Origin of the sequence: Rhodopirellula bahusiensis (assembly GCF_002727185.1) — a bacterium.
Lineage (GTDB): Bacteria > Planctomycetota > Planctomycetia > Pirellulales > Pirellulaceae > Rhodopirellula > Rhodopirellula bahusiensis.
The window spans coordinates 173,014-265,735 of sequence record NZ_NIZW01000010.1; the positions used below are offsets into that span (position 1 = coordinate 173,014).

Annotated in this window: 67 protein-coding genes (1 of these 67 cut by a window edge); 39 read left to right on the forward strand and 28 right to left on the reverse strand. The window is 56.2% G+C overall.

The window, feature by feature from the left end; translation table 11 throughout:
• Positions 1-1,080, reverse strand: partial view of a TAXI family TRAP transporter solute-binding subunit gene (locus CEE69_RS14715; protein ID WP_099261383.1) — the 5' portion only. It extends 225 nt beyond the left edge of the window; only the first 1,080 of its 1,305 coding nucleotides appear in the window; it begins with the start codon at positions 1,078-1,080; its stop codon lies off the left edge, out of view.
• 34 nt (positions 1,081-1,114) lie between these two features.
• The gene (locus CEE69_RS14720) at positions 1,115-2,371 is read right to left on the reverse strand and encodes a tetratricopeptide repeat protein (RefSeq protein ID WP_233215240.1); all 1,257 of its coding nucleotides are present in this window, start codon (positions 2,369-2,371) and stop codon (positions 1,115-1,117) included.
• 489 nt (positions 2,372-2,860) lie between these two features.
• Here CEE69_RS14720 and CEE69_RS14725 point away from each other — a divergent pair, with 489 nt between their 5' ends.
• Positions 2,861-4,039 carry a multiheme c-type cytochrome gene (locus CEE69_RS14725; protein WP_233215241.1) on the forward strand — a complete coding sequence of 393 codons (1,179 nt, stop codon included), beginning with the start codon at positions 2,861-2,863 and terminating at the stop codon, positions 4,037-4,039.
• Positions 4,040-4,154: 115 nt separating this feature from the next.
• On the opposite strand, the gene CEE69_RS14730 is transcribed toward CEE69_RS14725, so the two are convergent.
• Entirely contained in the window at positions 4,155-5,414 is a 1,260-nt protein-coding gene (locus tag CEE69_RS14730) for a DUF1559 domain-containing protein (RefSeq protein WP_099261385.1), read from the reverse strand.
• A gap of 253 nt (positions 5,415-5,667) precedes the next feature.
• Between CEE69_RS14730 and CEE69_RS32850 the strand changes: the two genes are divergently transcribed.
• On the forward strand, positions 5,668-5,841 hold the full coding sequence (locus tag CEE69_RS32850) for a hypothetical protein (RefSeq protein WP_199169875.1): 174 nt from the start codon (positions 5,668-5,670) through the stop codon (positions 5,839-5,841).
• Positions 5,842-5,885: 44 nt separating this feature from the next.
• On the opposite strand, the gene CEE69_RS32030 is transcribed toward CEE69_RS32850, so the two are convergent.
• Entirely contained in the window at positions 5,886-6,125 is a 240-nt protein-coding gene (locus tag CEE69_RS32030) for a hypothetical protein (RefSeq protein ID WP_143549249.1), read from the reverse strand.
• A 16-nt stretch (positions 6,126-6,141) separates the two neighbouring features.
• On the opposite strand from CEE69_RS32030, the gene CEE69_RS14735 reads away from it, so the two are divergent.
• Entirely contained in the window at positions 6,142-6,393 is a 252-nt protein-coding gene (locus tag CEE69_RS14735) for a hypothetical protein (RefSeq protein WP_099261386.1), read from the forward strand.
• Between the two features lie 96 nt (positions 6,394-6,489).
• Here the strand turns inward: CEE69_RS14735 and CEE69_RS14740 are convergent, their stop codons facing one another.
• Positions 6,490-7,242 carry an SGNH/GDSL hydrolase family protein gene (locus CEE69_RS14740; protein ID WP_099261387.1) on the reverse strand — a complete coding sequence of 251 codons (753 nt, stop codon included), beginning with the start codon at positions 7,240-7,242 and terminating at the stop codon, positions 6,490-6,492.
• A gap of 88 nt (positions 7,243-7,330) precedes the next feature.
• On the opposite strand from CEE69_RS14740, the gene CEE69_RS14745 reads away from it, so the two are divergent.
• From CEE69_RS14745 to cyaB, 3 genes are all read left to right on the forward strand, one after another.
• Positions 7,331-8,416, forward strand: coding sequence for a thiamine phosphate synthase (locus CEE69_RS14745; protein WP_099261451.1), 1,086 nt, complete (start codon positions 7,331-7,333; stop codon positions 8,414-8,416).
• Between the two features lie 70 nt (positions 8,417-8,486).
• A complete protein-coding gene (locus CEE69_RS14750; RefSeq protein ID WP_233215242.1) occupies positions 8,487-9,344 on the forward strand; it encodes a hypothetical protein in 858 nt (285 codons plus the stop codon).
• A gap of 68 nt (positions 9,345-9,412) precedes the next feature.
• Complete coding sequence (cyaB, locus tag CEE69_RS14755) at positions 9,413-9,979, forward strand: class IV adenylate cyclase (protein WP_099261388.1); 567 nt, start codon at positions 9,413-9,415, stop codon at positions 9,977-9,979.
• On the opposite strand, the gene CEE69_RS14760 is transcribed toward cyaB, so the two are convergent.
• Positions 9,965-10,708: an SDR family NAD(P)-dependent oxidoreductase gene (locus tag CEE69_RS14760; RefSeq protein WP_099261389.1), complete on the reverse strand. Its 744-nt coding sequence runs from the start codon at positions 10,706-10,708 to the stop codon at positions 9,965-9,967. The genes cyaB and CEE69_RS14760 overlap by 15 nt on opposite strands.
• A gap of 310 nt (positions 10,709-11,018) precedes the next feature.
• On the opposite strand from CEE69_RS14760, the gene CEE69_RS14770 reads away from it, so the two are divergent.
• Both CEE69_RS14770 and CEE69_RS14775 read left to right on the forward strand, forming a co-directional pair.
• Entirely contained in the window at positions 11,019-11,360 is a 342-nt protein-coding gene (locus CEE69_RS14770) for a hypothetical protein (protein WP_099261391.1), read from the forward strand.
• Between the two features lie 650 nt (positions 11,361-12,010).
• The gene (locus CEE69_RS14775) at positions 12,011-12,667 is read left to right on the forward strand and encodes a response regulator transcription factor (protein ID WP_233215243.1); all 657 of its coding nucleotides are present in this window, start codon (positions 12,011-12,013) and stop codon (positions 12,665-12,667) included.
• Positions 12,668-12,886: 219 nt separating this feature from the next.
• On the opposite strand, the gene CEE69_RS14780 is transcribed toward CEE69_RS14775, so the two are convergent.
• The 3 genes from CEE69_RS14780 to CEE69_RS14790 are packed head-to-tail and all read right to left on the reverse strand — an operon-like array spanning position 12,887 to position 19,223.
• Positions 12,887-16,312, reverse strand: coding sequence for a hypothetical protein (locus CEE69_RS14780; protein ID WP_099261452.1), 3,426 nt, complete (start codon positions 16,310-16,312; stop codon positions 12,887-12,889).
• 45 nt (positions 16,313-16,357) lie between these two features.
• A complete protein-coding gene (locus CEE69_RS14785; RefSeq protein ID WP_233215244.1) occupies positions 16,358-17,989 on the reverse strand; it encodes a hypothetical protein in 1,632 nt (543 codons plus the stop codon).
• A complete protein-coding gene (locus CEE69_RS14790) occupies positions 17,982-19,223 on the reverse strand; it encodes a glycosyltransferase family 2 protein (RefSeq protein WP_099261393.1) in 1,242 nt (413 codons plus the stop codon). The genes CEE69_RS14785 and CEE69_RS14790 overlap by 8 nt, the downstream gene beginning before the upstream one ends.
• Before the next feature lie 212 nt (positions 19,224-19,435).
• Here CEE69_RS14790 and CEE69_RS14795 point away from each other — a divergent pair, with 212 nt between their 5' ends.
• Positions 19,436-19,951, forward strand: a complete 516-nt coding sequence (locus CEE69_RS14795; RefSeq protein WP_099261454.1) for an NUDIX hydrolase — start codon at positions 19,436-19,438, stop codon at positions 19,949-19,951.
• Between the two features lie 87 nt (positions 19,952-20,038).
• Here the strand turns inward: CEE69_RS14795 and CEE69_RS14800 are convergent, their stop codons facing one another.
• Positions 20,039-20,617 carry an anthranilate synthase component II gene (locus tag CEE69_RS14800; RefSeq protein WP_099261394.1) on the reverse strand — a complete coding sequence of 193 codons (579 nt, stop codon included), beginning with the start codon at positions 20,615-20,617 and terminating at the stop codon, positions 20,039-20,041.
• 256 nt (positions 20,618-20,873) lie between these two features.
• Here CEE69_RS14800 and CEE69_RS14805 point away from each other — a divergent pair, with 256 nt between their 5' ends.
• The 4 genes from CEE69_RS14805 to CEE69_RS14820 all read left to right on the forward strand — a co-directional run bounded on the left by CEE69_RS14805 (position 20,874) and on the right by CEE69_RS14820 (position 24,270).
• Entirely contained in the window at positions 20,874-21,449 is a 576-nt protein-coding gene (locus tag CEE69_RS14805; protein WP_199169876.1) for a DUF2617 family protein, read from the forward strand.
• Positions 21,446-22,240, forward strand: coding sequence for a HisA/HisF-related TIM barrel protein (locus tag CEE69_RS14810; protein WP_099261395.1), 795 nt, complete (start codon positions 21,446-21,448; stop codon positions 22,238-22,240). Before CEE69_RS14805 ends, CEE69_RS14810 begins: the two co-directional genes overlap by 4 nt.
• 135 nt (positions 22,241-22,375) lie before the next feature.
• Positions 22,376-23,413 (forward strand): flotillin-like protein FloA, encoded by a 1,038-nt coding sequence (floA, locus tag CEE69_RS14815; protein ID WP_099261396.1) that lies wholly within the window; start codon positions 22,376-22,378, stop codon positions 23,411-23,413.
• Complete coding sequence (locus CEE69_RS14820; protein WP_099261397.1) at positions 23,410-24,270, forward strand: alpha/beta hydrolase family protein; 861 nt, start codon at positions 23,410-23,412, stop codon at positions 24,268-24,270. Before floA ends, CEE69_RS14820 begins: the two co-directional genes overlap by 4 nt.
• A gap of 129 nt (positions 24,271-24,399) precedes the next feature.
• Here the strand turns inward: CEE69_RS14820 and CEE69_RS14825 are convergent, their stop codons facing one another.
• Entirely contained in the window at positions 24,400-26,955 is a 2,556-nt protein-coding gene (locus CEE69_RS14825) for a PSD1 and planctomycete cytochrome C domain-containing protein (protein ID WP_099261398.1), read from the reverse strand.
• Positions 26,956-27,309: 354 nt separating this feature from the next.
• On the opposite strand from CEE69_RS14825, the gene ahcY reads away from it, so the two are divergent.
• Positions 27,310-28,656, forward strand: a complete 1,347-nt coding sequence (ahcY, locus tag CEE69_RS14830) for an adenosylhomocysteinase (protein WP_099261399.1) — start codon at positions 27,310-27,312, stop codon at positions 28,654-28,656.
• Positions 28,657-28,829: 173 nt separating this feature from the next.
• Here ahcY and CEE69_RS14835 read toward each other — a convergent pair whose 3' ends face one another.
• Positions 28,830-29,276: a YbjN domain-containing protein gene (locus CEE69_RS14835; RefSeq protein WP_233215246.1), complete on the reverse strand. Its 447-nt coding sequence runs from the start codon at positions 29,274-29,276 to the stop codon at positions 28,830-28,832.
• A gap of 26 nt (positions 29,277-29,302) precedes the next feature.
• On the reverse strand, positions 29,303-29,533 hold the full coding sequence (locus CEE69_RS33195) for a hypothetical protein (RefSeq protein WP_233215247.1): 231 nt from the start codon (positions 29,531-29,533) through the stop codon (positions 29,303-29,305).
• Between the two features lie 392 nt (positions 29,534-29,925).
• Between CEE69_RS33195 and CEE69_RS14840 the strand changes: the two genes are divergently transcribed.
• The 3 genes from CEE69_RS14840 to CEE69_RS14850 all read left to right on the forward strand — a co-directional run bounded on the left by CEE69_RS14840 (position 29,926) and on the right by CEE69_RS14850 (position 36,423).
• The gene (locus CEE69_RS14840; RefSeq protein ID WP_099261400.1) at positions 29,926-34,551 is read left to right on the forward strand and encodes an Ig-like domain-containing protein; all 4,626 of its coding nucleotides are present in this window, start codon (positions 29,926-29,928) and stop codon (positions 34,549-34,551) included.
• A gap of 173 nt (positions 34,552-34,724) precedes the next feature.
• Complete coding sequence (locus CEE69_RS14845) at positions 34,725-35,042, forward strand: HU family DNA-binding protein (RefSeq protein WP_007329747.1); 318 nt, start codon at positions 34,725-34,727, stop codon at positions 35,040-35,042.
• 202 nt (positions 35,043-35,244) lie between these two features.
• The gene (locus CEE69_RS14850) at positions 35,245-36,423 is read left to right on the forward strand and encodes a beta-ketoacyl-ACP synthase III (protein WP_099261401.1); all 1,179 of its coding nucleotides are present in this window, start codon (positions 35,245-35,247) and stop codon (positions 36,421-36,423) included.
• 19 nt (positions 36,424-36,442) lie between these two features.
• On the opposite strand, the gene xerD is transcribed toward CEE69_RS14850, so the two are convergent.
• A complete protein-coding gene (gene xerD, locus CEE69_RS14855) occupies positions 36,443-37,396 on the reverse strand; it encodes a site-specific tyrosine recombinase XerD (protein WP_099261456.1) in 954 nt (317 codons plus the stop codon).
• A gap of 138 nt (positions 37,397-37,534) precedes the next feature.
• On the opposite strand from xerD, the gene galE reads away from it, so the two are divergent.
• From galE to CEE69_RS14895, 8 genes are all read left to right on the forward strand, one after another.
• Entirely contained in the window at positions 37,535-38,521 is a 987-nt protein-coding gene (gene galE, locus CEE69_RS14860; RefSeq protein ID WP_233215248.1) for a UDP-glucose 4-epimerase GalE, read from the forward strand.
• Between the two features lie 191 nt (positions 38,522-38,712).
• A complete protein-coding gene (locus CEE69_RS14865; protein WP_099261402.1) occupies positions 38,713-40,908 on the forward strand; it encodes a hypothetical protein in 2,196 nt (731 codons plus the stop codon).
• Positions 40,905-42,725, forward strand: a complete 1,821-nt coding sequence (locus CEE69_RS14870) for a hypothetical protein (protein WP_099261403.1) — start codon at positions 40,905-40,907, stop codon at positions 42,723-42,725. The genes CEE69_RS14865 and CEE69_RS14870 overlap by 4 nt, the downstream gene beginning before the upstream one ends.
• Positions 42,722-43,552 (forward strand): MotA/TolQ/ExbB proton channel family protein, encoded by an 831-nt coding sequence (locus CEE69_RS14875; RefSeq protein ID WP_099261404.1) that lies wholly within the window; start codon positions 42,722-42,724, stop codon positions 43,550-43,552. The genes CEE69_RS14870 and CEE69_RS14875 overlap by 4 nt, the downstream gene beginning before the upstream one ends.
• A gap of 20 nt (positions 43,553-43,572) precedes the next feature.
• The gene (locus CEE69_RS14880; RefSeq protein ID WP_099261457.1) at positions 43,573-44,172 is read left to right on the forward strand and encodes a hypothetical protein; all 600 of its coding nucleotides are present in this window, start codon (positions 43,573-43,575) and stop codon (positions 44,170-44,172) included.
• Positions 44,173-44,254: 82 nt separating this feature from the next.
• Complete coding sequence (locus CEE69_RS14885) at positions 44,255-46,591, forward strand: HEAT repeat domain-containing protein (protein WP_099261405.1); 2,337 nt, start codon at positions 44,255-44,257, stop codon at positions 46,589-46,591.
• A 51-nt stretch (positions 46,592-46,642) separates the two neighbouring features.
• Positions 46,643-47,713, forward strand: coding sequence for a mannose-1-phosphate guanylyltransferase (locus CEE69_RS14890; RefSeq protein WP_099261406.1), 1,071 nt, complete (start codon positions 46,643-46,645; stop codon positions 47,711-47,713).
• 197 nt (positions 47,714-47,910) lie between these two features.
• On the forward strand, positions 47,911-49,935 hold the full coding sequence (locus CEE69_RS14895; protein ID WP_099261407.1) for a hypothetical protein: 2,025 nt from the start codon (positions 47,911-47,913) through the stop codon (positions 49,933-49,935).
• 207 nt (positions 49,936-50,142) lie between these two features.
• Here the strand turns inward: CEE69_RS14895 and serA are convergent, their stop codons facing one another.
• Positions 50,143-51,765, reverse strand: a complete 1,623-nt coding sequence (gene serA, locus CEE69_RS14900; RefSeq protein ID WP_099261408.1) for a phosphoglycerate dehydrogenase — start codon at positions 51,763-51,765, stop codon at positions 50,143-50,145.
• Positions 51,766-51,813: 48 nt separating this feature from the next.
• Complete coding sequence (gene serC, locus CEE69_RS14905; RefSeq protein WP_099261409.1) at positions 51,814-52,965, reverse strand: 3-phosphoserine/phosphohydroxythreonine transaminase; 1,152 nt, start codon at positions 52,963-52,965, stop codon at positions 51,814-51,816.
• Between the two features lie 412 nt (positions 52,966-53,377).
• Here serC and CEE69_RS14915 point away from each other — a divergent pair, with 412 nt between their 5' ends.
• Together CEE69_RS14915 and CEE69_RS14920 are read left to right on the forward strand one after the other, a co-directional pair.
• Positions 53,378-54,721, forward strand: a complete 1,344-nt coding sequence (locus tag CEE69_RS14915; RefSeq protein WP_099261411.1) for an O-antigen ligase family protein — start codon at positions 53,378-53,380, stop codon at positions 54,719-54,721.
• Positions 54,718-55,914 carry a glycosyltransferase family 4 protein gene (locus tag CEE69_RS14920; protein ID WP_099261412.1) on the forward strand — a complete coding sequence of 399 codons (1,197 nt, stop codon included), beginning with the start codon at positions 54,718-54,720 and terminating at the stop codon, positions 55,912-55,914. The genes CEE69_RS14915 and CEE69_RS14920 overlap by 4 nt, the downstream gene beginning before the upstream one ends.
• Here CEE69_RS14920 and CEE69_RS14925 read toward each other — a convergent pair.
• Positions 55,853-56,695, reverse strand: coding sequence for an SDR family NAD(P)-dependent oxidoreductase (locus CEE69_RS14925; RefSeq protein ID WP_099261413.1), 843 nt, complete (start codon positions 56,693-56,695; stop codon positions 55,853-55,855). The two genes, CEE69_RS14920 and CEE69_RS14925, sit on opposite strands and share 62 nt — an antisense overlap.
• Positions 56,696-56,947: 252 nt before the next feature.
• Between CEE69_RS14925 and CEE69_RS14930 the strand changes: the two genes are divergently transcribed.
• The gene (locus CEE69_RS14930) at positions 56,948-58,189 is read left to right on the forward strand and encodes a CNNM domain-containing protein (RefSeq protein ID WP_233215249.1); all 1,242 of its coding nucleotides are present in this window, start codon (positions 56,948-56,950) and stop codon (positions 58,187-58,189) included.
• Here CEE69_RS14930 and CEE69_RS14935 read toward each other — a convergent pair.
• On the reverse strand, positions 58,090-59,661 hold the full coding sequence (locus tag CEE69_RS14935) for a bifunctional folylpolyglutamate synthase/dihydrofolate synthase (protein WP_099261458.1): 1,572 nt from the start codon (positions 59,659-59,661) through the stop codon (positions 58,090-58,092). The genes CEE69_RS14930 and CEE69_RS14935 overlap by 100 nt on opposite strands.
• Before the next feature lie 260 nt (positions 59,662-59,921).
• Between CEE69_RS14935 and CEE69_RS14940 the strand changes: the two genes are divergently transcribed.
• From CEE69_RS14940 to CEE69_RS14965, 6 genes are all read left to right on the forward strand, one after another.
• Positions 59,922-60,926: an ABC transporter ATP-binding protein gene (locus CEE69_RS14940; RefSeq protein WP_099261414.1), complete on the forward strand. Its 1,005-nt coding sequence runs from the start codon at positions 59,922-59,924 to the stop codon at positions 60,924-60,926.
• The gene (locus CEE69_RS14945) at positions 60,923-62,812 is read left to right on the forward strand and encodes an ABC transporter permease (protein ID WP_099261415.1); all 1,890 of its coding nucleotides are present in this window, start codon (positions 60,923-60,925) and stop codon (positions 62,810-62,812) included. The genes CEE69_RS14940 and CEE69_RS14945 overlap by 4 nt, the downstream gene beginning before the upstream one ends.
• A complete protein-coding gene (locus CEE69_RS14950; RefSeq protein WP_233215250.1) occupies positions 62,809-64,767 on the forward strand; it encodes an IRE (iron responsive element) in 1,959 nt (652 codons plus the stop codon). The genes CEE69_RS14945 and CEE69_RS14950 overlap by 4 nt, the downstream gene beginning before the upstream one ends.
• A 177-nt stretch (positions 64,768-64,944) precedes the next feature.
• The gene (locus CEE69_RS14955) at positions 64,945-66,708 is read left to right on the forward strand and encodes a cation:proton antiporter domain-containing protein (RefSeq protein ID WP_099261416.1); all 1,764 of its coding nucleotides are present in this window, start codon (positions 64,945-64,947) and stop codon (positions 66,706-66,708) included.
• The gene (gene queG / locus CEE69_RS14960) at positions 66,705-67,859 is read left to right on the forward strand and encodes a tRNA epoxyqueuosine(34) reductase QueG (protein WP_099261417.1); all 1,155 of its coding nucleotides are present in this window, start codon (positions 66,705-66,707) and stop codon (positions 67,857-67,859) included. Before CEE69_RS14955 ends, queG begins: the two co-directional genes overlap by 4 nt.
• A 251-nt stretch (positions 67,860-68,110) precedes the next feature.
• A complete protein-coding gene (locus CEE69_RS14965) occupies positions 68,111-71,107 on the forward strand; it encodes a zinc-dependent metalloprotease (protein ID WP_099261418.1) in 2,997 nt (998 codons plus the stop codon).
• Positions 71,108-71,191: 84 nt separating this feature from the next.
• On the opposite strand, the gene CEE69_RS14970 is transcribed toward CEE69_RS14965, so the two are convergent.
• The 3 genes from CEE69_RS14970 to CEE69_RS14980 form a co-directional block, all read right to left on the reverse strand.
• Positions 71,192-72,274, reverse strand: coding sequence for a hypothetical protein (locus tag CEE69_RS14970; protein WP_099261419.1), 1,083 nt, complete (start codon positions 72,272-72,274; stop codon positions 71,192-71,194).
• A gap of 149 nt (positions 72,275-72,423) precedes the next feature.
• Positions 72,424-72,849 carry a response regulator gene (locus tag CEE69_RS14975; RefSeq protein ID WP_099261420.1) on the reverse strand — a complete coding sequence of 142 codons (426 nt, stop codon included), beginning with the start codon at positions 72,847-72,849 and terminating at the stop codon, positions 72,424-72,426.
• A gap of 66 nt (positions 72,850-72,915) precedes the next feature.
• Positions 72,916-74,178, reverse strand: a complete 1,263-nt coding sequence (locus CEE69_RS14980) for a serine hydroxymethyltransferase (RefSeq protein ID WP_099261421.1) — start codon at positions 74,176-74,178, stop codon at positions 72,916-72,918.
• 269 nt (positions 74,179-74,447) lie between these two features.
• Between CEE69_RS14980 and CEE69_RS14985 the strand changes: the two genes are divergently transcribed.
• Positions 74,448-76,472, forward strand: a complete 2,025-nt coding sequence (locus tag CEE69_RS14985) for a tetratricopeptide repeat protein (RefSeq protein WP_233215251.1) — start codon at positions 74,448-74,450, stop codon at positions 76,470-76,472.
• 24 nt (positions 76,473-76,496) lie between these two features.
• On the opposite strand, the gene CEE69_RS14990 is transcribed toward CEE69_RS14985, so the two are convergent.
• Genes CEE69_RS14990 through mfd form a run of 4 tightly spaced genes read right to left on the reverse strand, consistent with a single transcriptional unit; the run spans position 76,497 to position 82,880 of the window.
• On the reverse strand, positions 76,497-77,111 hold the full coding sequence (locus CEE69_RS14990; protein ID WP_099261423.1) for an amino acid kinase family protein: 615 nt from the start codon (positions 77,109-77,111) through the stop codon (positions 76,497-76,499).
• The gene (locus tag CEE69_RS14995) at positions 77,108-78,223 is read right to left on the reverse strand and encodes a hydantoinase/oxoprolinase family protein (RefSeq protein WP_099261424.1); all 1,116 of its coding nucleotides are present in this window, start codon (positions 78,221-78,223) and stop codon (positions 77,108-77,110) included. Before CEE69_RS14995 ends, CEE69_RS14990 begins: the two co-directional genes overlap by 4 nt.
• A complete protein-coding gene (locus CEE69_RS15000) occupies positions 78,208-79,500 on the reverse strand; it encodes a PQQ-binding-like beta-propeller repeat protein (RefSeq protein ID WP_099261425.1) in 1,293 nt (430 codons plus the stop codon). Before CEE69_RS15000 ends, CEE69_RS14995 begins: the two co-directional genes overlap by 16 nt.
• Positions 79,501-79,529: 29 nt before the next feature.
• Positions 79,530-82,880 carry a transcription-repair coupling factor gene (mfd, locus tag CEE69_RS15005; protein ID WP_099261460.1) on the reverse strand — a complete coding sequence of 1,117 codons (3,351 nt, stop codon included), beginning with the start codon at positions 82,878-82,880 and terminating at the stop codon, positions 79,530-79,532.
• Between the two features lie 140 nt (positions 82,881-83,020).
• Here mfd and CEE69_RS15010 point away from each other — a divergent pair, with 140 nt between their 5' ends.
• From CEE69_RS15010 to CEE69_RS15035, 4 genes are all read left to right on the forward strand, one after another.
• Positions 83,021-84,061 (forward strand): Gfo/Idh/MocA family protein, encoded by a 1,041-nt coding sequence (locus tag CEE69_RS15010; RefSeq protein WP_099261426.1) that lies wholly within the window; start codon positions 83,021-83,023, stop codon positions 84,059-84,061.
• Positions 84,062-84,232: 171 nt separating this feature from the next.
• The gene (locus CEE69_RS15015) at positions 84,233-85,741 is read left to right on the forward strand and encodes a sulfatase (RefSeq protein ID WP_099261427.1); all 1,509 of its coding nucleotides are present in this window, start codon (positions 84,233-84,235) and stop codon (positions 85,739-85,741) included.
• Positions 85,742-86,181: 440 nt separating this feature from the next.
• Positions 86,182-87,558 carry an SGNH/GDSL hydrolase family protein gene (locus CEE69_RS15025; RefSeq protein ID WP_099261428.1) on the forward strand — a complete coding sequence of 459 codons (1,377 nt, stop codon included), beginning with the start codon at positions 86,182-86,184 and terminating at the stop codon, positions 87,556-87,558.
• 632 nt (positions 87,559-88,190) lie between these two features.
• A complete protein-coding gene (locus tag CEE69_RS15035; protein ID WP_233215252.1) occupies positions 88,191-91,346 on the forward strand; it encodes a DUF7133 domain-containing protein in 3,156 nt (1,051 codons plus the stop codon).
• A gap of 18 nt (positions 91,347-91,364) precedes the next feature.
• Here CEE69_RS15035 and CEE69_RS15040 read toward each other — a convergent pair whose 3' ends face one another.
• The 3 genes from CEE69_RS15040 to CEE69_RS15050 form a co-directional block, all read right to left on the reverse strand.
• Positions 91,365-91,640, reverse strand: a complete 276-nt coding sequence (locus CEE69_RS15040; RefSeq protein ID WP_008659693.1) for a Sec-independent protein translocase subunit TatA/TatB — start codon at positions 91,638-91,640, stop codon at positions 91,365-91,367.
• Between the two features lies 1 nt (position 91,641).
• The gene (gene tatA, locus CEE69_RS15045) at positions 91,642-91,911 is read right to left on the reverse strand and encodes a twin-arginine translocase TatA/TatE family subunit (protein ID WP_233215253.1); all 270 of its coding nucleotides are present in this window, start codon (positions 91,909-91,911) and stop codon (positions 91,642-91,644) included.
• Between the two features lie 149 nt (positions 91,912-92,060).
• Positions 92,061-92,348, reverse strand: a complete 288-nt coding sequence (locus CEE69_RS15050; RefSeq protein WP_099261431.1) for a hypothetical protein — start codon at positions 92,346-92,348, stop codon at positions 92,061-92,063.
• Positions 92,349-92,722 lie beyond the last annotated feature (374 nt).

Genomic DNA, 92,722 nt, shown 5'->3' on the forward strand with positions numbered 1-92,722 from the left:
ATCGACTCGGTTTTTGCGTCGCTGATCAATCCATTTCTTGATCCCATGCAAGCCACTGGCAAGCAGCAACGCGACCGTGATCAACACCCCGATTGACTCGGCGTTCTGAGCCAGGAACCCGGGTTCGTTCCGGCGAAAGTAGGCTTCCGCGCCGCGATGAAGTGGGAACTGCAGTTGAGCTTGACTGGATTGTTCATCCAGTCCACTGAGCAAGGAAATCTTTCGCCCCAGGACCGCGCGATGAGCGAAGATGGTCTCGACCAAATCGTTGGCAAGCTCTTCGTCCCAGTCGGCACTGCACGCCAATACCGCGCCGATGCCGACAGAAGGCGTGGGAGTGATCGGGCTCCCTTCGTATGACATCAACGGAATCTCGGCCACTTTTGCATGCGGGTAGTGCGTGCGGAATCCGTCGATGAACGCCCGCTCTGAAATGAAGGTTGCTTCACCTTCCATGGCGCGGATTTGGATTGGCACCAGCTGAAATTCGGGACTCGCGATCAATTTCTCAATGATTTCAGATCCCAGCCCGACCAAGAAGAAAGCCGCGTCGAGGTCTCCAGATCGCAATGCCTCAGCGGATTGAGCGAACCCCAAGTTCTGTTGGTGCTCCGCTGGGATTTCGACCCGTGAGAATTGCAGCAGTGCTTCCACCAACGGGTGAGTTCCGCCGGATAACGAACCGAGGTTGGTGGGGTGGTCGGCCAAGTCGTTCAAGCATTCGATGCCGGCATCCTTCCGGCAAACCAGGTGCAGCACTTCGGTGTACAGGATCGCGAGGCTGCGAACGCGTTCGTCAGCAACGGCATCGTTTTGAACGATCGCAACATCGGCCGTTCCATCTTGCAGTCGGGTGACGTTCTCGCGGCTTCCTTCGCTCGGGATCACTTCGCAGCGAATTTCCGGATGCCGATTCATGTACGAGTCGCCGATCTCCTTTCCGACTTGAAAGTAGATGCCTTGCTCAGAGCCCGTCGAGATCACCACCGGCTCGGTCCGCGTGGCACCGGCCAAAGCAATCCATGCCACCCAGCAAATGACCCCTCCGAAAAGAGCCAGCAGAAAATTCGTCCAGCTCATTCAGTCAACACCCAGGTCAGTCGCTTCGCACGGATTACTTTTTGGGCAGTGTATCAATTGGTGCGTCTGTCTGCTGGAGTGAATCCCGGTCAATCCAGCAAGTCACAAATTGGCGGTCTGGAATCCAACCCTCGTTGTTGAGTCGGGTGCTGCGTTCTTTGATCTGGGATGCGAGGCGATCAAGTTCGTTTTGGGAGAGCGAGTTGTTTGTGTTTGCATACGCCAAACGCACACCACACCAATGCAACGATTCCCAAGGACGTTGCAACTGATCGAGATTTTCGATCAGGCTGACAAGCTTCGCATCGTCGCGGTCTTCGTTCAAAGACATTTCACGACCCATTCGTTGCGTTTCAGAAATCAACTCAAACCGCTTCGCAGCTTCTTTCGATTCGTTTGGTCGATCGACGGCTAGCAGGGATTGGCTGAGCAGACGGTAGGCATCGCTGTCTGTCTGGTCGAACAGCACCGCTTCGCACAACAGACGCACCGCAGCAACGTGGTTTCCCTGATCCGCGAAATTCGCTGCCTTGGGAAAACTCCATTCTGGATTGGATGTTTCGACACGATCGGCTTCTTCACTCCATGCGCTCAGTGATTCTTTGTCGTTGAGGTGGACGTGGATGCGTCCCAGGATCGGTCGCGTGTCGCTTGGGCGAGTCTCCAATGCTTCGAGCTCTGTTCTTGCCAGTTCCCACTCACCACGACTGACAGCGTAAATGGTTTTTCCTCGAACGCCGATCGGAGCAAGCTCATCCAGTGAGGTGTCACCATGAAACGGTCGTCCTCCGGCGAGCAAATGTCTTAGCTCCAGTTCTTCAATGTCACCCTGCTGACAAAGTGTTTGCAAATGTTCCGTTGCTTCGGATGTTCTGCCCTGGCGGATGAATAGCTCGGCAAGCTCGCGATGAACCAAGGTGGCTCCGGGGGCCTCCTGCAAGAGTGTTTGGAAACGCTGCTCTGCGTCTTTCCACTTTCCAAATTGAACCATCCACTGGGCGGTCTGCCCCAACACAGGGAGTCGTGCGTCGGGTGTGCTCAACGCCAGTTTGTCCAGCATCTGAATTGCTTCAGGGAAACGGTTGCGCCTGCCAAACACACGTGCCATCAAGAAAATGGAGCTTGGGTCGTTTGGGGCTAGACGCATGACTTGGCGAGCAAGTTGGTAAGCCTTGTCGTGGTCATCATTTTCCAGTGCAATCGCAGCTTCGTCTTGCAAAGCGAAGAGATCTGTTTCGGATGTTTCTTCGTTCGCGAATGAAGATGGTGGGCGAGACGCTTTCGGTGCCACTTCGGTCTCGTTGGATGCCGTTTCGGTTTGGGACGTTGTGTCCTCGTTTCGAATGTCTGCTTGCGAAGACGTTTCGCGAGTTGACCCTGTTTGGGGTTTCTTTGAATGACAGCCTGCCACAAAGGACGCCAGCATGCAGAGACCGATGGCTGTTCTGGAGACTGCTGTGGTGGGCACAATTGCGTGATCAGTTCGAAGCATCAGATTCCAGAACGCAATGGGGAAGGCGACGACATCTTTGTTGCGTTCGCTCGACAGTTGAGGCCGTTGTTGGAGCGAATGTTGAACGCTGCAAAACAATCGGCACCGGACTGGATGCTGTCAACGCTCTTTCTTCTTCTTGTTTGATTGTACCTCTTTTGTCTTCTCACCAGCACAACAAGCTGAGGTTGGGGCGGTTGCGAAAAAGAAAGTCTTACAGGTGGTGGGATCGATGCTAAAATCTGACCTGAAGTGGGCAAGCTGAGTCAGGGCCTCGTACAAACGTTCTTGCGATTCGAGTTGATTGTGGTCGGCAAATTGAAACTTCGAGTGATTGGGGCGGGCGTTGGCATACTGGTTGTGGCTTCAGCGACCCTGACGTTGAACAACAAGTTCGATCAAGGTGTGTTCCAGGCCAACCCGTCGGGTGTTTCGCTTGTTCAGTTTGAAAGCAAGGAGCGATTGGAAGCACCCGCACAGGACGCTGGGTTTGTGGGGCGGGACGTGTGCCGTGAATGTCACGAGACCAATTTCGAATTGCATGCGAAGCATGGGCATGCATCGACGTTCCATCAGGTGTCTGAAACCGACTTGCCCAAAATTTTCGCTGGTACCCGGTTCGATGGTGGGAAGGATTACGGCGTCTACGAGTACTCGGTGGATGACACGGGGCAGTTGTTTGTGCGTCTCCCGTCGGAGTTTGGCCAAGAGGCATTTCCGCTCCAGTACGCTCTCGGATCGGGACAGCATGCACAAACGATGTTGACGCTGACGCCCTCTGCGGATGGGCAGGCCGAAGGGATTGAGCATCGGGTCAGTTGCTATCACGGCCAAAGGGTGGACATCACTCCCGGGCATTCAAAGAAGAGCCCTGCCAGTGCACTGGAATTATTCGGCGACAGGCCGCGTGGGGAACCATTGCAGCGGTGTATTGATTGTCACACCACTCAGGGTGAGGTGGTTGGTGGGGATATCCAAGATTTAGTCGCGAATGTGAATTGCGAGAAATGCCACGGTCCTGGACGCGAACATGTGCGGGCCGCTCGGGCTATGCCAACGCCACCGAAGTATTCTGTTGGGAGAAAGGATTGGGATGGCGAATCAGAGATCCAGCTTTGCGGGGATTGCCATCGATTGCCGAAGAATCTTTCCGAACGCGAAGTTCGAGAGTATCCGGATCTTCTAGCTCGTTTTCAGCCCGTCGGGATGCTTCGAAGCCGTTGCTACCTGGAATCCAATGGGCAGATGAGATGCACAACCTGTCACAACCCCCACCAAGCTATACAAGCGGTGGCGAAAGACCAGCACATTCACGCCTGCATCCAATGCCACGACGATCAAAACACCGAGCATGTGGTTTGCAGCGTTTCTACTGACAGGGGCTGCATTGAATGCCATATGCCAGCAATCGAGATGGATGAGGGCCTTCGCTTTCACGATCACTGGATTCGCGTCCGTGAAGAATGAGACGATGTTGCTTGCAAACGCGACTGAACAATCTGAAACGAAAAGGAGCCTTCCCGAAAGTGTTCGAGAAGGCTCCTTTGAAAATTGGTTGTGAAACAGATCAGAGTCTTAAAAACTAAAACTCCGTTTCGATCGTTTCGCGAGACGCTTTCGTCCCGAGTGCTCCCCAAAGACCGTATGGGCTAGCGGAACCCGGTGCACGTGGACCAGGCTGGTTGCGACGAACCGCTCCAGCACTCTGGTTGCCAGCGTCAACCGATTCAGTGATGAACTTCACTGCTCCGTCGGTCAGCAAGACGTGAACTCCGCCTTGGTGTCGGCTACTTGCAGTGTGAGTGCCACTGCTGTCAATCCATGTGCCCACGCAGAGTTCTGCATTGGGTGGACGGACTGTGAACATTTGAGTGCACATCGCACGGAAGTTGGCCCAGTTGGCACCACGAGCCTCGTGGTTGTTGGAACTCAGTACCGCAGGGTCCGTGCAGTTGGGGCCGCCGTTGCACCAAAACAGTGGTCGGTCAGGATCAATTTCATTGTTTTCAACGCAGAACAATGGGTTGTCGTTCACCGCGTTGGAACCTTGACGGCGCCATGAGGCAGCCGATCGTTTGTCTCGATCGCCTAAGTCTGTGATGATTTCACCCATCGCAATTGTATTGGACAGACCATCCAAAATGTCTCGGAATTTGGCCGATCGACGTACCATGAACACGCCGCGGGAAACGGAGTTGTAGTTCCCGATGGCCCAGTTGGCCGTGCGGGGTGTGAGATCTCCGTTTCGACTTTGGTGATGTTGTTGACCAGGAGAGTCACCGAGGCACAACGCGTAGTTAGTTCGTCCGAGAGCGGGCAGTCCCTTGCCAGGATCGCTGGGACAGCGAAGTGTTGGAATGTCCGTCGACCATGGAATGTAACCTGGGTTGCGAGTGTAATTTCGCGGGTTGGGGCCCATCGCGGGCCAACGCGGTGGATTGGTCAGTCCCGTTGTTGCTGGCGGTGCCGCCCCGGTAACGGTTTGGGTGCTGGGGTTTGAGATCAACTCCCACAGCCCCTGCTGCTCGAAGAACGGCGTCAGGCCAACCAATGCACTCATGCATTCGTGGCTGGCATCATTGCCCGTTTGCCACCAACGATTGTTCTGCAATCCGATTCCCGTTCCGCCACCGTGAACAGGCAGTTGGTTGTAGGCGGAATGGTAATTGTGCAGGGCCAAACCCTGCTGCTTGAAATTGTTGCTGCAGCTCATACGGCGTGCAGCTTCTCGGGCCGCTTGCACGGCAGGCAGTAACAGTCCAACCAGTACTCCAATGATCGCAATGACGACCAGGAGTTCCACCAGTGTGAACCCAGCGGACTTCTTTATCGAGGAATTCATGCGGTATCTCCACTTCAGAAGAGCTAAAAAAGAAAAGGCGGAGTTGCTACACCTCACCACGCCTCTATAGAGGCAGATACCGTACCCCGTGAGAAATAGCCGCCACAACAATGCAAATTACGCATTTTTGTTGCTTTTTTGCGCGTTGCCACGGCGACTGAGCTCTGGTCATCTTGAAACCACCGGTAAACAACTTTCTGCGAAAGATCTGTTTAGGCGAACATTTTCTCTTCACTCAAGCGAATCAATTGTCATGCAAAAGCTCACACTCGCGGCATTCGTTGCCTTGTTGTTTTCAGTTCCCGTTGGTTGCGAAAACGAGAGTAGCGTTGTCGAAGCGCCTCCCGTCAGTGAAGAATCATCCATGGATGGGATGACGGAAGACGAATACAACGATGCGATGGAAGAAGCCCTGAATCAGCAATAGTGTTGGTCAAGCTGGTTGCTGGTTGAATGCGACGTAATGACGAATCAGAAGTCGTCCGTCGTCACTTCAGCAAGAACCGAGTTTGCCAGCAGAAATTGTTCACGCATTGAAGCGGACGTCAGCATTTGCGGACGTCCGTTTTTTCGTTTGCCCAGGTTGGGATAACGTGACCCAAGTTGGCTGACGGTTTGATCGAGTTCGTCTTGCGGTTCGAAACGGAAGAAACTCGCGCGGCGTTTGGAATCAAGAAATGTTGGCGTTTGTTTCGATCCATTCCAACTCAAGTCAGATGGTGAGGCGTTGCTTCCAAACCCGTACCAGCAGTCGAGTGAGATCGAAGCCGAGGAGCCCAGAAAAGTCTTCTTTGTTCATCGCTTTCCCGTCACCATTTTGTTGGCGTCGATGACAATCTACGCGATGGGAATGTCCGTGATGTGGACCATCGATCCCATCATCGTTTTCTTGATGGCGTTGGGTTGGGGATGGGTTGGCTGGCCAGTTCTTTCGTTGTTGGAGAAGAAGCTGGCCAGTCTGTTTCGCGTTTTGTTGTGAGAACCCAAGATGCGATCTGGTATCGGGGGTGATACCAGTGCCGAGGCTTCCTGTGTGTTGATACACAAGCTGGAAGCTTATGCCACATGGGGCGTGTTATTGCGCCAGCGCTTTTGCGACGACTTCGGCGACGTGTTCACCGAGCAGTTTGGAGCCGGCTTGCGTGTAGTGCACGTTGGCTTTTCGCTGGGTGGAAGCGTGCTGCATGGCGAAGTCGTAGAACGGATCCGTTTGGATGCCGCCAACGGATTCCATGACTTTGGATGCGGCTTCGTTGTAGCGTGGTCCGTCCTCGGGCAGCCGGCCGCCGGCTCCCTCGGGAACCGGAGTGGTCTCTCGCCAAATCACGGTCGCGCCGGTGGCTTTCAACTTTTTCGCGATCGTTTCCAGGTTGGCGACGTACTCGTCCAGAGGGACTTGTCGTTTGCTGGTCGGTAGCTTGGGATCGGCTAAGTTCTTCCCGTTGGGCCCCATGAATTTCAGGTCGTGCAAACCAAAGTTGAAGTGAATCACATCCCACTTGCGGTCACCCAACCACGAGTCGAGTTGTTCGAGACCACGCGTGGTGGGGCCGCAGTTTGTTCCGGGACGGAAGACGTTTGCTTTGCCTTCGAGGGCTCGTCGTGTGTCCAGCATGTAGCCGATCGAAATGGAGTCACCGATCAACAGAACGTTCGGGAGCGTCGGATCGACTTTGGGTGCGGCAAACGGGTCATTCTTGCGTGCTTGACGCGGCGTTGACTTTTGGGTCGGTTGATCGGCGTGTCCGATCGGCAGGAAGCCGGTTGGTGCGAGAGCAGCGATGGACAAAACGGCTGCGGTGAGAAAGCTGCGACGAAGAATGGACATGGCGGGTGAGGTGGTGGGAGGGATGGAAGGTAGGATTCAAGCGGAACAAACAGAGCGAGCAACGAAAACAGAGCGAGCACCGAGGCGAATGACGAATATCGAATCCAGAACCGTGTTGCGAATCTTGGACGCCAACGCGAATCGTGCGGGCGAAGGGCTTCGCACGCTCGAGGAATCCGCTCGCTTTATCTTAGACGATCTGGGGCTGACCGATCGGTTGAAGACTCATCGCCATGATCTGGCGACCGCAATGGGATGTTGGAGCCGGTTGCAGTTGGTCGAGTCTCGCGACACGCCGGGGGATGTGGGCACCGGAGTGACGACCGAAAGTGAGCAATCGCGGGCAGATCTGTCTTCGGTGATCACTGCTGCAACGACTCGGACCCAACAAGCGTTGCGGTGCCTGGAAGAATATGGAAAGACGACGGATCCGGAATTCGCGGCGAGCATTGAGTCCATTCGCTATCAGTGCTATGCCACCTTCCGCGATTTGGAGTTGAAGATGGCGGGCGTGAATTTTCGCTTGCGAAAACTTCAAGAAGCACGGCTGTATGCCTTGATCGCCTGCGAGCCCGATGCGGAACCTCTGAAGGCCAGGATTAATCAGTTGGTCGATGCCGGAGTCGATGTGATTCAGCTTCGTGATTCAAGCGTCGATGATCGAACTTTGTATGAGCAAGCAAGTTTTGGAGCCGCACTCGCAAAACGACGTGGCGTTTTGTGGATCATCAATAATCGAGCTGACATTGCGGTGGCGGCTGGCGCCGACGGAGTTCACGTTGGGCAAGAGGAAGTGCCAGTGGATGCGGTGCGGCGTGTGGTGGGGCGGGATCGTTTGATCGGTTTGTCGACTCATGACATCGAGCAGGTTAACGAGGCCACTCGTACCAGTGCGGACTACATCGGGTGCGGCCCAACGTTTCCCGGAAAGACGAAGTCGTTCGATCACTTTCCCGGCTGCGAGTTTTTGAAGCAGGTCAGCGACGCGGAGCAATCTGGCGACCTCAAGTTGCCCGCATTTGCGATTGGCGGCATTGGGAGCGACAATATTGAACGAGTGACCCAGTCCGGGATTGGGCGAGTTGCGGTCACGGGTGCTTTGGCATCTCATGAAGGAATGCACCAAACGGCATCGGCGATGCGAGAGATGTTGGAACGCGTGCCGCTCCGCTAGGACGTGCTCAACAGTACCGGGCGGCTTGCGCCGCTCCGCTAGGATTTGCTTGATCAGGGGAACGTGCTTGATGATATTTCGATTGAGTTTGATTGCGTTCGCATTGTCGGGTTGTGTCTCCGCGGAAGAGCCCTCTTTTGTTCCGGTTCAGTTGGCTGACAAGGAGTTGACCGAGAGCAGCGGGATGGTGTTTTCGGTGAAGGATCCAAGCTGCATTTGGTCGCACAATGATTCAGGTGATCGGGCGAGGTTGTTTGCTTTTGATGCCAACACCGGCGCAGCGACCGGGCGATGGGAATTGCCTGGTGTCACGGCGATTGATTGGGAAGACCTCGCGATCCTTCCGCCGTTGAAAGCCGATGGGCCGGCAAGGTTGGTGATTGCGGACAGCGGCGACAATCAACAAAAGCGTGACCACATCGAGCTATTGGTCGTCGATGAAATGGATCCGCGAAAGTCTGGAGAAGTGGCGCGAGATCAGGTGCATCTGCTTCGCGTGAAATACCCGCATGGTCCGCAAGACTGCGAAGCGATTTGGTTCGACGAACCATCCGGACATTTGATCTTGTTGTGCAAGCGATTCACTCCATGGGTGGGGCTGTATCGGGTTGCACTCATTGATGGTTCGAGTGGTAAGTTGAACGAAGACATCGAGGCCGAGCTGATCATTCGGTTGCCGCTGGCGCTGGCCACGGGGGCGGATCGGGATCCAGTGACAGGCGATGTTTGGGTTTCGACGTATTGGCAAGCGATGAAGTTTGCGAAAGCGGATCATCCGACTTTGAAGGCACAGATGTCACGAACTCCCATTGCAATGGATTTGCCAAAACTAAGGCAGATCGAAGCGATTGCTGTCGACTCCAAATCGGATGTGTGGGTCACCAGTGAAGGCAGCCCTGCTCCTTTGGTTCGATTGGGCATTCGTTGAAGATGGGCTGAGAACGCCTCCCGGCGATCTTGCAAATTGACTTGTATAGAAATTTTGAAAGAGAACGGATGTTTGAAATCGAACTGAAATTTCGCGTCGCCAACGTCAGCGAACTCCGCGAACGATTGGCCGAGAACGACGCGGTCTTGGTTTCAGAAAATGAGAACCAAGACACGTACTACAACCATCCTTCTCGTGACTTCGCTGAGTCAGGTGAAGCTCTCCGAGTTCGGCGAATCGATGGAACGCCCTTGGTGACCTACAAGGGTTCGAAACGGCCGGGTGCCGTGAAGGCACGCGAGGAATTGGAATGGCGTTTGGATCCCGGCGATCCGACTGGCGACTCGATGGAAACGTTGTTCGATCGACTTGGTTTTCACAAAGTCGCGACGGTGATCAAGCGACGAGAAACGTTTCACCTGGGATCGAGCGATCCGATGACGGTCACGATTGATCGCGTCGACGGATTGGGAGAATTCGCTGAAATCGAACGCGTGTTGCATGAACGTTTCCCCAGCGACGAGGCGGTGGAAACGGCTCGTGCCGAAGTCATGGACATGGCCGCGAAGTTGGGGCTGGAATCGCCCGAATCCAGGAGCTACTTGAGAATGCAGCTCGAGTCAGCGGGTGGCTGATTTGATCGAGCTGAGTCCGCCGTCGACCGCGATGTCTTGGCCGGTGATCCAAGCGTTCTCGGGTGCCAGCAGCCACGCAATCATCGACGCGATGTCTCCGGGTTGTCCCAATCGACCCATCGGATGCATGGCGCGGCTCGCGTCGGCCGACCGTTCGTTCTGCCAAACTCGGGCTGTCAATTCAGTTTCGACCAAGCCGGGCGCAACTGTGTTGATACGGACATTGCCGGCCGCATAAGTCGCCGCGGCGGCACGAGCCATCGCGGCGACTCCTGCCTTGGCTGCGGCGATGGCTTCGTGGCTGGTCAAACCGATCGCGGCGCCACCGCTGGACATCAACACGATCGAGCCACCACCTTGTTTCTTCAAGCGAGGTGCGATCGTCCGGACCAAACCAAACGCCGTGACCAAATTGGCTTCCAGGACCGATTGCAAATCCTCTTTGCTGGTCAAGTGAGCTGGTTTGAGCAGGATGGAACCAGCCAAATTGGTTGCACCGTCGAGTCCGCCAAACTGTTCGATTGCATTGTCGGCGACTCCGGCCAATCCATCCCAGTCGGTTGCGTCGCAGACTTGAAATGGTTGCTGCAGTTCATGAGCGAGCGTTTGCAGGTTGGATTCATTTCTGCCGACCATCATCACTCGATGGCCTGCCGAAACGAGTTGTTTGCAAAGGGCGGATCCGATGCCACCGCTGGCACCGACGATCATGAAGCTGGAAGTAGTCATCGGGAGTGAACACGTCTGTGGTTGGGATTCTTGGCAATGCATCACGGTAGGGCACCGGCAAATCGCAATGAGAAGCCGGGCGACGGAGGCGAATGTTCGGATTGTTCGGAGCAAATGCCTTTCACCGGTCACACCATTCAAAGCGGCGGTTCCGAAGGAGTCGGGTGAACATCGGATGTTTGGGTTCGCGACCCGAGCGGTCGATAACTGTTTCATGGCACCGATGAAATCAGCTTCGCGGCGGTGACCTCCCAACAATCGCCGCCATCGGATTGATTTGCTAACACCTCTCCAACGGAATGATTCCGCCATGACCAAAAAAGATACCTTTCGAGTTGTCGCCCGCGGCAGTGATGGTTCGCTTCAAATTCGCGACTACGGTTCGCTCGATCCGTTAACCGATCACCACGAGCAAGTCGGCATCGACGATTGCAGCACCGACTTGGCGCTTCGCGGCATGCCCGTGTTTCGTGGTCTGATTGGTCCGATGCCAGAAGGCAAGAACATTGTGCGTTACGAAACGCCGGAGGTGTTTGAAATGTTGACGAAGGAATGGGGAATCACCAAGCCGAAGAAACGCCGTCGTCGCGCGAGCGAAAAGAAAGTGGCCGAAGCTTCCACCTCAACCGACTCGGCCGAGTTGGTTTCCTAGCGAGAGCACGTTTCGCCAGTTCGCCATGACTTCGCTCGTTGAGCGGACGTCATGGATGCGATGCTTCGGTTGCCGCGGGGTCGGGAAGTTTCCTGATCCGCCGCGCTGTCTTTCTGCGCCGGTGAGGTTGTTCATCGGCCGCTGCTCCATTTTGACAACGCCGTGAAGTGGCGTTCGCCTCACCGATTCAGTCAGCCCCTTAGATTGAACTCGGTTTCTTCTTCGGTGCGATCGCGCCGCACCGGGTATTGAAACGGCCCGATGCCGCTGGTCATGCGGCCTGCTAGTCCGTGGAAAACGTTTCTGCGCTGAAGAGTGGAGGCCCGTGTACCAGATGGGCTGCTCAAAGCTTTCGGTTGTCGCCGTTGGAGTGCGATAATGCGCACTTTGTTGCGGGATTAACATCCGTTACGGCCCAAGCATGAGTTGCTAGTTTTGACAGCGTTGCCATACCTACAGGTTGCACAGTGGGAATGGATCGACTTCTGACGATTCTAAGGCGTAGATATCCCAGTTTTGGGAAGGGGCTTACTGTGATTGATTCCACGAACGAGCGTGCTGCCGTTTGCTTGCTGACTCGACAGTTAAACGGAGAGACTGTTTCTATAGATCTGAGGTCGTTGATTGAGGCGGAGTCTGATTGGTCCGTCGTGCCTTGTTCATCAAGTGATCAATTGCTGGAGTGGATCGCGGAGAGTCGGCTGGAGCGTCCAGGATGTCTGGTCGTGGATGTTGAATTGATCGGCGATGGATTTCAACGGGTGCAAAAAGCGCTGTCCGATTCGAGCTGCAGCGCACCCTTGATCTTGGTCGCTGGAGAACTGCCAATCCAAACGGTCGTGCACGCCTTTGAGAAGGGCGCCTGGACCGTTGTCTTAAAGTCCGAGGACGGGGCCCAGAAATTCAGCGGCTCGCTTCGGGATCACATTCGCCAAGCGATCGAATGGGATCGCTTCCAAGTCGGGATGGAGAAGGCTCACCGAAAACGCAATCGTATCTTGGATGGCCTGACCGAACGCCAACGCAAAGTCCTCAATTGCGTGATGGAAGGGATGCCGACGAAGGCGATCGCCGCGAACTACAACGTTTCGAAGCGTTTGATCGAATTCGAACGAAGTCACCTTTTGTCCGCGTTTGGTGTTGGCGGAACGGCTGAGCTGACGGCTGTGGTGGGCGAACACCGAATCGTTGAAAAACTGCTGGATCGATACCAGCGTTTTGATTCAGCGGAAGTCGGTCGTTCCTTTCGACGCCCCATGACCATGCGCGGCTCCGTATCAAGATCGACCGCTCAAGTTGACGAGTGATTGAATATCCTTCCAATGCTCGCCCAGTATTTCCGGGGCAGATCGAAGAGAATGGGTGCATTCCCGCTCTCGACGATCGGGATGATGGTCGAGCTGTTGGTTGGATTTTTTATGGACCCACGACAGCGTCCGGTAATCTGAAAGCGCTCTGCCTTTTTGAACGTTCGTAGCGAATCACGTTCGGTCACACGATCTTGATGGCCCGGATCTGAGCCCGATTCAACGGTTGACGTTGCTGCCGTCCGCGGTGGTGGACCGCACCATGCCGGGGAACCAGTCTTCCACCGTTTGTGTGATCCCATTGAGGGATTTTCGACGGATCGTTGGGGCTGCGATTGGGCCGTCGACTTCGATTGTCCACAATGTGTAGCGATTGTCTCGCAAAGGGTTGATGACTTTGCTGAACAAGTTCTGCGGGCTGACTCGAGTGTTGAATGACATGTCGACGTGTTCGCGGCGACTCAAAGTTCCGCCGCCTTCCAGTGCGACCAGGTCACCCCAGAGCACGAGCCGGTTGAAATTTAGGTCTTCACCAAAGATCGAGAATTCGGTTTCTCCATTGGTGAAAGCGACATCTTCCGTGGCTTTGATCCGCAGAAGGTTCAAGACCTGAACCAAGAACGGCAGTTGGTAGAGATTCGCTCCGCTGATGCTCGCTCGTCCATTGCCTTTCAAAAGATCCAAGTCGCCCAATCGGCCTTCCAAATGAGTTTCGCCGTCAAAGCGTCCTGTGATGCCGGTGCGATGCTGGCCAATTTCGGCGAGGCAAGTCGCGATTTGTGCGTTGCCGAGAGCAACGTCCATTTCGAAGTCGCCCGACGACAACAGGGCGCCTCCACTAAGACTGAGTTTGCCGCCAAACAATGCTCCCACGATTGGCACTCCACTGCCGTTGGGTTCAGGATTGGGCGAGGGCAGTCGAGCGTTCTCGCCCAAGCGAAGCTGTTCATTCGTGATGGAGAATGGGCCTCGCAACGATGTGATTTGCAATCCGTAGGCGTGCATGGAATCCAGAGCGATGTTTCCAACCGCCTGCAACACTTCCGCGTCGCGAACACCCTGGACTTGAATCTCACCGCGAAGCGAGTGCACCGGACCGACGTCTGAAATTCGGTTGCCTTCGAGCTGCAGCAGAATGTCCCAATCGATCACCGGAGTGGATGTGTCGTCGTTCGCCATCAGCAGGTTTGTTTTTCCGCGAAGGCTGATGGGGCCACGTAAGTCGAGGGCTCGCATCGCTTGGCCGACTTGCTCGGGCATCGCAGCGATCAATTCTTCGTCGGGAACCAGGCGGCAACCACTGTGCAGATCCATCGCCAGCAACCAACGGCCCGAAGGATGCTGGATGCATGTCCCATCGGCGACCATTCGCGACGCATCGTGTCGTCCGCGAAGGTTGCTGATTCGGACTTGGTTGTCACGGTATTCAACGTGGCCGCCAACGATGTCAATTCGGTAAGGGATCGCGACGGGACGAAGGCTCAGCGAATCGGGAGTCACGTGACCGGACTCATTTTGGTCCGCAACCAAAGTCAGATCCAATGCTTCGGTGCCGGACTGATGGATGTGAACATCCAGTTGGTCCAAAGTTCCACCCGGAGAAAGCGAATCCCAGATTTGCCGAGTTGATTCAGGGAGCGAAACGCGGAGCGATTGATCCATCGACAGATCCGCGATTTGAAAACGAAGGTTCAGTTCCGAATCAGCGCCCATGGATGGATTGGGAATCCGGTACAACCCATTGCAGTCAACTTTTGCCGAACCCGCATTGTTGGCGGTGAAGCCAATCATCCGAACCAAGTCGTCTTTGATTTGGACGCGGCCTTCGACGTTGTACAGCGGATAGGGCAACTTGTCGTATCGAAGCGTTCCGCCAGAAACTCGGAAATCGAATTGCCGGGATGAGTTTCCCTGTGCATCGGTTTCGAGTGTCGCCGTGGCCCACTCGATCACACCACGCGGTCGGAGCGAACGTACGAACTGTTCAACCTTCGATACGGACCGAGTTGTGCTCGTTTCGGTCAACGTACTTGTTGTTGCCGATGAGTTGTCAGGACCGCCCGCATCGGAATCTCGTGGGGTCAACGAAGTGATCAGTGCGTCATCGATCAGCACCGATCCTTCGGTTTGGATCGTGACTTGTTTGGTGTGAACTTTGGGAGCGTCTGGATCGATCCGGACTGGGACCCGAAAGCCGCAGTTGATTCGTTGGCCACCCGCACGTCCGGTCAGTTGTTCGGCAGTCGCAAACCCATCGTCGATTTGAATCGTCCCAACGAGTTGTTCGACCGGGTAGGGGAACTTGTCGAACTGAACGTCGACTCCGCGGATGTCGACTTGAGATTGCAAGTCCCAATCTTTGGATTGCAAGGGAGCGGGGTTGGTCGCGTGAGCCCGTATGTTCAGTCGCCCGTGAGCTTGATACCTCTGCCACAGATCGTGGAGCTTGTCAGGCATCGCTTCCGCGAGATCCTGGTCGAGCGTCAGGCCTTCCCCGGTGAAGTGAAAATCGGTGGCACCCAAGTCGAAATCGGTTCGAGACTTGCGAAGCAGTGCGGCGGAACCGCGAAGCGTGCAATGGGCATCGCCAAATTTGGCTTGCGTCGGAAAGAGCTTGACTTGTTCCGGCGTGATTTGAATCCGCCCGCGAGCCTGCCGAATTTTGGAAGGCAATCGTGGGTCATCGAGGTTCGCTTCGTGCACAACCAAGTCGAGATTGAATTGGTCGGAGTCGTTTTGCTGGATGTATTCAGCAGACAGGTCGCCGTGCAAGTTGACACGTGCTTTCTCTGGCAGCCATTTCGAAATTCGCGAGCGGACACGAGCGATGACAGCGTCGTCGATGTGGCAATCTTTGATAGTTGTTTTCAGTCGCAACTGCTCATCGGATCCATCAACGAGCTTGTCATAGGCCAGTTCGATCGGGCCACTGAAGTTGCTGTCGCCGCGAGCGAACACGAGCTTGCGTTCATAGGCCGCACCCGAAATGAGTGTGGCTTCCACATTGGTAGACTCGGTCGAGATAGCGACGTCCGACCAACGAAGTTGAAGTGGTTGTGTCGCGGCCGACGTACTGCGCGAGTCGGAGTCGACTGGTGAGGAATCGAGCGTGTCGAAGGTTAGATTCGTGACGACCCCGTACAGGTCGATCTGCGGACACGGGGGGCCCATCTGCGGCAAAGGCAGCAAAGATTCCAGCGAGAGCGTGTTGTCGCTGCCGACATGCACATTCGCGACGATGCCTTCCACGGCCATGCGGCGGGTCGACAGTGGGCTGTCTCCAGCCATCCATTTCTGAGGATCCAGGTCCGCGAAAACGGTGAGCCGATCGATTTTGACAGCAGGTTGCTGGGACCACCACTTCGACACCAGACTCGATTGGCTGGTCTTGGGTTTGATCTGGATGGACTCAAAGATGAGTCCCGTGCCGGCTTGGAAGGTGCCACGCTGAATCGTGACATCCCAGTCCGCGTAGTGATCGTCGAGTGTCTTTTCGAGGTAACGCCGGGCTTGTTCGCCGACGGTTTGAGGCAGGAGCAGTTTGACCAGGAAGCCTGCCAATGCGCACGCAATCACCAGGACCAATGCCGTTTTGAGACGGCCGGCTTTGCGGCGTGGCGGATGTTCCTGACCCGGTTCGGTCAAAGGCCTGTCTCCTCCTTGAGACATCGATGAGCTAGCTGCTCGATCCTACCGGGTCATTTCCTCGCCCAACCACCCCAAAAAACTCGCAAAACGGTAGATCCAAGGACTCTGCCAGGGGGAAGACAGGCTGGTCGAAACCGAAAATGCACTGGCGGCGAGAAGCACAAGCGTGAAGTATCGACCCTGGATCTTTTCGCTCAGCGAGCTGAGTTCCGGAACCAGGCTGTAGAGCCATAGGGGAGCGAACCACAACATCCAGCGGAAGCAAACACTGACACCGCCGTAGTTTCGGTCAATTTCAGGGCGGGCAATGTAGAACAGTAGGCACACGGCACTCGCCAACGCGATCGCCGCGGAAAGCCGTCGCATGTAGCTGGGGCCGTGACGGCATCCGGCGACCATGCCGACCGGGACGAGGAACCAAAGCGGTGTGATGGAGAAAATCCCGTAGTAGCCAAGCGTCGCGTGAAACAGGTACGCGATGCGGCTGGACTCACCCAAATCGACCCCGCGTCGCTTGTCCGTCCGCCAATAGCTTCCTGGGTAGTCGTACCAGTCATCCCAGACGAGCAAGGACCAGGTCGCTCCTGATTGAGCCAGTTTGTACTGGGTCTGAGTCGAATTTCCTCGCGAGTCAGATTGCTCGGCGATGACTTCGTAGCCACCTTCGTTCAGTTTCCGCAGATTGATCTTGTCAGCGGCCTGAAGCGTGCTGCTGTGCGAGAGCGAGACTTCAATTTGGTTGGTCGACGGAGTCGCGGGCAACTCAATTGTTTCGACGAGCTCCCCAACGCCTCGATGAGCGTACGGTGTCCGAAGGCTGCTGTGAGCCAACACGTTTGTCGCGAAAATCCCGATCAGGACAACGCCCGCGCCCAACGCAAACCCGGGAATCGAGCGAGGGTTCATCCAGCCAAATAGCACCGCCCAAAGTGCCAACATTGACAGGGCGGGCAGTTCACAAGCGACCGCGAAAGCTGCTGAGGCACCCGCGACGACCCAAGGAGCGAACTTTGGATGGTAGGTGATGCCGGAGAACGAGTCGCTCATCTTGTCAGCGGCGCGAAGATACAACCAAAGCGTCAACGAAGTCGCGGCTGCAGCGAACAGATGATTGTTGAGCGAGATTGCAAACGGCACCATCATCGTGCCGAAGCAAGCTGCCGCGACACCCATTCGACGCGCGTAATCGGAGGCACCAATCAGCTCCACGATCAATGCCATCGTCACCAGGAAAACGGCAAGCACCGGCACGTTGATCATCATCAATAACAGCCGAGGCACATAAATCGGTTGCTCGGTCATCGTCAGACCGGTGGTGTGATACACCACGCCGTACACGCCAGCGACCATCGTGACTAGCAGCGTCGGTTTGCTGCTGTAGTAATGCAGTTGGCCATCGGAACCAACGTGACGCACTTTGTCGATCGTGTTCCATGGGCGGCGTTTGCCGTCTTCGGACCGAATCGAAATGGGGCCATCGATCGCGAAAGTGTGTTCTTCCACGAGCGCGGCGACCGTGCACCAACGACTGCGATCGTTCGCACTGAGGAACGCCGTGTCGCCTTCTTGACTGGAGACGACCGCGATGCGTCCGGCAACAATCGCCAGCGTCGCGACGATCATGATCGCGTACGTGTTGCGGCGATGTTGCCGCGGAATCTCGTGTTTACGCATCGTGAATCGGCCCCGTCGAGTCCACGTCACGCGACGAAGGCGATTGGTTGTCGGGTTCGGCTAGGCCGGCCCAATCCGAAATGCTGTACCCGGATGCATTGGGGAGCAAGCGAGAGACACCAGCGGTGTCCGAGATTGAACGCATGGGGGTATCGCTCAGGTTCATTGTTTCTCGGCGGTCGCGTGCTGCGGCGACAGAGATCACCAGTTCGGCCAGCAATCCAGCCAAAACACACTGGGCACCAAGAAGGACGGCCAAAATGCAGTAATAGAAAATGGCGGTTGAATGCAGGTGCAGAGCTTCGCCTTCGCCCATGCGAGACCAGACCCACTTGATGCTTAAGTAAGTCATCCCAGCCGAGCCGACCGCGAAGCAAAGCAAACCAGCGGTGCCGATCAGGTGCAGCGGTCGGCGGCCGTATCCAGTCACGAGATGGATGCTGAGTAGATCGAGGAACCCTTTGACCAATCTCGAAACGCCATACTTCGAAACGCCATGTTGCCGAGCGTGGTGCTGGACAACGATTTCGCCGACGCGAAAACCGCGGGCGGATGCGAGCACTGGGATGAACCGGTGGCGTTCGCCGTACAGGTCCACTTCGGCCAAGACTTCGCGGCGATAAGCTTTGAAGCCGCAATTGTGATCGTGCAATCGAACGCCGGTGAGTGAACTGACCAACGCGTTGAAGACTCGGCTGGGCAAAACTTTGTGCCATGGGTCATGGCGGGTTTGCTTCCAGCCGCTGACGACATCCAAGCCACTTTGGATTTTTTCAAGAAAGCGTGGAATCTCGCTTGGGTCGTCCTGCAGGTCGGCGTCCATCGTGAAGACGATCGCACCGCGAGCGACGGAGAATCCAGCACTCAACGCAGCAGCTTTTCCAAAGTTTCGACGCAAACGCAATGCACTTGTCGAGTGGGAATGGTTCGACGCGGTGCCGCAGAGCGAAGCCATCTTCTCCCACGTCTTATCGGTCGATCCATCGTCCACGAAGATGATTTGAACGCGGACGTTCTGTTCCGCACAGACTTCGACGATCCGCTGGTGCAGTTCCGCGAGCGAAGCCTCCTCGTTCATGGCAGGGATCACCACCGAAATCTCTTCGAGGCGATCGGGGCCTGACGCTGGCTGGCTCATTTGAGGCTCGGGAGTCTGAAGTCCAGCCGATAAACCTGACGTGATCGACGCAGGCGAAGCGAGCGGCGAAGAGATCGGGGAGGATGAAGTGTTCATTCGCGTATGATACTCAGGTTGAACCCCCTCGCCACCTCCGGGGGGGATTGAAGTCCGTTTTCTTCCGGCGTCGGGCCGGTCGTCGGCTTCATTGTTGATTTCCTACCCTTCGAATATCGTGTCGATCCAGTCCGAAGGTTTGCCTTTCTGTTCGCAGGCATTCTAAGTTCCGAATCATCACTCGATTCATAACCATGTTGGAGTTTGTCGCCATGTCCGATGCCGAAGTGCTGTTGCGTGGTAGTCGTTTCGATGTCATTGCGATGGATCTTCCCGGGCGTGATGGGCAGTCGCATCGACGCGAATTCATCCAGCATCCCGGCGCGGTGGTGCTGCTGCCTTTGGTGGATGAAGACACCGTGGTGATGATCGAAAATGAACGTCCCGCGGTGGGCGAAACATTGCTCGAATTGCCCGCTGGAACACGCGATCCCGGCGAAGAGGTGCTGGTGACGGCGGCACGCGAATTGACGGAGGAAACCGGCTATCGAGCGGCGGAATTGAGCATCGCCTGTGAGTTCTACTCCGCACCAGGATTGGGCAACGAACTGATGCATTTGGTTGTTGCCAAAGGCCTCGTTGCTGGCGAGCAACAGCTCGAAACAACCGAGCGGATCGAGACCAAATTGATGCACCGGGACGAGCTGTTGAAGCTGGTGCAGACGTGTCAAATTCGCGACGCGAAAACGCTGATTGGCTTGCAAGCGTTTTTGTTTCAGAAAATTTGAATCGGCAGTCGAATGTGCCTGCCCGGCGGGATTCGCCCAAAGCGTTTCCGCCGCGAAAAACGGACGGGCCGGTGGGGTCTCAGGAGCTCACCAAGCCAGGAAACGCTTGATCAATTCAATTCCCGGTTCGGTCAAAAAACTTTCCGGGTGAAACTGCCAGCCTTCCAATTTGTGTTGCTGGTGGCGGACTCCCATGATTTGCCGATTGCCGCCGGTGTCGGTCCAAGCTCCCACGACGAGATCCTTGGGAACGGTGTTGGGATCAATCACGAGCGAGTGATAGCGAGTGGCCGTGAATGGATTGGAAAGGCCCGCAAACAACCCACCATCGTCGTGATGGATGCCATCCGTTTTGCCGTGCATTAGTTCAGGGGCACGGATGATCGTGGCACCGAAGGCTTCTCCGATCGATTGATGGCCAAGGCAAACGCCGAGAATTGGAAATTTACCCGCGAACCGTCGAACGCATTCGACGCTGACGCCCGCTTCCGTTGGAGTGCAGGGTCCCGGCGAGATCAGCAGTCGTTCTGGAGCAAGGGCTTCGATTTCGTCGGGGGATAGATCGTCATTGCGATGGACTCGAATTTCCGCTGAAGGATCGATCTCACCCATTCGCTGAACCAGGTTGTAGGTGAATGAGTCGTAGTTATCGATGACCAAAATCATGGCGGCAAATCCGAGTGGCAGCCAATTGGGCTGCGGAAGTGATGGCAGAGCGGATTCTGTCGGAGTGACAAATCAGGCGGAACGGCAATGTCAAGATGAATTCGTGACATTCAAAAGGAAAGGATATTCTTGGCGAGTCAAGACGTAAACGCTCTTTAGAAGGTTCAGCCAGACAGCGTATAATGAGTGACTGACAACGACACGACGACTCCTTCGCGTCGAGCTAGATACGAACCTCTTCTTTGGACTTTTCATCGTGCTTTCGGTTCGCCCAAAAGTTGCTGAACTTGCGTTTCACTTGTTCAGTCGATCGCTGCACCCGGAACTTCTGGTTGTGCATCAAACGCGAAAAATTGAACGAGATGGATACGATGCAAAGATCGAGGTGACCAATTGCGGTCATGTTGTCACGTTCAATTCGGCGTCCAATGCGGAGTCCGCCGCGACCACGCTTTGCGAAGTCGCGACGAGTGCTCATCAACCGCTGCCTTCACGCCGTTGTTTGATTCGACAATCGCTCAAAGGCAGCCGAACGGAAGAAGCCACATGCCGATCCGGTTTGTCGTACCGATCGCATTTCCAACTTGAAACCGTCGATCCAAAGATGTTTTGGATGGTCGGGCAACAATTGGGAACGGGACCGACCGAAGGTTTGTTGCACCGATTTGACTCGAGCGGACGGATGGCTCTCGGAGCAATCAGTTACGTCAACATTGAGACACGTCGTCGTTCGATGTTGATCCAAGCGATCCACACTTTTCCGGATGACTACGCGATCGTCAAAGTGGAATCCTTGTTCACTTTGCCAGAAGCCGATTCAACCGCAGCTTGAACGAGACAGCTACACCGCTTTCTCAGCGTCTTCGCCAGCATTGGAATCCGGTGCTGGATCGATTGATCGGCGTCATTGATCTGATGAATGGCGTCGCTGTGCATGGAATCGCCGGAAAGCGAACCCAGTATTTGCCAATCGCTGAGCTTCCCGTCGATGAATGCTCGTTGCTGAAATGGTATCGATCGATCGGCATCCGGCGTTTCTACGTCGCCGACTTGGATGGCTTGATGGGAAACGGACGCCAGTGCGAAGCTTTGCTGAGAATGGCAACGGAGCTTTGTGCGGGCGAAACCCTTTGGATTGATTGCGGCTGGTCGGGCGCTGTCTTGCAAGAGGACCGCGATTGGTTGGCGCACATGCAATCGGCGATCACGCCCGACGCGAGCTTGCGATGGATCATCGCGACCGAGTCAGCCGATTCGATGGCAGTGTTGGATCGAATGCTGAACATCGTTCCTGAATCTCGATTGACGCTCAGCCTGGATTTTCGCAGCGGAGAATTTGTTGGTGCTGAATCGGCTTTGAAATGGCTCGAGGCTGCCCGAGAGCGGAATATTGTTGAAACAATTCTTTTAGATGTAGCCTCGGTTGGCAGCCAATCGGGCCCAGGTAATGACGGTGCGTTTTACGAGCTGGTCTCGCAGTTCGATGATATGAGCTGGATCACCGGCGGCGGGATTCGCCATGCGGAGGACGTGCGAAACCTGGTTGCTGAGGGATATTCGGCGATCCTGGTTGCGTCGGCGTTGTTGCCGAAGTGGGGCGTGGGTTCCACCGCCAGAAATTAGTGGCGTCAACGCGAAATCGCGGTTTGTAGCGGCTTCGCTCGGCCGTAGGCAAACTGTTATCATTAGTGAACCTGCCGTGGTCACGTTTGGGACGGAACGGCGGGTTTTCGATTTGACTCACCAAGTGAAAACAACATGGCGATGATTGATCCGATTCACGATTGGAACTTGCTGGCACAGAATCCTCCCGGCGGAATGAACTCGAATTCGTTGCTGCTGTTGGTGGGAGTTTTTCTGGCACTGTTCTTTGCGGCTGTGTTGGGATTCTTTTTCCTGCGATACGGCAAGCTGTGGTTCCAGGCGTTTATGTCAGACGCCGACGTGCAATTGCTGAATCTGATTCGCATGCACTTCACCAAGGTCGATCCGAACGTGATCGTGCAAGCCAAAGTGATGGTTGCGCAAGCCGGATTGAACATCGGTCGTCGCGATGGGATCAGCACACATCGGTTGGAGGCTCACTACTTGGCGGGCGGCAACGTGATGAATGTCATCCACGCGATCATCGCTGCTCATCGAGCTCAGATTCCCTTGGAGTTCGATCAGGCTGCCGCGATCGATTTGGCCGGACGTGATGTGTTGGATGCGGTTCAAACCAGCGTTTATCCCAAAGTCATTGATTGTCCCGATCCAAAACGCAGCGGCAAAACAACTTTGAGTGCCATCACCAAGAATGGTGTGGAGCTTCGCGTGCGAACTCGCGTGACCGTTCGTACCAACATTGAACAATTGATCGGTGGTGCCACCGAGGACACCGTGATCGCTCGCGTCGGCGAAGCCATCATCAGTTCGATTGGATCCGCTGAAACGCATTTTAAAGTTCTGGAAAACCCAGACATGATCACGCGAGTCGTTTTGTCGCGTGGACTGGATGCGCAAACTGCGTTTGAGATTGTTTCGATCGATATCGCTGACATTGATGTTGGTGAGAACATCGGAGCTCGTTTGCAGAACGATCAGGCGGAAGCGGACACTCGAGTCGCTCGTGCTCAAGCCGAACGTCGCAGGGCGGAAGCAATCGCCGCGGAACAACAAATGAACGCCCGTGTTTCGGAAAATCGTTCGCGGTTGGTTTTGGCGGAAGCCGAAGTGCCACGTGCGATGGCGGAAGCGTTCAAAGCTGGCCGGATCGGCAACGTTTCTAATGGTGCAGCGGCGGAAGGGTCGGCGTGAGTTCAGACATTCGATCTTCGACCGGTGAACCGGTCGAGGGACCGTTTGAACGTCATTCTTATCGGGTGCGTTTTGACGGCGGCAATGGTTTTGAATTAGCAGGAATTATCGATCGACCACGTGAACGATTGACCAGCGAGCCGCTTGCTGATGCACCCGTCGCGGTGTTCAGCCACTGCTTCACTTGCAGCAAAGACCTGAAAGCGATTGCAAGAATTTCGCGACGCTTGGCCGAGTTGGGTGTGGCTGTCTTGCGGTTCGACATGACTGGGTTGGGCGGCAGCGACGGCGATTTTTCACGCACGCACTTCACGTCCAACCAAGCGGATTTGAAAGCGGCTGTTCAGTTTGCAGGAACCGAGTTGGGTGCGGTGACGGGGCTCATTGGACACAGCTTCGGCGGAGCCGCATCGCTGGCGGTTGCCTCGGATGAGGTGGCTCGACCACACTCATTGAAAGCCGTTGTTGCCATTGCGGCGCCGAGTGACACGGTTCATTTGGCCAATTTGCTGGATCGCATGAATCCAAAGATTCAAGAAGATGGAATCGGTGAGGTTGAAATTGGTGGTCGCCGTTGGAGCATCCGGCGTGAGATGCTCGATGACTTCCGATCACACCAGCTCGCTGATCAACTGCCAAACATTCAATCTCACGTCATGGCGTTCCATTCGCCCTCGGACGAGACCGTTGGCTACGACCATGCTCTTCGAATCGCGAGTCTGATCAGTGGCGAGGACGATCAACCAGGATGCAGCGTAGTGACCCTCGCCGGGGCCGATCACTTGTTGATCCGGCATCCCGGCGATGCAATCTTGGTCGCCGACACTGCGGCGGCGTTTTTGAATCGCCACCGCTAAGCGATTCTCTTTCGAAATCGCAGCCGATTTGGCGTTTGCTAGGTTTCCCATCGACAACGGTGGCTAACGCCAAAACCGCTGATGGGTTCTATCTGACCACGCCTGCCGAAATGCTTCGTTGATCTCTGGCTAGAAAACGAACACGAACTCGTTCCAGTTCATCACGCTGAGTGCGTACAACGCGTTGGCTCGTTCCGAGCTGACTTCGTATTCCTTCGTCAATTCGTCAATCAGCTCGACGCCTTCCTTGATCTCGACATCGAGAGCGGGACGCATCAAGACTTGCTCGATCACCGCGGAAACAAACGCTCGGTTGTCTGAGTCTTCGGGCAATCGCGAGCGAACGGACTTGGCGAGTTTGCCGGCCTCTTCATGGATGAAGTCACTGTTGAGCAACGACATCGCTTGACCGGGCTGGAGCGTTGCAAAGCGTGCTTCGCAGGTCGCATCGGGTTCGGGGAAATCAAACGCGGACAAGAGCGGCGTCAGGAGCGACCGTTTGACGTGGATGTAGACGCTGCGTCGGTTCCGTTCCGCTTCGCTGGAGTTGCCCCAGCCCTGCCCGGGTTTGGACTGGCCAGCCAAGACTTCCGCGGAAAGAGTTGGGTAGAAGCTTGGGCCGTAGGTATCGCGATTGAGCGATTCGTTGACGGCCAAGATTGAATCGCGAACTTCTTCGGCGCTCAACCTTCGCGAATCGAACTTCCAAAACAGGTCGTTGCCGGGATCGATCGAGCTGGATGCTTCGTTGATCTCGGAAGACATTTGGTACGCCTGACTGGTGCAGATCAAACGATGCATGTCTTTCAACTTCCAACCGCCGTCTACCAAACGGTTGGCGAGGTAGTCTAGCAATTCAGGATGGGTGGGAGGAACGCCAAGTCCACCGAAGTTGTTTGGCGAGCGAACGATCCCGCGTCCAAAGTGATGCTGCCAGATTCGATTTGCCATCACGCGAGAAGACAGTCGGTTGTCTTGGCTGGTCACCCATTCAGCAAAAACGCGGCGGCGTTCATTGGGCGTCATCTCCCGAGGAGTTTCCTTGAAGATCTCGGGGAAACGAGGTGTCACCGAATCCGTCGGCGAGTGCGGGTTGCCTCGGAACAGAACGAACGTTTCCTCGATCGGCTTTAGTTTGCCGAGGCCGAGAACCTGTTCGCGGTTGGGGAGCTCCTGGCGTTTCTTCGCAACCAGATTCAGTTCCGATTTGATCTCGTCGTAGCGTTTGCGTTGATCCTTTGTGAGCAGCGGACGCAGCTTCTTTTTCAAGATGCGTTGGCGTTGTCGTTTAGGGCCTTCGGTGGCACGTTGATCGGGAGCGGACATCTTGGTGATGCCGTCTTGTTCGATTTGAGTTGCTTCTTCTTCGAGCTTGCGTTGCTCGGCGTCCAGCTTCGCATAGGCTTCATTGAGGCCGGGCTTCGAGACATCGATTTGGTTGTTCGAAGTTTGGTCGCCGCGAGTTCCATAACGACTGACGTCCGCGAAGAACGCCAACATGCCGTAGTAATCGGTTTGCGGAATGGGGTCGATTTTGTGATCGTGGCAACGGGCACAGTTGATCGTCAGTCCCAGGAATGTCTGTCCGGTGACCGCGACCAAGTCATCCAGTTCGTCGTAGCGGGCTTGCAACGGATCGGCGGGTTCGTCGTCCCAAATGCCGAGTCGGTAGTAACCCGTTGCGGTAAGCGATTCCGTGGTGACGTCATCGAGCAGATCGCCGGCGAGTTGCTCCTTCACGAATTGGTCGTAGGGCTTGTCTTCGTTGAAGGAACGAATGACGTAGTCGCGATATTTCCAGGCGTTCGGTTTCGGATTGTCTCGCTCGAACGAATTGGTCTCGGCGTACCGGACCAAGTCCAACCAGTGGCGTCCCCAGCGTTCTCCGTAGTGGGGCGATTGGAGCAATCGTTCAATCAAGTTTTCGTAGGCGTTCGGACTTTCGTCGCGAATGAATTCAGCGACTTCCGAAGGTGTCGGCGGCAACCCGGTCAGGTCAAGTGTCACGCGGCGAATCAGCGTTTGGCGATCGGCGGGAGCGTTGGGCGTCAATCCGCCGGCGAGCAGCGAGTCCAGCAAGAAGGCATCGATTGGATGATTGGATTCTGCCCACGCCTCGACGACTGGATCAATTTGAACGGACTCGCCGTTTGATTTGGCTTGGACCGCGACGTGATTCTGGATCGCGTCGGCGATGCTGGGTGGCGCCACGTCTTGAACTGGTTCGTACGCCCAGTGTTTAGTGAACGTGGCACCTTCTTCGATCCAGCGGCGCACCAGTTCAACTTCCACTTCGCTGAGCGGTTCACCTTCAGGTGGCATCAATTCGTAGTCGTCATTGGCGACGATCCGTTCCAGCAAGTGACTGGAATCTGGATCTCCCGGCACAATCAACTGTTCGCCGGAGTCACCTTCGATGATGGACGTTTCGGCTTGGTGAAGCCCCAATCCACTCTCGGATTGGTCTGGGCCGTGGCAGGAATAACAACGTTTCGCCAGCAACGGTTTGATCTCCGTCGCGTAGTCCACTTCGGCTTGTGCCGGCGAGTAAGACACGGCAAGGCACGCCGCCGCGAATGCGGCGATTCGGGCCATCGATTGAGGCTGCATGGCAGGTTTCAGTGATCGCAGGTGAGAAAACATCGATTCGATAAGCATGAGGGTGGGACCGCAGATTGCGTTCATGCGTGACTCGTGAAAGCGAGATTGGTGGGAAAACGGCAGGTGACGCTATTTCTTAGACGTTTTCGCGTCATGTGCAAGGCAGTATAGCCTATCGACTTGCCGTAGCGAAACGAAAGTTTTGAATCACAACGCTCAACTGGGGATGGCAAAAAAACTGGTTCGTCTATACTTTGCGCGCTTTCTGAGCCAGCCGATCGGGCGTTTTCTCGATCAGCCCACTGAATGCGACGCTGCGTGCGGCGGATTGTGGACCAGCAGGAGTCCCTGTGATCGGTCCCCAACCCCTCTGACGCCCGTCGTTTTGGGCTGTTTTTAGTGTGCTGGTTCATTCACGACATTTGAGAGACAGAATTAGTGTCCCAAGCAGAAACGACGAAGTTGCCTTACAAGGTCAAAGACATTTCGCTGGCCGATTACGGTCGTAAAGAAATCGAGTTGGCTGAAAACGAGATGCCAGGTTTGATGGCTCTTCGCAGCAAGTACGGTGCAGACAAGCCATTGAAGGGCGCTCGCATCGCCGGTTGCTTGCACATGACCATCCAAACCGCGGTTCTGATCGAAACGTTGGTTGAGCTGGGTGCCGAGGTGACTTGGAGCAGCTGCAATATCTTCAGCACGCAAGATCACGCGGCCGCAGCCATCGCCGCAGCTGGAATTCCCGTTTACGCCTGGAAGGGCATGACGGACGAAGAGTTCGATTGGTGCATCGAGCAAACGTTGGATTTCCCATCGGGTGAAAAACTCAACATGATCTTGGACGACGGTGGTGACTTGACCGCCATGGTTCACGATCGATTCCCTGAGTTGCTCGACAACATTTACGGGATCAGCGAAGAAACCACCGCCGGCGTTCACCGCCTGGAAGTGTTGAACAAATCGGGCAAGCTGCGTGTGCCTTCGATCAACGTCAATGACTCCGCGACCAAGAGCAAGTTCGACAACCTGTACGGTTGCCGCGAATCTTTGGCCGATGGTGTCAAACGTGCGACCGACGTCATGTTGGCCGGCAAAGTGGCTGTGGTCTGCGGTTACGGCGACGTTGGAAAAGGCTGTGCTCACAGCTTGAAGAGCTACGGCTGCCGCGTTTTGGTGACCGAAATCGACCCCATCAATGCTTTGCAAGCTGCGATGGAAGGCTTCGAAGTCACCACGATGGAAGAAGCTTGCAAAGAAGGTCGTTTGTATGTCACCACGACGGGCAACAAAGACATCATCTTGGGCGAGCACATGAAGGAAATGCCCAACGACGCAATCCTCTGCAACATCGGTCACTTCGACACCGAAATCGACATCGCTTGGGCCGAGCAACAAGTTGCCGATGGCAAAGCGACAATCAGCGAAATCAAGCCATCGGACATCGGTGCGGTTGATCGATTCACGTTCAGCGACACTGGCCGTAGCATCATCATTTTGGCCAAGGGCCGCTTGGTGAACTTGGGCTGTGCAACCGGACACCCAAGCTTTGTCATGAGCAGCTCGTTCACCAACCAAGTGTTGGCACAAATGGAGTTGTACGAAAACCGCGACAACGACAAGTACGGCGTTCAGGTTTACTTGTTGCCCAAAGAGTTGGACGAAGAAGTGGCTCGTTTGCACTTGGAAGCGATCGGCGTGAAGCTGACCAAGCTGACTCAAGAGCAAGCCGACTACATCGGTGTGCCGGTCGAAGGACCTTACAAGCCAAACCACTACCGCTACTAAGCCGCGAATTGGCTGAGCCTTGAATGGCTAGGCCGCGAATTTTCGCAAGCGGAACGAATCGAAAACAGCCGGCTGGAGAATCTCCAGTCGGCTGTTTTTTTGATTGATACGGTGCGGCGAATGCGACGTTCGTTTGCGATCCGGCTTTTGCGCGGAAGCACGCGGTCGAGTGTCTACATCTCAGCGGCTTCGATGGCCAGCTTCACATCTTCGTTGCCGTAGATGATCGACAGGAAAGCGGGGACATAGCGATCGACCATCGCACCGCCAACGTAGAGGATGTGGTCTAGCACATCGTCGTCGGGGAAGTCGTCGCCCAGAGGGATCGAGGTCTGATAGCGGAGTTCTCCGTCTTCCATGTCGAGCTCGAAGCTGCCGACCTTCAGTCCGTAGTTCGCTCGGCAAACGGCCTCCGCAATGTGCCGACGATTGTTTTCGGGGATCTTGTTGGCTGGATGTGAAAAGACCTGAATCAGCGAATCCTCGACCACGATCAGCACCCGAATGTCACCGTGCTTTCCGTCGAACATCATCCGGAAAAAGCTGGTTTCGCTGTCTTGCTCGTATTTGATCTCTCCGCGGTCCAAATAAGCAGAAAACTGGTCGACTTGGGCAGACATCCCGGCGGCTCCTCAGTGGATGTGATTCAAACAGATAAGCGGGCGAGCTGGGTCTGGCCCCAATCTTTCGACGGTGATTTTCCGTCAATGGTTCGCGACCCAAGCGGGGTCTCGCCCATTTCATCATGACTGCGAACCGGATCGGAGTCGACCCGCATCAGCTCACGGCTCAAATGGGGGCCGGACGGGGCGTTGATTGGCAGAATCGTCGTCAATTCGGCCGCAGCAAGCCCCAGTCTGTTTTGGTTCATCGGCAAGATTTGCCCCAGGTGCGCGATCGATTGGAACCAATTTGTCTCGGAAAACGTCGTATTGAGGACGCGAAAGTCCCCTTTTCATAGAAGCGTGTCGTCACTGCTGCGGCAAAGATGCGCTCGGTAAGCCTCAAAATCGAAACATTCCGCATCGGTTTGGCTGAGAAAACGGCTGAAGTGCGGGTTGAGTTTGGACCCTCGAACACGACGCCTTTAACCTGAAACGGTGCGTTAAACCGTGCCGATTAGCTTGACCGGCGCGGCTGTGCCGAAAAACCTTGTCACAACGACTGCTCGTCGTCGAATAACCACCGATATCCCCCGGATTTTGGGCCCTGAACTTTCAGGGGCAGCGACCAAGTCTGGATCTCCTTCAGCTGAAGAAAATTCCGCCGATGAACTTCGACAATTCTTCTCGCCGTCCATCCGACTCCAAGCCATCGTTCCAAAACCAGGTTCGGCGTCGTTTGATGTCTTGGATCCAAGGAACGTCCGCGTCAACCGCGGGCGAATCGGTCCAGCGAGGGCGTTTGCAATTGGAGACACTTGAAAACCGTCAAATGATGGCGGGTGATGTCGACCTGTTCGCAACCGAAGGCTTTTTTGGTTCCGCCGGAGAGTCTTCGGCTGCCGTCGAGAGTTCGTCGACCGATCGCGGGGAATCGGACCGAGCCGCGGAAGGCGAACCCGGCCAGGACTTGGTGCAGTTCGCGAAAGATTTGGATGCGGCAGGCGTCACGTTCTACGGAGCTCATTGGTGTCCGGCGTGTACGCAGCAAAAACAATTGTTCGAGGACGGTGGCGATGACCTGCCGTTTGTCGAAGTCACGTTGCCCGACCGAACGCAGGACACTCAGTTCTCGTCGCTGAACATCAGTGAGTACCCGACTTGGGTGTTCCCAGATGGGACTCGGCTAACGGGCGTCCAGTCGCTGGAAACACTGAGCACTCGAAGCGGCGTTGCGATTCCAACTTCGGATGGTGAGAACCCATCGTTTGAAACGCTCGATGCACAAACGGTTGAGCTTGGCTCACCACTGCACATTCCGATCGACGGATACGATGCTGAAGGCGGTCCGCTGACCGTGACCGTGTCGGTGGCCAATCCGAACTTGGTCGAAGCGACGGTTTTGAGTGGCAACCGTTCGTTGCGTTTGGACATGGACGGCTTTGGCGACATGGTGTTCGAGTTGTTCGAGCAGCGTGCTGAGCGTCCGACCGAACGAGTCATCGACTTGGCCAACAGCGGCTTCTACGACGGGATTATCTTTCACCGAGTTGTCAACGGTTTCGTGATTCAAGGTGGCGACCCCACTGGGACAGGGCAGGATGGTTCAGATCTTGGGGACTTTGACGATCAGTTCCATCCCGATCTGCAGCACAACCGAACGGGCGTCCTGTCATTCGCGAAATCGTTGGATGACACGAATGATTCGCAGTTCTTCATCACGGAAGTCGAAACTGACTTCCTGGACTTCAACCACTCCGTATTTGGTCAGTTGGTAGAAGGCGAAGACGTTCGCGAAGCGATCAGCAACATGCAGGTCAACAACAGCACGTCGAACAAGCCGACCACGGACATTGTGATCAACAGCGCGACTGTGTTCGAGGACACCGAGAACTCTGTGATCATGCTGAAGGGTTTGGGCGGAACGGGCAGCACGACGGTGACGGTGACGATCACGGACTCGGACGGCAATTCGTTCGATCAAATTGTTCCGGTGACGATCACGGATCCGCCAACTGACCGCCGCAATGCTCAGCCTTACCTCGAGGACATCAATGTCCCGGCGTCGTCGCCAAAGACGACTCCCGCTGAATTGCAGTTGGAAAGCTTCGACCTGGAAGGCGATGCGGTTCAGTACTTCATCAGTGGCGGAGTGACTGGTGGGACCGCCACGGTCAACGCTTCGACTGGACTTTTGGAAGTGACACCGGCCGCGAATGTGTCGGGAACGCAAACGGTTTCGCTGACTGTTGGTGTGGCAGCGGCTTCGAGTTCGGATTCGAACTCGGACTTGCAGAGCTTGGTGTTCACCTTCACCGATAGCAACACACAAACTCCCGCCGCACCATCGTCTTTGGATCTGCGTTCCTCGTCAGACACGGGCAACAGCAGTGGCGACAACCTGACTAACGCAGCCTCGTTGACGTTTGATGTCACTGGTGTGACCACGGGTGCGACGGTTCAGATCATCAACACCGCGGACAACACGGTCGTTGGCGTCGGCACCGCGACCGGCGGATCAATCGCGATCACGACCAGCAACCTTGCCGCGATCGGCGATGGAACCTACAGCTTGGCAGCTCGACAGATCGTCAATGGAGTGACCAGCGGCACGTCGACATCTCTGTCCGTCACGCTGGACCGCACCGATCCATCGTTCACTTTGCCCGCCAACTCATCGACGGGCAACGTGGGTGCCGCCTATCAAGCGAACCTCTCCAGCAGCGAAGAAGGCAGCGGTGCGACTTACAGCCTGACTGTCTTCCCATCCGGGGCCACGATTGGCTCGTCGTCGGGGATCATCAACTGGACGCCGACCACGGCACAGTTGGGACAGAACGATTTCACCGTTGAGATCAGCGATTTGGCTGGCAACACTTACACGGAATCGTTTTCGGTCACGGTTGCTGAGGAAGCGCTGGCTCGACTGGAAGTGCGACTGACGGACTTGGATGGCAACGTGATCGACTCGGTGGACGTTGGTCAGGAGTTTTTCCTGCAGTTGATTGGTGTCGACGCTCGGGACCTGAGTGAACGTGGCGGGATCTACTCCGCGTATGCCGACATCGAATTTGATTCGACGATCGCTGACTTCGTTGCTGGAACTTCAATCGAGTACGATCCCGATTTCGACTTCCTGCCTCGCGGAACATTGACCAGCGGTCTGTTCAACGAAATTGGAGCGGCAAGCAGTCGGTTCTCGCCAACGAACTTGGAAGATTCTGTGATGGCGACGGTTCGCATGCGTGCGATCTCGGACGGTTCGCTGACATTTACAACCAACCCGGCTGATGTGAGTGCCAACGAAACCTTGTTGTTCTTCAACAACGATCGCCTGCCTGCGGGTTCGGTTAATTACGGAAGCACCACGCTGACCGTTGGCGACGTTACCACGAACAATCCTCCCGTCGGTGTCGACGACACATTCACGGTGATTTCAGGTTCAGGGCAGAACACGCTGGATGTTTTGGCGAATGAAGCTTCGACCGCCGATCCCGGTGAAACGTTGACGATCACTGCCGTGGGAACCGCGAGCAATGGCGGCACGCTGAGCATCGCGTCCGATGGTTTGTCGATCAACTACACGCCGCCATCCAACTTCATTGGAACGGACACATTCCAGTACACCGTCAGCGATGGAACCAGCACTGACACGGTTCAGGTGACTGTCAACATCCAAAGCGATGACAACGCACCGACGGCGGTCAATGACTCGTTCCCCGCATCGGGGACAATTCTGGAAGACTCCGACGCGGTGACCTACGACGTTCTCGCGAATGATACGACGGACGCGGACAACGAAGCTTTCACGATCACCGGTGTTGGTTCAGCATCGAGTGGGGGCCAGGTTTCGATCGTTAACAGCGGCACGGGAATCTCTTACAAACCAGCCTTGAACTTCAACGGCACCGAAACGGTGACCTACACCATTCGGGACACCGGTGGTGGATTGTCGACCGCGACCGTGACCTTCACGGTGACCGCAGTGAATGACGCACCGGTTGCGGAAAGCGTGACCGTCGATACGGTGCGCGGCACTTCCGGTGAGGCCGTGTTAACGCGAAGCGATTTGCCGACCAACGTTGATACGGGCGAGGTGTTGCAGTTCGTCAATCTCAGCACGCCTACGGCGGGCGGCACCGTGACGGTTAGCTCGGACGGTTCGAGCATTCTTTACACGCCTTCGAGCAGTACCTTCACCGGTACTGACACCTTCACGTATCAGGTGCAGGATGCTGGTGGATTGTCGAGTTCAACTGCGACAATCACGGTGAATGTTGCGGACTACCTGTCGCGAAGCTTCAACTTTGCGTTTGATTCCATCGGTGCCTTGTCCAGTAGCTTCTTTGACGCAGCGATTTTGACTGGAACAAATGCTCGCGGTGAAACGATTTCAATCCCGCTGTCGGATTCTTCCATCGTGGTTTCAGGTAGCACGGTCAGTGTTCCTGATATGTTGCCGGGATCGTACAAGCTGACCATTCCCGCAGTGCCGTTCTTCCAAGGTGGAGAAGAGGCTCGCGAGATTGATATTGAGAGCGGAACCGACGAGACCGACGAGGACATCTCGTTGAGCTTCGGTCGATTGTTGCCGCAATACATTCGAGTCAACGATTGGTTCGGATCGGCACCTGCTAGCCGCGTGGTGGCTGCAGTCTTGCCAGGCAGCAACGCCTTCTACATGCAGTCCAGCAATGCAGCTGATTCGCGTCTGAGTGACGTGGAGCTTTCACTGAACGCTGCGGGCACCAGCATCACGGTCAACGCGACCGAATCGACTACGGTCGATGGAGCAACCACCACAGCTCAAGTCAGCGGCACCGCGGATGTGGGTGACGGCAGTTCACTCGAAGTTCGCGGTCAGGTGGGCGACTACCGATTGGTGATTCTCAACTTTGATGAATCTGGATTCGAGTTGGATGCTCCAACATCGACCTCAACCGCAGCCACCGGCACTCAAGCGTCGGGGACGGAAGCAGCGGGTGAACCACTCGCATCTGCAGTGACGGTGGCTGATGCAACCGTTCCGGTGAGCGAGCTCGGAACCACTCAAGTTCAGAGCAGTGTCGAGCCCGCTGGTGAGCCGATTGAGATCTTGTCAGACGACTCCGAAAAGGTCGTCGGAGGTTCGGATGAAGCCAGCCAAGTTGATGCCGCGATGCCCGATGTCACGGACAGTTTGACCCGAATTTCGGACACCGAAGACGTCGTTGCGAGCGGTGTAACGGGGCAGCCTCAATTGCTCGGCGAAGCCGTCGATGAGGTCTTGACAGGCACTTCTGGGTCGAACTGACCCGATTTCCACCGTCGAAATCCGGAAAAGGCTGAAAAACACGGTGTTTTTGGCCTTCGGAAGGGTTGCGGACGGACCATGCGGGACATAACACTTGTGCCGCATCGGAGGGGAATCCCAACGTTCTAACTCCTATTCACTATTTAGTTCTCCCATTTTTGCAGGTGCCGCTCATGGCCAAAGTACCGCCCAAACCACCGACGAAGACTCAAATCATCGCCAACATCGCCGAAGAGACCGAACTGACCAAGAAAGACGTCGCGGCAGTTTTGGACTCGTTGGCAGCTGAGATCGAAAAGTCGCTGCAAAAGGGTGGCCCCGGACAATTCGCGATCCCAGGTCTTTGCAAGATCGTGTTGAAGGACGTTCCCGCCAAGCCAAAGCGTAAAGGCCGCAACCCTGCCAACGGCGAAGAAATCTGGTTGGCACCTAAGCCCGCCAGCAAGAAGCTGACCATTCGCCCACTGAAGGGCCTGAAGGAAATGATCTGATCAGTTGATCAGCTTCCTTCGAAGTTCGAATTGGCTGCCCTGCATCGCGTACTGCTTTGCGGGGCAGTTTTCGTTTGTGCCCGGATCGAGCGCGGCACATGTCGCCGTTCCATTGGGGGCGTCGTCGAAATGGGATGCTAGCGAGTGGCAATCCCGCTATACTTCACCCGCTTTTCATCCATGAACTTTTCTCGGCGGCGACATGATCGAAACCACCTCGAATGCCACCGCCAATGACCCGGCCGCGAAATCTGTGAACGAAGAATCTTCTGTCGAATCGACCCCTGGCTCTGACGATGCTGCTTCGTCCGCGATGCCCAAAGAAGAAACCACTCGCGGTCGCATGGGCAACCTAAAAGGCGTTCGGATCGCGGGGACTGGATCGTATGTGCCCGACCGAATCGTCACGAACGAAGACTTAGCAGCCTTGGGTTGCGACAGCGACTGGATCGTTCGACGCACCGGCATCTTGCAACGTCGACATGCCGAACCTGATCAAGCGACCAGCGATCTGTGCTACGAAGCCGCCCTTCGTTGTCTCGAGAACGCGAATGTTTCGGTCGATGAGATTGATTTGATTCTCGTTGCCACGATCACGCCCGATCATCCAACGCCGTCGACCGCGTGTCACTTGCAACGCCGTCTAGGTGCGGTTGCCCCAGCGATGGATATCGGTGCCGCATGTGCTGGGTTCATGTACGCGTTGGTCACCGGTGCTCAATTCGTTTCCAACGGCAACGCTCGCAACGTGTTGGTCATCGGAGCTGATCTGATGAGTCGCACCGTGGATCCAGACGACAAGAAGACCTACCCGTTGTTCGGCGATGCCGCCGGTGCGGCGTTGTTGGTTCCTTCCACGAAAGACACGTGTCAGTCGTCGGAATGCAATGACGCGACGAACGCTTCCGAAATCCCATCGGACGGACTGCTGGCCTATCAGCTCGGTAGTGAGGGATGCGGTGGCGAAATGCTATGCATCCCTGCCGGTGGTTCTCGCGATCCGATCAAATCGGGATCAGAACCGTCCGTCAGTTCCTATCTGCAGATGGATGGACGTGGCGTTTTCAAGTGGGCGGTTCGAGTTTTTGATGAAAGTGCCAAAGACGTTTTGAGGGCGGCCAACGTGACGTCTGATCAGCTAGGTTTGGTGGTCTTGCATCAAGCCAACCAGCGAATCATCGACTCCGCGGTTTCTGATTTGAATGTGCCGCCAGAAAAGGTGTTCGTGAACCTCGACAAGTACGGCAACACCTCGGGTGCAAGCATCCCGCTCGCATTGGACGAAGCCGCTCGCGATGGTCGGTTGAAAGAAGGTGACCTGTTGCTGCTGTGCGGTTTCGGCGCGGGCTTGGCTTGGGGCACCGCACTGCTGCGTTGGTAATGAGGTCGTTTGATCGCGATCACGCTCGCGGGTGATAGTCCCGATGCACACGTTGCAGTCGCGAGTGTTCGACGTGGGTGTAGATCTGGGTGGTTTGAATGCTGGCGTGCCCAAGCATCTCTTGGACTTGTCGAAGATCCGCACCGCCGGCCAGCAAGTGAGTCGCAAAACTGTGTCGCAAGCTGTGCGGGCTAATTTCATCGGCGATGCCGGCTCGCTTGGCATAGCGTTTCACCAGACGCCACAGCTGAATGCGGTCGAGGGCTTTGCCGCTTCTCGATAAAAACAGCGCGTCGACTTGCCCTGGGTTTCGATCGGCCAGGATATGACGGCTTTCTTCGAGGTAGAGCTGGATGGCCTGGATCGCGCGACCACCGATTGGGACCATTCGTTGCTTGTCGCCTTTCCCGTGGCATCGCAGAGTTCGCTCTTCCAGCGTCAAATCACGAACTCGAAGGGTGCAGACTTCGGATGCACGACAGCCGGTTGCGTAGAGCACCTCGAGCAACGCTCGATCTCGCTGCCAGAACGAGTCGGACTTTTTGACTGCGGAGAGGAAGGCTTCAACTTCGTTGGGCGACAGCACGCCCGGCATGCGTTGCCAAGCCTTCTGAGTTGCCAGCAGTTCGGCCGGGTTGTCGACCGTGATGCCTTCGAGCTGCAGGTACTTGAAAAACGTCCGGATCGCCACGATCGCTCGTGAAATTGAAGCGGGGGCCAATCCTTCGCCGTGAAGTGAAGCGACAAAGTCGGACAATTCGGTGATCGTCAGTTCGGCTGGGCGCCGACCGTCCATCCAGGTGACGAAACGCTTCATGTCTCGCCCGTAGGCCTCGACCGTGTTGTCGGCGAGATGACATTCGCGTTTCAGATAAACCAAAAATTCATCACAAACCGCTTGACCGGCCGAAGGAGCCACGGATTCTGTCTGTCCGGACTTCAATTGCTGCAGTTTTGTGAGTCGTTTGGCCACTCTGGTGTGCTCCATGGCGTTCAAAGAGGCACTGTGGATGTGCTCTTCATTGAATCGATTCCAATTGGTTATCGTCTTGGGGGCTCGTCGCCGCCAATGTCAATTCTTCTCGAACCTTCTCCTTCTCAAGATTCTTCCATGAAAGTTTTCGTCGTCGGCGGTGCCGGATACATCGGATCGCACGCGGTTGCTCTGTTGCTCGATGCTGGTCACGAAGTGGTGGTGTTTGACAACCTGTCGCGCGGCCATGCCAAATCGGTCCCAGATGGCTTGCTGGTCGAAGGTGACTTGAACGATCAGGCAAAACTGACGTCACTGTTGAAAGAGCATTCAATCGATGCTGTGATGCACTTCGCGGCGTTTGCTGAGGTTGGTGAATCCGTTCGCGATCCAGCGATCTACTACCAAAACAACGTTGTGGCGACGCTGTCGTTGCTGGAAGCGATGAGAGCGGCTGAGGTGAAGAAGATCGTCTTCAGCAGCACCACGGCGACCTACGGCCAACCCGACACCGTGCCGATTCCCGAGACGACTCCGCAGAACCCGATCAATCCCTACGGGTTCTCCAAGTTGGTGGTTGAGAAGGCGCTCGCGGATTACGCCCATGCGTATGGGTTCGCCTACGCTGCACTGCGGTACTTCAATGCGGCGGGAGCACGACCGGATGGAACGATCGGGGAGCATCACGACCCTGAATCACACCTGATTCCGATCGTGTTGCAAGTGGCATTGGGACAGCGCGAATCGATCTCGATCTTTGGCGACGATTACCCCACACCCGATGGAACCTGCATTCGAGATTACATCCACGTCGATGATCTAGGAGATGCTCACCTGCGGGCGCTCGATCGCCTGACTCCGGGCGAAGGGATCAAAGTCAACCTTGGCACCGGTCGGGGAACCAGCGTCCGTGAAATCGTGGAAGCGTGCCGGACGGTGACCGGGCATCCGATCCCAGAGGTCATGGGGCAGCGGCGTCCTGGCGATCCTGCCGAGTTGATTGCGGATGCCACCTTGGCCGGCGAAGTTCTTGGGTGGAAACCTCGCTACACGGATATTCAAGACATCGTGAAGACGGCCTGGAATTGGCATCAAGCACACCCCCAGGGTTACGACACGGTTTGACATGGCTTCGAAACGGGGGTTCTTCCACCGAGGCGGCTTGGTCCAGGAGGAATGATTTCGGGTGGTCAGTTCACCCTGCGAATTCCTCCGACTGGTTGTCGTTGTCGAATTGAATCATGATGATAGAGGTCGCGGCGGGTTTGTTACGCCAAGTTCAGTTTCATTGCTAAGTCGTTGGCGTCGAATCGTTCATGTTTCCATTGCGACGTTCCACAAAAGACTCGTCGGTGGATTGGCCGGCATTGCTGTCTTTGTTGGAAGACGATGATCGGCGGGCCGCGGTCTCACGCATCGCACCGAGTGAAGGTCGCGAAAGTTATCTGACAGCGCTGCGGCGGATTGAAACGGCGCAGTCTCAGGCCACTTTGGCCGCTGGCCGACGGCTGCACACCGCATCGAAACTGATTGATCGTCCGACGATCGCTGTGTCAGGAATGCTGAACAGCGGCAAAACGAGTTTGGTCAGCTCGTTTCTCTCGCCTGCCGGGCAACGGCGGACGCTGCGTGGAACGAGCAACCGACATGGGACTCACCGATTCGTATTGTGGTTGCCACAGAATTGGCGATCCGACGTTGAGCTTTGGAGTTTGCTGATCACGCGAATTGGCGACTCTCTGGGCAATGCTCCCGAAGAGTTGTCGCTGGACGCGGATGTGGCGGCGGAGCAATACAACAACCGAGATGGCGACGCTTCGCTTTTGTCGGTTCCTCTATTGGCGACCGATCCTGGACTCGATGAGGTCGGGGTTGGATTGCTGGATTGTCCAGACATTGTTTCGGACGCAGAGTTTGGTTTGGGGTCTCCCGAGCAACGTCGCGAATTGTTGGGCCGTGCGGCAACGTTGTGTTCCGCCTTCCTGATTGTGACCGGTGCTGAATCTTCGCGAGACACGACGCTAGCGGACTTGCTCCGCATCGCATCGGACTTGATGCCGGGCGTGCCACGAATGCTGGCGGTCAACAAAGTTCGTCCACGACAAACGCCCGATCAAGTTCACGAAACATTTGATCCGTTGGTGCAGAAGTACGGCGTCGGCACGCTCTACGCCGCGTACGATTTTGACGTCCCTTCGAGCCGACCCTTCATTCCCGTGGTCGGTGATCAGCATCCGCAACGCAATGCAATCGCACCGGCGGAGTCCGAACTTCAGCGAGAAGACGAGCCCGATCCGTTGCCCGTGTTCTTCGCCGTCAGTGAAGATCCGGATAGCAATCCACCGGCCGCCATTGACGAAGACCGATTGTTGCAGGCGTTGCCAACCAAACTGGATCGAGGAGTCTTGTTCTCGCAATTGCATCAGGCTTTGCGGATCAATTTGGAAGATGCTGTTTGGAATCAGGGTTTGGAATCGATTCGGAAGGATGCGGATGAGTCGTTTGAAAAGACTCGTCAGTGCCAACAGGTGTTGCTGGATTCGGCCTTGGAATACTTCGCTCACCGAAAGATTGGCGGCGAGGTGATTGAACTGCGTTTGCACCAGAGCGAACGAATCATTCGTCAACTCAGTGAATCGTTTGCTGCCACCGCACCTTGGTACGCACGGTGGGGAGTCCGCCTGAATGCGACCCTTCGTCGAGTTGTCGGTGGAGCGGGAGATTTCATTCGCAACCTCACGCCAACGGCGATGTCTCGTCGAGCAGCGGATGACATCAAGGGTCGGTTCCGAAGTGGTGAGTACGGTGGGCTGATCGAACCGACGGGCTTGATCAACGAGATTGAGCGGCACGGAGGAACAACGGTGTTGACGCATCTCGCGGCTGAGCCCGGTGGCAGTTCTGATTCCGAGGCAAACGTTTCGGCGTTTCGGGAACCGGTTGAGCGAGCGGTCTTGCGTTTCGAACAAGATGATTTCACCACGTTGGATCCACGACGTTTGGATGCGGCGGTGAGGCAAATGTGGTCAGAGGTTCCCGTTCACCGGAAAATTGCGACCGGGCTTACTCCGCTTGCGGCATTGTTTGCGACCTTTGGTGCGGTGTTGATGATCCCAGTCGACCTAGGAGCCAATGCGATTCTTGCTGCTTCGATTCCCGAAATGCTCGCGGCCGGAGGGTTGACGATCATGTCGACGATGTGGGCAGCCAACCGGGGAACACAGGACGTCAGCCAACAGGCCGCTCGGCAGCAACTCGCAGACTTCCTTGCCGTGTTGTGCGACGAGCTCGGTGTGGCTCGACCGGAACCATCGATGGATGTTCGAGTCGGCAATGCAAACGTGACCCTGCCGCCATCGCGAATTGCCGGTGGTGAGCCTCCTGAAAGGATGATGTCACTGTTCCGATTAAGAGATGAGTTCGTCGCTGAGTTGAAACGATTGCTGCCCCGTCCAACCGGTGCGAGCCAGCGTGCGAGCGACTCGTCCACCGAATCAGGAGCCATGCGATGAACGCGGTTGTGATGGATGATTCAGGCGATCGATTTTTGCAACGAGTTCACCGAGCGGCGGACCGAGTGCTGGGCAACAGCCAAACCGGTCGAGAGATTGGCGAGTTATGCCGTGATCACGCCGAAGCTCGTGAAATGATTTTGACCGATCGCGCATCCAATTCGGTCGTGGTGGCCGTGGTGGGAGCAACCGGGCAAGGCAAGTCTTGGTTGGTTCGTCAAATGATTCGTGGTGGTCCGGTGGACGCCATTCGCAGTGGCAATTCGCTGGATGAGGCGACTGAAAAACTGACTTGGATCGGCCCGAAGCCACCCGCTGACTTGGATGCTCGTCACGAAAGGTTCATCGCGTGTGACGCCGGTAAGATGCGATCCATCGGCTCGCCTTACTTACTCGTCGATGCACCGGGAGCAACCGACGACCGGCGTGCGATCGCTGGCGTTGCCGAACGAGCGCTGTCGACAGCGTCCGTGTTAGTGATGGTGATCCGACGCGATCAACTGCGCAGCCAACGTGTCTCCGGTTTGGCCGCGGCCTCGGAAGGCACCGTGGTCATTCCCGTGGTGAACCTGGCGGACGTCAACGATGATTCGTTGGACGCCGACGTGGAAGCTTTGGTGGCTCGGTTGCGATCGACAGCACCCCAAAGCCAGATCGCTCCCGCGGTGATCGTCAGCGATTTTGAAATCGATGAGCGGGGCGAAGATGAAATTGGCATTCGGCTGGCGGAAACGTTGGGACGACGAATTGAAGAGGCCATCTGCGAGTCGGGAGGTGGTGACCAACGGCGAAGCACACGCTTGTCAGCTTTGGATGCTCGCTTTTCCGCAGCCGTCGCATCGGTCTTGCAGACTCAGTTGCCGGAATTGACCAGTGCTGTCGATCGATTGAACGCGGAGGCGACCCGTTTGCCTTCGGAAGTGGCGGGGACATTGCTGGGCGGAGCGACGCCATTGCGAGCTGCCATTCGCAGTCGGCTTCGGCTGTCGTTGATGGCGGAAACGGCTGCGATCTGGTTCCCCTACCGAACGGTTTTGTCGCTGTTGAATTTGACTCACGGAGCTTGGGATCGCGTTTTATTGTCGCTGTCGGGGTCGCTGCCGTCGCTGATCGGAGCGGTCTACGCGGGAGCTCGAAACATGAGCGACCAGCGAGCCGCCGACATGGATTTGCGAACGGGATTGCGGCAACGAACGGCCGCTTCAGTAGCGGATCGCCTGGGGCCGATGGCCAGACGGTTCCGAGCCGAACTCAACAAGTTGCGGCATGGGGCGATTGAAACAGAGCTCGAGTCATCGCCCGACTCGCCGGTTGCGTCACTGGCGGGAATCGAAACGCTGCAAGAATCCTCGCAGAAGTCATTCGACACAGCGATCAACCAAGGTTCCGCGACAACTTGGTTCGCCAACGCGTCTGGTTTGGCTGGAACGCTGCTGTTTTGGTTGCTGATGACTGGTCCGCTCGTGGCGTTGTACCGAGGTTACTTCGATGCCAGCTATTCGACGATGCGAGATGTGTTGCAAGCCGAAGGTGCTGCGGGAGACCTGAATAAGTTTCCGCGTCCTGATGTGTCGATGATGCTGACGAGTTTGCTTTTGTCCGTGTTGCCGATGGCAATCTTTTCGATGCTGGTGTTGTCTTGGGTGCAAGCCAAAACGAGAGTTGATCGCATTGAGAATCGACTGCGGGAGGAGCACGACCAGCTGATTCAGCGGCTGCAGCGTGATGGCGTGCTTCGATTGGCTTGGAGCGACCCGTTGCTCGCCGATGCGGAGTTTTTATTGTCGGTGGGTCGGACTGTGGATGAGGAACGATGATCGCAACCATGCTGAACAACTTTGTCGGCAACATGTTATTGCCGCAGATGCTTTCGCAGGGCGAAGTGCCGGCGGGGAAGCCTGATTCGATTTGGTCGATTGTGACCAGCGGCGGCATTCCCGGGTTGATGATTTTGTTCGTGCTGTTGTCATTCAGTATCGCAGCGGTTTATTTGGTGGTGGATCAATCGCTGGCGCTTCGTCGACGCGATGTGGTTCCGGACAAGCTCAGCGAGGGCGTTTCGGCGGCTCTGCAGTCTTCGCGATTGGCGGAGGCGGAAACCTTGCTGCGGAACAACCCTAGCGTGCTAGCTGGCGTGATCGCGGTCGGTTTGAATCATCGCGAATACGGTTGGCCGGAGGTTGAGAAGTCCGTTGAGGACGCCTTGGTCGATCAGTCGTCTCGCATGCTTCGGCGGATCGACTATTTGGCGATGATCGCGAATTTGGCGCCCATGGTTGGATTGCTCGGAACAGTGACTGGAATGATTTTCGCGTTTCGCCAGGTTGCTGCCACACGCGGTGCCGCCGGTGCGGGGGACTTGGCCGAAGGCATCTACCAGGCGTTGGTCACGACGGTCGGGGGACTGCTGGTCGCGATTCCGGCACTTGCCGCTTCGGGTGTTCTGCGAAATCGAGTGGACGCGTTGTTGTCAGATGTCACAATGCATGCGGATCGAGCTTTGGCTCCGCTTCGCCGAAGAGCGGCGGCAACTTCACGACTGGTCTCTGCCAGCACTCCTGGCGGTGGGCGAATCGTTGCCGTTCCCCCGGCTCAGATGCCAGGCCGCAAGTCTCCGCCGCCCGAACAGGATGGAACCCGATGAATCGCCCAATGGATGGCCGAATGAATGTCTCACTCAAAAGAGCAAGTTGGTTGTGTGGCAAGTTGCTGCCCGCGGTGTTGCTGATGTCAATCGCGTCAGCGGTGATTGCTCAGCCGCCCACGGATGATTGGAAGGAGATCGAGTTGCCAGCTATCAAACTGCCGAAGGGCTCGGCCTCCAACAAAGCAGCGGAGAAGATCCAGAAAGCACTCGACGGCGACATGCTCGCACCAACCGGTGATGGGGCATTGGACGATGTGATAGGAATCATTCATGAGCGCGGAAGCGTGATAGATGGATCGGTTCTGGATTCAGAATTCGATCCGCTTGCCGATTTGGTTGGCCGGCCTTCAGAAGCTCCTGATTCGGGAAAAAGCGAGCCGTTTGAGGCTTGCAGTTCAACTGAATCTTTTCGTTTGGCTGAACAATTGCTAGCGACGGCACGAATGATGGAAGATGCGACACAGGCTTCGGATACCGATCGAACACCGCGAATTGTTAACGGGAAAAATAGTGCGAACACGAAGACGGAAATGCTGCCGGTCAAAAGTCTTGTTTATCAGATGCGACTGCGTGCGGTTGAGCTGATGCAGAGTGGTCTGAAAGCGTCCAGCGAGTAAAATCGTAGGTCACTCCCCGCCCGGGAGATCGTTTGCTGATGGCTCGATCTGCCCCGCCCCTTCCCCTCGCCGTTCGGCTTTCATGCTCCTCGCCCTTCAAAATCAACTCAAGCGACCGTTGACTCTGGTCTTCGTTTCATTGGTCGTATTGATCACGGGTGCTGTTGCGGCGGACTATTTCAACGGCCTGCCCAAATCTGCGGTGGCGACCTATGTCGGGCGAGATGCTTGTGTCGATTGTCACCAAACGGAATCATTGGCATTTCAAGGATCGCATCACGATTTGGCCATGGATGTGGCGACCGACGAAACCGTGATTGGCGATTTCGACGATGTGATCTTCGAACATGATGGATTGCAAAACAGGCTGTTTCGGGATGGTGACCGATTCATGATTCATACCGAGGGACCCGACGGTGTGATGCAAGATTTCGAAGTGAAGTATGTTTTTGGAGTCGATCCGCTTCAGCAGTACATGGTGGAGTTTGATCGCGATCCGGAATCCGGCGAAGATGAAATCGGACGTCTGCAAGTTCTTCGAATCAGTTGGGATACACAGAACAAAGAGTGGTTCTACTTGCGTCCGCCGGACGTGCCTGAAAAGCTCGAACCCGATGACCCATTGCACTGGACCGGCGTCGCTCAACGTTGGCAGACGATGTGCGCGGATTGTCACTCTACTAATCTGAAGACCAATCACGATGTCGAGACGCTGACGTATCACACGACGTTTTCAGAGATCGATGTCAGCTGCGAGGCGTGTCACGGACCCGCCAGTCTGCATGTCGAGATGGCTCGTGGGAACTCGTTGTTTTGGGATCGCCACCATGGCTATGGGCTCGCTCAACTGAAGGGCGAAGACACGACCGGGCAATTGGAAGCGTGTGCTCCGTGTCACAGTCGACGCAGCGTGATGGATGCGAACTACAAAGCGGGTGATCCGTTTTGCAGCCACTTCAACTTAGAATTGCTTCGCGGCGACACTTACCATGATGACGGGCAAATCAAGGACGAAGTCTACGTTTATGGATCGTTTGTGCAGAGCAAAATGTTCCACAAGGGTATCCGCTGCACCGATTGTCATGACCCGCACTCGTTGGAATTGAAGCATCCCGGCAATGAGACTTGCACCTCATGCCACCAACACGCGGCCGGAAAGTACGACGTGCCCTCGCACCACCACCATGCTGTTGGATCGGAAGGTGCGAAGTGCGTTAATTGCCACATGCCGCACACGACTTACATGGAAGTGGATCCGCGTCGCGATCACAGCTTGCGAGTTCCCCGGCCGGATCTGTCTGTTTCCATTGGGACGCCGAACGCATGCAGCAGTTGCCATGTGAAGGATCAGCTCGAAAGCATCTCCGCGGACAAACGAGACTCGCTTACGCTGTACCAAGATTGGCTATTGGCCGCTTCGGAAGGCGACGACGAGATTGCCGAAGCAATCTCGAAAACGGATCAGTGGTGCGAGGAAGCTTGTGAGAAGTGGTATGGCGATAACCGTCAGACTCCGGCGCACTATGGCGAGATCTTGGCGGGACTGCGAACGGGCGACTCTGCCAGCGTTTCCAAAGCACTGCGGTATGTGACACAGCCGCCGGAGATCGCTCCGGTGCTGGCTCGTGCGACAACGCTGGATGAGCTTCTGCAGAGCGGTCGTGGCCGAGAAGCGATCTCGGCTGCGAAAACGGTGCTGAAGGATCCGAATGAACATCCGATTCTTCGGGCGACGGCGGCGCGCGTGATGGGAGCAAGCAGTCCATCGGACGCCGTGAAAATTTTGACGCCACTGTTGAAGGATCCTTCTCGGTTGGTTCGCAGCGAAGCGACCAAGGCATTGGTTTCGTCGGGCGGCTATCAGACTCTTTCGGGAACGCGGCAGAAGCAGGCTGATGCAGCGATCGATGCGATCAAAGAGGAGCTGATGGTGGCTTCGGATCGAGCTGGTGCGCACATGGCGTGGGCCTCGCTCAGTGAACAACGTGGGGACTACTTGGAAGCGGTGCAGTCCTATGAGAACGCGATTCGGGTTCAGCCGGAGATGTCCGGTCCGCGGACGAATTACGCCGCGATGCTGGATCAATTGGTGGCTGCCGCTGGCCAGTCCCGAGCGGCTCAGTCAGCGATTGTGCAATTGTTTGGTGGCAGCGGAACGCTCGATGCGTTGATGAAGCAGGCATCTGAGAAAGCCAACCAGCTTCGACTGGATGAACTGCCTTTGTTGGGGCGTGACGCAAAGCTGGCTTCTGACAACGCGGACGTTCAGTACCGATACGGTTTGGCGTTGTATTTGTCAGGTGATTTGCCTGCGGCAGAAAAGCAATTACAACGTGCCGCAGAGCTTGCCCCCGACGTCGAGATCTTCTCCACCGCACTGAAATTGTTGCGGGAACGGATCGATGGCTCGGGACAGTAGCCGCGAAACTCGTCTTTTTATTCAACTTGAACTTCACTCCGGACCCGAATCATGCTTCACGCAATCATCATGGCAGGTGGCAGCGGAACTCGCTTTTGGCCAGCTTCACGAAAAGCCAAGCCAAAGCAGTTGCTCTCGCTCGCTGGCGAACGCACGATGATCCAAGCCACGCGAGATCGGCTCAGTTCCGTGATTCCGGCGGAACGAACTCACGTGCTGACTTCGGTAGCGTTGGTCGACCCGATCGCGGAGCAGTTGCCGGAACTTCGCCGCGAGACGATCGTGGGCGAACCTTGTCGGCGTGACACCGCGCCGTGCGTCGGATTAGCCGCAGCTTTGGTGGCTCACGAAGATCCCGACGCGGTCATGTTGGTTTGCCCGTCCGATCACGTGATTTTGCATCATGACAAATTTGCCGAAGGCGTCCGCCGCGGCGAAGCGGTTTTGGCAGAGCACCCCGATGCGATTGTGACGTTCGGGATCAAGCCTTCTTATCCGGCCGAGTCATTTGGCTACATCCAACGCGGTGAGGTGATCAACGGTCACGAGGCATACCAAGTCAAAACGTTCCGAGAAAAACCGGATGCGGAGACCGCCAAGAAATACCTCGATGAAGGGACGTTTTCATGGAACAGCGGAATCTTTCTGTGGAAAGCTCAAACGATTTTGGATGCTCTCAAACAGCACGAGCCCGCAATGTACTCGCACATCCAAGCGATCTCGGACGCGATTGGGACCGAGCAATATGATGCGGTGCTGCAGAAGGAATTCGCAGCCATTGAAGGCAAGTCGATTGACTACGCTGTGATGGAACGGCACTCGCCGGTCGTGGTCATCGAAGCCCCGTTTGACTGGGACGACGTTGGAAGCTGGCAGGCTGTTTCGCGATTGCATCCGTCAGACGAATTTGGCAATGCCGTCGTTGGAACGCACGTCGGGGTCGATTCCACAGGCTGCATCGTTCATGGGACTCCCGGCCATACCATCGCCACGATCGACGTTCATGATCTGATCGTCGTGCAGACTCCTGATGCGACCCTGGTGGCGCCCAAGACTTCCGAAGAGCGGGTTCGAGAAATCGTTGCTGCGTTGCAAGCCAACGGGGCGGAAGACCGGATCTGATCTCGCCTGCTCACTCGCGGTTGGCTGATTGAATCCCTTTCCAGTTTCCAGTCGTCGGCGGGCGATTGATCTTGTCGTGGAGGCGGGAATCTCGCTATCGATCGGTGTGATGCCCCGTTTTTCAGGGGCATTGCCGTCTCATCAGGCTGGTCTGGGGGCGGCACCTTCCGGTTTTCCGCGTCACACGCAGTGTTTTGATGAACGAACACACCGCCACCCTCTCGTCGCACCGAGGGTCGTTGTCGACTGTCGCCCTGAAGCTCCTGTGGGGCGGCCTCGCTTGCATCGCGACCGTTGCCGGTTCCGCGAACGGCCAAGACGGCTCTGCCAACACGGTCAGTCAGCCCTACCTGGTGTTCGTGTCCGACGAAGGGGCACATCTTCGCTGTGGGCCATCGGGCGAATATTACAAAACCGAATCGGTGCGGCACGGGCAGGAACTCGAAGTCTACGTCGAAACCAGCGAGGGCTGGTTGGGTGTGCGTCCGGTGGAGCAGAGTTTCTGCTGGATCGCCGCCGATGCGGTCAAGCTGAGCCAGCAAGCTCAAACGAAACAAAAGTCCGCGACCGACGTCTTGGGGACCGCCAAGGTTACCGAAGATAAAACTGTCGCCTGGATTGGAACCAACCTCGGTCGAGCACGCCGCTATCGTTGGCAAGTTCAATTGGCTGAAGGCGAAGAAGTCACGATCGTCGGCAGCAGCGAACGCGAAGGACCCGATGGGCCGCAGACTTGGTACCGCGTGGTGCCTCCATCCGGCGAATTTCGCTGGATTCATCGCGATCAAACGGCAGCCACCGCGGAAGCACTGGTTGCCAGCTTGAAGCGTCCCGAACCGGCCCAACATATGTTTCTGCCTGATGGAAACACCGAACCAACGCCCGCTGGCCAGCAACCTCGCGTTGCGATGACGCAGTTCGAAGCCGATGTCGCAAATGAAAATTGGGACCTGGACACTGACTCACATCTTCGAAGCGGTGACGCCGAACGTGCTCACCCGCGTCGCGAATTGGCTGAACGCGTGGCTCGATTGAGTCGCAATGAAGAGCAGGCCCACCCCGGAGCCGAGATTGAAGAGAAAGCCGATCATAACCCACGAAGCCTTTCGGATCGAATCGCTCGTGGCCTGGAGTCCTTGGTCGGCGGCGGATCCGACGAACTGGCTGACCTAGAACCCATCACGCGATCAAGTCGCCGAGTCCCTGACTTGGTTCCGATCGAAGAACACCGCGTCGCGAGTTCCGGATCGATGCCCTTGGATGTTGCCACGGTAGGTTATGACGAGACCGTTCCGGCTACCTCGAACCAATCAGTGCCGCCGAACGAAGCAGTCGTCGGCAGTGGTGTCGTGCAAGCATCTCAGCCCAATACGAATTTGGCTTCGACACCGACACCTGCGGCGTCAACAATTTTGCCAGTGATGCAGGATTCGCGAATGACCATCACTTCGCGTCCCCGGATGGTGGATGGGAATGGATCAATCGCGATGGCCGGTGGACTCACAAGTCCAACGCAGCCGTCTGGCATCCAGCAAGTCTCCGCAATCTTCCCGCCTGCCCCGCCCAAGTTGCGAACCATCGCGGCTGCTCAAATGGAACGAGTGCAGCGAGATGTGGCTAACTCTGATGTGGCATCGTTGCCCGTGTTGTTCTCTAAGTTGATGGCTCGCGGAGCATCGGCACCGGAGATCGGCTTGGTGGCCGAGGCCGCTGAGCGATTGCAATTGCATGCTCTAGCAACTCGTTGCCGGGAATACCAAGGGGTCGCTCAACGTCGCGATGGCGAGACCGTCGTTCAGACGCTGGGATTGCCCACGCCTGTGACGCCGGTTCCAACGATCCATTCACCCGTTTCGCCAATCGCGACGACGGGTGCCGGGATTGGCTTCGGTGCTCAGACGCCAGTGATGACGCCCATTCAATCGACGCTTCCGACTCAGGGCATCGCGAATGTTGCTCATGAAGTTCCCGCTCCTGTGCCGGCTGCCCTGCCCGTTCATGAGGGAACTTTGGTCGAGGTTTATTCCGCCGATCCAACTCGTCCTCCGTACGCGATCACCGATCGTGGCGGTCGTACGCTTGCCTACGTCACACCGGCACCTGGTGTTGATGTGCACTCACACCTGGGAGCAACGATTCGGGTGACGGGTGAAAGTGGGTACCTTAAAGGAATCGACACGCCGCACGTGATGGCGATATCCGCTGATCGCATCGTTCGCTAAGAACGGCGAAGCAAAGCTCTGACTCAAAACGAAAAAGGCTCGGTGGATTACACCGAGCCTTTTTTGATGTTTGCGCGACTTCGAATCGAAGAACAGTCGGCACAGGCACTCAAGAGTAGGCACATGAGCCGTTTGGGCATTTGCCGCGGCAGTGCTTGGGAACCGTGGCCAGCGCCAAATCGGCTCATAGGCCGAAGGGCTTTCTACTCAGCTGAGCCAGCTTGGCAATTGTCCCGCACCGGGCATGTCGATGACTTGGCATTCGGTGATCGCGTCGATCGCGAGCAAGTCGTCGAGGGCAGCGGTTGGCACCTCGCCATCTAGGCTGAGAACGCCGATGGCGGCACCACCGGGAGCATTGCCTTCACGGCCGACGGCCATTTGAGCGATGTTGACTCCGTGGCTGCCGAACGTGGTTCCGACTCGGCCGATGATGCCTGGGACGTCTTTGTGGACGAATACCAACAGTTTGCCGTCCAGGAATGACTCCAAGCGATAGCCGTTGACCAAGATCAAGCGAGGCATGTCGTGGCCAAGGATCGCGGCACCGGCCTGAACCGTTTTGCCGTTTCCGCTGACTTCCGCAGTGATGCTGCTGGTGAAGGCGCCTTTGTCGCCAACCCGTTCGCAGGTGAGTTCGATGCCACGTTCGCGAAGCAACATTTCGGAGTTGATCACGTTAGCGTCTTCCACCACTCGTTCCAGCAATCCAGCGCAGAACGCGTTGTTGAGAACGCGAGTGTCTTTGCTGGAAACTTCACCGCGGAAGGTCAGGCGAGCGTGGTCGATGCCACCGCCGTGCAGTTGGCTGAGGAAGAGACCCAAGCGGTGAGCCACGTTGAGGTGGCCGCGAAGTTCAGCCAGAGTTTTCGGATCGAGCGATGCCACGTTGACGCTGTGACGAATCTCGCCGGTTCGCAGGTAGCTCAGCAAAAGGTGAATGCCTTCCACTGCAACTTGCGTTTGAGCTTCTTCCGTGCTGGCACCCAAGTGAGGAGTGCAGACGACACCGGGCATTCCGAACAGCGGGCTGTCCGTGCAAGGTTCGTTCTCGTAAACGTCGAGAGCAACGCCGCCGAGTTTGCCCGACTTCAAGCCTTCGACCATTGCTTCGGCATCGTAGATTCCGCCACGAGCGACGTTGATGATGCGAAGGCCTGGTTTGACTTTTTCGAGTTGCTCCATGCCGATCAGCCCGCGAGTTTCGGGGGTCAGCGGCGTGTGAACGGTCAGGTAGTCAATCTGCGGAAGCATTTCGTCGACGGTTGCCACGCGGCGAACCTTCAACGATTCGGCTTGGTCATCGGTCAGGAACGGATCGAAGGCGACCACGTCCATGTCGAACGCCTGAGCACGCGAGGCGACTTCGCGACCGATGCGGCCCATGCCAACGATGCCCAAGGTTTTGCCGGCAACCTGGGTGCCCATGAATTTCTTCCGGTCCCAACGACCTTCGACCAAGCTTTGGTTGGCGACGGCGATGTTGCGGCTCATTGCCAGCAGCATCGCGAAAGTGTGTTCCGCTGTGCTGACGGTGTTGCCGGCGGGCGTGTTCATCACGACGATCCCGCGACGCGTCGCCGCTGGTTTGTCGATGTTGTCGGTTCCCACGCCGGCGCGAACCAGAGCACGAAGGCGAGTGTTGCCTTCGAGTGATTCAGGTGTGATGGTCACTCCACTGCGAAGGATCGCCGCATCGAACTCGTTGAGCGACTGGCGAAGCTCTTCGCCTTTGAGTTTGGTGCGAATTTCGTATTCGATGCCTTCGGTGGCTTCGAGTAGATCGATGCCTTCTTGGGCGATGTCATCCAGAACGAGAATGCGATGCATGTTGGGGACTGAGATTGAGGGGGGATGGATGGTTTGTGGGGTGATTGCTTAGCTGTTCTTGCTGGCGAAGTCGTTCATGAATGACGCCAAAGCGTTGACGCCTTCGCGAGGCATCGCGTTGTAAATGCTCGCTCGGATGCCGCCGACGCTGCGGTGACCTTTGAGTGCGGCCAGCTTGTGCTCGCCCGCTTCGGAGATGAACTTTGCGGTCAGGTCGTCGCTGGGCAAGTTGAACGTGACATTCATCAGGCTGCGGCAATCTGTTTGTGCGTGGCCACGGTAGAAGCCGTTGCTGGAGTCGATCACCGAATAGAGTTGCTGCGATTTTTCGCGGTTGATGGACTCCATTTTTTCGAGCCCACCCATGTCATCGCGAAGCCAACGAGCGACTTTGCCGAGCACGTAAATCGCGAAGGTCGGTGGAGTGTTCCATTCCGAGTCGTTGTCGTGGTGGTTCTTGAAGTGCAAGTAACCGGGAATGTTCGGATCGGCTTTCTCGAGCAGGTCCTTTCGCATAATCACGACGGACACGCCGGCTGGTCCCGCGTTCTTCTGAGCACAGGCGTAGAGCAACCCGTACTTTTCGATTGGCAGTGGGCGGCATAGGAAGTCGCTGGACGCATCGCTGACCAACGGCACCGAGTCGGGGCAGTTTGGTTCGGATTGGAACTGAACGCCTTGGATGGTTTCGTTGCTGCAGTAGTACATGTAGGCAGCGTCGTCGGGGCACGCCAAATCGGATGCCGACGGCACGTGGTCGTAGTTCGATTCCGCCGCGTCATAAAGAAGATCGACGTCGCCTTCCTTCTTGGCTTCCTTGACGGCTTTTTTGCCCCACGATCCGGTTTGGATGTATTGAGCTCGTTTGCCGCTGCCGCGAAGCAAGTTGGCGGGGATGGCAGAGAACTGCAGTGTGGCTCCGCCCTGCATGAACATCACCGAATAATCGTCGCTGATCTTCAGCAATTCGCGAATCGTCGATTCTGCATCGTGCAAAACGTCCACGAACAATTTGTCGCGGTGGCTGATTTCCATGATCGACGCGCCCGCGCCGGGGTAGCACAGCATCTCGTCCTGGACTTCTCGCAGCACCGATTCAGGCATGGTGGCTGGTCCCGCCGAGAAATTGAACACCCGTTCGGGGTGGCTGGCGGACGATTTTGCGGAAGTGGTTTGCACACCTTGGGCTGATGCAGTCATTCGAGGCGGCTCGGTTGCATTGGGGTGATGGGAGGAGGTTCCGGAGGGGAAAAGGCCCGATTCCGGAACAAGTTTTGGCGAATTCTAAACTTCGATGCCCAGATGCGGAAGGCAACCCGAAAGCTCGCGAGAGGCTGTTTTGACGCAGATGCGAAGACGAATCAGTCGTGCCAGTTGGATCAGCGACCTCGCGGCAATGAACGTCCTGAATGAGCTCGATCTGGCAGGTGTTTCGGAGCTAAAGGGTGGTGGAAAGCGGTCTTGCCGAAAAAATGGTTGAAATCCGCCCGAAAAGAACGCCGAGTTGGCTCGGAATCAAAACACGCCTTCGAAATACTGCGTGGCCAATTAAGCTGAAGCGTCGCACCTTTTCTGATCCCGCCGGCCTTTTTCGAGTCGTTTCCGCATCGCCATGCTGCATCTCACCCAGCAAATACGAACGGCTTGGAAGGACTCGTCGTTGCTGGCGGTGGCGACTTGGTTTTTGGTCGCTCTATCGACCTTCTTTGGACCGCTCGATATTTCTTCTGACGCCGAGACCATGACGGTCGGCTTGGACGGGCAGGTGGCTTGCAAGTTGTTGGTCGCGGGAATGGCCTTCGTCGTCGGTGCTTATGGCGTGCTGACGTCCGCGAGTGTCCGAGAAACGTTGACAACGTTGCCGCCGGTCATGTTGCTGACGATCCTCTTTCTCGTCGTGTTGGCCACGCCGATTGCGATCAGTGGAGCGTCGTTGGCAGTCGCCTTGATCAACGTCACTTATGTCGCGTTCATCATTGTCGCGTTGTTCACGTTGGGACTGAGAGGCATGGTCACCGCGATATTGGTTGGAGTCGCGGCGACGATGACGTTGGCTTTGTTCTTTTATGTGTTCGTCCCCAAGTACGGATTGTTTCCGGAGTTGCTTGCCGATGGTTTGGTCGTTAACCGAATGTCCGGCACGGCTCATCCCAACGCGGTCGGACGAGCGATGGTGTTAGGCGGGATCGCCACCATGTACTTGGTTCGTCGGGGCACCTTGCAATTGAATGTCGCCGTGCCGCTGGCGGCTTGTTTTGCGCTCGCTGCCTACTTGGCATGGAGTCGCACCGCGTTGGTGGCGGGAGCGTTTGGAATGGGCATTTTATTCTTGGATCGTTTGACCAGTCGCTTGGGTGTCTCAGCGATTGCATTGATTGCGCTGCTGGGAGTGGTCGGTGTCACCTCCATTTATGCGACCGGTCGCGAAGACCACTTCGTTGGCAAGATACTGGCGAAAGTATCCAAGTCCGGCGACGCGGAGGAAATCACCAGCGGAACGGGGCGATCCGAAATTTGGGCGAAGGGCATCAGCTTGATTGCCAACCGTCCGATCATCGGTCACGGTTTCAACGCGGCACCAAGTTTGATGCTGGAGCATTCGCAAGCAACACACAACGCGGTGCTTCATGCATCGCTTGCAGGCGGTTTGATTGCGGGAGCATTGATGGCATGCTTGCTGCTTTGGAACGTGTATCTGATCTTTGGCGGTGAACAGCTTTTGCTTCGTGCCTTTTCCGCTTTCACTGTGTTGTCATGCATGACCGAAGACACAGTGCTTGAGACCTTTCCCGGACCTTGCACGATGGTTTGGTTAGCGTGCATTTTCTATCCGGTGCTGGTCGATGCACGCCAAGTGGACGTGATCGAAGCGGAGCGTTCGCAACGCAAACAAGCGGGCGTGGATGACTCGCAAGCGGACTTCATTGGGCAACCAGGGTTACCGGGGACAACGTGAAAAGGGCTTCGTCGGCAACGGTCGTCTATTTGCTGAACTTCTTCGCCCCCGATGTGATTGCGATTGCGCAAGCGTGGAATGAACGAGTCGGCAAGTTGATCGTCTTGTTGTCGGTTGCGATGGAAGGAAATCGTTCGTGGAAAGCGGAAGACGGTGGATTGGATGTCCGCCAGCAGCGAACTTTGACACGCACGCGAACCGATCATCATCCGAGCGGTTACAGCGATGTGAACTACGTGCATTTCCCCGTCGACACGCTGAAGCAGCTTCGCAGGGCTCGTGCCGACGTGGTGGTTTCGGCGGAACTTGGAATGCGATCGATGATGGCGGCAATGCATTGTGCTCGCTCGGGTTGGTTCGGCTTTCGTAAGCGACGGTGTCAGTTGATCATTGCGGTTAGTACATCACCCTGGATCGAGGAAAGCCGTTCGGGTTGGTTGCGAAGATCACAGCGGTCATGGTTGCTCTCTCGAGCGGATCGAGTGACTTATCACGGTCCCGAGTGCAAGCAATGGTTGATTGAACTTGGAGTGCCGGAATCTCGGTTGGCTCCGTTTCATTACGCGGCCGACCCCACCAAAATTTACAAGGGAAATCTGCTGAACCAATCCGCCGATCGAGTACGCGTCCTGACGGTCGGTCAGCTGATCGATCGCAAGGGCGTTCGCGAAGGACTGGCGAACATGATCGATGTGGCTCGGCAGTCTTCAGGTGTGCTGATCGAATGGACTTTGATCGGCGGAGGGCCTTTGTTGGCGGAATTGCAAGCGACCGCGACGCCGGACAACTTGATCGTTGATTGGCGAGGCAATTGCGACGCGGAACAAATTCGCGAAGCTTACCGCGACCATGAAGTCATGTTCTTTCCGACCCGAGGCGATGAATGGGGGCTGGTCGTTGACGAAGCCCTGCACAGCGGATTGGTTGTGATTGGAAACGAACGGGCCCAAGCCGTGACCACGCTGATTCGCGATGGCGAAAACGGTTGGCAGTATGAAATCGACGATGCGGACTCACTAGGCAACGCACTGAATGCGTTTGCAAAACTGAACGCCGACGATCGTTTGGAAATGCGAAAGCAAGCCCGGTTGTCGGTGGCGGATCGGACACCAGAAGCTTCCGCCGATCAGATCACGAATTTGATTGATGAGTTGTTGACGGAGCGTCAAAGCGACGATTCCAACCACCGTTGACGTTGATGTTTTGACCGGTGACGAAGCTATTCTCCGGAGCGACCAAGTAAGCAACCGCTTCGGCGATGTCTTCGGGGCGGCCCCATCGATTCATCAAGGATTGCTGCTTCGCGCGATCGTCCCAGTAACCTGACGTCGTTTCTCCCCAAGCTGTTTGCGTCCATCCGGGCGAGACCGTGTTGACTCGCACGTGAGGTGCCAGCGTTTGTGCCAGCGATGCCGAGAACGCCATGACGGCTGCTTTGACGGGGCCGAACATCATGCCCGCATCGCCTTCCATCCCGTGCGGAGCCTGGTCCCACCCAATGAAGACAATGGATGGTGCGATGGGATCGCTTGATGCCTGTGTCTCGGTTTGCTGCTTCAGTCGATTGCCGACCAATCGAGAAAGTGCGATCGTGCCTTGGACGTCGACGGCGAGCAGTTTTTGAAGCTTCTCGTCGAACGACCGTTCGGAGGCGGCACCGGTCAGCACATCCAAGCCGGCGTTGTTGACCCACGTTCGTATGCTGCCGAGCGTTTCGAAAGCTTTGTTCGCCAAACGTGTCACGTCGTCCGCGTTGGACAGATCCGCCGCGATGATATCGGCGTCTTGACCTTGTTCACGGATCGCTTCGGCGGTGGATTCAGCTCCGTCGCGATTTCGGCAGTAGTGAACCAAAATTCGCGAGCGTCTGGATGCGGCCTGCTCGGCTGCCGCCAATCGAATCGCGATCGCCCGGCCGATACCGCTGGAGGCACCGGTGACGACGATTCCGGAAGGGATCGATGGTTCAGGCATGACAAAGCTCGAGCGACAAAAGGTGTTTGGCCGGAGTGACGTTGGGATGAGAGGCAGGAAAGCTTAACAATCGCGACGAGACGAGAAACCGGTTCGGGCGGACATGCTCGCATCCTCACGAGTCATTGTCGCATTGGATTGAGCGTGAAAGAGCGATCGAATTGCAGGTTCCAGTGGGCGGTTACGAGACTCGTGTGTGCTGTATGATGGCCAAGCCAGAGACCAGTCTCCTTCTCATTGAATTCGTTCGACATGCTCCTGCTGATCTATCTCGTCGCGGCCATTGGCTTTTCCTTTTACTGCAGTGTGGCGGAGGCGGTGTTGCTGTCGATTTCGCCCTCCTTCATTGCCACGCTGGAAAAGACCAAGCCGATTGCCGCCAAAAGGCTGAGTCGTCTGAAAGCCAACATCGACCGCCCACTGGCGGCGATTCTGAGTTTGAACACGATTGCTCACACAATTGGAGCCGCGGGCGTCGGTGCGGAAGCGTCCAAGTTGTACGGAGACACCGCCTACGGTGGTCACGCCGTTGGCATCGCCAGCGCTTTGATGACGCTGTTGGTGTTGGTTTTCAGCGAGATCATTCCAAAGACGATCGGTGCGTTGTACTGGCGGACGCTTGGCCCGATGGTGGCGGCTTCGGTCGGATACCTAATCGTCTTGTTGTATCCACTGGTTTGGATGAGTGAGCAGTTGACCAAGGTGTTGTCGGGCGGCAAGAGCCACCACACACTCACCCGAGATGAATTGTCCGCGATGGCAGAGATCGGCGCTCAACAAGGCGTATTAGATGATCACGAATCGCGAGTGTTTCAGTCGTTGATGCGTCTGCCCGATTTGACGGCTCAAGACATCATGACCCCACGCGTGGTCATCATCGCCTATCCCGAAACGATGACCGTTGGTGATTTGCTCGAAAAAGCATTGCCGGATCAAGCGAAGCAACAAGATCCGGGGAACAGCGACTCCAAAGGCGATGGACCTTCGGCGTCCGGCCCTTCGATGCAAGCGGGCGAAGTAGTGAACATGCCAGTTTCGCGAATTCCGATTTATGACCAGCAGCTCGATCGAATCACTGGATTCGTTCTAAAAGTCGATCTGTTGCTCGCTCACACGCGAGGTCAATCGGATCGAATGCTCAAAGAATTTTCGCGGCCGGTCGCGGTGGTGCGGCACAATCGTCCGTTGCCGAAACTGCTAGAAATTCTTTTGGAAGGACGCCACCACTTGGCGATGGTCAGCGATTCGTATGGCAGCATCGTCGGATTGGTGACGCTGGAAGACTTGGTGGAAACGCTTCTCGGACTGGAAATCGTTGACGAATCGGACACGCAAGTTGACTTGCAGCAGTACGCTCGCAAGCGATGGGAAGAACGTGCCGCTCGAATTGGGATTCAGCCGCTCGAAGAACCGCTTGCTGCCGGCGAAGCGTTGGTTGAACCCGGCGATGAAGCTTCCGAATCCGGTGAGACCGACGACGAGCAGCATCGCTGAACCAACCACGGGCGGAGTTCCGCGGCCAGGAAGAACGAGCCGCAGATCACCAGGACTTCTCCCGCCGCCAGCGAATCGATCGCGTTCTGGATTGCCGAAATCGGGTTTTCGAATTGCGTTAGTTGACTCGTGTCGAGGCCGGCATCCAACGCCGTTTGGTGCAAGTCGTTCACTGGCAGGTAGCGAGGGTTGCCCTCGTATCGCGTGAGCGTCCATCGGTGGAAGTGCGGCTGCATTCTTTGAAGCATAGCCAGTACATTTTTGTCGCCGCTGGTGCCGAACAAGCAATGCCGTTGTCGCCCTTCCATGCGGTGATTCAATACGTTCAGCATCGCCTCGATCGAGTCGGCGTTGTGAGCGGTGTCCAACAACACCACGCGATCATCGGGTAAATCGAATCGTTCCAAGCGAGCTTCGATCTGCAGTGTCGCGAGGCATTCATGGATGCGTTGCTCAGCCCGAAGCTTTCGCGTGACTTCGGGCAATGAATCCACCAAAGCCAAGGCGATGGCGGCGTTGCGAACCTGGTGGGTTCCTTCGAGTTTCAGGTCGATGTTGGTCTCCGCTGGCATCCAATCGCCGAGTCCACGAATGCGGAAACTGCTGCCCCAGCGTTTGTCCGAGTCGGAGTTTGGTTCAATTTGGATATCAGTTTCGAGGTGCGACAGCAACGCTCCAACCTGTTCGGCGATCTGAGTGATCACGTTTCGCACCGGACCGGAGGGGACTCCGTTGATGGCCGGGGTGGAGTGTTTGAAGATGCCGGCTTTCTCGGCAGCGATCAATTCGACTGTGTCACCCAGCACATTTTGGTGGTCCAGTCCGATGCTGGTGACCGCCGTCGCGTGACTTTGAAAGACGTTCGTGCTGTCGAGGCGTCCGCCCAGTCCTGTTTCCAAGACCCAGATGTCACACCGTCGGCGATGGAAGTGTTCGATCGCCATCGCGGTGGTCAATTCGAAGAACGACGGGCCGCCAATTTTCGCGGCGGCCATCGCATCGACGATCGGACGCATCGAATCGATCAGTCCGATCATCTCTTCCGGAGTGGCGATTTCACCATCGACTCGGAAGCGTTCTTCCAAATGCACCAAGTGCGGCGATGTGTACAGCCCGACTCGATAACCAGCTGCCTGAAGCAGTGCGGCGACCATCGTGGCGGCGCTGCCCTTCCCTTTCGTTCCAGCCAAATGGACGATTTGAACGTTGGCGGAATCGCGTGACTTGGTTGCTGATTTTGCGGACGCCGAAACATCCGTGGAGGAATCTTGCTCACTGGATGGGGGGCCGGCGGAGGATTCGTTCGGATCGACCGCGAGGTGTTGACCGTGGTCCAGTCGGCGGATCAGATCTCGCATCCGATCCAAAGTGAAACGGTATCGCGAACCGGAGGTTGCCAGCTTTTCGTAATCAATTCGGTCGACCAACCAACCGAGCGCGGCTTGGTAGGCTTCACTTTCTCGCGAGATCACGGTCGATCTGCTTTCGATCTCTGAATCATCGTGATCGGGGTGAATTGGTCGGTGACGCCGGGACATGGATCGCCCGCGCGGCGTTAGCATGCGGGAATCGAACAGTCGCAGTGATAAAAATAGAAACCATGGCTGACAACCCCGAACCGTCTGGGAGAATGCCTCGTAGCGTAGGGGACTTCTCCGTAGGCTCGGATTTTTGAAGAGTCTCCTTCATCCATTTTATTCGTCTTTTCTCTTTGAGTCGGGATCCTTCATCCGTGAGTACCGAACCCAATGCGGCTGTGGCTGACGCGCCGCAAACCGCGACACCGGATTCTGCCGACGCCTCCAGCTCGGTCGTCATCGAGACCCGCAACCTGAGCAAGATTTACCGTGACTTCTGGGGCCGTAAGAAGGTTCACGCGTTGAAGTCATTGGACATCGAAGTCCGTCCAGGAGAAATCTTTGGATTGCTGGGGCCCAACGGAAGCGGCAAATCCACGACCATCAAGCTGATCCTCGGGTTGTTGTTTCCGACCAGCGGGCGAGTTTTGGTATTTGATCAAGATGCCAGCGAAACCCGCAAGAACGAGCGGATCGGGTATTTGCCCGAAGAATCGTACCTGTACAAGTTTTTGACCGCGGACGAAACACTCGACTTCTATGGCCGACTGTTTGACCTGTCCGCCTCCGAGCGACGCGACCGTGTGTCGCAGTTGATCGAAATGGTCGGGCTACAAGGTGCCAAGCACCGTCAACTGAAGGAATACAGCAAGGGGATGACCCGCCGAGTCGGCTTGGCTCAGGCTTTGATCAACGACCCCGACCTGATCCTGTTGGACGAACCAACCACCGGTTTGGACCCAATTGGTACTCGCGAAATGAAGGACTTGATCCTCGGCCTTCGCGACCAAGGCAAAACCGTCCTGTTGTGCAGCCACCAGCTCGCCGACGTTCAAGACGTTTGTGACCGAGTCGCGATTTTGCACCAAGGCGAACTGAAAGAACTCGGGCGAGTCAGCGACCTGTTGAAGGTCCAAGACGTGACCGAAGTTCACGCGACGGGATTGTCCGACGCGGCCAAGACCGAAATCGCTGACGTCATTGCTCGACACGGTGGCACGGTTCAGTCGATCGACAACCCAACCGCAACGATGGAAGACTTGTTCCTCAACATTGTCCGCGAGAGCGAGGCTCGACCAGGTGCTCGCCGCGTTTCCCAAGGTTCCGAAGCGGCTTCCGCCAATGATGGCAGCAGCGACAGCGACGGAGGACAGGCATGAACCTGCAACCGGAAGATTTCTGGTCGTATTCCGAGTGGTTCCTTCGAGACGGCGCGTTTTTGGAAAGCGCCGCGCTGAAAGGAATTGTGTTGTTGGTTTTGGCCGTCGTGCTGGGGCTCATCGCGGGTTACGTGATTTCGTCATCTCGCTACGGTTCGGGAGAAGGCTTTTTCGCCGTCGCCCGTGCGGTGCGTGACTTCTTTCGATTCGACTTGCCAGGCACCAGCCTGCGACGCATCTTCGCGCTGGCGAGGCTTTCGTTTAAAGAAGCTCTCCGGCGAAAAGTTCTTTACATCGTCGGTTTGTTTGTCGTGTTGTTGTTGCTGGCAGGTTGGTACCTGAACCCGCAGAGTGACGACCCAGCTCGACTGTATGTCAGCTTCGTGTTGACGATGACAAACTACTTGGTGTTGGCACTCGCGTTGTTCATCAGTGCGTTCTCGCTGCCAGAAGACATCAAGAACAAAACGATCTACACAATCGTGACCAAGCCTGTCCGAGCGACCGAGATCATTGCCGGCCGAATGCTCGGATTCGTTGGCGTTGGCACCATGATCCTTGTTCCGATGGGACTGCTCAGCTGGGTGTTTGTGGTTCGCGGTTTGGATCACACTCACCAAGAAGTCGTCGAAGTTCGCGAGCTGCCCGGTGGTGGCTACGAGGGTGAGACGGACTATGTCCAATTTCACTCGCACACATTCAAGCTGAATGAAGAAGGCGAAGGACTGACGAATATTGTTCGTGGTCACCGTCACGTGGTTCGTCGCAGCGACGATGGGACGTTCCAGATCGGACCTCCACAAGGTGCTCTGCGAGCTCGGATTCCATCTTACGGTTCGATTCGATTCCGTGATCGCTCGGGTAACTTGCAAGAAGAAGGCATCGACGTCGGCAACGAACGTTTGGCTGGTGGTTACAGCAGCACTGGCATCGCACGATTGATCGGTGTTGCCAAAGGCAATCGCAAGATCGAGCACGGCTACGTCGAAGGCGGGTCGCTCGGAACAGCTGAGTTCACGTTCGACAACGTGACTCAAAGCCGTTATCCCGATGGCATTCCAGTTGACCTCTCGTTGCGAGCGTATCGTTCTTACAAAGGTGACATCGAGACCGGAATTCGCGGTTCGGTCACCATGAAGCACCCCGACAAGGCGATCGAGAGCAACCCAGTTGCTTTCATCGTGGATGAGTACGAAGTCGACGAGAAGATTTTGCCGCTCGAGATCGAGGGCACGGATGGCAGCGAAACCCGCATGCTGAACGTGTTCGAAGACTTGGTCAACGAAGAAGGCGAAATCATGATCATCATTCGCTGCCTTGATCGTGCCCAGTACTTGGGTGTGACAAAGAGCGGTGTTTACCTGCACCCAGCCGACAATTCATTTGGTTGGAATCTCACCAAGGCCTACGGCTCGATTTGGTTGCAGATGACGATGGTGATCGCGTTCGGTGTGATGTTCAGTACATTCTTGACCGGCCCGGTCGCGATGATCGCAACATTCGTTTGTGTGTTGCTTGGATTCTCTGCGGAGCAAGTGTTTGATACTCGTCACTACATTGACAGTGGCATTGAACGAGGAGGCGGGCCCATCGAATCGATGGTTCGTTTGCTTCGCCAGGACGCGATGACGACACAGTTAGACGTCGACACGGTTGCCGCGAAGGTGATCAAGACGGTCGACGCGGCCATTGTCTACGGGCTGGACGCGATTGCGACGGCACTGCCCAACCTTCCAAAAATGGTCGAGACGGCGGAATACGCCGCATCGGGCTTTGACATTTTCGGTGCGTTGCTCGCGCGGCACGCCACGGCAACGTTCGGGTATGTCCTGCTTGCCTTTATCGTTAGTTATTTCATCCTGAAATCGCGTGAGATCGCGGCATGAATCGCACTACAGTTCTGCGACGTAAATTGGTCTACCTGATGATCCTCGTGGTCATGCTGATTCCCTTGTACCTGTTGGGGCAACCCAGCGGTGGTGGAGGTGAAGGCGGCGGCCGCTTGGCTCAATTGCGAGGCAAGTATGACATTGCCGAGAGCGATCTTGGTGAAATCAGTCCTGCCAGTGAAACGATGAAGCTCGCTTCGTTGGGACTTCGCGGAGTGGCGGCATCGCTGCTCTGGAAGAAGTCTCACGATTACCGCGTGATGCACGAGTGGGATCGTTTGAAAGCGACGCTCAACAACATTGCTTTGTTGCAGCCTCACTTTGACAAGGTCTGGGAATTCCAGGCTCACAACTTGGCGTACAACGTCTCGACTGAGTTTGACGATTATCGTCAACGCTACGAGATGGTCCGCGAAGGGACCGAGTTCCTGACCAAGGGCGTGAACCAAAACCGCAAAGCACCTCGGTTGGTTTGGTACACCGGTTGGTTCTACGGTCAGAAGATGGGGATGTCGGACGAGAAAAAACAGTTTCGACGTTTGTTCTCGGAAGACGAGAAACTTCACGAGGACCTGTTGGAAGAAGACATTGCCGTGGACAGCCCGGAAGCTCGTGGTCCGACGAACAAACCCGACAACTGGTTGGTTGGTCGATTGTGGCTGAACCGCGGTTATGACTTGGTTGAATCAGGTGTTCAGATTCGTCGGCAAACGCCACTGAACTTTTATGAGACGGGGCCGAAATGGCGTCTCAAGCACGCTGAAGCGATCGAGTCGGAAGGTGTCTTGGACGAACGAGCCCAAAACGCTTGGCAATTGGCTTCGACCGATTGGAAAGCGTTTGGCAATCGCTCGGTTCCAACGACGGCTGCCTTCACGATCAAACTCGGGCAGTTGGACGAACTGATCCGTCAGCGGGAAGATAAGATCGACACGTTGGAAGAAGTCGCAGGCGACGCTTACTTGAAGGCTCGTGCGAAAGCGATTGAGAAGCTCGATCCGGTACAACGCGATGCTTTGTCGACTCCCGAAGGTGAGCGAACAAAATCGCAGGAATCGATTGCATCCAAGGCGGAAGACTCCATCAGTGTGGACTACGACTCAGTTGCTCGTGCGACCAAGCAGTCCATGCAATTGCAGGCTCTTCAGTTGGTCGAAGACATCAAGGATTTGGACGAGCGGATTCTGAAAACCGAAGGCTATCGCAAGCAGATCAACTATCCCTACTGGGACACATTGGCTCTGGCGGAACAAGAAGAACGTACCGTTCGGGCTCGTCGGTTGATCTACGAAGCTGAGAAAGCGAACGCGGATGCTGAACTCGAGAAGGCGATTGGTCTTTATGAAGAAGCGTTCGATGTCTGGGCTGAGATCTTCGATGATTATCCGATCCTCGTGATCGACGACACGGCTCAGGATTTGTATGAGTCTTTGCGTCGATATCGCATCGCCATCGACTCGGACGAGATGCCTGAGGACTTCCCGTTGAAAGCCTTCGTGGAATTGATGGGCGAGTACGGACAGGTCGATCAAGACATGTACGAACAAGTTCGTCAGACTCAGAAGGATCTGGCCGCAAAACGTCAGGCTGAATTGGAAGCTGCTGAGCGACTGTTGGAAGAAGAGGCAGCCAAAGAAGAAGCTGAGAAGAAGGCTGCGGCGGAAGAAGAATCAACCGATGAATCAGACGCCGAAATGAAGGCCGAAGATGCGGAGGTTGAGGAAGTCGCTGAGCCTGAAACGACAGAGCCTGAAACCACTGAATCCGAGTCTGAGGAGTCAGAAGAAGCCGCAGATGAAACCGTGGCCGAAGCTGACGATGAAGCTGAGATGAAAGAAGACGCCACCGAGCCTGAGAGCGAAGCGGAAACTTCCGATGCCGAACCATCGGTGGAAGAAGAGGCTCCCGCGGGGGATGGGGCGACCGACGCTCCAGCCGAATCGGACGAATGATCCGGCGAGTCCTCTATGATTGAATTTTGACGAAGCCCGTCGCGTCCAAGTGGATGCGGCGGGCTTCTCAATTTGAGCCGCAAGGTTCTATGTCGGTGAGATGAAAATCTAGCTAAACTACCGCCTGCTTGCCGGTTTTGGCAGACTCACGTCTCGGCCCTTCGCTCGCTAGTTGCCATGATCGACACCATCGGAACCCTTTTGTTAGGTGCTGCTGACGCGAGCGCCGTTGCGAGCGAATCGCACTCGGGTTCCATCGAAATGGTGCACATTGCAACCACTTTGGGCATGCTGTTGACGGCCAGTTTGTTGGCTGGTCTTGCCAGTGAATTCTTGCGATTGCCCAAGGTGACCGCGTACTTGATCGCGGGCTTGCTTCTTGGTCCCAGCTTTGGTGACGTGATTCCTCACGAGCATCATTTGGTTCTGGAACCGCTGACGAAACTGGCCATGGCGCTGGTGCTGTTTTATCTCGGCACCTTGTTTCCGTTTGACCAGATTCGCAGGATATCCCGCCGTGCGATTCCGCTGTCCTTCGGCGAATTGGTTTTCACCGTCATTCTGGTGACGGTCGGAACTTACCTGCTGGGAATGTCGGCGGCTCAGGCGGCTTTGCTCGGGACGTTGGCCATCGCGACTGCTCCCGCGACGACCATGTTTGTTCTGCGAGAAACCAACGCGGAAGGCCCGGTGACCAGTCTGACTGGCACGCTCGTGACGCTGAACAACCTCGTCGCGGTGATCGCGTTTGAGTTGGTTTGGTTGGCAATCGAAGTTGCCGGAGGCCACGCGTCTGGATCAATCGGTGAGACCGTGTCATTGTTGGTTCGCTCTCTTGGTGGAGCCTTCTTGCTTGGGTTGGTTGGCGGTTTGGTGATCAGCTACGCCTGCGAAATCATGCACACTCGCCGCTGGTTGGTGCTGCTTGTAGGAGCGTCGGCATTGATGCTTGGCCTGAGCGAGTCATGGGAATTGCCGTACATGTTGGTGTTCCTGGTCGTTGGCTTGGTTGTGGTCAATTCATCCAGCGGGACGCAAAAAATCACCGCTCAAATGGACTCGATTGGCGGGCTTCTCACGGTCGTGTTCTTTTCAGTTCACGGCAGCGAGTTGGATCTGAACTTATTGATGGACGTCGGCATGATCGGTGCCGGCTATGTGGTGCTGCGAAGTGTCGGGAAGATCGCCGGCATTTGGTTCATGGCGTCGCGAACGGGGTCTCCGGTGGAGGTTCGGACTTGGTTGGGACCGGCGATGTTGGCTCAAGCCGGCGTCGCCATTTCGCTCGCCGCAACGGCGACCTCGCGAAATCCAGAGATGGCTGGTGAAGTGCAAACGATCATCTTGGGAACGGTGGTGGTCTTTGAAATCTTGGGGCCGCTACTAACACGGGCGGCTGTGCTGCGTAGTGGCGAAATGCCGATCGCGAATTCGATTCACCACACCTTTGGGACTCCGCTGGGAGCGTTGCGGAACGTGTTCACTCGATTGGCAGGGTCTGCGGGTTTGCTGAGTAAGAAGCAGGCGTTGTCGGAACGCATGCGGGTCGAGCAAGTGATGCGTCGCAGTGTTGAAGGGATCGCCGAAAGTGCGGACTTCAATGAGGTCGTTCATTTTGTCGAGCACTCGCACGACAACACGTTTCCTGTTTTGGATGACAAGAAGTGCGTGGTCGGCTTGATCCGTTTTGATTTGCTCAACCAAGCGTTCTTCGACCCGCATTCGGATCACCTGGTTCGTGCGGGTGATTTGGCGACGCCTCCGGAGGTGTTGTTGCACCCTGGACAACCTGTGCGGGATGCGGTGGAGTTGTTTCGCCAGACAACAGATGACTGCGTTCCTGTTGTCACCGATGAACCACCTCACCGTTTGGTTGCCACGGTCCGTCGCAGCGATTTGACCTCGCTCCTCATTCGCGATCGAAAAGCCGGTTTGTCGTGAGTGACTTGGTTGAGCAGATTCGAGCGACTGCTCTGTCAGAAGGTTTCGCGGCGATGGGGATTGCGCCGGCGGTCACCAGCCAAGGGTTTCATCATCTCGTGCAATGGATTGAATCCGGCTACGCGGGTTCGATGGACTATTTGGAGCGTCGGTTGGATGCTTATCGACATCCGAGCGGAGTGCTCGAAGGGACCAAATCGATCGTCGTTCTGGCGATGAACTATGACGCGGCAATTCGAGAGCCAATGCCTTCGAACGGAGGCAGCGAAGGTTTGGCCTTTGGCAAGACGGCTCGCTACACCTGGTCCGCGATCGACTATCACGATGTGATTCACCCAAAGTTGAAGCGAATCGTTCGGATGATCCGTGAAGAGATCCCGGATGCGAATGCTCGCGGGATTGTTGACACGGCACCGCTGATGGAACGCGAAGTCGCAGTGCTTGCGGGGTTGGGATGGCGTGGCAAGAACACGTTGCTGCTGAACAAGCAATTGGGCAGCTACTTCTTTCTCGCCTGCGTCTTGGTGGATGTGGAGTTGCCAATCGATCAGCCGCACGAAACCAGTCACTGCGGAACGTGCACGGCTTGTTTAGACGCCTGCCCGACGGACGCCTTTCCAAGCCCCGGCGTATTGGATGCATCCAAATGCATCAGTTACCTAACGATTGAGAACTCGGAACTTCCCGAGCAGTCTCTTCGTGCCGGAATTGGTGATTGGGTCTTTGGGTGTGACGTTTGTCAGGAGGTCTGTCCATGGAATCGTCGACCTTCGCGAACTCAGCATGACCCGGACGGTTTGCGAGGCCATCGTGATTCAGCGAATCCGCTCGATGTAGACGATGGCTGGTTGGAGCTGACCTCGCTCTTTTCGATGACTGATGAGGAGTTCCGGAGCCAATTCCGGCGGACTCCATTTTGGAGGTCGCGAAGACGTGGAATGTTGCGGAACGCGATCGTCGTTCTAGGGAACCAAAAACGGCTCAAAGCGATCGAACTTCTGTTCACCACGCTGAAAGATGCCGACCCCGAATTGAGAGCCATTGCGGTCTGGGCGATTTGTCAAATGCAGGATCAAGCGGCGTTCGATCGTCTGCTTGGATACCGCCACACTGAGACTGACCCACTGGTTCTGGCCGAGTTTCCGGAATAATTCGCCAGGAAGACCCGTTATCGGGTGGCTGCATCTAAAGGCGTCCCGATGCCGCTTAGCTGTTCCGGTGTGGTTGCGAACTCGGCTCAACGAGCGTTTGTATCGATTGGTCACATGAAATATTTGGATCAGGCCGACTTTATCGGATAAAACAGTGAAGAGACGGTGAACGAAACCCTCCGAGACTGCTTATTTTAACGTAGTCTTGACTCTCCCTCCCTTTTTCGAACGAACCATTGGAAGCACTGGGTATGAATCGAATCTGCTGTGTCGTGGCCACAATCGCCGCGGTCGCGGTGACAACTGTTGGAAGCGCGTTGACCAGTTCCGCCGCCGACTTGCCACCGTTCTCTAAAATTTCTGAAGGCTACAAGCAGCTTCCAGTTTCCGATCAACAGGCCAAGAAAGGCTTGTTCAACGTTTGGCAACACGAGAAAGAAGCTTCGGTGCTTGCCGAGTTGCCAAAAAATTTCGCGGGCAAGAAATACTTTGTCGCGTTGACGCTCAGCAGTGGCGATCGCTACGCCGGCCTGCAGTCCGGTGACTGGGTCGTGCAGTGGCGTCGATACAACAATCGTCTCGCATTGATCGCTCCGAACTTGGACATCCGCGCCACCGGCGACGCGGAGTCCAAAGCATCGGTCAAACGATTGTTCACGGACCGCGTCTTGCTTGACGTGCCAATTTTGGCGATGGGCCCCAGCGGCGGCCCCGTCGTTGACATGGATAGCTTGCTGATTGGAAATGCGACTACGTTCTTCGGTTCGTCGGTTCGATTGGCCAACAGCCGATTGTTCACGGTCGAAGCCGCGAAGGTCTTCCCCGAAAACGTCGAGTTGGCGTTCGAGGTGGTTGGCCGAGGTGGTCGCCTGCAAACCCTGCACTATTCATTCAGCGAAGTGCCGAGCAGTTCGAGCGGTTTCAAGCCACGAGAAGCGGATGAGCGAGTTGGCTTTTTCGTGACCTCGTTTTCGGATTTGAGTCAGTATCAGGACGACGAGACCAAGGTTCGCTACATCAATCGATGGCAGCTTGAGAAACGCGATCCAAAGCTGAAACTGAGCCCTCCCAAAGAGCCCATTCGCTTTTATGTGGAGCACACAGCGCCCGTCCGTTATCGACGTTGGATCAAACAAGGTGTCGATTATTGGAACAAAGCATTTGAGAAAGTTGGAATCGTTGACGCGATCGTGATCGAGTACCAAGACGCGGTCAGCAAGATCCACATGGAAAAGGATCCTGAGGACGTTCGTTACAACTTCATTCGTTGGTTGAACAATGACGTTGGCACCGCGATTGGCCCCAGCCGAGTCCATCCCGAAACCGGCCAGATTTTGGACGCGGACATCATTTTGACCGACGGTTGGATTCGTCACTTCAACTTCAACTACAACGACCTGATGCCGAAATTGGCGATGGAAGGTGTGAGTGCCGAAACATTGGCGTGGTTGGGAAGTCATCCCAACTGGGACCCTCGCGTCCGAATGGGTGCGAAGGAATCAGCCAACGCTCTGCGAGCCAAGTACGCTCTCGAAGCTCAGCAACCGATGGCCGGCTATGCGATGGCGCAAGCCGATCCAGCACTTCTGGGCGATGATGAATTCGACGGGCTGATGGGACAAGTCAGCCAGAAGAATGGGCTCTGCATGGCCGCTGCCGGTCGCAGCATGGACTTGGCATTCGCTCGCATGAATTGGGGTTTGGCCCTGATGGCGGACGAAGAAGCCGAGAAGAAGAAGGAAGAGGACGCCAAAGAGAAGGCCGAATCCGAAGAGGCTGACGCGGACGTGAAGGCGGATGCGAAGTCAGATGACCAAGACGAAGAAGCCAAAGAGGACGAGTCGGAAGAAGAGGAGTCCGACGACGAGAAAGAAGATGAGAAGGAAAAGGAAGAAGACAAAGAGAAAGACGAATTGTTGGATGGAATTCCAGAATGGTTCGTCGGTCCTTTGTTGGCAGACTTAGTCGCTCACGAAGTTGGCCACACGCTCGGTCTGCGTCACAACTTCAAGGCTTCGGCTTTGTACACGATCGACGAGATCAACAGCGAAGAACTGAAGGGCAAGAAAACGTTCACCGCATCGGTGATGGATTACTGCCCCATCAACTACCGCTATGAAGCTGGTGAAACCCAAGGCGACTATGCCATGATCGACATCGGTCCGTATGACTTCTGGGCCATCGAATACGGCTACACGTTTGACAATTCCAAGCTGAAGGACATCCTGAAACGATGCTCTGAGCCTGAATTGCAATTCTGCACGGACGAAGACACCAGCGGACCTGACCCGTACGCTCGCCGGTATGACTTCGGCAAAGATCCATTGACGTACGCCGAAGAGCAAATGCGATTGGCTCAGCTCTATCGGGACCGACTGCTCGAGAAGTTCGTGAAAGACGGTGACAGTTGGGCGAAAGCTCGCCGTGGCTATGAGCTGACATTGGGCATCCAGACCAAAGCGGTCAGCATGATGTCCAATTGGATTGGCGGCGCGTTCGTTAATCGAGACAAGAAGGGCGATCCAGGAAATCGGGTTCCCGTCGAAGTCGTGCCTGCTGCCGATCAACGTGCCGCGTTGCAGTTCGTGATCAAGACCAGCTTCCGAGACGAGTCCTACGGTCTGACCACCGAAATTTTGGAACGTTTGGGCATCGACAAATGGCTTGACAGTGGTCGAGGCGGAATGTCAAACGAAGCGACTTGGCCAATTCACGACCGAGTGTTGGGAATGCAGGCGAGTACGTTGACGTTGATCATGAACCCAACGACTTTGCGTCGGGTTTATGACAACGAGCTACGTCTGCCTGCGGAAACGGACGCTCTGACGCTTCCCGAGGTGCTGAACACGGTCAGCGATGCGGTTTGGGAAGAGTTGGATCAGCCATGTCCCGAGGATCGCAATGATCGCAAGCCGATGATCACTTCGCTGCGTCGCAACTTGCAGCGGGAGCATATCCAGCGATTGGTGGATTTGGTGTTGGAAGAAGGCCAAGACACGGCTGCCTATCACCCAATCAGCAATTTGGCTCGTATGCAATTGCGGACTTTGTCGAGCCGAATGGGATCGACGATCGAAAAGTGTGGCAACAAGATGGATGCCTATAGCTTGGCACACTTGACCGAATGCAAAGAACGCGTCGAACGTGCATTGGAAGCTGGCTACACCTACGGTGGTGGGAATTCCGGTGGTCCGATGTTGATGATGCTGATGGGCAAAGAAGCTGGTTCGGCTTCCATCGAAGACTGAACCCAGCCGAAGACCTAATACGCAACAGCCTTCTCATTTCGGTGAGAAGGCTGTTTTCGTTGGTTGGTGTTTCACCTCGCGGATTCAACGGCCCAGGTGCAAAATGTCCAGTCGGGCTGCAGTGGCTTGGTCGAACGAACCAAGACTTGGCGAATGAGTGATCGTGGTCATCAACGCTGTGAATCGTTCGACCAACGGAAGGAGATATTCTTCCAAGATCGGTGTGATCGCGTGGTCCAGTTGGCTAGCCGGGCTACCTGAGTAGATGGATGGTTCCGGAACTTCGTCGATCGCCGCAAACACCTCGTCCATCCAGCCGTCGATCGCAATCGCTGACACGCCGAGTGACACAAGTTTGACGCAGTCGTCGACCGAAGCCACTCGCTGTTGTTCCCACCGCGGTGGCGACAGCCAAATTGGCGGGATGTCGGGCTGGCGAATCAACTGATGCAGCAGTTCGGCAAACGGAAGGCCCGCGACAGAAACTTGGCCGGCACGGATGAGAAGGGCGTCAGCCGGAATCGCACCGAGTGTCTCACGGTTTTCCCACAGCCATTCGGGAGTGATGCTCACCAGGACCGCAGCCTGAGGAGCAAGGCTTCTCAATTGTTGGATCTTGTTCTGCAGGTTTGCCAAGTCCAGCACATCCGGCGGGAGCGTGAATGCGGAAACCCAGCCACCGCCGGACAAGGGTTGTTCTTCTGGGGTGGCTTCCCAACGCCGAATTTGTTCGGCGCTGTAGGCGAACCGGCCCGAGGCATCGCGAAGGGGTGATAGACGTAGATCAATCGCCGTCGCGGTGTCGAAATCGTCTGCGTTCAGCCCATAACGTTCGCTGCGATACGGAAGCATTTGAAGTGGGTGTGCCGGGGCTTCGACTTCTTCGGACTCTTGGCTGTCGTCGCCGTCATCTTGGACACCGAGTTCACTGTGCAAGTACGACGTCAATATCCCATGTTGCTGGAGTTGCTCGGCGAATGCCTTTGCGATTTTGGACGACCAACGATGCCACGGGGCTTCGTCGAGAAACAACCGGGTCGGCAATTCGATCGTGGAATCGCCATCTCGCCGGACCTGGAACGTCGGAGGCGTGGGAGGGACACCTCGACGCCCGCAACCGAATTGGGGCGGCAACAAGCACAATGCGTCGAGCGAACCGTCAAACATGGCTGCCTGGAAGAAATGGGAGGATCTCTACAGTCACAATCGCACGAATTCGCGGCTCATGGCTGAAGTCATGAACCGAGCGTGGAATGCAGACTTCCACAGCGATTGTATCCGCTGGAGTCCCCGTGAGTGGGGACTTCCCGGCCGGATCAACGCTCTTCCATTTCCTGGATGTAGAGTCGCAGACGCGAAAGTTCGTCGGTCGTGCCTTTGAGCTTGAGCATGTTCTCGACCCGTTTGGTCAACTCGATTCGGTTGACGGGTTTGCTCAAGAAGTCATCGGTGCCGGCTTGGACGCCTCGTTCGATATCGCCCAACTCGCTGAGAGCCGTCACCATCAAAATCATGATATTGCTGGTCTCAGGTGCCTCTTTCAACTGTTTGCAAACTTCGAAACCACTCAGCTTGGGCATCATCACGTCCAACAGGATCAGATCCGGTTGGAACGATGCGACTTTGGCCAGCGTGTCTTCCCCGTCCACCGCGGTTTCCAATTCGCAATCGATGTTGACCAAGTAGGCCTCCAGCAGTTCGCGGTTGGCAGTGTTGTCATCAGCAATCAGGATCCGATGCATCCGAGGCGGCTTTCAAAGGAAGGGGAGATAGGTGGATTTCAAAGAGACCAAACGAGCGATGCCGGATCAGGCAATGCTGGCGGGAGATTCAGTGTCGGCTGGGACAGGGAAAGCCTGCACCATTTCGCGAATTTCGTTGCGAATGGATTCGTGAAGTGCCGCGTTGTCGGAGTCCGACAGTGCGTTGTAGATCCATTGGCCGATTCGTTTCATCTCATCGCCGCCCATTCCGCGGGTGGTCAATGCGGGCGTTCCGATTCGAATTCCCGAAGGGTCCATCGGTTTTCGCTGGTCAAACGGGATCATATTCATGTTGACGGTGATGCCGCAAGCATCGAGGACCGCTTCGGCCTTCTTGCCGCCCAAGTCCACGGCGGTTACATCGACCAGCATCAGGTGGTTGTCGGTTCCGCCGCTGACCAATCGCAAGCCACATCCCATCAATGTCTCGGCCAGGACTTTCGCGTTGTCCACGACTGCTTGGCCGTAGCTGGCGTATTCTTCGGTCATCGCTTCGGCAAAACAGATCGCCTTGGCAGCGACCACGTGCATCAACGGGCCACCCTGAGTGCCGGGGAACACGTTGCGATTGACCAATTTCAAGTGCTCATCCTTGCACATGATCAAGCCACTGCGAGGCCCTCGAAGGGTTTTGTGGGTCGTCGTGGTGACGTAGTCCGCGTAGGGAACCGGGCTGTTGTGGATTTTTGCGGCAACCAAGCCCGCGTAGTGGGCCATATCGACCATTAGCTTTGCACCGACCTCGTCCGCGATTTCTTTGAATCGGTCGTGAGGAATTTCGCGTGGGTAAGCACTCGCACCGGCGACGATCAATTTCGGTTTGTGCTCGCGAGCCAGTTTGACGATTTGGTCGAAGTCCAAGCGATGATTGACTTCATCGACGCCGTAATTGACGAAGTTGTAAAGTCGGCCGCTCATATTCAGCTTCATGCCGTGGGTCAGGTGACCACCTTGGGCCAAATCTAAACCAAGAACGGTGTCGCCGACTTCGAGGCAGCTCAAATACACAGCCGCGTTGGCTTGCGAACCGCTGTGAGGCTGGACGTTGGCGGCTTCGGCACCGAAGAGTTCCTTGGCTCGGTCAATCGCGATCGATTCCACGACGTCAACGTGTTCGCAGCCGCCGTAGTACCGGCGACCGGGATAGCCTTCAGCGTATTTGTTGGTCAGGACGCTGCCGGTTGCTTCCATGATCGCGGGGCTGGTGTAATTCTCGCTGGCGATCAGTTCCAAACCGTCTTGCTGACGGATCGTTTCGGCTTGGATTGCATCCCAAATGGCGGGGTCTTGTGACTGAATGAAGCTCATGGCAGGTCAATTCGAAGCGTGTGGGGGAAGAGGGCTCGTGCTAGCATTGTCGATTCCGAGTAAAAAACCGTCAATGACTGAAAAAAGTCACCGAACGCGGTGATTTGACCGACCCTCGCGACTTGGTTCCGGATCTCCAACCGATCTGATCCAAGCTGGATGTCCCACGATCTCAGACAAGGCGTCTCTTGCAAACAATACCGACCTACCGGGGACTGCTTCTGTGCGGGTTGGTACTCAGCCTTGCATGGGCGGGATGCTCGAAAAAATTGCCTGATCCGGAAGTCTTGCCTCCAGCGAATTTGCCGAGCGATGATTCGGACTCCTCCGAACCCGATGCCGACCAGGCGGCGTCACCCTCCGAGTCAGGGTCAGCCGAGCCGGAGCCTGAAACTCTCGAGGAGCCAGCATCGGTGCCTCTCGCGATAGAAGACCGTGGCGTTCCTATGTTGCAGGATGCGGTTGGCTCGCAGGCCTGCGTCGCCTGCCATCCCAATCGTGCCGCCTCGTTCTTTGAGACCTCCCACGCGGAATCTCTGCGAGTAGTGAATACGAAGCAGGAACCCGAACTGCAATCGTTTTTTCACCAGCCCAGTTCCCAACGCATGAAGGTCGTGCATGACGGGGAATTGGTTCGGCACCAATCGTGGCAGGAACTGCCGCAGACGGACTACGTGATGCCGTTGAGCGACTACCCGGTTGAGATGGTGATGGGAAGTGGCACGTTTGCGAAGTCGTACTTGATCCGAGATGGCGATGCTCTGCTGCAGGCACCGCTGTCGCACTACACCGAGCAAGGCGAGTACGACATGTCGCCGGGATATGACTCGCCATCGCACTTTGGTTTTTCTCGGCAAGTCACTGACGATTGTCTGTTCTGTCACGCGGGTTCTTTGTCGCGGGTGGACGGCAATCGAAGTGTCTCGGTTCTGCATGAACTAGCGATTGGCTGCGAGCGTTGTCACGGTGGCGGTCGTCAACATGTTGATATCGCAAACCAGATGCGAGCGAATTCGAACAATACGACTGAGTTGGATGCGGTTCATGATTGGTCGATCGTGCACCCAAATGAACTCGGGCGTGACTCGATGGAGTCGCTCTGTGCCCAGTGTCATTTGCAAGGTGACATTCAGATGTTCGTCCGCGGTGCGGATTCGTGGTCGTTTCGTCCTGGCGAAGACTTGGCAGCCACGCGATTGGTTTACAACGTCGGGCCGCCGAAGAAAGAGTCTGGTTCGACCACGTTTGTCGGTCACTTTGGTCAGATGCATGCCAGCGAGTGCTACTTAGGTTCCGAATCTCTCACCTGCGTCACGTGCCACGATCCTCACCAACGAGTCGATGATTCCAACCGGGAAACGATCCACCGGAATCATTGCTTGTCGTGTCACGACAGCATCGACTGTGGCGAGGAAATGACCGTGCGAATGGACACAAACGAGAACTCGTGTCACCAATGCCACATGCCTCGATCCGAGACCGAGGTGCCCCACGTGTCGATCACCGACCACCGGATCGCGGTGCCAAATGAGTTGGGCGACGCCAAAACACTGGTTCGGGAGGTCGACGACGAGCAAGTGACAGAGTTGCCGGATGCAGTCGCGTTGCTCGACCGAGCCCCGTCCGGAAGCTGGCAGCGAGAATTGAACGAAGCCACCGCGATTGCGCAGTGGCTGTGGATGGGGTCGAATCCCCGTTTTGACAACGCCGTTGTCTTCAACTTAGCAGTCGATCGATTGAGGTCCGCGATCGAGGCAGCGGAGAAAACAGAGCCGAGTTCAGGTGTCGCTCACGTGTCTTTGATCGAAGCCAAAACACGGTTGGCAAGTTTGCTGGACCGAGTCTTGCTGTTTCCGGACGAGAATCGCTCCGAATCGGATGTGCAGCGTTTGCGAAACGAAAGCCAAACGCTGATGCAATGGGTTCTGTCGGAAGAGAAGCAGCCCACACCAGAAATTCAGGTCGCTTTGGAAAGCTTGGCGAACTCCGCGGCTGCTGAAGATCGGCATCTCAAAGCGTATCAACTTTACCAGCGTCTGGTGAAACTGCGCCGCAACCCAGCCGATCATTACAACTTGGGGTTGGCGTGCGGGAAGCTTCGTCGGTTTGGCGAAGCCGAACAGGCCTTCATGGAATCAATCCGCATTCAGCCGACTTATCCCCTGCCCTACGCCTCGCTGGCTCGCTTGTATCAATCGATTGATCCACGAGCAGCATCCAACTACATGCAGTTGTCTCAACGACTGCGGTTGGTGCAGCAAGGAAACGAGAATGCAAAGCGTGAAGAACAATAGGCGTTCCAAACGCCGCGTGCCCGTTCAACCGGTCGGCTGAATCGGCAACTGTTCGACGCGAAGCTTGTTTTCTAGCGAAGCCAAGACCTCGCAGGCTGGGTCCACGATTCCGTTCGTGATCCAATTCGTCAGTTCGTCTGCCGGTGAAATGGTGCACGATTTCAGCAGCACGACCTCGCTTGCATCGCACAGCAGCCCGACCCACATGGCGATGGAGTCCGTGGTGGTCGACCAGTTTTCAGGTAGTGGAGCGTTGGAAGCCGAATCGTAGACCACCTCGGGACGCAGGAATTTCAACGTCGCCGACGACTTGTTGGAATCGCGTGAAAGCGTCGAGTAATTCAGCCACGCATCTTCTGAATCGAGAATTTCAACGGGCGAGAACCGGTCGTCCGTTTGAAACGCGGCCGCGAGATGTCGCATGGATTGTTCCAGCATCGCGACACATTGCCAATGAACCGCTCGGGGATCGCCCGGTCGCAATCGATCCCATTCACGCACCGCATCGATCATTTGCCCGCCACCAATGATCAAGCAATCATCGGCGGGCGGTTGGTTGCTGTGCCAATGGTAAAAGTCATCCAGCAGATGAGGGCGAGTCAGCAGGCTGCCACCCAGTTTGATCACACGTCGTTTCATCGGACCTCTCGGTGGGTGTCCAACCACAAACGAGCGACCGCGAATGCGGGGGCTGACCGCGAAACTTCCGGCGTCAAGCGATCACGCAAGTCAATTGTGCTGCATGGGCTGGTTCGAGTGATCAAATCCTGGCCGTGTCCGCTGAGCAACAGCGTGATGTTTTCGTCCGCCTGTCCGCTGATCCGTTCGATCCAGCGTTGCAGGCTTTGGTCGATCTGAATTTGAGCGGAGGCGACGATTTGCTGAGACAACGAATCAGCTTGCTCGCTGGAAAGTTCATTTGCGTCCCAGCCAACCATCTTTGCCAGTCGCCGATGAGCCGATTGTCTGTCCCGAGGTCTTCCGTCGGCGGAGTCCAGGTCTTCGGAGGACTCAGGTTGCTGTCGCAGAATCAGTCTCGCGTCATCGATCGTCGCGAAAAATTCGTTCATGATCGGGATGTCGATACCATCGATGTTGAGCCGGTTGACCAGGGAACACACTGGCGTTCTTCGACACCCGACGTAGACCAGAGATCCATCACGAAGCCTTTGGTGGTCGGTTTTGGCATCGGTTGCAACGCGTCCGTTCTGAAGCGGAATGATATCGGTTGTGGTTGAACCTACATCGATCAAAATTCCATCGGAAGCCACATGGTTCGCCGCCAAAGAAGCCAAGGCGTGCCAGTTGGATGCCGCCAACGCGTCGACCTGCGAAGGGACTGCATCGACGCCAATGAATTTTCCGGCGGTGGAGTAGAACGCGAGCTCGGCACGGCGACTGAACTGTTTCGTCGCCGACTGAACGTGTTCAGCGATGTGCGTCACGCCGTGTTGGCGGTCGGTGAAGCAATCAGCCAGCTCTCCCGTCATCGTGACTGCGATGCCATCGATCCAATCCGCATCGGTTTGCGAATCCGCTAGCAACGATGCCCAATCCGAACGCAGTTGTTCAGCGAGCGATTCCGGGCGTTTCCACATCGGAAAAAACGATTCCCGGGCGGTCGCTTCCTCCGTTTGCTGGTTGATCAAAACCGACTTCAAGTTGGCACCGCCGACATCGACGCCCAGTACAGACCTGGGGGATGCGTCTGGTGACGGTGAAGTCGGTTTCGTTATCAAGGATTCTTCCATCGGTAGGCGGTCAAAGAATTCAAAGCCCGAATCAAGATCAACGGTTGGTCTGCTTCGCTAGAGACCGCCAGGTGAGCCCAACTGTCTTCAGCGAGTTGTTGAGTGTCGAGCACCTTGAATTCATCGGGATTCGCTTCGATCAAGCGTAGTTTGCCGTCGGCACTGAGTGACAAAATACGATTTTTATTGCGGATCATCGACCAGTATTTGCCCACGGGAGCAGAGGTCCACTGAATCGAACCATCGTCGACCGACAAGCAACTGAAACGTTCATTCTTGAGATGCAAGTAAACGTGGTCGTCCACCACGACAGGTGAAGACATGTAGCCTTGAGTCTTCTGATTCCAACGCTCGTTCGCTGCCCAGGAATTTGTCGAGTCGCCACGTTGAATATCAAACAGTTGGCTCTTTCCGCTGTGGGCTGCCGTGAACACGGAGTCGCCAATGGCGAGCGGTGTCAAAATGTTCATGCCGCGAAAGGCTTCGATGGTTTCTCGCCAGAGGACATCGCCGGACTCGAGTGACACGCCGCAAAGTTCTTCGCGAGTCTGAACCAGCAATTGCTCTTGGCCCGCGAGCGTCGCGATCGAGGGACTGCTGAACGCGCCGCGGGACATCATGTCCTCGCCGCCCGAAAGAACCGTCCAGAGGACCTCGCCGGATTCCAAGGACAGCTTCGTCAATCCCGCGCCCACTTGAACGTAGACCGCTCCGTCGTGAATGAGCGGCGAACAGGCCGCACCGAATGGCTGTAAAGCCGAACCAGTCTCTGCTGGGAAATCGATCTTCCAGCGTTCTTCGCCGGTCTCAGTGTCCAGGCAAACCAACACATCACGCATGCCCAGCACAACCAAATACCCCGGGACGCATGCGGGAGTGGCTCGAATCCAGTCGCCGTTGGCTGCTGCGAAAAATGGCACGGACATGGAGCCATCCCATTGGTGCTCCCAACGCAACTCGCCGGTCGCGATGTCATAGGCGGTCACTCGCTCGAATTGTTTGTTCACCGTTTCGGTCGTGAACACCAACCCGTCCACCATTACTGGGCCGCTGTAACTCGGGCCGAGAGCAACCGACCAAGCTTTCTCAATGTTTCCTGTGAGCCGATCAGGCCAGGCGGTCGGTTGAGCGAGCGTGCCGTCTCTATTGGGGCCTCGCCACTGGTTCCAACTGCTCGACTCCGAGCGATTCGGTTCGGCGGAGTGAACGGGCGTCCCGGCAGGGGCAAGACTAAAACAAAATACCGCCAGCAATAGCCGAGAAGCTCGAAGACGCATGTCAGGGTCCGATTATGAGGAAGGAGTGGTCAACCAATCCATAATGCAGCGCGGGCAAGTTGCAGCCACGCTTTTCCGGCCGGATCGGACATGTCGTAGTCCTTGATCGGAATATATGCCTTTTGATGGTCGACGACACGAATAGGAATGGAGGAATTCTTCGCCAATTGATTCATCCGCGAACGATTGGAGTACTGGATCACGATGAAGCGATCGTTGCTGGTCAGCGAAACTAATCCCCACGAGGCTGCGTCGAGCCGCAGTTCGCACAATTCCAGCATCCGAACCGCGGGCGGTGGTGGCGAACCAAAGCGGTCTTCGAGCTCTTCGCGAATGGCCTTCACATCCTCCGCTTTCTCGATCCGAGTCATCCGGCGATACAGATCGATCTTGTGCCGTAGGTTGGGAACATAGTCTTCCGGCAGGTAGGCTTCGATCGGCAAGTCGATGTCCACGTCGGCAGACAACTTGGGCGGCAATTTTTGGGCTTGCCGGACCGCGTCTTCCAGCAGTTGGCAATACATTTCGTAACCCACCGCGGCGATGTGGCCGGATTGTTGACTGCCGAGCAAATTGCCCGCCCCGCGGATTTCGAGGTCTCGCATCGAGATCGCGAAACCGGCACCCATCTGGGAATACTCTTCGATCGCTCGCAGGCGTTTGCTGGCCTCTGGTGTGAGCCGTTTGTTCGGCGACACCAGCAGGTAGCAGTAGGCTTGATGTTTGTACCGACCCACGCGGCCACGCAATTGGTGCAGATCGCTCAGCCCGTAGCGATTGCCATCATCGATGAACATGGTGTTGGCGTTGGGGATGTCCAGTCCGCTTTCGATGATCGTCGTGGCCAACAGCAAGTCGAATTTGTGATCGATGAAGTCGACCATGATTTGTTCGAGGGCACCTTCGACCATCTGACCGTGGCCGATGCCAATTCGAAGCTCTGGAACGATGGCTTTGATTCGCGCGGCCAAGTCATCCATGTCGCCGATGCGGTTGTGGACAAAGTACATTTGGCCGCCGCGGTTGAGTTCTCGAACGATGGCGGAACGCAGCATCTTGTCGTCCCAGCGAGTCACCTTGGTCTCGACCGCCATTCGTTCGGCGGGTGGCGTTTCCAGGTTGCTGATGTCGCGGACCCCGACCAACGCCATGTGCAGCGTTCGCGGGATGGGCGTCGCCGATAGCGTCAGCACATCGACGTTGCTGTGCCGAGTTTTCAGGCGTTCTTTGACTGCGACGCCGAACCGCTGCTCTTCGTCGATGACGACCAAGCCGAGGTTGTTGAAGTCAACGTCTTTGCTGGCGACACGGTGCGTTCCGATGACGATGTCTGCTTTGCCTCGTCGGATTTCCTTGACCGTTTCGCGTTGTTCGGCCGGCGTGCAGAAACGGCTGAGCTTGCGGATTTCGACCGGGAACTCCGCCATCCGTTCGCGGAAAGATTGATAATGTTGTTCGGCCAACACGGTGGTCGGGACCAACACCGCGACTTGGTAACCGGACGAGACCGCTTTGAAAGCAGCCCGCATGGCGACTTCGGTTTTGCCGAATCCGACGTCGCCACAAATCAGCCGGTCCATCGGCCGCGGGGCCTCCATGTCGGCTTTCAGTGCTTCGATGGCTGACAACTGATCGGGAGTTTCCAGGTAAGGGAAACTCGCGTCGAACTGACGTTGCCACTCGTTGTCCGGTGACATCGGGATGCCAAGCCGAGTCGCGCGTTTGGCTTGCAGTTCCAGCAACTCGTCGGCCATGTCGGTGACCGCCGCTTCGGCTGCCTTGCGTTGATTGGTCCAACTGATGCCGCCAATTTTCGCGAGTTTGGGGCGGTTCTTCGTTCCGCCGACGTATCGCTGGACCAATTGAATTCGCGAGGCCGGGACGTGGATCTTGGTCCCGCCGTCGAACTCGATGGTCAAGTGTTCTTGGTGTTGGCCGTTCTTTTCGATCGAGTTCAGGCCACGGTACAACCCGATCCCGTGCGACAGGTGGATCACCAAGTCGCCGGGCGTGAGCTGCGTGAACGAGTCGATCGGTTTGCCGCGAGTCCGTGTCTTCGCGCGACGCACTGGGCTGCGGTGGAACAGCTCGGCGCCGGTGAGCACCAAGATCTCTGCGTCGGTCAAACGGAAACCGCCACTGAGGTCAGCGACCGTCATGTGCAAGCGACCTTGTTTGGCCGCGTCGGTGTCCTCGAGCAACTCGGTCAGTCGCTGTCCATCGGCGGGAGTGTCACCGACCACGATGACTTCATGACCGGCCGCGACCGAATCGACTTTCGATTTGGTTTCGTCCAGCGACGTTGCAAAGCTATCCGCGCTGGCGGTGTGCAAGTCGACGACGTCCGTCGGGGCTCCTTCGGCCAGCGACGTGCCCGTGACGACTTTGTGGCTCTTCAATTCCGAAAGCAGTTCCTTCATCGAAACGAAACGTTCGGTCTTCGCAACTCGCGCGAGCAAGGCATTCGATGATTGATGACAATCCGATGGATCGATCACCAACACCACGGTGTCTTCCGGCAAGTAGTCGACGATCGTGGCTTCGGCGCCCACGGTGTCATCGACAACGAGGTCCAGCGGTTCGTCGTTGTTCTCTTCTTCCGCGAAAGGGCTATTGACGGGCTGGGTTCCGATCGCGGCAAGTTCGACTTTGCTGAGCGTTTCGCTGCTTCGCTGAGTGGCGGCGTCGAACCGGCGGATGGATTCGATTTCGTCGTCGAACCACTCGATTCGAATTGGCTGAGGTTGATCAGGCGAGTAGACGTCGAGCAATCCGCCGCGGCTGGCGAATTCACCTGGTACCTGGACCGCAGTCACGGCCGCGAATCCGGCTTCGGCCAACCAACGGCGGATGTCTTCGGGATCGACGATGTCGCCGACCGACAATTCGCGGGTCGCTTTTTCGAGACTCGAAACCGATGGCACTCGCTGGATGGCGGCTCCGATGTAGGAGGTCACAACCAGCGGTTTTGGCGAGTGTTGGTCGCGGGCACGAAGTCGCTGCAGCACTTGCAATCGTGCTGCATAATCGGCGTCGCGGATGGAGCTGCCGGTTCCGTCGCCGGCGGACAGCGGCAACGCGACGACGTCTTCGATCCCGAATGATGAGACGTCGCCCGCGACAATGTCGGCGTCGACGGCTTGCGGGAGCAAGACCAGCACGTGCGGGTGATGGCGGGTCAGCGTGGCGGCCAGCAAACCTCGGATCCCGCCCCAAACGCCCGAAAACGCCAGCGGAACCGGACCGTCCGACTTCTTTGCCTTTCGTTTGGGAGTCCGCCCCAAGACCTCGCCCAGCCCAACTTTCGCGTCCAGGATGGCCGGGACATCGCGAAGGGATCGCAGCTTTTGCGTGGAAGCGTTTTTCGAAGCGGTGGGCACGGCGAACGAGACCTGGATGAAATCGGGGTGCAAAACAGCCTCCGGTGACGAAGGCCGCCATGAAAACGTATCTTGATCGTAGTTTTTCGCCTACCTCAGCGATCCCCACCCTGTTTCCTCGCACAAAAAAGACAAACAACATGAGCATCGGTATTGGCATCGTCGGCGCCGGAATGATCTCCAATTTTCATGCCAAAGCCATCGCGGATTCCACGAATGGGCACTTGGTGGGGTGTTACAACCGCAACACCGAACGAGCCGAAGAGTTTGTGGCGAAGCACGGCGGTCGCGTTTTCAAAACGCTGGAGCAAATGCTGGCCGATCCCGAAATCGGTGCTGTTTCGGTTTGCACGCCCAGCGGGGCTCACGCTGAACCAGCGATCCAGGCCGCCGAAGCTGGCAAGCACGTGATGATCGAAAAACCGCTTGAGGTCACTCAGGAACGTTGTGACCAAATCATCGACGCCTGCGAAAAAGCCGGTGTGCAACTGGGCGTTACCTTTCAGAGCCGTTTCCACGAATCTTCGCGGCTGATGAAAAAGGCGGTCGAAGAAGGCCGGTTCGGCAAAATCACGATGGGTGACGCCTACGTGAAGTGGTATCGCAGCCAAGAGTATTACGACAGCGGCGCGTGGCGAGGAACCTGGAAACTCGACGGCGGCGGTGCGTTGATGAACCAAGCCATCCACTCCGTCGATTTGTTGCTGTGGTTGATGGGCGACGTCAGTGAAGTGTCCGCGATGGCATCGACGATGACTCACGAACGCATCGAAGTCGAAGACATCGTCGTCGCAACGTTGAAGTTCAAAAACGGTGCGTTGGGCGTCATCGAAGCCACCACGACGACCTATCCCGGGGCACTGAAGCGAATCGAGATCGGTGGCAGCGAAGGCAGCGCGATTTTGGAAGAAGAAGACCTGACCCAGTGGGAATTCGCCAACGAAACCGAAGAAGACGAAGCCATCCGAAAACGCATGGCTGGGATGACCGAAACGGGTGGCGGTGCCAGCGACCCGTCCGCGATCGGTCACCACGGTCACACTGCCGTCTTCAACGATTTTCTCGATGCGATCACCGAGGGACACAGCCCTCAAATCAATGGCACCGAAGGCCGGCGAAGTGTGGCGTTGATCAACGCGATTTACGAAAGTGCACGCACGGGCAAGACGGTGCAGCTATAACGGTAGGGGAGCGTACGACGGACTTCCGAGTCCGTCGGAGCCAATGACTTTCGACGGACTTGGAAGTCCGTCGTACCCAAGCCGTCATACCCAAGGTCGATGGCACAATGATGCACTGGAACACGTTCCGCTTCTCCCCGCCCACATCCCACCCTGCCCCACCTCAGCCAAATGAACAAGCTTTTTGTTTGGAGCTTCGTCCTTGCCTCGACGCTGTTTGCTTCTGTGTCCTTTGCTCAGGATTCATCCGGTCGTCCCAACGTCTTGATGATTTGCATCGACGACTTGAACGACTGGGTGGAACCGCTGGGCGGGCATCCTCAAGTCCAAACGCCAGCGATGCAGGCGTTGGCCGAACGTGGCATGACGTTCACCAACGCTCATTGCCAATCGCCGCTGTGCAATTCTTCGCGAACCAGTTTGATGCTCTCGCTGCGTCCTTCGACGACCGGCATCTACGGCTTGGCACCCTGGTTTCGTAATTTGCCAGAATGGAAGGATCGCGTCGCGTTGCCTCAGCACTTCAAAGCTCATGGGTACCGAACGTACTCCGCGGGCAAGGTTTATCACGGTCGCTATGGCCGCGACAAAACGGAATTTGATGAGATTGGTCCGCCCGGAGTCGCCGGTGTGAAGCCGCCCAAGAAGCTGATCCCGATGACACCGGTCGGCGATCATCCGCTGATGGATTGGGGAGTGTTCGATCACCGCGATGAGGACAAAGGCGACTACATCGTGGCTGACTGGGTGACAGAAAAGCTCAGCGCGATGCCCGACGACGAGCCGTTCTTCATGAGCTGTGGTTTCTTCCTGCCACACGTTCCCTGTCATGTCACGCCGAAGTGGTGGGAACTCTACGAAGATGAAACGTTGCAGTTGCCACCTTATCGAAGCGATGATCGGCTCGATTGTTCCCCGTTCAGTTGGTACCTGCACTGGGAATTGCCCGAGCCTCGCATGAGTTGGTTGGAGGCTCACGACCAACAGAAGAACTTGGTGCATTCCTATTTGGCTTGCATCAGTTTTGTCGACAGCCAAGTCGGCCGCGTGCTTGCCGCACTCGAAGAATCGCCTCACCGCGACAACACAATCATCTGTTTGTGGAGCGACCATGGATGGCACTTGGGCGAAAAGAATGTCACCGGAAAAAACACGCTGTGGGAACGGTCGACCCACGTGCCGTTGATCTTCGCGGGACCCGGGATCGCTCATGGACGAACGCAGTCGCCAGCGGAATTGTTGGACATCTATCCTACGCTTGCGGAACTGACCGGATTGCCCGCCCCGAAGGATGTCGAAGGCCTGAGTTTGGTCGCGCAGATTCAATCCCCCAATCAAATTCGCGAAACGCCTGCGATCACCGATCACAACCCCGGCAACCAAGGCATCAAGGGCGAACGGTATCGTTTGATTCGCTACGCCGATGGCAGCGAAGAACTTTATGACGTCATCAACGATCCAAACGAATTCGAGAACTTAATTGGGCACGCCGAGCATGCGGATGCTGCTCAACGACTGAGACAGTTTGTGCGTTCGGATCCCGCCCCACTGGCAAAGAACAGCCAGCATCGCGTTCTGGAAAAGAAGGCCGATGGTTGGTATTGGGAACACAAGAAGATCGACCCCAGCAACCCACCCATGAGCATCGCCCCCAATCAACCGTCCGATTTGAGTCGTTAGTAGAAGATGTTTCGTTATGAAGCCGCGCAGACGATGTGAACACCTTCACGCTCCGCAATCATCTTGGCTCCCCTCGCCTCGCTTCGTGGGCGTGCAGTTTTCTGCTACTGCTTTTTGGCTGATTTCCACATGGCGTACCTCTCCCGAAACGAAGTTTGGGGAGAGGTCGAGCGACGCCGTTCAGGCGTACGCGAGGGTGAGGGCCGGGCATGGGAAGAGGCGCGTGTTACCCTCCCCCGGAAAGCTCGCTTACCGACCCCTCCCGCTGCGCGGGCGGGGTTCACAAACCAAGCATGGTTGAAAGAGACATCCCAAATCGATTTGGCCAACGGCCATCATCAAGCCAAACGAAAATACGTTGAAAAAGGCCTTTGGCCATCAACAACTTCCCGCCTCATCTCCCCCATTTCAATCTCAACATCGTCATCAAGAGACCCACCATGCCCCCAACAATCTTGCGAAGCATTGGTTTGCTTGTCGCGTTTTCTGTCTTCGCCACAACAACATCAGCCGAAGACAGCTCGCTGCCCAAGTTCCCCGAGTCCGGCCCGTACCAGTACGAGCCCAAACCGGACGATCCAGAGTTCGGCAAGTTCTTCCCGGCCAAGGCTCCTGAAATCGGACCGCTGTTGCTGACCAAGGGCGATCGTTTGGTGATCATTGGAGATTCGATTACCGAGCAGAAAATGTATTCACGGATGATCGAGACTTACTTGACCGCGTGCATGCCGCACCTGGAAATTGAAACACGACAACTTGGATGGAGCGGCGAAACCGCGGCAGGATTCCTCCGCCGAATAGATTCCGATTGCTTGCGTTTCGAGCCCACCATCGCGACGCTCTGCTACGGGATGAACGACGCTCGGTATCGCGCCTACGACGTCAACAACGGACATTGGTACAAGGACAATTACCAACACATCGTTCGGCGGTTGAAAGAAGCCGGCGTCAAAGTCGTTTTGGGATCACCTGGTTGTGCCGGGAAAATCGCGACCTGGGTCAAGGCTCCTGCATGCACGTTGGACGAACACAACCTGAACCTGTGCACGCTGCGTGACCTGGGAATCGAAATCGCAAAAGAAGAAAACGTCGCGTTCGCGGATTTGTTCTGGCCAATGTATGTCGCTCAAATCACCGCGGCCAAGAAATATGGCACCGATGACAAACCCTATCAGGTGACTGGAAACGACGGGATTCATCCGCCCTGGGCTGGCCAAGTCATCATGGCTCATGGCTTTCTTAAATCGATGGGGATCCGTGAGCCCATCGCGAATTTGAAGGTGGACTTGGCAGCGACGTCCGCTGAAGGCGGCGATCACCATTCGCTTGTTGAAATCAAATCCGATGATTCGTCGTACCAAGTGACTTTTCAAAGCGATCGTTATCCGTTCTGTGCGACCGGAAAGGCTGACGATGAAAACAGCATCCGTTCGGGGATGACGTTGGTTCCGTTCAGCGAAGATCTGAATCAGTTTTTGCTGACCGTCAGCGGTTTGGAAACCGACAAGGCAAGTGTCCGTTGGGGAGAACACAGCCAAGAGTTCACGAAGGATGAATTGGCCGAAGGAGTGAACTTGGCTGAGCACTTCGAAGTCAATCCGTTCAGCCAAGCGTTTCAAGCGATCGACCAAGCGGTGGCCGCCAAACAGGCGTTTGAAACGATTCAGATCAAGAAAATCTTCCATGGCGAAGAAGGCAAAAAGGATCTGGAGGCCGCGGTCAAAAGCACCGAAGCCAAGCGAGCCAAGTTGGTCCAGGCGATTCAAGATGCAATCGTCCCAGTCACTCACACGGTCGTGATCACGCCAGTGAAATAGTGGATGCGCGAAACAACAAGCTTCCCCTCTCCCCGAAGGAGGTCGTGCAGTTTGTCGAGGCCGCGTTTTAGCAAGTTTCAGCATTTGAGAACCTCTCGCGAAACGAAGTTTTGGGGGAGGTCGAGCGACGCCGTTCAGGCGTACGCGAGGGAGGGGGCCGAGCATGGGAAGCGGCGCGGATTGCCCTCCCCCGAAAATCTCGCTGAACGCTCGCTTTTCGACCCCTCCCGCTGCGCGGGCGGGGTTCTCAAGGCGTTACTGGCACAGCATTTAAAACTGCAAGGCCCCGAAGCGGGGCGAGGGGAGCTAGGATGTTTTTAATGAAAACTTGTGCCACTGGAAGTTGGATCAACTCCGTACCATTTCGCATCCCAAGCGAGCGTCCAACCGCTTGCATGCATCAAGGTTCCTGCTTGTCTTCTTCGGGGATGGTTCTGTTGTTTGAAAAACTAAGCAGGTCGGCAGGAGTCTTTCGGCATTTGGGCTGTTTCGGTAATCGCCGTTGCTCCCACGTATAACCGGGGCTAACGCCCAAACGGCTCATATGATGATGCCCGATCATTCCTGCCGACCTGCTTAGTAGCCGACACCTTGCTACCCCGATGAGTCGATCCATGCCGACGAGCCAACGTATGATTATGAACTCAATGCGAAACCAGTGGTTGTTTGTTGTTGCTCTTTGGTGTGCGATTGGTTGGGGATCGGGGAACGTCGTCGTGTCCCAGGATTCTCCCGCGGGCAATGAGGAAGTTGCCCGTGTGATGCGGGAGTTTGAAGGACGCGGCGACCTTGGAGACGGTTCCGATCCCGCGACGCCCGCCGAAACGATTGCTCGTTTGAAGGTTCCCGATGACTTGCAGATGGAACTGGTCGCGGGAGAACCAGACGTGACTCAGCCGATCCACATCAGCTTTGATTTCAAAGGTCGAATGTGGGTGGTGCAGTATCGTCAGTACCCGTTCCCCGCGGGACTGAAGGTGGTTCGCTACGACCAGCACTTGCGAGCCGTGTTTGACAAAATGCCGGTTGCTCCGCCGAACCATGTCGCTGGGGCGGACTGTGTGACGGTGTGGGAAGACACCAACGGCGATGGTTCGTATGACTCGCATCGAGATGTCATCCAAGGCCTCAACATCGCCACCAGTGTCGCGGTCAGCACGTCGGGGATTTGGGTGATGAACCCGCCGTACTTGCTGCACTATCCCGATGCCGATCAAGACGCACAGATCGATGGCGACCCGACCGTGCATCTGACGGGCTTTGGTTTGGAAGACACCCATGCGGTGGCGAATAGTTTGAGGCTTGGTCCCGATGGATGGCTGTACGGTGCCAACGGCAGCACCACGACCGCCTCCATTCGTGCTCCCTTGTCGGACCGGCCGGACCAAGCGACCTCGTTCCAGGGGCAATGCATTTGGCGGTACCACCCGGAATCGCATCGGTTTGAAATCTTTGCCGAAGGAGGTGGCAACACGTTTGGTTTGGAAATCGAAGAGAGCGGGCTCACGTTTTCAGGGACCAACCACGGCAGCACGCGTGGCATGTTCTATCCACAAGGCAGCTATGGCACCAAGTCGTGGGGCAAGCACGGTCCGCTGACGAACCCGCATGCTTATGGTTTCTTTCAACATATGCGTTCCGAAGGCGATCGCCGGCGGTTCACGCAAGCGTTGGTGGTTTACCAAGACAACGTGCTGCCGCCGCGCTATCGTGGCCAATCGATCGCCATCAACCCGTTGCAGCGATGTGTGATCAGCAGTGAATTGACCGAAGACACGTCGACGTTTCGAACAACTGATTTCGAAACCACCATCGAGACAGACGACCGCTGGTTTCGGCCCGTTGCGATCGCGGTTGGGCCCGATGGAGCGGTCTATTTCGCGGATTGGTACGACACGCGTTTGACGCACGTTGACCCGCGAGACAACTGGCACAAAACCAGCGGCCGAATCTATCGCTTGACCGCCAAGGAGCTTTCATCGTCTTCGAAATGGGACGAGTTGCTGCCTTCGCGAACTCGATTTGATTTGTTCGCGATGACGGACGATCAGTTGCTGAATTTGCTGGCACATCCCAGTCGCACGATTCGGTTCCTGACCTTGGAGACCATCGTTGCTCGGATCGAGGATTCCAAGGCTCTACAGGACTCGCTGGCCGGAATCTTGAATGATGAGATGGACGAGCGGCGGTTGCTGGCTCTGTGGGCACTGCAACGCGGAAGAGTTCTCAGCGACGAGGCGTTGACCCATTGCATGCTGTCCTCCGAGCCCGACCCGAATCTTCGCCGCTGGGCCATTCGATTGCTTGGCGACGAACGGTCCGTGACGGGCGATCAACACAACGCTTTGATCGAACTGGCGAAGCACGAGGACGACGTGCACGTCCGGTCGCAGTTGGCTTCCACCGCGGCACGTTTGGATGCCGAGCCCGCGTTGCCGATCCTTCGTGAGATGATGCTTCGGGATGCGGACCAAGATGACTTGCATCTGCCGCTTTTGATTTGGTGGGGCCTGGAAGCTCACTGTGAAAAGCACGCGGACGCCCTTGCAGCGTTGTTTCAAGACGAGCGACTATGGAAGAGCCGGTTGGTCCGTGAGACGATCTTGAATCGATTGATGCGGCGTTTCGCGGCGGAAGGTACCCCGGAAAGCTATCGGGTCGGTGCGAGGTTGTTGGCCATGGCACCCAATGACGATGCCAAGGCGATCCTGATTCAAGGGTTTGAAGAAGCCTTTGTGGGGCGGAAAGTCGAGGTGTTGCCGGAAGCCTTGCGGGAACAACTCGCTGTCTTCCGCGAGTCACGTCCGGGATCGGATTTGCCGCTGCGTTTGCGTCAGGGCGATGCTGCAGCGATCAAGCAAGCGTTGCAGTTGATCGAGCAGTCCGGGACTCCGATCCGCACCAAGGTCGCCTTGATTGAAACCCTCGGTGAGATCCAAGACGAAAAGGCTCTCGCGGTCCTGCGGCGACGACTTCAGGGCGATCCATCTGGCGCGGTCAAGTTGGCCGCCCTGCAAGCTCTTTCGCGTTTCCCCGGTGAAGCGATTGGTTCATGGGTCGCATCCGCCTATCAATCCTCGATGGATGATCGTGGCAATTTGAGAGAGACGGCGATTCGGGTTCTCTCCAGTCGCGAACCATGGGCGTCGGTGTTGTTGGATGAAATCGACGCGGCCAAGATCAACGCCGAGCGAGTTCCCGCGGATGTGGTCGTTCAAATGCAGGCCTTCGAGAACCCCTCCCTGCGCGAACGAGTCGCGAAGCACTGGGGAGTCGTGCGAGCCACTCCCGCCGAAAAGCAAAACCAGATCCAAGCGTTGCAAGCTCTCGTGCGGTCGACGACGCAATCGGATCTCGGCCATGGCAAGGTCTTGTTCACCAAGCATTGCGGCACCTGTCACCGATTGTTTGGCGAAGGTGGCAAGGTGGGGCCGGATCTGACGGGATACGAACGGTCCAATTTTGATTTTCTATCGTTGGCCATCATCGATCCGTCGGCGGCAATCCGAGAAGAGTTCACCAACTACCGATTGCTGACTTCGGATGGTCAGGTCCTGAGCGGTTTGCTAGAGGATCAAACACCCGATACGGTGACCATCCGAACGGCGGAGGGCAATGCTGTGCGAGTCAACCGGGATGATATCGAGACTTTGCAAGCGTCGCCGGTTTCGCTGATGCCAGAAAACATCCTCGATGCGTTGTCGCCCGAGGATGTGGGTGATTTGCTGGCGTACCTGCAGCAACCGGTTCGAATTCAGTTGGCTCCGGACGCAGCGAATGCCAACTGATGTTCATGCGAGAACGCATCACTCCGGGGGAGTGAACTTGGGTGCCGAAGGTTCATCGGGTTCCTCTTCTTCGTCGTCATACGACGTGGATTTCGCGGGCGGTGTGTCCATCGACATCGCCCGGCTCGCTTCGTCTTGAACCTGACGGAACTGCTGCTGAACATCCTGTAGGCTGCGTCGGAATTGGCTGTACGTCGAGCCAAATTTCCTCGCGACTTCCGGCAGGTTGCCACCAAAGAGGACCACCGCGATCACTCCGATCACGGCCAGTTCAAATGGGCTGAGACCAAACATCTCAGGCCTTCTCGTCGGTGCGATCCGTTGCTTCGTCTTCGTCGTCGCCTGACTCGGCCATGCCCCGTTTGAATTCGTTGGCACTGCGTCCCAGGTTTCGCATCAACGATGGCAATTTGGCGCCACCGAACAGAACCAAGCAGATCACCAACACGATTAGCATTTCAGGCAGGCCGGGGAAGCCAAACGCCAAAAACAATCCGGTCGCCATCGAACTCACAGTCATCAACATTCCATCTATTCCCGCTAAACAAAGTGGTGTGCGATTCATGCCAACGCGACATGCATCGGGGCCGACCATCTCACGACATTCTGCGCTGGCGCCGTCTCGTTAACCCGATTCCAACGTTGGATCCGGTCAAACGAACGCAGTTTCACCTCCAAGGGGTGGGGTGACAGCCATCGAATGCAATGAAACGATCATTCGGCGTCGGCGAAAGCGGGTAGGTCATTCGCGGGTGTGTCAGCAAAAACCGTGTGTTGCACACGATTGGATCGCTGAGCCCGTTCGAATACCTCCGGACCGAAGCAACGGACGTCGTTTCCAAGTCCGTCGCAATATTCTAGCCGCAGACGTCCGAATGTCAAAGCCGGCTGGATCGCGTCGCCGCACCAGCCACGGCGATTGCCCATTCGGGCTGAGCTCCCCAAATGGATGGGCGAACGCAGCAGAATCGCGAGCGGTTGAGTCGCTTGCAAAACGCACATGCGGCATACTTCGGTGGGCTGAGGTCGTGCAGTTTGTTGATGCGGGTATTTTTGCTGCTTTTGCGCACCGCACCTCTCCCGAGACGAAGTTTTGGGAGAGCGATTTACTGGTTCGAGCGACGCCGTTCAGGCATACGCGAGGGTGAGGGGCTGGCGTGAGAAACGGTTCGCACTCCCCCTCCCGCTGAGGCTTGTCGATCGAGTCGCCAACGAGGTTTCAACGCATGTAGGATGTGCGCTCTTGCCTTTTTATACCCCACAACTCATTTGCTTGAATGCCGCGAATGCTTCGACGATGGTGGCGAAACGGCTCATCCCTCGCCACAGCGTTTTCGAGCCGGGCGGGCCCTGCGATTTCTTGTTGATGTATCCAC

Bases quoted from the DNA above. Each gene is read 5' to 3' on its own strand.
- CEE69_RS14740 (WP_099261387.1), bottom strand. From the start codon at position 7,242: ATGTCCATTCTTCGTCGCAGCTTTCTCACCGCAGCCGTTTTGTCCATC.
- CEE69_RS14845 (WP_007329747.1), top strand. From the start codon at position 34,725: ATGGCCAAAGTACCGCCCAAACCACCGACGAAGACTCAAATCATCGCC.
- CEE69_RS15025 (WP_099261428.1), top strand. From the start codon at position 86,182: ATGCCCCCAACAATCTTGCGAAGCATTGGTTTGCTTGTCGCGTTTTCT.
- CEE69_RS14760 (WP_099261389.1), bottom strand. From the start codon at position 10,708: ATGACTACTTCCAGCTTCATGATCGTCGGTGCCAGCGGTGGCATCGGA.
- cyaB (WP_099261388.1), top strand. From the start codon at position 9,413: ATGTTTGAAATCGAACTGAAATTTCGCGTCGCCAACGTCAGCGAACTC.
- CEE69_RS15000 (WP_099261425.1), bottom strand. From the start codon at position 79,500: ATGCGTCTTCGAGCTTCTCGGCTATTGCTGGCGGTATTTTGTTTTAGT.
- CEE69_RS14745 (WP_099261451.1), top strand. From the start codon at position 7,331: ATGACGAATATCGAATCCAGAACCGTGTTGCGAATCTTGGACGCCAAC.
- CEE69_RS14955 (WP_099261416.1), top strand. From the start codon at position 64,945: ATGATCGACACCATCGGAACCCTTTTGTTAGGTGCTGCTGACGCGAGC.
- CEE69_RS14945 (WP_099261415.1), top strand. From the start codon at position 60,923: ATGAACCTGCAACCGGAAGATTTCTGGTCGTATTCCGAGTGGTTCCTT.
- CEE69_RS15015 (WP_099261427.1), top strand. From the start codon at position 84,233: ATGAACAAGCTTTTTGTTTGGAGCTTCGTCCTTGCCTCGACGCTGTTT.
- CEE69_RS14895 (WP_099261407.1), top strand. From the start codon at position 47,911: ATGAACGAACACACCGCCACCCTCTCGTCGCACCGAGGGTCGTTGTCG.
- floA (WP_099261396.1), top strand. From the start codon at position 22,376: ATGGCGATGATTGATCCGATTCACGATTGGAACTTGCTGGCACAGAAT.
- CEE69_RS14965 (WP_099261418.1), top strand. From the start codon at position 68,111: ATGAATCGAATCTGCTGTGTCGTGGCCACAATCGCCGCGGTCGCGGTG.
- CEE69_RS14980 (WP_099261421.1), bottom strand. From the start codon at position 74,178: ATGAGCTTCATTCAGTCACAAGACCCCGCCATTTGGGATGCAATCCAA.
- serA (WP_099261408.1), bottom strand. From the start codon at position 51,765: ATGCATCGCATTCTCGTTCTGGATGACATCGCCCAAGAAGGCATCGAT.
- CEE69_RS14925 (WP_099261413.1), bottom strand. From the start codon at position 56,695: ATGCCTGAACCATCGATCCCTTCCGGAATCGTCGTCACCGGTGCCTCC.
- CEE69_RS14885 (WP_099261405.1), top strand. From the start codon at position 44,255: ATGCTCCTCGCCCTTCAAAATCAACTCAAGCGACCGTTGACTCTGGTC.
- tatA (WP_233215253.1), bottom strand. From the start codon at position 91,911: ATGAATCGCACACCACTTTGTTTAGCGGGAATAGATGGAATGTTGATG.
- CEE69_RS14950 (WP_233215250.1), top strand. From the start codon at position 62,809: ATGAATCGCACTACAGTTCTGCGACGTAAATTGGTCTACCTGATGATC.
- CEE69_RS14785 (WP_233215244.1), bottom strand. From the start codon at position 17,989: ATGCGTAAACACGAGATTCCGCGGCAACATCGCCGCAACACGTACGCG.
- CEE69_RS15010 (WP_099261426.1), top strand. From the start codon at position 83,021: ATGAGCATCGGTATTGGCATCGTCGGCGCCGGAATGATCTCCAATTTT.
- CEE69_RS14875 (WP_099261404.1), top strand. From the start codon at position 42,722: ATGATCGCAACCATGCTGAACAACTTTGTCGGCAACATGTTATTGCCG.
- CEE69_RS32850 (WP_199169875.1), top strand. From the start codon at position 5,668: ATGCAAAAGCTCACACTCGCGGCATTCGTTGCCTTGTTGTTTTCAGTT.
- CEE69_RS14995 (WP_099261424.1), bottom strand. From the start codon at position 78,223: ATGGAAGAATCCTTGATAACGAAACCGACTTCACCGTCACCAGACGCA.
- galE (WP_233215248.1), top strand. From the start codon at position 37,535: ATGAAAGTTTTCGTCGTCGGCGGTGCCGGATACATCGGATCGCACGCG.
- CEE69_RS14880 (WP_099261457.1), top strand. From the start codon at position 43,573: ATGAATGTCTCACTCAAAAGAGCAAGTTGGTTGTGTGGCAAGTTGCTG.
- CEE69_RS14835 (WP_233215246.1), bottom strand. From the start codon at position 29,276: ATGTCTGCCCAAGTCGACCAGTTTTCTGCTTATTTGGACCGCGGAGAG.
- CEE69_RS14795 (WP_099261454.1), top strand. From the start codon at position 19,436: ATGTCCGATGCCGAAGTGCTGTTGCGTGGTAGTCGTTTCGATGTCATT.
- CEE69_RS14915 (WP_099261411.1), top strand. From the start codon at position 53,378: ATGCTGCATCTCACCCAGCAAATACGAACGGCTTGGAAGGACTCGTCG.
- CEE69_RS14750 (WP_233215242.1), top strand. From the start codon at position 8,487: ATGATATTTCGATTGAGTTTGATTGCGTTCGCATTGTCGGGTTGTGTC.
- CEE69_RS14770 (WP_099261391.1), top strand. From the start codon at position 11,019: ATGACCAAAAAAGATACCTTTCGAGTTGTCGCCCGCGGCAGTGATGGT.
- CEE69_RS14870 (WP_099261403.1), top strand. From the start codon at position 40,905: ATGAACGCGGTTGTGATGGATGATTCAGGCGATCGATTTTTGCAACGA.
- CEE69_RS15050 (WP_099261431.1), bottom strand. From the start codon at position 92,348: ATGTGCGTTTTGCAAGCGACTCAACCGCTCGCGATTCTGCTGCGTTCG.
- CEE69_RS14975 (WP_099261420.1), bottom strand. From the start codon at position 72,849: ATGCATCGGATCCTGATTGCTGATGACAACACTGCCAACCGCGAACTG.
- CEE69_RS15040 (WP_008659693.1), bottom strand. From the start codon at position 91,640: ATGTTTGGTCTCAGCCCATTTGAACTGGCCGTGATCGGAGTGATCGCG.
- CEE69_RS15035 (WP_233215252.1), top strand. From the start codon at position 88,191: ATGATTATGAACTCAATGCGAAACCAGTGGTTGTTTGTTGTTGCTCTT.
- CEE69_RS14800 (WP_099261394.1), bottom strand. From the start codon at position 20,617: ATGATTTTGGTCATCGATAACTACGACTCATTCACCTACAACCTGGTT.
- CEE69_RS14990 (WP_099261423.1), bottom strand. From the start codon at position 77,111: ATGAAACGACGTGTGATCAAACTGGGTGGCAGCCTGCTGACTCGCCCT.
- CEE69_RS14970 (WP_099261419.1), bottom strand. From the start codon at position 72,274: ATGTTTGACGGTTCGCTCGACGCATTGTGCTTGTTGCCGCCCCAATTC.
- CEE69_RS14730 (WP_099261385.1), bottom strand. From the start codon at position 5,414: ATGAATTCCTCGATAAAGAAGTCCGCTGGGTTCACACTGGTGGAACTC.
- CEE69_RS14790 (WP_099261393.1), bottom strand. From the start codon at position 19,223: ATGAACACTTCATCCTCCCCGATCTCTTCGCCGCTCGCTTCGCCTGCG.
- CEE69_RS14850 (WP_099261401.1), top strand. From the start codon at position 35,245: ATGATCGAAACCACCTCGAATGCCACCGCCAATGACCCGGCCGCGAAA.
- serC (WP_099261409.1), bottom strand. From the start codon at position 52,965: ATGACTGCATCAGCCCAAGGTGTGCAAACCACTTCCGCAAAATCGTCC.
- CEE69_RS14930 (WP_233215249.1), top strand. From the start codon at position 56,948: ATGCTCCTGCTGATCTATCTCGTCGCGGCCATTGGCTTTTCCTTTTAC.
- CEE69_RS14890 (WP_099261406.1), top strand. From the start codon at position 46,643: ATGCTTCACGCAATCATCATGGCAGGTGGCAGCGGAACTCGCTTTTGG.
- CEE69_RS14840 (WP_099261400.1), top strand. From the start codon at position 29,926: ATGAACTTCGACAATTCTTCTCGCCGTCCATCCGACTCCAAGCCATCG.
- CEE69_RS14865 (WP_099261402.1), top strand. From the start codon at position 38,713: ATGTTTCCATTGCGACGTTCCACAAAAGACTCGTCGGTGGATTGGCCG.
- CEE69_RS14825 (WP_099261398.1), bottom strand. From the start codon at position 26,955: ATGAACGCAATCTGCGGTCCCACCCTCATGCTTATCGAATCGATGTTT.